Genomic DNA, 113759 nt, shown 5'->3' with positions numbered 1-113759 from the left:
GGTCCACCCGCAGTCGGTGGTCCACTCCATGGTCCAGTTCATCGACGGGTCCGTCATCGCCCAGGCCTCCCCGCCGGACATGCGCCTCCCCATTGCCTTAGGGATGGGCTGGCCGGACAGAGTCCCCAAAGCGGCCTCCCCATGTGACTGGACCAAAGCCACCAGCTGGACGTTCGAACCGCTGGACACCGTAGCCTTCCCGGCGGTGGACCTGGCCAAGGACGCCGCCAAGCAGGGGAGTACCTTTCCTGCCGTCTTCAATGCGGCAAACGAGGAAGCGGTCATGGCGTTCCACGCGGGGCGCATCCGCTTCACCGAAATCGTGGACACCATCGATGCTGTCCTCAGCGAACATTCAGGATCCTCCGGGCTGACGCTGGAGTCGGTACTGGATGCTGAAAACTGGGCACGTACGCGCGCCCACGAACGTTTAGCAGTCAGCAGTCTCTAGGAAGCAGCAGATCCACGCATGAGCCCCGTCCTCCTTTTTATCCTCGGCGTCGTCTTTGTGGCGATCGGCATTGCCGTGTCCATCGCGCTGCACGAAGTGGGGCACCTGGTGCCCGCCAAGCTGTTCAAAGTGCGCGTCACCAAGTACATGATCGGCTTCGGCCCCACCCTGTGGTCCAAACGGAAGGGCGAAACCGAATACGGCGTGAAGGCGATCCCGCTGGGTGGCTACGTGTCCATGATCGGCATGTATCCACCCAACAAGGAGGACGGAACCGTCCGCCCCTCGAGCACCGGCATGTTCCAGACCCTGGCCACGGAGGCCCGGTCCATGGCACACGAGGAAGTGGGTCCGGAGGACGCAAACCGCGTGTTCTACCGGCTGCCGGTGTGGAAGAAAATCATCGTGATGCTGGGCGGTCCGGCCATGAACCTGCTGATCGGCGTGGTCCTGACCGCCGTCCTGCTGATGGGCTTCGGCATGGCCACGGCCACCACCACCATCGCCGACGTCTCCAAATGCCAGGTGGCCGCCGGCCAAACGGTTGACCCCGATTCCCCGGACTGCCAGCTGACCCCCGCTGCCGCTGCCGGGCTCCTGCCCAACGACGTGGTCACCTCCTTTGACGGGAAAGCTGTCACCGGCTGGGACGAGCTGACCGAATGGATCCGGGCTTCCGCGGGCAGGGAAGTCAGCATCACCGTGGAGCGCGACGGCGCGCCTGTCACCACCACAGTGACGCCGGTGCTCTCCGCCCGCCCCGTCGTCGGCGTGGATGGACGCCAGGCAAAGGACGACGCCGGCACCCTCCTGTACCAGGACGTCGGGTTCCTGGGCATCGGCGCGCAGACCGAACTGGTTCCCCAGCCGGCGTCGTCCGTCCTGCCCATGGCGGGCGAAAACATCAAGCAAGTGGCTGGCGTTATCTTCAATCTGCCCGCCCGGGTGGTGGGCGTTGCGAAGGCGGCCTTCAGTGAGGAAGAGCGGGACCCCAACGGCCCCATCAGCGTGGTTGGCGTCGGGCGCGTGGCCGGTGAAGTGGCGGCCATGGAAGAAGTGCCGCTCCAGTCCAGGATTGGCGCCCTGGTAGGGCTGCTCGCCGGACTGAACTTTGCTCTCGCGGTCTTCAACCTGATCCCCCTGCTTCCGCTCGATGGCGGCCATGTTGCCGGAGCGCTGTACGAAGGGGCGCGGCGGCGGGTGGCAAACCTGTTCGGCAAACCGGATCCGGGCGCCTTCGACATTGCCAGACTGTTGCCCGTGACCTACGTGGTGGCTGTGTTGCTGATGGGCATGAGCGCGCTCCTGATCTATGCCGACATCGTCAAGCCGGTGAGTCTCTTCGGCTGACTCCTGCAGGCAGTACCTGACCGAATCGGGTGAATCTGTTAAATCAGCCTGCATTGGATGATGTTTAATAATCAGCTATTTTTGATTGATTATGCGTGATCATCTGGGTACGGTTAAGCCATGTACGTATTGACCATCGACCAGCGCGGCAGCACCGCCGACGTCGACCGTGTTCCCGATCTGATCACCGCGCTGCGCAGCCTTGCGCCGGCGCCCTTTGAGCGCTCGGTGGGTGATGAACTCCAAGGCGTGGTGGAACATGCCGAGGACGTGGTGGAGATCGCCATGTACGCACTCCGGAGCGGGCACTGGTACGTCGGGATCGGCATCGGTGCCGTGCAGCTCACCCCGGGTGGCAGCCCACGGGAAGGTTCCGGGAGCGGCTTTGTGGCAGCGCGAAAGGCCGTGGAACTCGCCAAGGGTGCGGCTGGTCAGGTGCCATTGTCGGTGGTGTCCGGCAGTATCGGCCGTGGACGGGAGATGCCTCCCCGCGCCAAGGAAGGAGCCATGACCAGTGCAAATGCCCAGGCGGTGCTTCGCCTGATCGGACGGCTGGTGCAGCAGCGCACACCAGCCCAGTGGCGGGTGGTGGACCGGCTGCGCGCACTCCAGGGCGGCGATGGGAAGCACGGCAGCCAGAAACACGTGGCCCAGGAACTGGGAATCACGGAGCAGTCGGTGAGCCGTGCTGTGCTCAGATCCGGCTGGCAGGAAGAATGGGCCGCCAGGCCCGCCGCGGCCATGCTCCTCGAGTACGCGCATTCCCAGATTGAAGGCGACCGGTGAACGCACTATGGATCGCAGTTGCCCTGCTGGTGGCCGGATTTGCCGGATGGCCGGTGACCGCACTGGTGTTCCGGCTCGCCAGGACCATTGACGACAAAGCGGACGCGGCCAGTAAACCGGCCCCGGATGCATCAGCCCAGGATCCTTCGGCCGATGTCACCGTGGACACCGTTTCGGAAGCCCCGAGGCCGGCAACGGGGCAAACCGTCGACGGCGAGCTGATGGCGCGTGGCGGCCAGCCGCCGTCGGACGTTCCCCAGCAGGCGCAAACGCTGCCGGCCCAGCGGATCCTGCGCGGCGGGGCAATCATCGGAGTCCTGGAACGCCTGGGCGTCTGTGTGGCCATCCTGACCGGACAGCCGGTGGCCATCGCCTACATTGTGGCCATCAAGGGCCTGGGCAGGTTCGCCGAACTGAAGGAGACGCCCGTGGCTGCGGAACGGTTCATCATCGGAACGCTCACATCCATGCTGTGGGCCGCGGGAACGGCGGCAGTGATCAAAGTGGTGTTCCTGCAGTGAGTCTTCCTGGTGCCCGGATCGGCGCCAGCCCACCCCTGGGGATAGGGTGTCCTTATGACTGTTTTTGCCGTTGAGTATGTGTACGCCGCCGATTCCTCCGCCGTCCGTGATGACCACCGCCCCGCACACCGCGCCTGGCTGGCGGGTCTGGCGGATGAGGGCCAACTGCTGACCAGCGGACCTTACGGTGACGGGGCCGGCGCCCTGCTGATCTTCAAGGTCCAGGACGAAACCGAGCTGAACGAACTCGTCAAACAGGACCCATTCGCCGTCGCCGGCGCCATTGCCGGGATCCGGACCACCGAGTGGACTCCCGTGATCGGCCTCCTGGCCGCACACACATCCTGATTCCCGGACCTATTTCACTACTGAAACACCTATTCAAGGAGTCCACGTGACCTCGGTCAGCCTGGGAATGCCGTCAGCACCGCCGCCCGTCCTCGCCCCCCGCCGCAAGACGCGGCAGATCAAAGTGGGTTCCGTCGGGGTCGGTTCGGACTCGCCCATCAGCGTGCAGTCCATGACCACCACGCCCACTACGGACATCAACGCCACCCTGCAGCAGATCGCGGAACTCACCGCTTCCGGCTGCGACATCGTACGGGTCGCCTGCCCGTCGGCCGATGATGCGGAGGCACTGCCCATCATCGCGCGCAAGTCCCAGATCCCCGTCATTGCGGACATCCACTTCCAGCCCAAATACGTCTTCGCGGCAATTGAGGCCGGCTGCGCGGCAGTGCGCGTGAACCCGGGCAATATCCGCAAGTTCGATGACCAGGTCAAGGAAATCGCCCGCGCCGCGAAGGACCACGGGACCTCCATCCGGATCGGCATCAACGCCGGATCCCTGGAGCCTGGAATCCTGAAGAAATATGGCAAGGCCACGCCCGAGGCCCTCGTGGAATCGGCCGTCTGGGAAGCCTCGCTGTTCGAAGAGCACGGTTTCAACGACTTCAAGATCTCGGTCAAGCACAACGACCCCGTCATCATGGTTGCTGCCTACGAGATGCTTGCCGAGCAGGGCGACTGGCCCCTGCACCTGGGCGTGACCGAAGCCGGGCCAGCCTTCCAGGGAACCATCAAGTCCGCTACGGCCTTCGGGGCGCTCCTGGCCAAGGGCATCGGCGACACCATCCGGGTTTCCCTCTCGGCGCCGCCCGTCGAGGAAATCAAGGTGGGCAACCAGATCCTCCAGTCACTGAACCTGCGCCCGCGCAAACTGGAAATCGTCTCCTGCCCGTCATGCGGCCGCGCCCAGGTGGACGTTTATACCCTGGCCGAGCAGGTCACTGCCGGGCTCGAAGGCATGGAAATTCCGCTCCGCGTGGCAGTGATGGGCTGTGTTGTGAACGGGCCGGGCGAAGCCCGCGAAGCCGATCTGGGTGTGGCGTCGGGCAATGGCAAGGGCCAAATCTTTGTGAAGGGCCAAGTCATCAAGACTGTGCCTGAGAGCGAGATTGTTGAGACACTGATCGAAGAGGCCATGCGCATAGCTGAAGAGATGGGGGAGGCCGATGGCGAAGATGCTGTCAAGGGTAGCCCCGTGGTTAGCGTCTCATAAGGAGGACGCCGCGCTGGCGGGGATATCCGTCAGGACCCTCGCCGGTGCGGACACCCCTGTCCTGCGGCGCCTCGCGTCGCAGGACCCGGTGGCCAATGTATTTATCCTGGCGCACCTTCGGGCGGCTGGTTCGGCTGCGCCCACCACTGGTGGTGCTGCCGTCTTGGGAGTTTTCGACGACGGCATCCTGGCGGGCGCGTGCTGGGCAGGCGCCAACCTGGTCCCGGTCCAGCTTGACCCGGAATTCGCCGGGCTTATCGCTGCGGCAGCAAGCACCTCCGGCCGCCGCTTCGCCTCCGCTTTTGGCCCCGCAGATGCCGTCCTTGCACTTCATGCTGAGCTTGCCGAACTGGGGCATGCGGCCCACGAGGTGCGGGATGAACAGCCGCTGATGACGCTGTGCGGGCCGCCGTCTGTGGAGCCGAACGCGGACCTGGACCTTGGCCGGCTGGCCGATTTTGACCGGATCCTTCCCGCCTGCGCCGCCATGTTCGAAGAGGAAGTGGGCTATTCGCCGTTCCTCGGGGGCAAAGAGTTCTATAGCCGTCGGGTGGAAGGCCTCATCCGGCAAGGCCACTCATTGGCGCACGTCAACGAATCCGGCGATGTTGTGTTCAAGGCCGAGTTGGGAGCTGTGACAGCTGACGTCACGCAGATACAGGGTGTATGGATGAACCCCGGTTACCGCGGACAGGGCCTGAGCGCAGGCTACATGGCTGCCGTAGTGGAGAAGGCGCGAACGCTTGCCCCCGTCACCAGCCTTTACGTCAACGGCTTCAACCTGCGGGCACGGTCCACGTACGAGCGCGTGGGCTTCCGCCAGGTTGGGACCTTCGCCACGGTGCTGTTCTAGCCTCCAGGACGCCGCCTTAGGTCACCCCTCAGCTTTCAGGTCACCCGTCAGGTAGTGCTGGACGTTTGGTGCCACGAGCCGGACAACGTCGTCGGAGGAAGCGGACGCGAGCGGTTCCAGCCGAATGACATACCGGACCAGCATCACGCCCATCATCTGCGTGGCCACGAGATTTCCGCGCATGTCGACTTCTGCGGGCGGTCCGGGGACTCCCGCCATGATCCGGCTGAGGATGGTGCGCTGTACCAGTTCCCGCAGCAGCAGGGTCTTCGCCTTCGAACCGATGGTTCCCCGGAGGAAGGCCACCAGGCTGTGCTGGGCAGGGCTCTCCCACAAGCGCAGCACCGCCCGCACAATCGCCTCGGCCCGGTCTTCCGGCGAGTAACCGTTGACGCCCGCCAGGACTTTCTCCGGGTCGGCCGGCAGTGCCACGCTCAGCGCAAAGAGCTCGTCCTTGCCCTTGAAGAAGTGGTGCACCATGGCGGGGTCCACTCCGGTTTCCCGGGCGATCTGGCGCAGGCTGGTCCCCTCGAAACCGTGTTCGGCGAACAGTCTCCGGGCGGTGTCCAGGATCTGGTCCCTCGACTCGCTTGCCCCGCCGCGTCTGCCCCGCCGGCCCGGACCAGCCGCGCTGCCTGCGGGCTCCGCGGCGCCTGCGGGATCATGCTGTCCGTTCACGCAGTCCGCCGCCGTAGGGTCAACGACGCGAGGACCAGTACCGCCAGGACAATCGCCACCATGATGCCGGCGTCCGTCCACAGCTGGTCTGTGGCCTCGGCGTTGGTGGCGATCTCCTGGAGCGCATCCACCGAAAAGGTCAGGGGCAGGACATTCGACACAGCCTCCAGGGCCTCGTTCATCCTCTCGCGGGCCACAAAGAGGCCACAGAGCAGGATCTGCGGCACCACCACCACCGGCATAAACTGCACGGCCTGAAATTCTGTGCGGGCGAAGGCCGAACAGAGCAGCCCCAGGGCGACGCCAAGAACCGCATTGATCACGGCAATCATGACCACCAGACCCGGGCTGCCTTGGATGTCGAGCCCGAATATCCAGTAGGCCACGGCGGTAGCCACCAGCGACTGCAGCGCGGCCATGATGGAAAATGCGAGCCCGTAGCCGAACAGCAGGTCTGCCTTGTGGATGGGAGTGGTCAGCAGCCGTTCCAGGGTCCCGGAGGTGCGTTCGCGCAGCATCGTAATGGACGTGACCAGGAACATCACCACAAACGGGAAGATCGCCAGCATCATCAGGCCTACGCGGTCAAAAGTCCTGGGCACGCCTGGCGGCAGTGTTTCATTTTCATAGAGAAAGTACACGGCGGTGAGCAGCAGCGCAGGAACCACCAGGATCAGCGCGATGCTTCGGTGGTCGTGCCGGAGTTGGTCCAGGACGCGCCGGGTGGTGGCCAACAGCATCAACAGGTTCATGACCGTACCGTCCCTTCGGTGGACCGGCCTTCGGCGGTGTCCTGGATGATATGCAGAAAAGCCTTCTCCAGATCGGCGCTGTGCCCGCGTTGACTCAATTCCGCCGGCGTCAGCTGCGCCAGGAGCTTCCCTTCCCGGAGCAGGAGCAGCGATCCGCAATGGCTGGCTTCCTCCATCACATGGCTGGAAATCAGGAGCGTGGTCCCGGACTCGGCCATGGTCCGGAACCGGTCCCACAGGTCCGCACGGAGCACCGGGTCAAGGCCGACGGTGGGCTCATCCAGGACGAGCAGGCTGGGACGGGCCACCAGGGCGCAGGCCAGTGACACCCGGCTCAGCTGGCCGCCGGAGAGGTCGCCGGTTTTCTGCCTGGCCTGCGGTTCAAGCCCGACGGCGGCGATCGCCTCCGCGGCTTCGGCGCGGCCCCTGCGGTGCGTGGCGCCGAAGTAGCGGACGTTGGCTTCGACGGTGAGGTCCGGATACACGCTGGGGGACTGCGTAACGTAGCCCACCCGGTGCCGCAGGTCAGGGTGCCCGGCGGGCAGTCCCAGTACTTGGACCGAGCCGGAGGTGAGTAGTTGGACGCCCATGATGGCGCGCATGAGGGTGGTCTTGCCGCTGCCGGACGGGCCCAACAGCCCGGTTATCTGGCCCGCGTGGATGGAAAAGTCCAGGCCGCGCAGGACGGGAACCTTTCCCTTGGTGACGTGCAGGGAGCTGGCGGCGATGGCCACCTCAGCCCCGGGGCTGGCCGGGGCCGTTGCTGCTGAATGGGACATGTGTGCCCTCCGAGATACTGGGAGTCCGCGCTGAATTCACCAGATGATGAATTCAACCTAGACCTGCCTAAGGTGGCCGTCAACAACTTCGAATGGAAAAAACCCTTGTGTATGTGTCGGCTATCACATAGGTTCGATCTAGCTGCGCTGGAGTGGGTGGGCGGTCTCACCAGTCCTCACCAGTACCTAGGCGTCAACGGCCATGGAGCCACGTCCGCATGTAATGACCAGCCGTTTACGGCCAGGGGCTTTGCACGCAGGGCGTGGCTCTGTTGCGTTCCGCCCCGTCCAGCCCTCAGCAAAGCCCCGCATCCGGCTCCGCGACTGTCGCTGGCCCCTGGCTCTGGCCGGCTCAGGTTCCGCCGCCGGGCGGGGCGTGGATTGCCGGTAGATTAGTACCCAGAAGAATTGCCCTGTCCTGCATTTCCAGCAGCTAGTCCCAGAAACGGATGCCCACCCTTGGTCACAAGAATGTCCCAGCTTTTCCTGCGCACCTTGCGTGAAGATCCCGCCGATGCCGAGGTGGCCAGCCACCGGCTCCTGATCCGGGCAGGCTACATCCGCCGGGCCGCGCCGGGTATCTACACCTGGCTGCCCCTGGGGCTCAGCGTGCTGCGCAAAGTGGAGAAGGTCATCCGCGAGGAAATGGCAGCCATCGGTGCCCAGGAAGTCCACTTCCCGGCGCTGCTGCCCAAGGAACCCTACGAGGCCACCAACCGCTGGAAGGAATACGGCGAGGGCATCTTCAGGCTCAAGGACCGTAAGGGCAACGATTACCTGCTGGCACCCACGCATGAGGAAATGTTCGCCCTGCTGGTCAAGGACCTGTACTCGTCCTACAAGGACCTGCCGCTGAGCATTTACCAGATCCAGAACAAATACCGCGACGAAGCACGCCCCCGGGCGGGCTTGATCCGCGGCCGCGAATTCATCATGAAGGACTCGTACTCCTTCGACGTGGACGACGCCGGCCTGGACGCCAGTTACGCCGCACACCGCGTCGCCTACCTCAGGATTTTCGAGCGACTGGGCCTGGAGGTTGTTCCTGTTGCGGCCACCGCCGGTGCCATGGGCGGGTCAAAGAGCGAGGAATTCCTGCACCCCACCGAGATCGGTGAGGACACGTTTGTGCGCTCCGCCGGAGGTTACGCGGCCAACGTTGAAGCCGTCACCACTGTGGTTCCCGCAGACATCGACTTCACCGGCGCCCCCGCCGCCGAGGTCCGGGACACCCCGGACACCCCCACGATCGACACGCTCGTCGAGGCCGCCAACGTCCTCGCTCCGCGGACGGAGGCCGACGGCGGCGCCTGGACCGCCGCTGACACGCTCAAGAACGTCGTCCTCGCCGTCACGCTGCCCACCGGGGAGCGCCAGCTCGTAGTCATCGGCCTCCCCGGCGACCGAGGCGTTGACCTCAAACGCGTCGAAGCGAACATCGGGTCCTTCTTGCCGATTGCCGGCGAGATCACGCTCGAAGCCGCCAACGACGACGACCTCAAGAAGCAGCCCCTGATCGTGAAGGGCTATCTCGGCCCCGGCATGTCCCTGGACGCGCCGCTGCTGGGCACCGAGGGCGCCGCAAAGATGCTCTACCTCGTGGACCCCCGCGTCGTCAGCGGCTCCGCCTGGGTCACCGGCGCCAACGTTGCCGGCAAGCACGTCTTCGGCCTTGTCGCCGGACGCGACTTCGGCTGGGACGGCGTCATCGAGTGCACCGACGTGCGCGCGGGTGACGAGGCTCCGGACGGCTCCGGTCCGCTCGAAACCGCCCGCGGCATCGAAATGGGCCACATATTCCAGCTGGGCCGCAAGTATGCCGCGGCCCTGGACCTGAAGGTCCTGGACCAGAACGGCAAGCAGGTCGTGGTGACCATGGGTTCCTATGGCGTCGGTGTCACCCGCGCCGTCGCCGCCCTCGCCGAGTCCAACCACGATGAAAAAGGCCTGATCTGGCCCCGCGCCGTCGCCCCGGCAGATGTCCACGTGGTGGCCGTCGGCCGCGGTGAGGAGATCTTTGCCGCCGCCGAGCAGCTGGCCCTGGAACTCGAGGCCGCCGGCCTGGACGTCATCTATGACGACCGGCCCAAGGTCTCCCCGGGCGTAAAGTTCGGCGATGCGGAACTCGTCGGCGTCCCCACTATCCTGGCTGTCGGCCGCGGCCTGGTGGACGGCGTTGTGGAAGTCAAGGACCGCCGCAGCGGCGAAGCCGAGAACGTAGCCGTGGACAAGGCCGTTGACTATGTGGTCACCGCCGTCCGCAGCTGACCTGCGGAGTTGATTTCCGGTTTCGAGTCAATCCAGCTCACCACAATCATCCTGATTGTCGTGGCTGGATTTGCTGCCGGCTGGGTGGATGCGGTGGTGGGCGGCGGGGGCCTGCTCCAGCTGCCAGCCATGCTGCTGGTACCGGGAATCACGCCGGTCCAGGCCCTGGCCACCAACAAGATGGGGTCTATTTTCGGCACCACCACGAGTGCGGTGACGTACTACGGGCGGGTGAAAACGGACCTTCGGACAGCCGTGCCCATGGCGCTGATCGCCCTTGCCGGCAGCTTCGCCGGGGCAGTTCTGGCCGCCACCCTGCCTGCGAGTGTCTTCAAACCGATCATCGTGGTGGCGCTGGTCGTCGTCGCGCTTTTTACGGCGCTGAAGCCCAACGTCGGCGACATCACCGTGCTGCGGCACGATGGCCGCGCGCACTACGTGGTGGCATGCCTGATCGGGGCCGTTATCGGCTTCTATGACGGCCTGATCGGTCCGGGCACCGGTTCCTTCCTCATCATCGCGCTCGTTTCGGCGATGGGCTATGCCTTCCTGGAGGCCAGCGCCAAAGCCAAGATCGTGAACATGGCCACCAACGCAGGCGCCCTGTTCTTCTTCCTGCCCCACGGGTCAATCCTGTGGGGTGTTGGCCTGGTGCTGGGCCTGGCCAACATGGCCGGCGGCTACCTGGGCGCGCGGACCGCGGTGAAGCAGGGCAGCCGCTTCATCCGTGTTGTATTCCTGCTGGTGGTGGGCACCCTGATCATCAAACTCGGCATCGATGTCTGGCTGGAAAACTTCGCCTGACAGGGTAGCCAAAGCCCTCGCAGTCCCCGGCCGGCCGGGCGTACCATGCAGGTATGTCCGCAGGCGGGGAGCCCTATTCGGAAGCATTGTCAGCTGCGGCACGCCGCGCCGCCGAGTGGCTGGCGAGCCTGCCGGACAGGCACGTCGGTCCTGCCCAAAGCGCCCACGATCTCGCGGCCGACTTCGGCGGCCCACTTCCCGGGCAAGGCATGCCTGCCGCAGCTGTGGTTGAGTACCTGGCGGACAAAGCCGAGCCGGGGCTGATGGCCATGCCCTCGGGGCGTTTTTTTGGCTGGGTGATCGGCGGGACGCTGCCTGCTGCCCTGGCCGCGGACTGGCTGGTCAGCGCCTGGGACCAGAACTCCGGCCTGCGCTACGCCACACCTGCCATAGCCGCCATCGAAGAGGGGGCCGGCCATTGGCTGCTGGACCTCCTGGGCCTCCCGGCGGAATCGGATGTCGGCTTCACCACGGGTGCCACCATGGCCAACTTCACCGGGCTGGCCGCTGCGCGGTGGCGGTTGCTGGCCGCTGCCGGCTGGGACCTCGACGTCGATGGCCTGGCAGGCGCCCCGCGGATCAGGTGCTTTGTGGGCCAGGAGCGCCACGAGACGATTGACCTGGGCATGCGGTACCTTGGGCTCGGCCGGCCCACCGCGGTCCGCGCAGATGCCCAAGGCAGGCTGGTCGCCGCAGACCTGGACCGGCTGCTGTCGGAAGGGTCCGGGCCCGCGCTGGTTTGCCTCCAGGCCGGCAACCTCCACTCCGGAGCCTTCGACCCCTTCGATGCCGCCATCGAGGTTGCCCGGCGGCACGGTGCCTGGGTCCACGTGGACGGAGCGTTCGGGCTGTGGGCCGCCGCCGTGCCTGAATTCGCGGACCTCACCCGCGGCATGTCCCTGGCCGATTCGTGGGGGACCGACGCCCACAAGACGCTCAACGTCCCGTACGACTGCGGTATTGCCATCGTCAGGGATTCAGCAGCGCTACGCAGCGCCATGGGGCTGCAGCACACCAGCTACCTGATCCACGACGTCGAAGGACCAGGCGACCCCTTCGAGAAAGCGCCGGAGCTGTCCCGCCGCGGCCGCGGGGTGCCGGTGTGGGCCGCCCTCCGCTCCCTGGGGCGGGACGGTGTGGCAGCCCAGGTCCGCGGGCTGGCCGACGCCGCTTCGAAGATCGGCAGCCGCCTGGCCGACGTGGACGGAGTCGAGGTGCTCAACACGGTGGATTACACCCAGGTTTCGCTGGCCTTCGGGGACGACGCCACCACGCGCGCAGTGACAGCCCGGGTGATCGAGGACGGCAAGGTCTGGATGTCCGGTTCACGCTGGCAGGGCAGGGATGTCCTGCGCGTCTCGGTCAGCAACTGGAGCACTGACGCGGACGACGTCGGCACTGCCGTCGAGGCAGTCAGTTCCGCTTTGGCGGCTGTGCGGGCTGCCGGCTGATCAACTGGAGGCCACCGTTCCATCGGGGAGGCGCCCGTCGCTCAGATGTCGCCGTGGCCCGGCTCAGGCAGGGCGTGCGCCGAGGGGAGGCCGTCGAGGGTACGCCCCGCAAGGGTACTGGCCACCCAGAGGGACCGGGTCAGATCGCCTTGGTGGCGCGGCATGGCCGCGTAGCAGAGGGCGTTCTCGACTTCGCGCGCAACGGCCCACTGGCGGGAAGCCTCGGCATCGAGTCCGGCCGCGGCGCTGAAGTCCTGGCAGCGCCGCCTCAACCCTCCCGCCGGATCGCTCCTGGGCAGGTCGCCGAGACGGTTCCACAGCAGCGGTGCCACCGCGAATTCCGGTTCGCCGATCATGGGCTGCGGGTCGATGGCTACGAAAGCCTGCCCGGTCTGTGCTCCGCTGTTGGCCAGAGGCCGGGCCAGGATGTTCAGGAAATGCAGGTCCGTATGGACCAGGACATCGCGGCCCGAGCGGCGGCCCACGGCACCGCGGGTCTGGCAGACCTCCAGCGCCGCCTCCAGGAGCCAGCGCGGGAACGGGCGGCCCTGCTGTTCCCAGTCGGCGGGCAGGTCATCGCTCCATTGTTCGGCCCGCCCGGCGATGTGGTCGAATTCCTGCCACTGCGGCCGTCCGTCCGGCACCAGGCCCAACTGCCGCATGGTGCTGCCCCAGGCAGCCGCCGCATCGTCCAGCGGAAGGGTCTGGAGTGAGGAGTCCGCATCCAGCCGCTCAAGGAGCATGGCGCACGTTCCGGCGTCGGATCCCAACAGCTGGACGGCGCCGGAGCCTCCCCACAGGGCCAGCGCATGGCGTTCCATCCGCGCCTCATCGTGGGGAAAGGGGATCTTGAGCGCCGCCGGAGTCCCGTCCGTCCGGCGGACAGGGACCACCACGCCGCCGTGGCCATGCCATGGGAGGGCGCCGGCTGCCAGGTCAACAGCCAGTTCCCAATGTTCCAGCCGGCCCTGCACGAGTCCCGGGAGGGAGGAAAGCCAGGCCCGTCCCGCACTGCTGTGGCTGTACCGCATGGTGAGGGCCGGCGGGATCGGCACGCCAATCCGGACGCTCATAGGACGCCGCTTGCGCCGAGCAGGTTGCCGATGGAGAACGTGGCAGCCAAGGCCAAAGCCCCGCCGGCCACTACCCTGGCGGCGGCCCGCACTTTCGAGCTGCCGCCGATCCAGGCGCCCAACGCTCCGGTGGCCGCGAGTGCAACGAGTACGGCCACGAAGGTCAGGGGAACCCTGATGTTCTCCGGAGGCAAGAGGATAGCGAGCATAGGAAGGATGGCGCCGATGAGGAATGCGACGGCGGAGGCAATGGCGGCGTGCCACGGACTGACGATGTCTGTCTCGTCGATGTTCAGTTCGGCGGACAGGTGCGCGCCCAGCGCGTCGTGGGCTGTCAGCTCCCGCGCTACTTTCCTTGCTGTGCCCAGGCTCAGTCCCTTGCCCTGGTAGATCGCAGTGAGTTCCTCCAGCTCTTCCTCCGGCTGGTCCTGCAGCTCCAGGCGTTCCTTTTCGATCAGGGCCTGCTGGCTGTCCTTCTGGCTGCTGACGGACACGTATTCGCCCAAGGCCATGGAAACTGCACCACCCACCAGGCCGGCAGTGCCGGCGACAAGGATCGGGCCGGATTGTGTGGTGACACCGGCGACGCCCACTACGATTGCGGCGACCGAGACGATGCCGTCATTGGCGCCCAGCACCCCGGCGCGCAGCCAGTTGAGGCGCTGCGCGACGTCGTTCTGGTGTGGCTCATTCTCGTGAAGGGCGGGGGCGCCGGCACTGTCCATGCCTCCAGCAAAGCATTAGTGCCCGCGGCAAGCCAGTGCCGGGCCTTGGCTACGAATTGCCGTGGGCGCTGGTTGCGGAAGGTCCCGGGGTTGATACAGGCTCCGGCAGCGGAGGCAGGAGAGCTTCGTCCAGGACCATGCCGGGAACCGGGCCTGGCGATGCGCCCCAATGTGCGGTCCTCCGGGCCGCCGACTCAAGTGCAGAGAGGGCCCATTCACGGTCGCGCCCCTCGCTGAGGGAAACCAGGTCGCCGAATACCGGAAGTATCCCCGCCTCCAGTGTTCCCAGCCCGGCTGCAGGGTCTGCCAGGAACACCTGGCTCAGGGCATAACCGGGCTGCCTCAGGGGTACCGCGGCGCAGTGGGACCTGCCTATGGCCTCTGCTTCGTTTCGGAGGGTGACGTGTTGGGCCAGGAACTTCGTCGCCGGAGCAGCTGACCCGGAGTTAAGCCGGGTCAGTGCGGCCTGGTACGCGTAGACCAGTTCCAGCTCGCCGGCAACGGCAGAGGCAATCGCCGGGCCGAGGTCCGCGCCAGTGCTTGCGTCAGCGACCGCTGCCTCGCTGGGACAGCTGGCGGCGGCTGACGCCGTAGCAGGCGTGGGGGCCGCCGGCGATGCCAAGGAGGACGGTCCGGCAACCGGAAGCGGTGCCAATGCGATCCCGGCCGCCCAAGCCAGCTCCTCCGCGGCCAGAAGCTGGGCAGTGCCGGTGCCGGCGAGAAGGCGGGCCACGCCGCCGTCGGCCGTTTCGGCGTCCTGGAGCCGCTGAGCCCCGCTTGCCTGGAGGGCAGCGGCGAAGTCCGCGGTGGTCGACGGCGGCGTGACGCTGGCCAGCGCCGTCGCCGCCTCAGTAGCAGGGTCGGTCTGGGCGCGATTGCCGGAAGCGACCGCCGGCAGCATCAGCGCCTGTGCCTGGACAGTCAGCAAAGTCACAACGCGGGCCAGGGCGGCCGCTAGTGGGGCCGGCGCGGTGGCGCCGGCAGCGCCGTCCAGGTCCAGGCCCACGGCCCTCAGGGACAGGGAATCCGCGAACGCAGATGCCCTTGCCTGCTCGGAAAACGGCGGCGCCGCAGGCGGGGACGGTTCGCGGGGGATGAGTACCAATCCCAGACTCACCACCAGGAGGGTGGCCAGCCCAAAAACGGCGTACTGGAAATAGCGCCGGCGGCGGCCGGTTTCCTGCGTGTCGTCTTTCACAACAGACCATGTTGTCACGCCTGATGCGAACCTTCGTGCACCACTGCGGCCGGAAAATCGTTACGCTAGTAGTCACAACATCATCTATTGGAAGGCGGCCGGCATCGTGAGTAATGCAGAAGCCACGACTTCATCAGACGCTACCGGAACGGGTACCGCTGTTGCTGCGCCCACCAACAATCCCGAAGCCATCAGGCTCCGTGCACTGCTGGAACCGGCAGTGCAGGCCAACCGCCTGTACCTCGAGGACGTATCCATCATGGCGGGTTCGCACCGCGTGGTCCACGTGGTGGTTGACCTGCCGCAGGCGGAAACCGGCGGCGTGAACCTTGATGTCATTGCGGACATCTCCAGGATCCTCTCCGATGTCCTGGATAATGATCCAGCGGACGACGGGCGCCCCTACGACCTTGAGGTTTCCTCCCCGGGTGTCTCGCGTCCCCTCACCGAAGTCCGGCACTGGCACCGTGCCCGGGGCCGGATGGTTAAGGTCAACGTTATCCAGGGCGAAAATGTCACCGGCAGGGTCCAGTCAGTGGATGATTCCGGCGTCACCATCATCCCGGAGATCGCCGTAAAGAAGGGCATGAAGCCCAAGCAGGGCGAGGCCCAGATTCTTCCTTTCGACAGGATCCGTAACGGAAAAGTCGAGATCGAATTCAGCCACCTCGAAGAAGCTGGTCTGGAACCTGAGCACAATGGACCTTCTGAGGAGGCCTGATGGATATTGACATGAGCGCGCTGAGACTACTGGAGCGTGAGCGCGAAATCCCGCTGGACCTCCTGATCCCCACCATCGAGCAGGCGCTCCTGGTGGCGTACCACAAATCGCCCGGTGCCTTCGAGAAAGCCCGGGCCGAGTTGGACCGCAAGAGCGGCCACGTGACCATCTGGGCCGTGGAGATCGACGACGACGGTGACCCCATCGGCGAGTTCGAGGACACCCCTGCCGGTTTTGGCCGTATTGCAGCGAGCACCGCACGGCAGATCATCCTGCAGCGCCTGCGCGACGTCGAGGACGACGCCATCCTGGGTGAGTTCAAGGGCCGCGAGGGCGAACTTGTGGCCGGCCTGATCCAGCAGGGCAACAACCCGCATATGATCCAGGTCAACTTGGGTTCGGTGGAAGCCCTGCTGCCGCCGCCCGAGCAGGTGCCGGGGGAGAAGTACATCCACGGCAACCGACTCCGTGCCATCGTTATCGATGTCCATCGCGGCACCAAGGGCCCGTCCGTCACCCTGTCCCGCTCACACCCGGGCCTCGTCCGGAAGCTCTTCGAACTGGAGGTCCCGGAGATCGCGGACCGCTCCGTGGAGATCGTGGCCCTGGCCCGCGAGGCCGGCCACCGCACCAAGATCGCGGTCAAGGCCAACACCCAGGGCATCAACGCCAAGGGCGCCTGCATCGGTGAAATGGGGTCCCGCGTCCGCGCCGTAATGACGGAACTGAACGACGAAAAAATCGACATCGTCGACTTCAGCGAGGATCCGGCAACGTTTATTGCCAGCGCGCTTTCCCCGTCGCGTGTGAATTCGGTCACGATCGTGGATGAGGCCACCCGCTCCGCGCGTGTGGTGGTCCCGGACTACCAGCTCTCGCTGGCCATTGGGAAAGAGGGCCAGAACGCCCGGCTGGCCGCCAAGCTGACCGGCTGGCGGATCGATATCGTCTCGGACGCTGCCCCGGCGCGCGAAAGCTGAACCCGTTCCGGGGCGACGGCCAACGGCGGATCCCGTCGGCCGATCCCCGGTTTCGGGCAGAACTGCCCCGAGGGGCTAGAATAGACATGACCGCGCCTAACGGCCGGTATTCGTGTGCCCTGAGTGTTCCCGTTCCGCCGATGTGCGGTGGGGCCTTAGGGTCGGCAGTTATGAACGTCAGGAAGATACTCACCGTGGCAGAAGTGCTTCACACCGAGGATCAACCGCAGCGTACCTGCATCGGATGCCGGAAAAAGGCTGCGCGGTCTGAGTTACTCCGGCTCGTCGCCGAAGGCAGCGGTTCCACCGCAGTGCTGGTAGACGAACGACGCCGGATGGCTGGCAGGGGCGCATGGCTGCACCCCAGCGAAGCGTGCCTGGCCCTGGCGGTCAAACGGCGAGCATTCGGAAGGGCCCTCAACGGCGCTACCGGGTCAACCGCCGTCGAACGCCGGATCATGGCAGGCAAGCGGGACGCCGGCCCGCTGCAGATACCCCTGGTAGCTGCAGCAAAAACCGTCCAACCTGAAAGCGGGTCAGAAAACTGATGGAAACCCGATGAGTTCCCAGCGATGAGTGCGCAACGATGACAACTTTGTTGCGCTCTGCAATGGGCCCCTATGTTGCAACCGCGGCTGGGGCCCGCAGTAAGAAGTAGACGGTTCGTGCCTGGCTCGGTGCGGACCGAGACAGGAGAAATGTGGCCAAGGTCCGCGTACACGAGCTTGCTAAAGAGCTCGGTATTACTTCCAAAGATGCAGTAACCAAACTGCAGGAACTGGGCGAATTCGTTCGCTCCGCCTCTTCAACCATTGAGGCCCCGGTGGTGCGGAAACTCCGCAACGCCTACCCCGACGCAGCTGCTAAGACCGCAGCTCCGGCAGCCGCGCCCAAGGCGCCTGCCCCGTCGGCCGACACACGACCCGCAGCTCCCGCTCCGGGCCCCGCAGCTCCCTCAGCCCCGGCAGCACCAGCTGCTGCGGCGCCGGCTGCACCCGCTCCCGTTTCCGCAGCCCCGGCGGCACCAGCTGCTCCGGCTGCAAGTGCACCGTCCACCGGCGCCAAGCCCGGTGCCCGTCCGGCACCGAAGGCTGAAGCCCCGGCCGCACCGACCCGCTCCGGCGGATCAGCGCAGGGCGGTTCGCAGGGCGGCTCAGCACCGCGTCCCGGCGGTCCCCGCCCGGGCAACAACCCGTTCGCCACGTCCCAGGGCATGCCCCGCGGCCGCGGTGGCGACGGCGAGCGTGCTCCCCGTCCGGGTAACAACCCGTTCGCTCCTTCTCAGGGCATGCCCCGCGCCGGTGGCCGCCCCGACGGCGACCGTCCGGGTGGTCCGCGCCCCGCAGCCGGTGCCGGCGGCCCCCGTCCGGGTGGTCCGCGTCCCGCAGCCGGTGCAGGTGGCCCCCGTCCGGCTGCTGGCTCAGGTGGACCCCGCCCGGGTGCACCCCGTCCCGCGGGTGCCGGTGGAAACCGGCCCACGCCGGGGATGATGCCCAACCGCACCGAGCGTCCCGCACCGGCTGGTGCAGGACGTCCCGGTGGCGGCGCACGCGGTCCCGGACGTCCAGGTGGCGCACCGGGTACCGGTGGAGCTCCGGGTGCCGGTGGCGGCGCTCCGGCCGGCGGTGGCTTCGGCAAGGGTGGCCGCGGTCGCGGTGGCACCCAGGGTGCCTTCGGTAAGGGCGGTGCAGGCCGTGGCAAGCAGCGCAAGTCGAAGCGTGCCAAGCGCCAGGAACTCGAGCAGATGAGTGCTCCGTCGCTGGGTGGCGTGAGCGTACCCCGCGGCGACGGCAACACCGTAGTCCGGCTTCGCCGTGGCTCGTCCATCACGGACTTCGCCGACAAAATCGAGGCAAACCCCGCAGCATTGGTGACCGTCCTCTTCCACCTCGGCGAAATGGCCACGGCCACGCAGTCGCTGGATGAAGAGACCTTCGCGCTGCTCGGCGAGGAGCTTGGCTACAAGCTCCAGGTTGTGTCGCCGGAGGACGAGGAGCGCGAGCTGCTCTCCGGCTTCGACATCGACTTCGACGCAGAGCTCGAAGCCGAAGGCGACGACGACCTCGAGGCACGTCCTCCGGTTGTCACCGTCATGGGCCACGTTGACCACGGTAAAACCCGCCTGCTCGATGCCATCCGCAAGTCCGACGTTATGGCGGGCGAACACGGCGGCATCACGCAGCACATCGGTGCTTACCAGGTCACGCACACCCACGAAGACATCGATCGTAAAATCACCTTCATCGATACTCCGGGCCACGAGGCGTTCACCGCCATGCGTGCCCGTGGTGCGAAGGTCACCGACATCGCCATCCTGGTGGTCGCAGCGGACGACGGCGTAATGCCGCAGACCGTTGAGGCACTCAACCACGCGCAGGCAGCCAATGTGCCGATCGTGGTGGCTGTGAACAAGATCGACAAGGAAGGCGCCAACCCGGAGAAGGTCCGCGGCCAGCTGACCGAGTACGGTCTGGTTCCCGAAGAATACGGTGGCGACACCATGTTCGTGGAGGTCTCTGCCCGCCAGGATCTCAACATTGACGAGCTGCTCGAGGCTGTCCTGCTCACCGCGGACGCTGCCCTGGACATGCGCGCCAACCCGAACAAGGACGCCCGCGGTATCGCGATCGAAGCCAACCTGGACAAGGGCCGCGGTTCCGTGGCAACCGTCCTGGTGCAGTCCGGCACCTTGCGTGTCGGTGACACGATCGTGGCCGGTACGGCCCACGGCCGCGTCCGCGCCATGTTCGACGACGACGGCAGTGTCCTGACCGAGGCTGGCCCGTCCCGCCCCGTGCAGGTGCTGGGTCTGTCCAACGTGCCGCGCGCCGGCGACACCTTCTTCGTGACTGCTGACGAGCGCACCGCCCGCCAGATCGCCGAGAAGCGTGAAGCAGCCGACCGCAACGCCGCCCTCGCCAAGCGCCGCAAGCGCATCAGCCTGGAAGACTTCGACCAGGCCGTGGCCGACGGCAAGATCGACACCCTCAACCTCATCCTCAAGGGTGACGTGTCCGGTGCCGTGGAAGCCCTCGAAGACGCACTGCTCAAGATCGACGTCGGCGAAGGCGTGCAGCTGCGCGTCATCCACCGCGGCGTTGGTGCTATCACGCAGAACGACGTCAACCTGGCAACCGTCGACAGCGCCGTTATCATCGGCTTCAACGTCAAGCCTGCCGAGCGGGTTGCCGAACTGGCAGACCGCGAAGGCGTGGACATGCGCTTCTACTCCGTCATCTACGCAGCAATTGATGACATCGAGATGGCCCTCAAGGGCATGCTCAAGCCGGAGTACGAAGAGGTCCAGCTGGGCACCGCCGAGGTCCGCGAAGTCTTCCGCTCTTCCAAGTTCGGAAACATCGCCGGTTCCATCGTTCGCTCGGGCATCATCCGACGCAACACGAAGGCCCGCATCAGCCGCGACGGCAAGACCATCGGTGACAACCTCACCGTTGAGACGCTCAAGCGCTTCAAGGACGACGCCACTGAGGTCCGCACGGACTTCGAGTGTGGTATCGGTCTTGGTTCGTTCAACGACATCACCGAGGGCGACATCATCGAGACCTTCGAGATGCGCGAAAAGCCGCGCGTCTAAGTCGGTTTAGTTGTACGGGGTCGGGGCCGTTGGGATTTTTCCGGCGGCCCCGCCCCTTCGCTGGGTGGCCAACGTCTTACGACGTCGGCTACCCCGCTCCGGCAGCGGAACTGGCCTTCCCAACCCTCGCAAGCTCGGGTCGGGGCCCCAGGTCAGTTCCTTGGATGCCACTCCCAGGCAGCCGGAAAAACCCAACGCGGGTCCGTCGTGAACTCGCCTTTAGTGCGTGGCAATGAATCCAAGATGAGTGCGACAGTCGCCCAGGTGCCGCCGTCGTACATCCAAAATTTTAGGAGTGGAAATGGCTGATCCCGCACGGGCTGCCAAGTTGGCGCAGCGGATTAAGGTTGTTGTTGCGGAGGCTCTGGGCCGGAAGGTTAAGGATCCTCGGCTGGAGGGCATTACTGTTACCGATGCCCGGGTCACCAATGATCTGCAGCATGCCACGATCTACTACACCGTTTTCGGCGACCAGGCGATCCAGGCTGATGCTGCCAAGGGCCTGGAGAAGGCCAAGGGTGTGCTCCGCCAGGAGGTGGGGCGCAACGTGACTGTCCGTCTGACTCCGACGCTGGAATTTGTTGCAGACCAGATCCCTGTCGTTGCCTCGAACCTGGAGGAACTGCTCCGGGCCGCCAAGAAGCGCGACGCCGAGGTGGCTGCCCTGGCCGAAAACGCCAAGCACGCCGGCGACGCCGATCCTTACAAGAGCGACATTCCCGCCGATGTGGAGATCGACGAGGACGACTTCGACGAAGAGGACATTGACCTCACCGACGACGAAGATCTCGATGAAGACGCCAATAAGTAACTGACACGAGGCGAAGGCCCGGACCCGCAACTGAACTGGGCGGGTTCTAGCGGTCGTTGCAACACCCAGAATTTTTGGGAGTTGCAACGACCGTGTCGTCTTTAACGAAGGAAGCTGCCAGCAGGAGGAAATACACGCCGGCGCAGAGGGCTCAGTTCTTTTCGGTGTTGGACCGGTGTGGGAGTGTGAGCGAGGCCGCGGCGGAGCTCGGCTTCAATCAGATGACGTGCTACCAATGGTCCATAAATCTCGGTTCCCTGAGCGGGTCCCACGGAATCGGAAAGCGGACCAGAGGAAGTACACGCCTGCACAGAAGGCACAGTTCTTCGTCGTGTTCGACCGCGTCAAGAGCACCACGCAGGCCGCGGCGGTAAGACAGCGACAGTCGAGACGTCACCGGAATCAGCATCGACTTTGAGGATGGCATTCATGCCGGCGTCAGCAACATAAACAGTGGACCCCTTGACTGCCGTGGCATAGGGATGGGAGTCAAGGGCACCCGTGTACCGGGCTGACGAGTCTTCGACTTCAGGTAGCCCCCAAGCGCATCGGGATTACCTCCACCACCGCCCACGCTCTCCACGAAATAGGTCGTCCCGCGTCTGGTTTCGACACCGCCGACGCAAATTTCCTTTTCTGTGCCCCCTATTTTGAACCGGAAATCCTGGGCCCTGGCTAGGATCTAGATATGACGCAGGCGAGCGACAACCACGAGGCCACCCGCTACCTGGAACAAGCCATTGAGCTGGCTGTCCGGAACGTCTCCGACGGCGGCGGGCCGTTTGGTGCGCTGGTGGTGACCCCGGATGGCCGGGTCCATGAAGGCATCAACCGGGTCACCCGGGACAACGACCCCACCGCGCATGCAGAAGTGGTGGCAATCCGCGCTGCCGCAAGGGCGGGGGCCACGTTCGACCTGAGGGGCGCCGTGCTCTACGCCAGCTGCGAGCCGTGCCCGCTCTGCCTGTCCGCCGCGTTGTGGGCACGGATCGATCGAGTCTATTTTGCGGCCGACCGTCATGGTGCAGCCGCTGCCGGTTTCGACGACGCCGTGTTCTACGAGTATTTCAACGGCACACGTCCGGAACTGCTGCCGGTCGCCCAAGCCGCCATTCCGACGTCGGACGCTCCGTTTCTTGCGTGGCGCCGCAACACGAAACGCAAAGACTACTGACCAGGTGCCGGGTCAGGAGTCCTGACGATCCGGCAGCCTGCCGACGCCGTTGACCAGATCCTCGCAGGCACCACACAGCGCGATCCGCACCCAGCCTTCGCCAATCGAGCCAAACGCGGTTCCCGGCGCGAACGCGACGCCGGAATCGGAGAGGAACCGTCGGGTCCAGCTCCGGACGTCCCCGTCGCTGACATGGGAGACGTCGGCCCAAAGATAGAAGGCTCCCTGGGCACTTAGGTACGGGATTCCTTTGGCGTCCAGCACTGCTGAGGCAGCGTCCCGGTTGGCCCGGTAGTGGTCATGGGCGTGACGGACGTAATCCTGCGGGCCTGTCAGCGCCGCCAGCGCGGCATACTGCGACGGGGAGGCAACGCAGGAGACAATTGCCTCCATCACGTTGTTCATCTTCTGTTCCAGCCCCGGCGGACAGATCAGGGCACCGATCCTCAGCCCGGTCAGGCCGTACGTCTTGGAGAGAGTCAGTGACGTAAACACCCGCGCTTCGCCGGGGACGTCGCTGTCGAACCGGGCCGGGCTGACGTGAGGGACGTCGTAGGTGAAGGCCTCGTAGCATTCGTCGGAAATGATCCAGAGATCATACTTGCGGGCAAGGTCCACCAGCTGGCGGGTCAGGTCCTCGCCGAGGACGGCGCCCAGCGGGTTGGACGGGGAGTTCAGGATGAGCACCCGGGTCCGGTCCGTGATGAGCGCCTCAATGTCATGGATCCGCGGCTGGAAGTCATGCTCGGGGTACAGCGGATAGCCGACGGGTACGGCATTCAGGAGCCGGCCGGTCATGGCGAATGTGGGGTAGCCGGGGTTGGGGATCAGGATCTCGTCGCCGGGGGAGAGCAGGAGGCTCATGGCGAAGTGCAGGCCCTGCTGCGCGCCGTCCACCACGTAGACACGCTCCGCTCCGAGGCTGGTATCGAGTCCGGCTCGTTCGCGGAACCTGGCGGCGAATGCTTCACGGAGGGCCGGGATGCCGGCGTTGGGCGTGTAGTTGGTCTCGTCCCGGTCGAGGCACGCCATGCCGGATTCCAGGATGTGGCGGGGGAGCGCGAAGCCCGGTTCGCCGATGCTCAAGACGATGGCCCCGGGGGTATGCCAGGCGGCCTCGGTGATTTCCCGGATCTGGTTGACGGGGACGTCGCGCGCGTGCGCCGCAAGCTCAGGCATGGATGCCATCCTAGCCGCCGGAGCCGGAGCCGGAGCCGGCGCCGGGGGCAGGGGGGCAGTGGGGCAGGAGGCAGGAGTTGGTGGTGGGCTAGTGGGCAGGGGTGGTGGTCAGCGCCGATATACTGGGAAGCGTGCTTTCTGGACTGGTGATAGTGGACAAACCGCAGGGATGGACCAGCCATGATGTGGTTGGTCGGATGCGGCGTCTCGCCGGGACCCGGAAAGTGGGGCATGCCGGCACCCTCGATCCCATGGCTACCGGCGTCCTGGTGGTCGGCATCAACAAGGCCACCCGGCTCCTGACCTACATCGTGGGCACGTCGAAGACGTACACGGCAACCATCAGGCTGGGCCAGTCCACCATCACGGACGACGCCGAAGGTGACGTGATTGCCGCCGTCAGTGCAGCCGCCGTCGCCGACGAAGCAATCCACGACGGCGTCGCCGCCCTCACAGGTCAAATCCAGCAGGTGCCCAGCAGCGTCAGCGCCATCAAGGTCAACGGTGAACGTGCCTACGCCCGGGTCCGCTCGGGTGAAGAGGTAAAGCTCGCGGCGCGCCCGGTCACCATCCACCGTTTCGAAGTTCACGGCATCAACCGGGAATCCGGCGGCGACGTTGTGGACATTGATGTCACGGTGGAATGCTCCTCCGGCACCTACATCCGGGCCCTCGCCCGCGACCTCGGCGACGGGCTGGGAGTGGGCGGCCACTTGACCGCCCTCCGCCGGACCAACGTTGGCCCGTACTCTCTGGACCAGGCCCGGACGCTGGAACAGCTGGCCGAAGAGCTTAATGTCCTGGAAATGTCGCAGGCTGCCAGGGCACTGATGCCCAACCGAGAACTCACGGCAGAGGAGACCACCGAGATTTCCTTCGGACGCCGGATCGCAGCCGGAGCGGAAGCGGGCGATCCCGCCGCCGCCACCACTGAGCACCCAGCGGCGGCGTTCGCGCCCGACGGCAGCCTCGTGGCGCTTCTCGCGGACTCCGGAAACTTTGCCAAGCCCGTACTGGTGTTCGCGCCGGGCAATGGTGCGCCCGGAAAAGCAGCGGGCGGGGACGCCTAGGCATGGACGCCTACTTCTATATCATCCTGGTGGTCGGCCTGCTCTCCAGCGGAATCTGCCTCGGTGCCGGCATCCTCAAAAAGGCCCCCAACGATTTCACCATCCTCTCTGTTGCCGCCGTCGAGCTGGCACTGCTGGTTTATCTGGTGGGCTCGATCGTGAGGGTTATCGCGGGCGAACCGATTGCCGGCGAAGCCTGGGAATTCTGGGGATACCTGGCCACTGCGATGCTCCTGCCGCCGGCGGCCGTGTACTGGTCCATCCTGGAACGGACCCGCTGGAGCAACTTCGTCCTCGCGGCCGTCGGTGTCACGGCCTTGGTGATGGCCGCCCGCATGAATCAGATCTGGTACTGAAATGGAAGAAGCACGCAACGTGAAAGCACCTCGTTCGGAAGCAACCCGTGCCAAGGCAGATGCCAAGGCCGGCGGCAAGGACACCCGGAACACCGGCCCCGGACGTCTGCTCATTGCCGTCTATGCAGTGTTTGCCATTTCGGCTACCGCACGCGCCGGCTACCAGATCCTGACGAAGTTCTCCGAGGCTCCGCTCGCATACCTGCTGTCCGCCTTCGCGGCGCTGGTCTACGTGGTGGCAACCGTGTCGCTGGCCAAGCCCGGCCGCACCTGGTTCAGGATCTCCCTGGCCGCCGTCCTGGTGGAACTTGTCGGTGTGCTGGTGGTGGGGGCGTTGAGCGTCATCGATTCGGTGGCGTTCCCGCATGAGACCGTCTGGTCCCTTTTTGGCCGGGGCTACGCGTTCATTCCGCTGCTGCTGCCGATCCTGGGACTGGTGTGGCTTTACCGGCGCCGGCCGCGCCGGCAGTAATACCGCGCCGGCAGTAATACCGCACCCGCGCTGCACCGCACCAGCGATCGGTGGCTGCCGGCAAGCCTTCGGGTATGTCCGCGCGTGCCGTCCCGTTGGCCTGGCGGCGTGCGGAAGCCATCCTGAATGCGGGTAATCTTAGAGAGTTCCGGCGCCGGTGCGTTCGGAGAGATGTCAGTTTTAGGCAGTAAAAGGCGAGGGTGATGGTCTACATCTGGAACGATCCGGCCGAGGTCCCGGCGGACTTTGGTCCCTCCGTTGTCACTTTTGGCAACTTCGACGGCGTGCATCGCGGGCACCAGCAGGTGCTCTCGGAGCTCATCCGCTCGGCGCGGCTCAACAAGACCAAAGCCGTTGCCCTCACCTTTGATCCGCACCCGGCCCTGATCCACCGCCCGGAGTCCGCGCCTGAAATGATCATGGGCCTGCAGGACAAATTGGTGGCATTGGGGGAGCTGGGCCTGGATGCGATTTTGGTGATGAAGTACTCGCTGAACCTGGCAAGCCTCACCCCTGAGGAATTTGTCAGCCAGGTCCTGGTGGACAGCCTGCACGCCAGCCATGTGGTGATCGGTCACGATTCCCGGTTCGGCCGCGGCAACTCCGGTGACCTTGACACCATGAAGCAGTTGGGCGAAAAGTTCGACTTCGACGTCCAGGTCATCAGTGAGTTCGGTTCAGAAGGTTACCCGCTGCATAACGACGGCGGCACGGACCGCCGGTGTTCCTCCACCTGGGTGCGCGAAGCATTGCAGGAGGGCGATGTCTCCACCGCCGCCGCGGTGCTGGGACGACCGCACCGGATGCGCGGCGAGGTTGTCCACGGTGCCGCCCGCGGCCGTGTGCTCGGGTTCCCCACCGCCAACCTTGCCAACCAGGCCAGCGGGTTCATCCCAGCCGACGGAATCTACGCCGGCTGGCTGGTGGACCAGGCCGGCACGCGCTGGCCGGCGGCCATCTCGGTGGGGTCCAATCCCACGTTCGACGGCGTCAGCCGCCAGGTCGAAGCCCATGTGATCGACCGTCCGCACGAGGCCGTGGAGGATTTCGATCTGTACGGCCAGACAGTAGTGGTCGAATTTGTGGCGCGGCTCCGCGGCATGGTGGCATACCGTGGGCCGGAGGCGCTTGTTGACCAGATGCGTCTGGACGTTGTTCAGGCCCACGATCTCCTGGTGCGGCGCTGACCGGGTCCCACCCGCAACGAACAGCCAGGGAGGCAGCACAGTGGCCGTCGAGAAGAACACACGCAAACTGGACAAAGGCATTGTCCGCGATTTCAGTTCCCGGATGAGCTACGCGTCCTATCTCCACCTGCCCACCCTGCTCAGTGCCCAGCAGCCGGTCAGCACACCCGAGCACCACGACGAGCTGCTGTTCATCATCCAGCACCAGACCACCGAGCTGTGGCTGAAGCTGGTCCTGCATGAGCTCCGCAGCGCCGCGGCCTGGCTGCGCGCAGACGATCTCGGCTCCGCACTCAAGGGCATCGCCCGGGTCAAGCACATTCAGAGAACCCTGACGGAGCAGTGGTCGGTGCTGGCCACGCTGACGCCTACGGAGTACTCCCAGTTCCGCGGTTTCCTGGGCACCTCCTCCGGCTTCCAGTCCAGCCAATACCGGGCCGTCGAGTTCATCCTCGGCAACAAGAACCGCAAAATGCTGCCAGTGTTCGAATCGGACCCGGAAGCACACGCCCTGCTGGAGGAGCTGCTGAACGCGCCCAGCATCTACGACGAGTTCCTGGCCTACCTGGCCCGGCAGGGTTTCGATGTCCCGCAGTCCATCCTGGAGCGGGACGTCAGCCGCGCCCACGAGTTCTGCCCCGACCTGTTACCGCTGTTCAAGCACATCTACGAAAACGCCGCCGATAACTGGGGCGCCTACGAGGCCTGCGAGGAACTCGTGGACCTGGAAGATAATTTCCAGCTCTGGCGGTTCCGGCACCTCCGCACTGTCCAGCGGACCATCGGGATGAAAACGGGAACCGGGGGATCAAGCGGCGCTGCCTTCCTGCAGAAGGCCCTTGAGCTCACCTTCTTCCCTGAATTGTTTGCGGTACGGACGGAGATCGGCCAATGAGCAATGCGATGGACGCGAAGATTGAAACTCTCGAGGGCACCACCCTCCTTGAGCAGGCATTGGGACTGGACGCCGCTGACCCGTTGGCACTCTACCGCGGCCTCTTCATCGGGACGGACATGGACCTTTCCTACCTCGACGGCAATTCCCTGGGCCGGCCGCTGAAGAGGACCCCGCGGGACATCAGCACCTTTATCGAGGAAGGCTGGGGCGGAAGGCTCATTCGTGGGTGGGACGAGGAATGGCTGGACTTGCCACAGGCCATCGGCGATCAACTGGGCCGTGCTGTCCTCGGCGCAGCCCCGGGCCAGACCGTCATCGCCGACTCCACCACGGTGGTGCTCTACAAACTGATTCGTGCTGCGCTGGCCACCGTTGCTGACGCGGCCCGCACCGAGATTGTCCTGGACACCGACAATTTCCCCACGGACCGCTACCTGGTCGAGGGCATCGCCCGCGAGGAAGGCCTGACCCTGCGCTGGATCGAAGCCGATCCAGCGTCCGGGGTCACCATTGAGCAGGTGCGGGACGCAACCGGTGCGGCCACCGCCGTCGTACTTTTAAGCCACGTGGCCTACCGCTCCGGCTTCCTGGCAGACCTTCCGGGTATTACGGAAGCTGCGCACAGCGCGGGGGCACTGGTGGTCTGGGATGTGTGCCATTCCGCCGGCTCAGTGGAGCTGGACCTGGACGGGGCGGATGTGGATTTTGCCGCAGGCTGCACCTACAAGTACCTCAACGGGGGACCGGGCTCGCCGGCGTTCGCCTACGTCAACCGCCGGCACCTGCCCGGACTCCAGCAGCCGATCTGGGGCTGGATGGGACGCAAGGACGCGTTCGAGATGGCAGCGGGCTACGAGGCGGCGCCCGGCATCCGCAGTTTCCTGAGCGGCACGCCGGCTATCTTCGGGATGCTGGCCATGCGCGGGACCCTTGATCTCATCGAAGAGGCCGGCATGGCTGCCATCCGGGAGAAGTCGCTGAAACTCACCGCCTACGCCGTGCAGCTGTATGAGGCCTGGCTGGAGCCGACGGGCGTGGAGCTGGCATCGCCGCGCGATCCGGAGCTTCGCGGGAGCCACATCACCCTGGATCATCCGGCGTTCCGGAACGTGACGGCCGCGCTGTGGGAACAGGACGTCATCCCGGACTTCCGCGCACCACAAGGGATCCGCGTGGGGCTGTCGCCCCTGAGCACCAGCTTCGCTGAACTGTTCCGGGGGATGGCTGCCATTCGGGATCAGCTGCGCCGCTGAACTGCTGCCTTCTGCTGACGGTTTTTGGGGACGGCATTTGGTGACGGGGCTTGGCGACGGCGGGGGCTGTTTCGACAAGATTGCGGCGGGGCCGGTAAACTAAGGGTTGGTTCCGGCTGCAGTCCGTGGCGGCTGGTTCCTGTCATGTGTGGAAAGACCCTGGTTTTCGGGGAATTCCCGCGCGGGCAGACCCGGCAGTGAAGTACTGAATCGGGCCTCACGGCACATCTCTAGGAGTTATTGTGGCACTTGAAGCCGCTGTAAAGCAGTCCATCATCCAGGATTTCGCAACGTCCGAGGGCGACACCGGTTCACCGGAGGTCCAGGTTGCAGTCCTGACTCAGCGGATCAAGGATCTGACTGAGCACATGAAGGTGCACAAGCACGATTACCACACCCAGCGCGGTCTGCTGGCCATGGTTGGTCGGCGCAAGCGTATGCTCACCTACCTCAAGAACACTGACATCACCCGCTACCGTGCGCTCATCGAGCGTCTCGGCCTGCGCCGCTAGTCAGCTTTAAGGGGCGGCCCCTTCCGCGACGGAAAGGGCCGCCTTCTTCAGTACAAAATTAAACAGGAGGATCAACCGCATCACGCATTCGCGGTCCTCGGTAGTGATCCCCGGGAACGGCTTCGAAGAATGAAGCCCTCGGCCCGTGGGTCTCGATCGATGACCGGGTGCAGTGCAGGCCAGTAGACAGATGCTGGACTGGGTTGATGCGGCTGGACTCCGTGAAACAAGAAACGGAGGTGACTCTCTTGGAGGGTCCCGAAATCCAGTTCTCAGAAGCAGTCATTGACAATGGCCGCTTTGGCAAGCGTGTAATCCGCTTTGAAACCGGCCGCCTTGCCAAGCAGGCAGCCGGCGCAGCCATGGTGTACATCGACGAAGACACCGCGCTGCTGTCCGCCACCACCGCAGGCAAGCACCCGCGCGAAGGCTTCGACTTCTTCCCCCTGACGGTTGACGTTGAAGAGCGCATGTACGCCGCCGGCCGTATCCCGGGCTCGTTCTTCCGCCGCGAAGGCCGCCCGTCCACCGAGGCCATCCTGGCCTGCCGCCTCATGGACCGCCCGCTGCGTCCGGCCTTCGTCAAGGGCCTGCGCAACGAGGTCCAGATCGTGGTGACCGTCCTGGCCATCAACCCTGACGAGCTCTACGACGTGGTGGCCATCAACGCCTCCTCCATGTCCACCCAGCTCTCCGGCCTGCCGTTCTCCGGCCCGATCGGCGGCGTCCGCGTTGCCCTCGTCGCTGACGAGCACGGTTCGCAGTGGGTTGCTTTCCCCAAGCACTCCCAGCTCGAGAACTCCGTGTTCAACATGGTTGTAGCCGGCCGTGTTGCCGGTGACGACGTCGCCATCATGATGGTCGAAGCCGAAGCAACCGACAACTCCTGGAACCTCATCAAGGAACAGGGCGCCACGGCTCCCACCGAAGAGGTTGTCTCCGAGGGCCTCGAGGCTGCCAAGCCGTTCATCAAGGCACTCTGCGAGGCCCAAGCTGACCTGGCTGCACGCGCTGCCAAGCCCACCGTTGAGTTCCCGGTCTTCCTGGACTACCAGGATGACGTCTACGCTGCTGTTGAGTCCGCTGCCGCTGAGAAGCTGGCCGCTGTCTTCCAGATCGCTGACAAGCAGGAACGCGACGTTGCAACGGATGCGCTCAAGGACGAAGTCACGTCTTCCCTGGCCGGCCAGTTCGAAGGCCGCGACAAGGAGCTGTCCGCAGCATTCCGCTCGGTCACCAAGCACGTTGTGCGCCAGCGTATCCTCAAGGACCAGATCCGCATCGACGGCCGTGGCCTGACGGACATCCGCCAGCTCACCGCCGAAGTTGAAGTTCTGCCCCGCGTGCACGGCTCGGCAATCTTCGAGCGCGGCGAAACCCAGATCATGGGTGTCACCACGCTGAACATGCTCAAGATGGAACAGCAGATCGATTCGCTGTCGCCCGTCACGCGCAAGCGCTACATGCACAACTACAACTTCCCGCCGTACTCCACCGGTGAGACCGGCCGCGTGGGTTCGCCCAAGCGCCGCGAAATCGGCCATGGCGCCCTCGCAGAGCGCGCCATCATGCCGGTACTGCCGTCCCGCGAGGAATTCCCCTACGCGATCCGCCAGGTGTCTGAGGCTCTCAGCTCCAACGGTTCGACGTCGATGGGTTCCGTCTGCGCCTCGACGCTGTCCCTGCTCAACGCAGGTGTGCCGCTGAAGGCAGCTGTTGCCGGCATCGCCATGGGCCTGGTCTCCGACCAGGTTGACGGCCAGACCCGCTACGCAGCCCTGACCGATATCCTCGGCGCCGAAGATGCTTTCGGCGACATGGACTTCAAGGTTGCCGGCACCGCCGAATTCGTGACGGCCATCCAGCTGGACACGAAGCTCGACGGCATCCCCGCGTCCGTGCTGGCAGCAGCGCTGAAGCAGGCCCGCGAAGCCCGTCTTCACATCCTGGACGTCCTGAACTCCGCGATCGACACCCCGGATGAGCTCTCCGAGTTCGCGCCGCGCGTCATCGCGGTCAAGATCCCGGTTGACAAGATCGGCGAGGTCATTGGGCCCAAGGGCAAGATGATCAACCAGATCCAGGAAGATACCGGCGCGGATATCTCCATCGAGGACGACGGCACGGTCTACATTGGCGCCACCAACGGTCCGTCTGCTGACGCAGCACGTTCCGCGATCAACGCCATTGCCAACCCGCAGATCCCGGAAATCGGCGAGCGCTACCTGGGTACGGTCGTTAAGACCACCACCTTCGGTGCCTTCATTTCGCTGACCCCGGGCAAGGATGGCCTGCTGCACATCTCCGAGCTGCGCAAGCTGGCCAACGGCAAGCGCGTGGACAACGTTGATGACGTGGTTTCCGTCGGCCAGAAGATCCAGGTGGAAATCACCAAGATCGATGACCGTGGCAAGCTGTCGCTGTCCCCCGTAGTGGCTGAAGAAGAAGGCGTCGAGCTTGTTGACGCTTCCGCCGCAGAGGGCGCTGCCGAAGCGGAGTAGTCCACTGGCGCGGAGTATCATCCTCCGTCACTCAGCATGAATCGACGGGGCCGGTGGATGATCCACCGGCCCCGCCGCTGTTACGATGGCAGCCAGATCCGGCTGCCTCTCCTGAAAGGCTTCAATGACTGTTGTACCCCTGCCGCTTGAGCAGAACCAGCCCGGCGACACCCTGGTCCACGGCTCCGACGGCGGCTCCGTTGTCCGGCGTTCAGTGCTGCCGGGCGGCGTGCGGGTACTCACCGAAGCGATGCCGGGCCAGCGTTCGGCGACCATCGGTTTCTGGGTGGGCGTCGGGTCACGCGATGAAGCCCCGGGCCAGCACGGCTCCACGCACTTCCTGGAGCACCTCCTGTTCAAGGGAACCAAGCGTCGCACCGCCCTGGAAATCGCCTCGGCCTTTGATGAAGTGGGTGGGGAGTCCAACGCCGCCACGGCCAAGGAGAGCACGTGCTACTTCGCACGAGTGCTGGACACGGACCTGCCGATGGCCATCGACGTCATTGCCGATATGATCACCGGTGCCGTCCTGGATCCGGCCGAAATGGAGCAGGAACGCGACGTCATCCTGGAGGAAATCGCGATGGACAGCGATGACCCCACGGACGTTGCGCACGAGAACTTTGTGGCTGCCGTCCTGGGCAGACACCCGTTGGGCCGCCCCATCGGCGGCACTCCAGCCGCGATCCGGGCCGTCGCCCGCGACTCTGTCTGGGAGCACTACCGCCGCTACTACCGCCCGGATGAGCTGGTCATCACCGCCGCCGGGGGCCTGGAGCACGACGTCGTCTGCCGCCTTGTGGTCAACGCCCTCCACACTGCCGGGTGGTCACTTCAGCCGGACGCCGCCCCGGTGGATCGCCGTTCCACTGCGCGGGCGGACATCACCGGCACCGCCGGGCTGCATGTGGTCAAGCGTGCAGTTGAGCAGGCGAACATCATCATGGGCTGCCCCACGATTGTGGCCACCGATGAACGGCGCTACGTCATGAGCGTCCTCAACGCCGTCCTGGGCGGCGGGATGTCCTCGCGGCTGTTCCAGGAGATCCGCGAAAAGCGTGGCCTAGTGTACTCCACATACTCCTTTGCCTCCTCTTACGCGGATGCCGGCTACTTCGGGATGTACGCAGGGTGCACTCCGTCCAAGGTCCGCCAGGTGTTGGACCTGCTGGGGCTGGAGCTGGACAAGCTTGCCGAAGGCGGGATCTCCGACGACGAACTGCGCAAGGCCGTAGGCCAGCTGTGCGGCGGAATTGTCCTGGCACTGGAGGACACGGGCTCCCGCATGTCCCGCCTGGGCCGCGCTGAACTGGTGTCCGGTGAATACCAGGACATCGACGAGACCCTGCGGCAGATCAAGGCGGTCACCGCGCAGGAGGTCCAGGACCTTGCCAGGGAACTGGCAGCCGCCCCGCGGACTGTCACCGTGGTGGGCCCGTTTGAGGAGACCGAAACCTTCGGTCTCTGAGCGGCAGGCCCGCGCCCGCAATAATGAACCTATGAACATTCCGCAGCCGGGCACGGTGCACGCCGTACTGGAGAACTTTCTGGGCCATTGGCGCGGCAGCACCCGGCTGGACGCGTCAGCCTGGGGGCCCCAGCGCACGGCCGCCGCGGAAGTCAGTTACACCAGGGCTGCCGGGGGCTACGCCGTGGTGCAAAGTTACAGGCACACCGAAGCTGATGGCACGCACTTTGAGGGCCATGGAGTCTTTACTGTCGACCGTGACCACAACGACATCCTCTGGTACCACGTGGACAGCCTGGGCCTGCCGCCTGGAGCCCCGGCCCGGTGCACGTGGGTGGATGGTGTGCTGCGCGTCGAGCGCCACAGTGACCGGAGGACAGCCCGCCATACTTTCCGTGTGGACAACGACGTGCTGATCCACACCGCAGAGTTGCGCCTCGGCGACGGCCAGGACTTTGTCCCGTTCATGACGTCCGAGTACCGCCGCGTCTGACCCCATCCCGCCGTGCGTTCCACCGTGCCCACAGACACTGACGGCCCCTGCCTCTGCACGAAAAGACACTTGCGGCCCTTCAGTAGTCCGGCCGTCAGCCGGCTGATTCCAGAATCCTTGTCCGCGGCGCGCCGTTCAAGGCTGGCGCTGCGGAGGAAGAATTCCACACCCTGTCTTTCAGGGTCGCCAGCAATTGCTCGGCCTGGCCGCGTTCCTTGAAATCGAGTTCCACCACCACGTAGTGGGGGTCGTCCACCGGCTGGGAAATCCGGTGGCCGACGACCCCGGACGCCGCGCGGTCCACCGGATCCCGGTCGAAGGCCTCCTTCCACATGCCAAAGTCCTTGATGCCATGTTCTATCTGCAGTGTGTACATTGCTGATTCTCCTTAGTTGATCGCGTTAGTTCGTCGCACTTTTGACTCCGTGCTCCGACCCTTCGCCCCGCTGCCGGGAGAGCCGCAGGGTTCCGCCGCGTGGCGTACCGTCACGGTAACTGTTGGCCGCTGCCGCCGGTATCCCAGAAATCTGGGCCCTGGGACGGCAGCGCTGGCGCCGGCCGCGGAGCGCATACTGGGGGAATGACCGCTGGCAGGCCCTGGCGCCGGAGCCTTGAACGGATCCGGCTGATCGGCGATTCCGCCCCGGATCACCACTCATTGCGCACTGCTGTGATTGCAGAGCTGGGCCGGGTGCTTCCGTTCAGCGCCTTCGTCTGGCCGATTTCAGATCCGCTGACGGCGACGGGCATCTCGCCCATTGCCCGGATTCCGTGCCCTGACGAACTGCCGTTACTGATCCGGCTCAAGTACCTGACGCCGGCAGGTCGGTGGACGCGGTTGGCGATCAGTACGTCGCCGGCGACGACGCTGCTGCGAGAAACGGCCGGTAATCCATCCCGGAGCCTGGTATGGAATGGTTTGATGAAGCGCTACGGAGTGACAGATGTCCTGTTCGCAGTGCTGGCGGACAAACACGGCTGCTGGGGTTGGCTTGACCTCTGGCGAACGGAGCAGCAGGACGATCCCTTTACTGCCGAGGAAGTGGGATACATCGCCGCCGTGACGCGTGAGGTGATGCCCGCCCTGCGTCGTTCGATAGCCCGGCAGTTTCTTATGGAGATGCCCGGCAGACACGACCCCGCAGGACAGGAGGTGGTCCGTCCGGGGACGTCAGCCATCGACGGAGGTCCGAGGCCGGACTTGCCTCAGCAGGCTGTGCTGACTCTGGATGCGGATCTGGCCGTGGTGGGTGGAACGGCTTCGGTGGGGGAGTGGCTGGGGCTGCTTCAGCCTGGCCCACGCCCCTTTCAACGCGTAGCGGCCGAGGTTTTCAACGTTGCTGCCCAGTTGCAGGCGCGTGAGGCGGGCGTGGATCGTCATCCTGCGTCCGCCCGTGTGCACATAGGGTCAGGCCAGTGGGCCCTGATCCAGGCCAGCCGGATGGACTCCACCGGCACAGCGGCCATTCCGCCATTGGCCGTGACCATCCAGGCCTGTCCTCCGGGGGCGCGCCTTGATATGTTCGCCCGGAGCTTCGGGCTGACAGCACGGCAGCGGGAATTGTTTGAACTTGCCGCCAGCGGCGCCGACACCAACGCCATGGCTGACGCCTTGGGGATCGGGGCCTACACCGTCCAGGATCAGTTCAAGCAGATTTTCGAGACATGCGGCGTCCATAGCCGCGCGACGTTGTTGGCCGTGGCGATGGGAACGGCCCAGTAACCGATTGGACCCGAGGAACTCAGACGCTTCGTGGCTCGGACACACCCGAGTGCCCATGGGACTTATCCTGCCAGCCAGGGTAGTGGGTTCTTGCGTCCGCGCCCAGGGTCGAGGGCAGGTTTGCATCGGCCTCTCCGTCCAACTCCACGTCCGCACTGCCCACCAGAACCGAATCGGGCATGGGGCCCGTCGCGTTGCCGGTCGCGTTGTTGGTTTTGGGGCGGATTTCTGGCCAGTGGGGTGGTTCCCAGTCGGGGTGTTCGCTGGTGTAGTGGCGTCCAGACGGTGATGTCCAGCCGGGTGGTTCATTGTTGGTGGCGGTGGTGGGTGTCCAGGCTGTGGTGTGGCGGAGTCTGTGGTGTTTGTGGCAGGGCTGGCCGAGATTTGAGATGCCGGTGGTGCCGCCGTGGGCCCAGGCGAGGATGTGGTCGGCTTCGTTGTCCAGGGAGTGGTTGCTGCAGCCCGGGAACGGACACTTCCCGTCCCGAAGTCTGAGCCATTGGCGTTGGGCTTTTGTGACCCGGTAGCTGGTCCGCCCGATCTCCAGCGGTGCACCGTCCCGCGGGTCGGTCAGGACCCGGTGGAAGGACTCCGCACCGTCGGCGATCAGTTGCCGGGCCATCGACGGCGGGATCGGCCCGTATCCGTCCAGCATGGCGGGTTCATCTGTCAGGCCCATCAGCGCGAACAACGGCACGGTCACGAGAACTTGGGCCTTCGGTGACGGGATCAGATCGGATTCCCCGTCCCCGCCCAATAGCCAGTCCGCGGCAACGTCCGCACGCAGCTGGGTGAGGGTCCGGGATTCGTCCGGTCCTTGGAGGGCCCTCGCGGCGGTGGTGGTGCGGTCCCAGATCCCGGCTGCCTGGTCGGCGGGGAGGTAGGCGGAGAGCCAGGTCATGCCGTCGCGGTCCGGGGCGTACTCCACCCGCCGATCCTGGAGACCGCGTGCGTGGCGTTTTTCGATGCTGACCGGGTGATGGCGTTCCCGCCAGGTCCGGGCTTTGTGCCGGAACCGGCCGGGGATAAGTTCCCCGGCCGGGCCACGGGCCGGATTCACGACCTCGGGGTCCAGGAAATGCGCCTCCAGCGCCTGCGCCGCGGCGGGATCCAGGTTCATGGTTTCGTCGACCATGATCCTCGCGTGCTGCCACGAAATCGTCCCCGCCTGCAACGCGGACAGGGTCAGCGGCAGGTCCGTGGTCAGCGCGTGCGCCTCAGCGAGCAGGGTACCGGCACTGCGTTCACTGACGGTCAGGGCACAGGCGACCTCGGCGACCACTGCCATCTCCTGACCGGCATGGTCCTGCGGCGACTCAGCAGGGCCCGCCAGAGCCTCGGCAGCGGCGCTGTAACCGGCAGCCAACCAGACCTTCAGGGCGGCACTTTTCGCGTCCAGCCGCGAAATCGCGGCCAGCCCGTCCAGGAAATCATCCGCCGCCCGCCGCAGCGGATCAGCATCCCTGCGATCGGAGAAATCAGCCCCGCCCCGGAGCCGTGCAGCAAGCTCAGCGAAAGACACCGAAAGGGCCTCCGCCGTCACCACAGCTCCTCTGCTATCCATACCTAAATCATCCCCGGAGGGACTGACAAAAACGGCAAGGCTGAACGCCTATGTGGATAACCCTGCGGCCTCGTTGGCCTTCGTACAGGGATAAAGGTCAAGGGCCCGGCTGTATCGGAGCGAGGGGACACTTCCGGCCCTCAGATCTGGGGCCTGAACTGTCCGTTCGCGCTGTCCGAAGCGTGTCTTACCCGCCAGCGAACGGAGGCAGCACATCAACCACATCGCCCGGATTTAACACAGTGGTGCGGTCCCGGACGGCCACCTCGTTGAGCAGGAAGCTGCTCCGGGACAGGATCCGTTGCAGGGGAGGAGTGCCGGCAGGCGGCTCGGCGCGGTCCACAGCCAGGACTGCCTGCAGCAAGCCGGCCACCGTAGTCCCGGACGCGAGATCAAAGGACTCCTCGTCCACACCTGCAGCAGCGCGTGCGGCAGCGAAGTAACGTACGTTCAAGAATTCAGCCTCCGATGGCGCTCATGCTGCGGTCCGGCTGGACAAAGTCCGGCGCGCCGAGACCTGTGTGGTCCATGCCGTGGGCCTTTGGCTTGACCCACATGGCGTCCTGCCAGCGTTCGGCCAGGGCTTCGTCGCTGGCGCCCTCCCGCAGCAGACCCAAAAGATCAAACTCCTCACGGGAGAACAGGCAGCTCATGATCTTTCCCTCGGCCGTGATCCGCGTCCGACGGCAGTCGGCGCAGAACGGCTCCGTGACGGAGGCGATGATCCCCACGGTACCGAGCACCGGCCCCTCGGCGTCCGGCCCCTTGGCGTCAGGCCGGTCGGCGTCCGGCACCCCGGTACCCTGCCCCGGACCATCGGGCCCCGCAGACCCGGCCACCCGGCGTCGTACGTCAAAGCGTTCTGCCGGGGCTCCATCGCGGGCACGGGTATCGGGGCTCAACACAAAGTCGCGCGAGAGCAGGGAACGGATCTCGGCCGCCGTGATCATGTTCCGTCGCGTCCACCCGTGGTCCGCGTCAAGGGGCATCTGCTCGATGAAACGCAGTTCGTAGCCGCGGTCCAGTGCCCAGGCGAGCAGAGACGGCGACTCGGTGTCGTTGATGCCGCGCATCAGCACGGCGTTGAGCTTGACGGGGCCCAGCCCCGCGGCCCAGGCGGCATCGACGCCTGCGAGTACGCGGTCCAGGAACGGGCGCCGGGTCAGCTTGGTGAAGGTCTCTTCGTGCAGCGAATCGAGCGAGACATTGATGCGGGTCAGGCCCGCGGCTTTGAGCGCGGCGGCTTTTTTGTCCAGGCCCACGCCGTTGGTGGTCATTGAGATCGGCAGCTCCGGGTGATTGCTCCGCAGGGCCGCGATGATATCAATCAGGTCCGCTCTGACCAGCGGCTCCCCGCCCGTCAGCCGCAGTTCCCGGACACCGAGCAGGTCCACGCCAATACCGACAATCCGCACGATTTCCTCGGCCGACATCACAGCCTGTTTGGACAGCCACTCAAGCCCCTCGGCCGGCATGCAGTACGTACAGCGCAGATTGCACTTGTCCGTCAGTGACAGCCTCATGTCCGTGGCCCGGCGGCCGTACTGGTCCAGCAGCCCGGGCGGAGTGCCGGCCGGCCGGGCAGGCGGCAGGCCCGGCCCGGCATCTTCTCGGGGTTGCGGCATGCCTAGCTGAACACTCATGAAATCAGGCTACGCCACCTTTGGCCGCGTCGTGGCGCCGGTGCCGCAGGATGATCTTACGGAAGTCGTACAGAACTCCCGAAGACGGCCAAGTCCGGCGCTGCCGGGTCCCGGCGAACCTATGCTGGAGAGGTGAACAGCTCCCAGCCCCTGCAGGAAACGGCCGACGACGGCGCCACCTCTCCCGGGCGCTCGGGAACTGCGGGTGCCGCTCAGTTCAGCCGCCGCTGGGCAGCAGCCTCGGGGGCCGTGGCCGCCGGCGCCGCCCTCGTCATAGGGGAGTTGCTGGCAGGCCTGATCAGTCCGTCCCTCTCGCCCCTGACGGCAGTTGGCGGGGCCCTGATCGATGCCGTTCCGCCGGGTGTGAAGGACTGGGCCATCTCCTTGTTCGGCACCGCCGACAAGGCAGTATTCGTGGCCGGGATGCTGTTGGTTATCGCAGCAGTCGGGGCGTTGGCCGGCATTCTGGAACAGCGCAGGCGGTTTGCCGGTGCAGCGGTGATTGGTGTTTTTGGGCTCGTCGGGCTTACTGCGGTGCTTACCCGCGCCCAGTTGACCCCAGCAGCGGCTGTGGTTCCATTGGTCGCAGCCCTGGCTGGAGCACTTCTGCTCGGATGGCTGAGCCGCCGGCTCCAGGAAGGACTGCCGGCCGGCGCAGCGGGGACAGAAATGTCCGCGAGGACTGCACGAACCGCCGGGCGGCGCACGTTCCTGCAGGTCCTGGCTGCGAGCGCCGGGGCCACCGCCGTTGGTGGGATTGTCGCCGCGGTCTGGCGAGGAGCGGCCGCCGGCATCAGTACTGCCCGCGAAAAACTGACGTTGCCCGCTCCATCGTCTGAAGCGCCCGCGCTCCCTGCCGGCGCCGAGGTAAGCCTGGACGGAATGCAGCCGCTGGTCACCCCGAACCGGGACTTCTACCGGATCGACACCGCCCTGATTGTCCCTTCCCTCGACCCCGAATCCTGGGTACTCCGCGTCACTGGAATGGTGGAACAGGAGATTGAGCTGAACCTGGCTGATCTGCTGTCCAAGCCCCTGATCGAACGTCATGTGACCATCGCCTGTGTGTCCAACGTGGTGGGCGGGGACCTGATTGGCAATGCACGCTGGCTTGGCTGGCCGGTGCGGGAAGTCCTGGCCATTGCCCGGCCGCAAGCCGGTGCCGATATGGTCTTGTCCCGAAGCTCCGACGGCTGGACTGCGGGCACCCCGCTTGAGGTCCTCACCGACGATCGCGACGCCCTGCTCGCGGTGGGGATGAACGGCGATCCGTTGCCGTTGGAACACGGCTTCCCGGTCCGCATGATCGTGCCTGGCCTCTACGGCTACGTTTCCGCCACCAAATGGCTCACCGAACTCCGTGTCACCAGGTTCGCGGACGACGTCGGCTATTGGACGCCGCGCGGTTGGTCCGACCGTGGCCCCATCAAAACGTCCTCACGGATCGACGTGCCTCGAACCGGCCGGCGGGTGAGTGCTGGAACGGTCATGTTTGGCGGCGTGGGCTGGGCACAGTACACCGGGATCGGCAAGGTGGAACTCCGCGTCAACCGCGGTCCGTGGCAGGCAGCCCGGCTCGCACCCGGGATTTCGCTGGACACCTGGTACCAGTGGCAGGCTGGCATCGAGCTTGCTCCTGGGCAGTACGAGGTCCAGGTCCGCGCGACGGACCTCAACGGCGAGCCGCAGGTCGAGGAACGCCGGCCGGTTGCTCCCGACGGGGCCACCGGCTTCCACACTATTAGAGTTGATGTGAATCCATGACCGCCCGGACCGAAGGCAGGACCATGCACAGCTCTCCGCACCAGCACGGCCACACGACCCACCACGCGCGGTCCGTCGCCCTGCACCGTGCCGCTGTCACCGAACTGCTGACACCCCTGGTCGCCCGGAAAAAGACGGAAAGGCTGGCACTTCGGGACGCGTTGGGCAAGGGGCTCGCCCAGGACGTTGCGGCCCCCCTGAGCCTCCCGCCGTTCGCCAACTCCCAGATGGACGGCTTTGCCGTCAACAGCGCGGACGTTCCCGAAAGCGGCGCGAAACTGCCTGTGGTGGTTGTCCCCATTCCGGCAGGCGCCGTGCCGGCGGCCCTGGGCGGTGGCACTGCCGCCGCCATCATGACGGGAGCCATGCTCCCCGCCGGCGCTGACGCCGTCGTGCCCGTGGAACGTGCCATCCCGGACCGGTTTCCTGCCGGAGGGGAAGCAAGCACCGTGTGGTTGCCGGCGACGGCGGCGGGCACCTTCGTGCGGTCGGCCGGGAGTGATATTGCGTTGGGGGAGCGGGCGTTGGCGGCGGGCACCTTCCTCGGCCCGGCGCAGCTGGGGCTGCTGGCGGCCCTGGGGATCGCCGAAGTTACTGTTCGCCGGCCGGTGACCGTCCTTCTGGCAACCACAGGCGACGAAGTGGTGGAACCCGGCCGGCCCTTGCCGGCCGGCAAGATTTATGACTCCAACGGAACGCTCCTTGAGAGTGCCATGCGGCAGGCGGGCCTGGCCGTGGTGCGCACGGCCATTGCCTCGGACCATCCTGACGAATTCCGCTCATTGCTGCGCAGCCATGCCGGAGCGGTGGACATGATCGTTACCACGGGCGGGGTCAGCCAAGGAGCCTACGAAGTTGTCCGCCAGGCCATGGAGGGCGAGGGCGCCGAGTTCCTGCATGTCGCCATGCAGCCCGGTGGCCCGCAGGGCATCGGAACTTTCGACGGAGTACCCTTCCTGGGATTCCCGGGAAATCCGGTCAGCTGCCTCGTTTCCTTCGAAATGTTCCTGCGGCCCGTGCTGGCCGAACTTTTTGGATCGCCCGCACCTCGGATCCCGGTACGCGCACGGCTGGGCCACGGCCTGTCGTCGCCGGAACATAAGCATCAGGTCCGGCGCGGAACCCTCCAGGGGGATGGAACCGTCCGCTTGGAAGGAGGCGAAAGCTCCCACCTCATGCATGCCCTCGCCGGCTCCAACGCGCTGGTGCACGTACCGGTTGGGGTCTCGGTGCTCGCCGAGGGCGACGAGGTGGAAGTATGGATGCTGTGAATCCAGAACATAACCCGTCCGCGCTGACCCATCTGCGCCAGGACGGCAGCGCCCAGATGGTGGACGTGTCCGCGAAAGCCGAAACCACCCGGGAAGCCACAGCCACTGCCACGGTCCGCACCACTGACGAAGTGCTGGGCCTGCTCGGATCCGGCGGCCTGCCCAAGGGTGATGCCCTGGCCGTGGCGCGGGTTGCCGGCATCATGGCGGCAAAAAAGACGCCCGAGCTCATCCCGCTCTGCCATCCCTTACCGCTCTCGAAAGTTACCGTGGACTTCGAGCTCGGAACCGATTCCGTGGCGATCCTGGCCACGGTCAAGACGCGCGGGGTCACCGGGGTAGAGATGGAAGCACTGACGGCGGCCTCTGTGGCCGCGCTCAGCGTGTACGACATGATTAAGGCCGTCGACAAGCACGCCGTGCTGACCGACATCAGAGTGCTGGCGAAAAGCGGCGGCAAGAGCGGGGACTGGACACTATGAGCACCGAGAGCACTATCCTGCCCGAGCCAAACAGCGGGCCGCTTGCACCTCAACCTCACCTGCCGGAGCCGCACACGCACGGCGAAGTGCAGGGGCGCAAGGCCGGGGTTGTCATTGCGTCCACCCGTGCGGCCGCAGGCATCTATGAGGATGAAACCGGCCCGGTCATCATCGACTGGCTCACCGAGCACGGCTTTGAGGCCTACCCTGCCATGGTGGTGCCGGACGGTGAGCCTGTTGGTGCCGCCATCAGGGCCCTCCTCACCCAGCATCCCGCCGTCGTGATCACCAGCGGCGGTACCGGGCTGAGCCCGGACGATCGCACACCCGACGTGACCCTGCCCCTTCTGGACCGGGAAATTCCGGGCATCATGGAGGCGATCCGGCGCGAAGGCGCAGTCAAGACGCCGCTCGCCGCGCTCAGCCGCGGGCACGCCGGAGCTGCGGGGCAGACCTTTCTTGTCAACCTGCCCGGGTCGCCCAAGGGCGTTATGGACGGACTGTCGGTGCTCGATCCGCTCATTGGGCACCTGTGCGACCAGCTGGAGGGCGGACATGGGCACTGAATCGGTTTTCGAAGTGGTCCACGCGGTGCTGAGCGCAGAACCGATCTCCGTGGACCAGGCCATCGCTGCCGTGGAGTCTGACACAGCAGGGGCGGTGGTCAGCTTCAGCGGCGTGGTGAGGAATCACGACGGCGGCAAGGCAGTGGAGCGGCTCAGTTACAGCGCGCACCCCACGGCTCATCAGGTGATGGCCGACGTCGTCGCCCGCCTTGCCGCCGAACATGCCGGGGACGGATCCGCCACGCAGCCCGTGCGGATCTGGGCTGCCCACCGCATCGGAATGCTCAACATCGGTGATCCGGCGCTGGTCTGTGCGGTCTCCGCTGCGCACCGAGGACAGGCCTTTGCCGTGTGTTCCGAACTGGTGGACCGCATCAAGGAGCAGGTGCCCATCTGGAAGGAACAGTTCTTCGCCGACGGCACGGTGGAGTGGGTCGGCGCAGGCAGCTAGGGCGCACCGGCTTCCCTACGCCTTCCGGCGGCCGCGAGGTAACGCACACCTTTCGGTTCAATCCCGCACCCGGCCCGACGGTAGGGTTAACGGCATGATCGAACAACTCTCCGCGCCCACCCGCGTGGCTGTCCTGGGCGCCAACGGGCGCATGGGCGCCGAAGCCGTTAAGGCCGTTGAAGCGGCTCCTGACCTGCTGCTCGTAGCCGCCCTGGGACGCGGCGACTCGCTGGACCAGCTGGCGACGTCGGGTGCCCACATAGTGGTGGACCTCACCGTCCCCGAAAGCACCGAAGCAAACGTGCGCTACGCCGTCGAGCATGGCATGCATGCCGTCGTGGGGACCACCGGTTGGGACGCCACCAGGCTAGCCGCCCTGGAGGCACAGCTGGCGGAGCGCCCCGAAACCGGGGTGCTGATCGCCCCCAACTTTGCCCTTGGCTCCGTGCTGGCCTCGGCCTTTGCCGCCAAGGCCTCCAAGTATTTCGCATCCGTGGAAATCATCGAACTCCACCACCCGGAAAAGGTTGATGCCCCATCCGGGACGGCTGTCCGCACCGCCCAGCTCATCGCCGCCGAGCGCAAGGCGGCGGACGTTCCGGCCAGTCCTGACGCGACCACCAGTGAACTCGCCGGCGCGCGGGGTTGCGACGTTGAGGGAGTCCGTATTCACAGCGTTCGGCTCCGCGGGCTCGTGGCCCACCAGGAGGTGCTGCTCGGCGGGCCGGGGGAGCAGTTAACCTTCCGGCACGATTCCTTTGACCGGGCCTCCTTTATGCCTGGAGTGCTGCTGGGCGTGCGGAATGTCGCCGCACATCCGGGACTGACGGTGGGCCTGGACGGCTACCTGGACCTGGAACTCTAGGCCGTGGGCGGGTTTTTTGCCGCGTTCCGGAAGAACCGCACGAAGATCTGGGTGGGCGCCGTAACCCTCCTGCTGGTCTTCTACCTGGTGGTGTCCTTCCAGCGCTCCATCCTCCTGTTGCTGGACAGCAACCCCGCCGCCAAGGCCATCGGAGCTGCCTACCTGGTCCTCCCGGCCATCGGCGCCTGGGCCATGATCCGTGAACTGCTGTTCGGCGCCCGCACGGAACAGATGGCCAAGGTCCTGGAAGCCGAAGGCGGGCTCCCGGTGGACGAACTGCCGCGCACACCCGCCGGCCGGATCGTCCGCTCCGCGGCGGATCTGGAATTCGAAAAGTACAAGGCCGAGGCGGAAGCGGCGCCCGGTGACTGGCGTTCGTGGTTCCGGCTCAGCTGCGCCTATGACGCTGCCGGGGACCGCAAGCGCGCCCGCGCGTCCATGCGCGACGCCGTGAAGCTGTTCCGCGGCAAGGTTCCCGCCTAGCGCAGGCTGGCCCGGTCGCCGCGCCCCAGCCGGTTGGCCGCATGGCCCACCAACTCCAACGGGCCCCGCCACTTCAGGAGCACAAACACAATACCCACGGTGATGGCCGTCGCGGCATGCGCCCAGTACATCCCGTCCTCGGTCCAGCCCGCGGGCAGCGGCTTCAGGTAGAACGCCGAAACAACCCAGACATGCGCTGAGTAGAGCGTGAGCGTCATGGCACCCGCGCCCCGCAGCGGCAGCAGCAGGTCCAGGTCCAGCCAGTCAGCCAGCCTGCCGAGCAGGAGGAACACGCCCACGACGGCGGCTGCCACGCCGCAGGTGTGCAGAAGGTCCAGCGTGGTGGCCGAATGCGGCGCCGCGGCCGCCAGCCACCACCAGGATCCTTCCTGCCGGATTCCGGTGAGGTTGACCTGGAGGACGCTGTCCAGCGGGTAGCCGGGCGCGTTCAGAACCGCCTCCAGCGCGGCCCGGCCGCCCCAGTTCTCCATCGCGGCGGTACCCAAAGCCTTGGCCAGTGCGGCCACCGCCGCGCCGACGCAGAGCAGCAGGACAGGGACTATCGCTTTGGTGAGGGCCAGCCGGCCGATGACCAGGCCCACCAGCAGGTATGACAGCCACTGGAACACCGGGTAGTAGCCGGTCAGGAACAGGTCTCCCAGCAGGGGGAGCGGTGTGGAGAGGTCCTCCCAGGATGGATTATGGCCCAGGTTCAGGGGCGGATTGGCCGCCATAAGCCAGGGGCGGAGCAGATAGGCGAGCAGGGGGGAAACCACGATCCAGCCGACTGCCCAGCCGCACAGCGCCCTCAGCTTCAGGCCCAGGAACGGCAGGATGCACAGGAACAAGAGGGCGTAGTGTACCAGGATGTTCGCAAGGTTTACTTCCAGCCCGCCCAATGAGAGCCCGACGGCGGCAATCACCAGTGCGCGCAGTGCGATGCCGCGGCGGGCTGCGTTCAAGGCAGTACCTTCCGGCGGTAGCTGCTTTCCGGTAGACAGTGCCAGTCCCACGCCCGCCAGTACGGCAAACAGGGCGGACGCCCTGCCGGAGAAGGTAAGGCCGATCCAGGTGGGCGTGAGATCGGCGTTTGCCTCGAAGGTGGGGAGCAGGTGCGTGGCCATCATGCCAAGGAGCGCCAGCCCCCTGGCGGCGTCGATACCGCGGAGGCGGCCCGCGGCCTGTGAGGTTCGAGGCACCCGCGAGGGTCTTGCCGGGGCACGGGACGTCATCAGGCGATGTTCTCACACCAACCTTTGTGGCGGCAGTCAAGGGCCCGGCGGACACGCGGCCGTGAAGACCTTGTGTTCGAATATATGTTCGAATAATATGGGCACCATGCAAACCCCATCCCAGCCGCGGCCGTTTCCGGAATTCCCACTCGCCGGCGGATCGGTGCGCCCCGCCCGGGATGCCCAGGACGCCGCCCCGGCACATCCTGCAGGTTTGATGAAAGCCATGAGCCCAGGAGTGGTGGACTTTCTTTTCCGGCAGCTCGTGGCGGGTCGGTCTCCCGTGGACATCCAGTGGCAGGACGAAGGGGTGACACTCACCGCCCAGCCGGCGGGGGCCGAGCTGGCCCGCAGGTTGGCCGAGAGCGACCTCGACGCCTTGACGCCCACGGAACTGTTCCACTACGTCCGGGCGGCCCAACGGCTTGCAGCCTGGGCCGAGGGGCTGCGGGAGGCTGCGGTGGACCGGTACTGCCAGCCGGGGAATACGCAGGATGGTGTGGCGAGGGCTGACGAGCATCCCTAGGATAATGAGGTGACTGATGCCCTGACCGTCTCTGCCGTGCAGTACCAGGCGCTGGAAGGCGGGATTGTCCCGAATGTGCAAGAACACGTCCGGCTGATCGAGGATGCAGAGTCCCACGGCGCTCGGCTGGTGGTGTTCCCGGAGCTGTCGTTGACGGGATACAACCTGGCGCAGTTGGCCGATGATGGCTATTGGCTCCAGCACAAGGACCCGCGGCTGGGCGACCTTTACGAAATCTGCCGCCGGACCGGGATCACCGCCGTGGCGGGTGCTGCCTATCGGGAACCTGATGGCACGCCGCGGCTCGCCGGCCTCGTGATCCACCCCGACGGCACTCTCGGACTCGGCTTCAAAACCCACCTCCACGGCCAGGAGCGGGAGGTCTTCGCCGCTGGCGACGGTGCACTCGTGATCGAGCTGGACGGCTGGAAGATCGCGCTGGCCATCTGCTTTGACGCCGCGGTTCCTGCCCACGCCACCGGGGCATCCCAGGCCGGCGCGGATATCTATGCCGTATCGGCCCTGTACACGCTGGCCGAAGATCGACGGCTTGGCCTGCACCTGGGAGCCAGGGCCATGGACAACCGGATGTTCGCCATCCTGGCGAACCTTGGCGGATCAACTGCACTGGGCCCTTCCTGCGGCCTCAGCGGGTTCTGGGGACCGGACGGCTTCGAACTGAAAAAGGCCGCCGGAACCGGCACGGAAGTGGTCACCACCGTCCTGCAACGGAGTGCCTTGCGGAAATTCCGCTGACGCTGCGGGTGTCGGACTTCCAGTGGGTGCGGACCTCAATTCCTGGGGCATGGCAGCCCCCTATTTGATGTGTATCACGCCGCTCCCATTGTCCTAACCAGCTGCCGACAGGGTAACGTTTTTTCCATGCCTCACAAATCCGCCACCGCTCCTGCCCTTGGTACGCTCCTGACCGCCATGGTCACGCCCTTCACCAAGGATGGCGCCGTGGACTACAAGCAGGCAGCCGAACTGGCCACCAGACTTGTGGACGATGGCTGCGACGGCCTGGTCGTCACCGGTACCACCGGCGAAACGTCTACCCTCTCGGATGAAGAAAACCTTGGCATGTTCCGCGCTGTCAAGGAGGCCGTGGGAGACCGCGCCGCCATCATCGCCGGCACCGGGACGAACGACACCGCGCATTCGGTGCACCTCTCCCAGCAGGCGGCAGCGCTCGGCGTCGATGGGCTCCTGCTCGTCACGCCGTACTACAACAAGCCCAGCCAGGCCGGGGTCCGGGCGCACTTCGAGGCTGTCGCCTCCGCAGCCGATGTGCCCGTTATGCTCTATGACATTCCGGGCCGTTCCTCCATCGCGATCGAGCCCGAAACCATGATCCGCCTGGCGCAGCACCCGAACATCGTCGCAGTCAAGGATGCCAAAGCCGATTTCGTTGCAGCCAGTCGCGTGATGGCAGAGACGGACCTGTACTTCTACTCGGGCGACGACGGACTGACCCTTCCGTGGATGTCCCTGGGCGCCGTCGGACTAGTGGGTGTTACAACCCACATCGCTACGCGCCGCTTCCGCGAACTGATCGACGCCATCAATGCGAACGACTTCGAAACCGCGCGTAAGATCAACTTCGAGCTGCTGCCCGTTGTAAGGGCAACGATGACCCGTATCCAGGGAGCCGTTGCAGCCAAACAAATTCTTAAATGGCAGGGAGTCCTGCCCAACTCGATTGTCCGTTTGCCCCTCGTGGAGCCGGACGAAGCCGAGATCGTATCCATCCGCGAGGATTTGGCGGAAGCGGGGCTGGTCTTTCCCTGAGGGCTAAGACCAGCACCCATCCGCCTGGAAAGTAGCGCACTATGACCCAAACCGCCCTTCCCGGCCTTGTCACGCCTCCACGTCTGCCGCAAGGCACCCTTCGGATCGTTCCGCTGGGCGGACTGGGGGAGATCGGCCGGAACATGGCCGTGTTCGAAATCGACGGCAAACTGCTCATCGTGGACTGTGGTGTCCTCTTCCCGGAGGAGACCCAGCCCGGCGTTGACCTGATCCTGCCCGATTTTTCCTACATCGAGAACCGTCTCGACGACATCGTGGCCGTTGTCCTGACCCACGGCCACGAGGACCACATCGGCGCCGTTCCGTACCTCCTGCGGCTGCGCGCTGACATCCCCCTGGTTGGCTCACAGCTGACGCTGGCCCTCATCGAGGCCAAGCTGCAGGAACACCGGATCCGTCCGTACACGATGACCGTTGAAGAGGGCCAGGTCGAAAAGTTTGGCCCCTTCGAGTGCGAGTTTGTCGCGGTCAACCACTCCATCCCCGACGCACTGGCCGTGTTCATCCGCACGGCCGCCGGCACTGTCCTGCACACGGGCGACTTCAAGATGGACCAACTGCCCCTGGACGGCAGGATCACCGACCTCCGGCACTTCGCCAAGCTCGGTGAAGAGGGCGTTGACCTCTTTATGTCCGACTCCACCAACGCCGACGTCCCGGGCTTCACCACCGCCGAAAAGGAAATCGGCCCCACGCTGGAACGGCTCTTCGGCCAGGCCACCAAGCGCATCATCGTGGCGTCCTTCTCCTCGCACGTCCACCGCGTCCAGCAGGTACTCGACGCCGCCGCCAAGCACAACCGCAAGGTGGCCTTCGTAGGCCGCTCCATGGTCCGCAACATGGCCATCGCCGCCAAGCTCGGCTACCTCGACGTTCCCGAGGGCCTCCTCGTGGACATCAAGAACATCGACAACCTGCCGGACAACCGCGTGGTCCTGATGTCCACGGGTTCCCAGGGCGAACCGATGGCCGCGCTTTCCCGCATGGCCAACGGCGACCACCGCGTAGTGGTGGGCGACGGCGACACCGTGATCCTGGCCTCCAGCCTCATCCCAGGCAACGAGAACGCCGTGTTCCGCATCATCAACGGCCTGCTCAAGCTCGGCGCGGACGTCATCCACAAGGGCAACGCCAAGGTGCACGTCTCCGGACACGCGGCCGCCGGCGAGCTGCTCTACTGCTACAACATCCTTGAGCCGCTCAACGCCATGCCCGTGCACGGTGAGACCCGCCACCTGATCGCCAACGGCAAGATCGCCATCGAGTCCGGCGTCCCCACCGCCAGCGTTATCCTTGCCGACAACGGCACCGTGATCGACCTCAAGGACCACCGCGCAGACGTAGTAGGCCAGGTTGAAGTGGGCTTTGTCTACGTGGACGGCTCCAGCGTCGGCGAAGTCACCGAAGCGGACCTCAAGGACCGCCAGACGCTCGGCGATGAAGGCTTCATCTCCATCATTACCGTCATCAACCGCACTACCGGCAAGGTGGTCTCCGGACCCGAGATCCATGCCCGCGGCGTGGCCGAGGACGATTCGGTCTTCGACGAGATTATCCCCAAGATCAACGCCGCCCTGGAAGAAGCCGTGCTCAACCGCACGGACCACACCACGCACCAGCTCCAGCAGGTTATCCGCCGCGTTGTCGGCACCTGGGTCAACCGCAAGCTGCGCCGCAAGCCCATGATCATCCCGGTGGTCCTCGAGGCGTAACAGCCCCGAAGGCAAGCGGAATGGCAAAGGCCCGGTTCTTATGGAACCGGGCCTTTCCCATCTGCAACATGAGGCCGGGAACAGCCGGAAATCCGCGGAAAACCACGCCAGTTCCGGTACCGTGGCACGTATGGCCACTCGTACTACTCCCGCGCCCCGAGGCACCGCTGGCGGCAAATCCAGCGCCAAATCCGGCAGCTCGGCGGGCCGCGGTGCAGGCACCACAGGGTCCAGCCGCACCGGCGGCCGGGCCGGTTCATCGGCGGGCACCGCACGCACCCGTCAGCTTCCCGCCGTCGACCAGCGGCAGCCCTGGCTGCTGCGCGTTGTGGCCGGCGCCTGGCTGGGCGTCGGCCATCTGGTTGGCGGCGGAGTCCGCAGGATCGGCTCCGATGTCAGCGACCTGCCGGCGGACGAACGCCGCGACGGCGCTGCCCTGTTCAACCTGGCCCTGGGCGTCTTCATCGCCACCTTCGCCTGGTGGGGAATGACCGGCTGGTTCCCCGACGCCGTCTACAGCGTGGTCAATGGCACTTTCGGCTGGATGTCGCTGCTTTTGCCGCTGATGCTTTTTGTGTGCGCCTTCCGGCTCTTCCGGCAGCCCGACGACGGCCGGGGAAACAACCGGGTGGGCATCGGTTTTCTCATCATGACCTTTGCGGGCTGCGGCCTTGCCCACGTCGTGGGTGGCCAGCCCACCGTAGCCGAAGGCTTCGACGGACTCCGCCAAGCAGGCGGCATGCTCGGCTTCCTGGCCGCCTCACCTCTCGCAGCCATCCATGCCGCGGTGCCCATTGCGGTCTACGGGCTGCTGGCCTTCGTCTCATTGCTCATCATTACCGCCACCCCCTTCAGCGCCATTCCACGCCGGCTCCGGGGGGCCTATGAGCACCTCATGGGCATCGACCTGCAGGAACCCGGCGACGACGGGGACAGCCACGACCGCAGCTACCTCGAGGAAACCCCGGCAACCCAGGCGCCGCGGAAGAAGAAGCGACGCTTCTTCGGCAAGGACCACGAGTCCGACGCCGGGCTGGAAGGCTACGTGGGCGATGAAGCCTTCGAGCACGCCGTTATCGACGACGACGAGGCAGACGCCAAGCCAGACAGTGGATCGCGCCCCGCTCCCGGTGTGCGCCGCCCCACGAAGGCGGAGATCGCCGTCGAGAAAATCAAAGCCGCCCAGGGCATCGGCACCGCAGGGAGCGCCCCGGGAGAGGACAACGCCACCGAGGCCATCCCGCTGGTCACCCCCGGGATGGTCGCCGCCGGTTCACTCAATGCTGCAGCCGCCGCCGTCGCGCAGGTACCGGCCAAGCCCGTCACACCCATGCCCCTTCCGGCTCCCATTCCGCAGCGGACCGAGCAGCTCTCACTGGCGGGCGACGTCACCTACACCCTGCCGCCGTCGGACGTTCTGACCCCGGGCTCCATTCCCAAGGAGCGCACCGAAGCCAACGACGCCATTGTGGCTTCGCTGACCGAGACCCTCAACCAGTTCAACGTGGAAGCGCAGGTCACCGGCTTCAGCCGCGGGCCCACCGTCACCCGGTATGAGATCGAGCTGTCCCCGGGCACCAAGGTGGAGCGGGTCACCGCCCTGTCCAAGAACATCTCCTACGCAGTGGCTTCCAGTGACGTCCGGATCCTCAGCCCCATCCCGGGCAAGTCCGCCATCGGTATCGAGATTCCCAACACGGACCGCGAGACCGTTTCCCTCGGTGACGTCCTCCGGAGCCAGAACGCGCGCCGGACCGACCACCCGATGGTGATGGGGGTCGGCAAGGACGTCGAAGGCGGTTATGTCGTGGCGAACCTCGCCAAGATGCCCCACCTGCTCGTCGCAGGTGCCACAGGCGCCGGTAAGTCCTCGTTCGTGAACTCCATGATCACCTCGATCCTTATGCGGGCAACCCCGGATGAGGTCCGCATGGTCATGGTGGACCCCAAGCGTGTGGAGCTGACCGCCTACGAAGGCGTCCCGCACCTGATCACTCCCATCATTACCAACCCGAAGAAGGCTGCCGAGGCCCTGCAGTGGGTAGTCCGCGAGATGGACGCCCGCTACGACGACCTCGCCAACTACGGGTTCAAGCACATCGATGACTTCAACAAGGCCGTCCGCGCCGGCAAGGTCCAGCCGCCCGTGGACTCCAAGCGCGTCATCCGGCCCTACCCGTACCTGCTGGTGATTGTTGACGAGCTCGCCGACCTGATGATGGTGGCCCCGCGCGACGTCGAAGACTCCATCGTCCGCATCACCCAGCTGGCCCGCGCCGCCGGCATCCACCTGGTCCTGGCCACCCAGCGGCCCTCCGTGGACGTCGTCACCGGCCTCATCAAGGCCAACGTGCCGTCCCGAATGGCATTCGCCACGTCCTCCGTCACGGACTCCCGCGTGGTTCTAGACCAGCCCGGTGCCGAAAAACTCATCGGCCAGGGTGATGCTCTGTTCCTGCCGATGGGTGCCTCCAAAGCCATGCGTGTCCAGGGCGCCTGGGTCACGGAGTCTGAAATCCACAAGGTCGTGGAACACGTCAAGGGCCAGCTCAAAGTCGACTACCGCCACGATGTCGCCCCCGAGGCACCAAAAAAGCAGATCGACGACGACATCGGGGACGACCTCGAAGTGCTGCTGCAGGCCACCGAACTTGTGGTCACCACACAGTTCGGTTCGACGTCGATGCTCCAGCGCAAGCTCCGGGTGGGCTTCGCCAAGGCCGGACGGCTGATGGACCTCCTCGAGTCCAGGGGAGTGGTTGGCCCCTCCGAGGGGTCCAAGGCACGTGACGTCCTGGTCAAGCCGGACGACCTCGCGTCGGTGCTAGCAGCCATGAAGGGCCAGGACGCGCCCGCAGTTGCTGACTCGCAGACGGCGGCGCTCAGCGACAACGCCAACTCGAACATCGCCCAGGGCGGTTATGCGGAAGACCTCGTGCAGGCGGACCTGGACCAGCGCAGCCAGAAGATTGAGTACTTCGACGGCGCCGACAGCACCTCGGGCGACGACGAGGCCGGTTCCGAAGACGCGTGGTCACTCACCGGACGGTAGCCTAGGAGTGTGACTAGCACCGAAGCAACTGCCGCCGGCTCCAGCAGCCCAGGAATCTGGAATCTTCCCAACATCCTGACCATGCTGCGCATCGCCCTGGTGCCGTTCTTCGTGTGGTTCCTCATCGCCGATGCTCCCGGGCTGAACAGCGAGTCGGGGCCTTGGCGCTGGGCCGCAGTGGTGGTGTTCGCCGTCGCCATCTACACTGACAAGCTCGACGGCGACATCGCCAGGAGCCGCGGCCTCGTCACGAACTTCGGCAAAATTGCAGACCCCATCGCCGACAAGCTCCTCATCGGCTCAGCCTTGGTGATGCTTTCTATCCTGAACGAACTGCCGTGGTGGGTCACCATCGTCATCCTCGTCCGAGAGTGGGGCATCACCGCCCTTCGCTTCTTTGTCATCCGCTACGGTGTCATCCCGGCCTCGCGCGGAGGCAAGCTCAAAACCGTCGTTCAGACGGCCGCGATCTTCCTGTACCTCCTGCCGCTCGGCGCGCTGGCACCGTGGCTTGTATGGGTGGCTTTCGCCGTCATGATGGCGGCTGTCCTGATCACGGTATGGACCGGCGTCGAGTACGTCATTGAAGCCCTGCGAATCCGGTCACAGGGCAAACGGGCCGGAACAACTACAGCTGGAAACTAGGGAGCCGACGTGACCAACCTTCACCACCTGGCGGAACAGGCAGTCAAAAAAGCACTGGAAATGGGCCGCACCGTAGCGACCGCGGAGTCGCTCACGGCAGGAATGGTCAGCGCCGTGCTCGCCGACACAGCCGGAGCTTCAGGCATGCTCCAGGGCGGCGTGGTGGCTTACCAGAACTCTGTCAAAGTGGACGTCCTCGGCGTTCCGGCAGAGCTTCTGGCCGCTGCCGGATCCGTTGACGGCGCCGTCGCAGCGGCCATGGCGGCCGGGGCAAGGACTGCACTTCGGGCTGAGATCGGCATCGCCACCACGGGGGTAGCCGGCCCGGAGGAACATGACGGCAAGGCGGTGGGAACGGTGTATATCGGGATCGCCACAGCGGCCGGTGCCTCCTACCTCGAGTACGGCTTCACGGGTAACCGGGCCGAGATCCGCGGACAGGCTTGTGGTGCCGCGCTGGAAAGCCTGATAGCGGCCCTATCTTCCTGAAGCTACCGGGCGTAAAGTTGCCGGGAACAAATCCCGGTGTCCATTAGTTATTACATTGTGTCGCTTCCGGATAGCGGAGGCGCCTAGGATGAATAAACCACCACGGTTCGCTCCACGGCGGACCGCACTTATGAGGGAGCAAGGCGATACAGATGGTAAAGCAGCCCGTATCCATAAACGGCGTTGTCCGCTGGAAGGATGTGGGCCTCGCCGATCAGGCCAAGAGCGAACAGAAGGAGCGCAAGATGGTTGTACTTCGTCACGAAATCGGTGATGTCCTGCGCGATGTACGCCAGCGCCAGGGACGCACGCTCCGCGAAGTTTCGCACAGTGCCCGAGTTTCCTTGGGCTACCTCAGCGAAGTAGAACGCGGCCAGAAGGAAGCTTCATCAGAGCTCCTCTCGTCAATCTGCTCAGCCCTGGACGTGCCGCTGTCCAGCATGCTCAGGGAAGTGAGCGACCGTGTTGCCGTCGCCGAGGGCGTAGCCGTTCCGGACACCGTTCCCCAGGAATTCTCGCAGCGCTACGGCCGCGACCTTGATCGCGATCTCAACGCTGAACTCAACAACGAACTGTCCAAGGGCCTGCTTTCCGGCGCACGGTAAGCCGTCGCAGGAGCCAGACAGGAACTTCAACAAAGCCTCCGGCCACTGGCCCGGAGGCTTTGTTGTGTGCTGGCTATTTTGCCGTGTCGCCGGCGGACGGGTCCTTTGCGAAGCCGTCAATTTCAAACATGGAGTTAAGCTTTGCCATGTATTCGGCGAGGGTCTGCAGTTCCCCGACCGGCCACTCAGCCAGCCGTTCACGGAAGTCCTGGCGGCGCGCGTCCTGGACCTGGTGCATTTTTTCCTCGCCCTTTTCGGTCAGGCGGATCGACTGCGCCCTTCCGTCGAGGGGGTCAGCTTCCTTGAACACCAACCCGATGCTTTCCAGGAAGGCGATCTGGCGGCTGACGGAAGGCTTGCCCACGCCGATGTTCAGGGCCAGGTCTGTCAACCGGATGGGTCCCTCTCGCCGGATGACCGAAAGCAGACCGTAGGCCGCCGGTTCCATGTCCGGGTGCACCTGCCGCGAGAGCTGATGGGACACCGACCGGGCACGCCGCCAGAAGAGACTGATTTGGTGTTCCACGGTGTTCAGGGCTTCATCAACGGTGTCTTTGTCGGCGGCACCTGTCTCCGCAGGGGACGTCGCGGGAACGCCGGTCTCAGGAAGGCCTGTCGCAGGAGGGCCGTCGGCAGGGTTGCTCATGGCAACAATTCTAGGGTCCGGGACCGTGAGAGACTCTATTGGTGCGGATCAGTGACTATTGGCGGCTTATGGACGACGAATTCGGGGCCGGCTACTCCCGGGTCTTGAGCAGCACCCTGGTTCTGGCCGGCGCCGGTGGGCGTACAGCGGACCAGGCACTCGCCGCCGGTGTGAGCCCCCGACAGGTGTGGTTGGCCGTCTGCGACGTCCAGGATGTACCGCCGGAGCGGCGTCTGGGACGCGACGTCAAACCACTGCGCGACTGACGCCGCCACCAGTGCGTCCGCGTTCCCCGCGCTGATGTGCGCTCCGTTCTGCGTTGACACGCCGCCCGATCTGTTCGAATATCTGTTCGGGTAAAGCTATGCTTTTCGTAGTGGGTTATCCACATAGGCGATGTCATCCGACCAGAATGTCAGCGGGTGCCGTTAGCGTCAGAGATGACCAAGAAATGGCCGCTGAGGCCACTCCAAAGCGAGAAAGCATTAGAGGTGTGAACCATGGCGGCAGCCCCGGATCGGCAAAAGGCGCTCGACGCAGCGCTGGCACAGATCGACAAGCAGTTCGGCAAGGGCTCGGTTATGCGGCTGGGCGATGAAGTCCGCGCCCCCATCGAGGTCATCCCCACCGGATCCATCGCGCTGGACGTGGCTTTGGGAATTGGCGGCCTGCCCCGCGGCCGAGTAGTGGAGATCTACGGTCCGGAATCTTCGGGTAAGACCACCGTGGCCCTGCACGCCGTTGCCAACGCGCAGCGCCTGGGCGGCATTGCCGCCTTCATCGACGCCGAGCACGCCCTGGACCCCGAATACGCCGCCCGGCTGGGCGTGGATACGGACGCTCTCCTGGTCTCGCAGCCGGATACAGGCGAGCAGGCCTTGGAAATCATGGATATGCTGATCGGCTCCGGCTCGCTGGACGTCATCGTCATCGACTCCGTTGCTGCCCTGGTGCCGCGTGCGGAAATCGAGGGCGACATGGGCGACAGCCACGTGGGTCTGCAGGCCCGCCTCATGAGCCAGGCGCTGCGTAAGATTACCGGCCGCCTGAGCCAGACCAAAACCACCGCCATCTTCATCAACCAGCTCCGTGAAAAGATCGGCGTGTTCTTCGGCTCCCCGGAGACCACCACCGGCGGTAAGGCCCTGAAGTTCTACGCGTCCATCCGCATCGACGTCCGCCGGATCCAGACGCTCAAGGAAGGTGCCGACTCCGTCGGTAACCGCACCAAGGCCAAGATCGTCAAGAACAAGATGGCACCGCCCTTCAAGATCGCCGAATTCGACATCATCTATGGCCAGGGCATCTCCCGCGAGGGCGGCATCATCGACATGGGCGTGGAGCACGGCATTATCAAGAAGTCGGGTTCGTGGTTCACGTACGACGGCGACCAGCTGGGCCAGGGCATGGAGAACTCCCGCAGGTTCCTGCGAGACAACCCGGAGCTGGCGACCGAACTCGAACGCCTGATCAAGGAGAAGCTTGGTGTCGGGGTAGTCAAGCCCGCCGAAGACGAAGCCAAAGACACACCGAAGCTGAAGGCTGTTGACGGCTTCTAGGGACGCCCCTGACCCGACAGCCGGTCAGAGCGCCGGATGGCGTGCGGCCGGGCGGGACGCCGGATCGGGGCGACGGCAGCGGAGAGGGGGCGGCGAACGCCCCGTCTTCGGGCCGGATGGGCCAGCTCCGGATGCTGCCGTCGCAGCCGATGCAAACGCAGACGCCGAACCGGATCCCGCATCCGTGGCGCGGGCCATCGTGCTCCGGCAGCTGACCACTTCGGCCAAGAGCCGGCTGCAGCTGGCGCGGAAACTGGCCGAGCGGAACATCCCGGAGGATGTGGCGGAAGCCGTCCTGGACCGCTTCCAGGAGGTCCGCCTCATTGACGACGCTGAGTTCGCCGACATGTGGGTGCGCAGCCGTTCGCAGTCCCGGAAGCTCGCCAAAGGGGCCCTCCGGCGCGAGCTGGCGGACAAGGGGATTGACGCGGACACCGCCGCCGTCGCGCTGGAACAGCTTTCGGACGCCGATGAGGAAGTGGCTGCCCGGCTCCTGGTGGAACGCAAGCTCCGGGCAGGCACGGATTTGTCGGACCGCGCCGAGCGGGACAAGATCACCCGGCGGTTGGCGTCGATGCTGGCCCGCAAGGGCTATCAGCCGTCGCAGGCGTTCCGGATCGTCGGAGAAGTGCTCGACGCACAGGCGGAGACCCAAACGGGCGCACCGGACGGCCCGCTGGACTCATAGGCCGCCGAAGCGGTGCCTCAGCCGATCCGGCAGCCAGGGCGATCCAGCAACCTGAGCGACCCGCTACCCTTAACAGGTGAGTTTGACCATTCCTTCCCCCGCATCCGGTACCGCCCCGTCAGCCGACCCTGCCCTTCAGCAGCCCCGTACCTATCAGGTACGAACCTTCGGCTGCCAGATGAACGTGCACGATTCGGAGCGGATGGCAGGCATGCTCGAGGCCGCGGGCTACGTGCCGGCCAGTGGCGAGCAAGCCGACGTTGTGGTGTTCAACACCTGCGCGGTACGGGAAAACGCGGACAACAAGCTCTACGGCAACCTGGGCATGCTGGCGCCCGTCAAGGCCGCCAACCCGGGGATGCAGATCGCCGTCGGCGGCTGCCTGGCGCAGAAGGACCGGGAGACCATCCTCAAGAAAGCTCCCTGGGTGGACGCTGTCTTCGGCACTCACAACGTCGGGGCGCTCCCGGCACTGTTGGACCGGGCCCGGCACAATAACGAAGCCCAGCTGGAGATCCTCGAATCCCTGGATGTTTTCCCCTCCACCCTGCCCACCAAGCGTGATTCGGTCTATTCCGGCTGGGTGTCCATCTCGGTCGGCTGCAACAACACCTGCACGTTCTGCATCGTCCCGGCCCTGCGCGGGAAGGAAAAGGACCGCCGCCCGGGGGACATCCTTGCGGAAATCCAGGCCCTGGTAGATGACGGTGCCATCGAAGTCACCCTGCTGGGCCAAAACGTGAACTCCTACGGCGTGGAGTTCGGCGACCGGCAGGCGTTCTCCAAACTCCTGCGCGCGTGCGGTGAAATTGAAGGCCTGGAGCGGGTCCGCTTCACAAGTCCCCACCCGGCAGCCTTCACCGAGGACGTCATTGACGCCATGGCCGCAACCCCCAATGTCATGCCGCAGCTGCACATGCCGCTGCAGTCCGGATCCGACAAAGTCCTGAAGGACATGAAACGGTCCTACCGGTCCACCAAATTCCTTGGCATCCTGGACAAAGTCCGCGAGAAGATCCCGCACGCCGCCATCTCTACTGACATCATTGTCGGCTTCCCCGGCGAAACCGAGGAAGACTTCCAGGCCACCCTCGACGTTGTGGAGCAGTCGCGCTTCGCCACCGCTTTCACGTTCCAGTACTCCAAGCGTCCGGGTACCCCGGCCGCGGACCTGCCGGACCAGCTTCCCAAGGCCGTGGTCCAGGAGCGATTTGAACGCCTGACCGCACTGCAGGACAGGATTGCCGCCGAAGAGAACGCCACCCAGCTTGGCCGCCGGGTAGAGGTGATGGTCACTGCCCATTCAGGGCGCAAGTCCGAGGAAACCCACAGGCTGTCCGGCCGGTCCCAGGACCAGCGGCTGGTGCACTTCTCCGTTCCCGAGGGGGCAGAGACGCCGCGTCCCGGGGACCTGGTCACCGTGACCATCACCGAAGCTGCAGCCTTCCACCTCGTGGCCGACCCCTCTGTGCAGGACTACAGCCTGCGGCGCTCCCGCGCGGGGGACGCCTGGGACAGGTCCCTGGCCGACTCGTGCGGGGCTCCCGCGCCGGCTGCCGCAGGCGGCGCCGGCCGGAGCGGGGTCTCGCTGGGTATGCCCACGCTGCCGGTCCGGAGCCGCTGACGGTGGCCCAGCCTCCGGTCATTGCCGTTGTTGGTCCCACGGGGTCAGGAAAGTCCGATCTGTCCGTGAACCTTGCCCTGGAACTGGATGGCGAGGTCATCAACGCAGATGCCATGCAGTTCTATCGCGGGATGGACATAGGCACCGCCAAGATCACGCCGGCAGAACGCAAGGGCGTTCCCCATCACCTTCTGGACATCCTGGACGTCACGGAGGAGGCCAGCGTTTCAGACTTCCAGCAGCAGGCCCGGAGCATCGTCAGCGGTATCCACGCACGCGGCAAGCGCGCCATTCTGGCGGGCGGGTCGGGTCTCTACGTTCGGGCTGCCCTCGACATCCTCGAATTCCCCGGCACAGATCCTGTCCTCCGGGGGCAGCTTGAGGCTGAGCTCGAGGAAGTCGGCCGGGATGTCCTCCTGGCGCGGCTCGGGGACGTGGACCCGGTGTCAGCGGCCCGTATCTCCGATTCGCGCCGGATAATCAGGGCGCTCGAAGTCCACGGGCTCACCGGCCGGCCGTTCAGCTCCTTTATGCCCCAGCGCGAGTATTTCCAGCCTGCTGTCCAGATCGGGCTGGCGGTGGACCGAGACGTCCTCCGTGAACGGCTGGCCCAGCGCGTCCACACCATGGTGGACCAGGGGCTGCTGGCGGAAGTGCGCCGCCTGGATGCGGCCGGTCTGCGCGGCGGCAAGACTGCGCCGCGGGCCCTCGGCTATGCCCAGTTCCTGAAAGTGCTCGACGGCGGCTCAACAGTTGCCGGGGCAGCCGAGGACACCATCGTGGCCACCCGGCAGTTCGCCAGGCGCCAGCTCACGTGGTTCCGTGCCGATCCCCGCATCAGCTGGCTGGACTGGCGGGCGCCGGACCTTGCGGCCCAGGCCGTGGCTCTCAGCCGGTAATCTAGGACCATGGACGCAACCCCCGTAGAGACCACAGAGCCCGCCTTCCGCACCCTGGGCGGACTCCGCTTCTCCAAGGGACACGGAACAGGCAACGACTTTGTGCTGATCGCTGACCCCGACGGCGTCCATACCATCGACGCGGGCCAGGTGGCGGCCCTCTGCGACCGTCACCACGGAATCGGCGGCGACGGCCTGATCCGGGCCGTCCCCTCCCGGTACCTCTCCGAAGGCCGCGAACTCCTGCTCAGCAGCCCCGAGGCGGAGTGGTTCATGGACTACCGCAACGGCGACGGGTCCCTGTCGGAAATGTGCGGCAACGGAGTCCGTGTTTTTGTACACTTTCTGCGTGCCGAGGGACTGGTAGACCTGCCCGACGGCGGCGTACTCACCATCGGGACACGCGGCGGCGTCAAGACCGTGGTCCGGACAGGCGACAGCTATGCGGTGGACATGGGGCCGTGGGAATTCATTTTCCCCGGCGACGCGACCGCCAAAGCCATGGATTCGCTGGTCACCGCGGACGGCCTGGAAGTGCCCCGCCCGGCCCTGTCCGTCAGCATGGGCAACCCGCATACCGTGGTGGCGCTTGCTGAACTGTCCGAACTGGAATCCACCAGGCTTTACACGGCTCCGCAGGTCGATCCGGTGCCCGCCAATGGAACCAACGTTGAATTCGTCGTGCCTGCTGAACCCCTGGTCCACAACGGGACCGGCACGGTCACCATGCGCGTCCATGAGCGGGGCGTTGGAGAAACCCAGTCCTGCGGCACAGGTGCGTGCGCGGCCGCAGTGGCCATCCGGCACTGGGCAGGGGCGGAAGCACCGGACTCCTGGCAGGTCAACGTGCCGGGCGGCGTCGTGGGAGTCAAATTCTTCGCCGGGGCCGGCGGGCGCGAGCACGTCGAGCTCAGCGGACCCGCCGTCATTGTGGCTACTGGGACGCTTTCCTGACCCGAAGGATCCGGAAGGACTTGGACGTGGACTCCCGGCTGACGGTGAACGATGCATCCAGTTCCGTCGAGAGCCAGCGCTGAAGAGAATCCGAGCCCAGGTTCTTTTGGACCACCAGCCACGCGGAGCCGCCCGGCGCCAGCCGGGGCAGCCACATCTTCAGGAGGCTGTGGAGTTCATCCTTGCCGATCCGGATGGGTGGGTTGGACCAGATCGTGTCGAAGCGCAGCTCCGGGTCCACGGCGTCAGGAGTGCTGGCCAGCACGTTGCCCAGGCTCAGCAGGGCCGCATTCTCGGTGGTCAGCGTGATGCAGCGTTCATTGACATCCACCGCGTACACCGTGGCATGCGGCGCGCGCAATGCGAGCGTCAGTGCAATGGGCCCCCAGCCGCAGCCGATGTCAAGGAGGTTGCCTGTGGGGTCCGGGGCCGGGACATCGGCCAGGAGCACCGCCGTCCCTTTGTCAATACCGTCGGGACTGAAGATGCCGCCGGACGTCTGCAATGTGCGCGTCTCGCCGGCCAGTTCCACTGTGAGCGGTTTGCGGGCGAACGGCCCGGCGGGCGATGCGCTGAAATAGTGTGCGGACTCCATAACTGGCCAGATTAGTTGGCCGGGGTGGACAATGCGAAACCGCGGCCACCGCTTCTGCTAATCTTGAACCCATGTTCTTGATCTTCGAGTAGCCGGCACGGCCGGTGTACCTCCCGGACGCCGCCTGTCCCGAAGCCGTGCCCCGCAGCGATGCAGGTATTAACCTTCCGCAAGTGCGCCACATAACAGCTCTTCGTAGCTGTTATGCCGCCGGGCAATACTCGAGTGATCTGCCGTTGCCGGTCCCTTGCAGTTTGCCCGCGCTTTCCACCACTCCACGCATCTCCCGGATGCGACGACTCCCTGCACGCCACGGTCCGGACCGGCGCGCGCAGCAGACCAGGAGGCCCGGATGACTGCAAGCCGTCAGCCCAGCGCGAATACTTCACCACAGACCAACGATCCGCACTATTCTGAAAATGCCGAATCTTCAAAGGAGACCATGACCAGCCAGCCCAACACCGGTTCCGATCCAGCAGCCCAGGACATGAGTCCCGAGGAGATCCAAGCTGTCATCGACCGGATTCTCGCCAAGGACGTACCGGCCAGGAACCTCACCGCCGCAGACGGTGACAAAGCCGTGTTCGGCAGGGCTCAGGCGATTTCCCGCTTGGACGACGAACACACCAGCTACGACGGCGACCAGCAGGACCGGGAGGAACGCCGGGCACTACGGCGCGTGGCCGGTCTGTCCACCGAACTCGAAGATGTCACCGAAGTCGAATACCGGCAGCTGAGGCTCGAACGTGTGGTCCTGGCCGGGCTATGGTCCGAAGGCACCTTGGCGGACGCGGAAAATTCCCTGCGTGAACTTGCCGCCCTTGCTGAAACAGCAGGCTCGGAGGTCCTGGACGGTATGGTGCAGCGCCGTGCCAAACCGGACCCGGGCACGTTCCTCGGTTCCGGAAAGGCCCTTGAGCTCAAGGAAATCGTGATGGCCACCGGGGCTGACACGGTTGTGGTGGATGCCGAGTTGGCGCCGTCCCAGCGCCGAAGCCTTGAGGACATCGTCAAGGTCAAGGTCATTGACCGCACGGCGCTGATCCTTGACATCTTCGCCCAGCACGCGAAGAGCCGTGAGGGCAAGGCCCAGGTGGAGTTGGCGCAGCTCGAGTACCTCCTGCCACGCCTGCGCGGCTGGGGTGAATCGATGTCCCGCCAGGCCGGTGGCCAGGTGGGCGGCGCCGGCGCCGGCATGGGTTCGCGCGGACCCGGTGAGACGAAAATCGAACTGGACCGTCGCCGGATACGGACGCGCATGGCCAAACTGCGGCGCGAGATTGCGGCGATGAAGCCGGCACGGGAAACCAAGCGGGCCAACCGCCGTCGTAATTCAGTCCCTTCCGTTGCGATTGCCGGATACACGAACGCCGGGAAGTCTTCGCTGCTGAACAGGCTGACCGATGCCGGTGTGCTGGTGGAGAACGCACTGTTCGCCACCCTGGATCCCACCGTGCGAAAGGCCGAAACCTCCGATGGCCTCGGCTACACCCTGGCGGACACCGTGGGTTTTGTGCGTTTACTGCCCACACAGTTGGTGGAGGCCTTCCGTTCCACGCTGGAGGAAGTGGCTGACGCGGATCTGATCCTGCACGTGGTGGACGTGTCCCATCCGGACCCGGAGGGCCAGATTGCTGCAGTCCGCAAGGTCTTCAGCGAAGTGGATGCCCGCAAGGTGCCGGAGATCATAGTCCTGAACAAGGCCGACGCCGCTGATCCGTTTGTGGTGGAGCGCCTTAAGCAGCGCGAGCCGCGCCACGTGGTGGTATCGGCCCGCACCGGCCAGGGGATCGCCGAATTGCTGCAGGCCATCAGTGACGGGATTCCCCGGCCCGGCGTGAAGCTGGAGCTCCTTATTCCCTACGACCGCGGTGACCTGATCAGCAAACTGCACGAGACCGACGCCGAGATCCTGAGCCTGGAACACGGCGAACACGGTACCCGTGCTTTGGTGATGGTGCGGGAAGGCCTTGCGGCTGAACTGGAATCCTTCATCAACCATGACTGAGGTTGTGGCAGGGGAAGTCAAAGGTACGGCCGGCGAGCAGTTCGTGATCGAACTGCTCGACCGCGCCGTAACCGGCATGGGCGGTCAAAGCCGCAGCGGCCAGCACGAGATGGCAAGGCAGGTGGCCAGAGCCATCGAAAGCGGCGACCACCTCCTGGTGCAGGCCGGAACGGGGACCGGAAAGTCGCTGGCCTACCTGATTCCGCTTATTGCGCACTCGCTCGTGAGCAACAAGCCCACGCTCGTGTCCACAGCCACGCTTGCGCTGCAGACCCAGATTGTGGGGCGCGACCTTCCCCGGCTGCTGAAGACCATCACGCCCGCCCTCGATCGCCCCGTCAAGGTGGCCCTTGTCAAGGGCCGCTCCAACTATGTGTGCCAGCATAAGCTCGTAGGCGGGTTCCCTTCTGAGGAACCCGCCGAGGGCCAGCTGTTCTCCCTCGGCGAGGACACCAGCGTCCCGCATTTCGCCGCCGCCTTGGGCGGGCCGTCGTCCCAGCTGGGGAAGGAAGTGGTGCGCCTGCGGGAGTGGGCGGAAAAGACCACCACGGGCGACCGTGATGAACTGCTTCCCGGGGTAACGGACCGGGCCTGGCGGCAGGTGTCTGTGACGTCCATGGAATGCCTGGGCGCCCAAAAATGCCCCATGGCGGCCGAATGCTTCAGTGAACTGGCACGCCACGACGCCGCCGAGGCTGACGTGGTGGTCACTAACCATGCCATGCTCGCGGTCAGTGCCTTTGAAGGCCTCGCAGTGCTCCCCGAGTACGACGTTGTGGTGGTGGACGAAGCCCACGAACTGCAGGACCGCGTCACCGGTGCCGTGTCGGGGCAACTCTCCGTGGCAATGGTCCACGCTGCCGCGTCGGGCGCGCGCAAACACACGGCCATCACGGTGGATGCCCTCAACGCAGCTGCCGCCAACCTGGAACTCGCCCTGGCCGGGGTGCCCAACGGGCTGCTGCCCAACGGCCTCAACGACGAACAGCTGGACTGCGTGGACCAGCTGCGTGAGGCGTGCCGGGCTGCACTCTCTGATTCCAAGGGCGACGGCAGCCAAACGGCCGACGGCGGGCGGCAGCTCGCGCGCTCACGCCTGATGCTGATCCTCGAACTGTGTGAACGGCTCATTGTGGCCCGTGAGAACCGTGAAGTGGTGTGGTTTTCCCGCGCAAGTTCCTTCGACCCGCAACAGGGCTATGCCCAGCCCGACGAGTCTGCGCCGGCCCTGGTCAACATCGCGCCGCTCAGCGTAGCCGGAAAGCTCCGCGAAGGGCTGTTCGCCGGCCACACCGTGGTGCTGACCTCGGCCACGCTTGCCATCGGCTCAGCCTTTGAACCGGCCGCCGGCGGCCTGGGGCTCGTGGGGGAGGGCGCGCCGAGCTGGACCGGGATCGACGTCGGATCGCCGTTTGATTATCCCAAGCAGGGGATCCTCTACGTCGCAGGGCACCTGCCCAAGCCGGGCCGCGGGGCGTCGCCGGAGGCACTCGATGAACTTGAAGCGCTGATCCGGGCGTCCGGCGGCGGAGCCCTGTGTCTCTTTTCATCGCGCCGGGCCGCAGAGGAGGCCGCGGAGGCGATGCGTCCCAGGCTCGGCCTCAGCATTCTCTGCCAGGGCGACTCCACCATGACTGCCCTCGTGAAGCAGTTCGCGGACGAGCCCGATACCTGCCTCTTCGGAACCATGTCCCTCTGGCAGGGTGTGGATGTTCCGGGCGGATCATGCCGGCTCGTGGTGATCGACCGCATTCCGTTCCCGCGGCCGGACGATCCGCTGATGACAGCACGGTCCCGCGCCGTTGCGCAGGCCGGCGGAAACGGCTTTATGGCGGTTTCGGCCACCCATGCGGCTATCCGCCTGGCCCAGGGCGCGGGCCGCCTGATCCGTTCCACCGGAGATAAAGGCGTGGTGGCCGTGCTTGATTCCCGGCTTGCCACCGAGCGCTACGCCGGATTCCTCCGCGCCGCGCTGCCGCCGTTCTGGCCCACCACGGACCGCAAGACAGCGTTTGCTGCCCTGGAAAGGCTGGCCGGGAAGGGCGCCTGACTGAACCTGGACACTGTGTGGTCCTGCAAAGTCAGGCCCCGTCCCGTAGCTTGCCCTCGTCCTGGCCGAGGGGGCGTGGAGGCCCGCTTCGGGACCTAGAGCGAGCGCAGGACCGAGACGACCTTGCCCATGATTGTGGCGTGATCGCCCAGGATGGGTTCGTATTGCGTGTTCTGCGGCAACAGCCACGTGTGTCCATCGCGCTGGCGGAACGTCTTCACGGTGGCTTCGTCGTCCAGCAGGGCCGCGACGATATCGCCGTTGGCGGCGTCGGCCTGGCGGCGGACCACTACCCAGTCGCCGTCGCAGATGGCAGCGTCCACCATGGAGTCGCCGGCCACGCGCAGCATAAAAAGTTCACCCTGGCCCACGAGCTGCCGCGGCAGTGGCATCACGTCTTCCACCACCTGGTCGGCAAGGATGGGCCCGCCAGCCGCGATCCGGCCCACCAGCGGCACCATGGCGGTGTCCATGGCGGAGGGAAGTTCGGTGACCGTTCCGCCGACGCCGTGCAGGACCGAGGGCTTGGTAGTCCCCTTGGACTTAGTGGACCCGCCATCCAGCGTCAACGGCATGAGGACCTCCATGGCACGCGGACGTTTGGGGTCCCGGCGCAGGTATCCCAGCTTTTCCAGCTGCGACAGCTGGTGGGTCACGCTGGACAAACTCGCCAGGCCCACGGTGTCGCCGATTTCACGCATCGACGGCGGATAGCCGTGGTCATTCACCGAGCGCTGGATGGTTTCAAGGATCTTTTTCTGGCGGGCGGTGAGCCCCTTGGGGGTCCGTTGGGGCTGGCGGCGCGGTGTCGCCTTGCCCCCGGCGGCTGGTGCTGCCATGTTCGCCAATGCCTTTCGGTTGCCCGGATCCGCTCCGGCCGCTGGTGCCTGGAACGCCCCGGGGCTGGTGTCGGAGTTGATTGTCAGACCCTGCTGATCAACTACAGAGGTGGTTGTTCTTTGATCCAAACGTAGGCCAGCCACAGGGCTTTTTCAAACATTTGTTCTAGCGAGTCTCGACAATATTCGTTGATAAGTGCTAAAAATGAAGAAGCAAAGTTCGAACATGTGTTCTACTCGTTGCTTGCGGATTCGAATACTCGAATTTATGGACGGCCCAGGCCGGCACCGGCAAGTGGACGCGGAGGACGCGCCGGGCAGCACAGTATGGTCCAGGAGGGCTCATTTCATGTCAGCTATATCTGCTTCGCAGGACTCGCGTCCGCAGTTCGTTTCCGTGCAGGACCTCACCGCGCGGCAGTGGTCCGGGCCCCTGCCGGCTTCGGGTGCGACGCCCAGGCAGCGCAGGGAATCTTTGCCGCCGCTGCGCCTGACCCGCAGGGGACGGATTGTCCTCATTGGCATCCCGCTGGTGATCCTGGCCGCAATCCTGCTTTCGCTGGCAGGTTTCCTCAACGCACCGGCGAAGGCTTCCGACTCTGCCGCCGACCTGTCCTTGACGCCAACTGTGTCGGTTACGGTCCAGGCCGGGCAGTCCCTCTGGGCCATCGCCAGTACCGTTGCGCCCGAGCGTGATCCCCGTGATGTCATCGCGGATATTGCTCAGTTGAACAATCTTTCCGCCGGCGGCGTTGTCCCCGGACAGCAGCTCTTCGTCCCCACGAAGTAGGGAGGCTCCAGGCTCTGGAACGTGCCGCCGCAGGCCGTCACATTTTCCGGCCGTCTGCTTCGGACCTAAACTGTTCAGGTGAATGACCAGCTAGAGCGTCTGAACAGACTTCCCCTCCGGACCAACCTCCGCGGGCTAACCCCGTATGGTGCCCCGCAGTTGGATGTACCTATCCTGCTGAACGTCAACGAAAACACCCATGGGGTCCCGGCGGACGTCCGGGCCGCGATCAGTGTGGCCGTGACGGAGGCCGCGGCAGGACTCAACCGCTACCCGGACCGTGAGTTCACCGAACTCCGGGAAGCGCTGGCCGAATACCTCGGCCACGGTCTTGATGCCACCAATATTTGGGCAGCCAACGGATCCAATGAGGTCCTCCAGCAGATTCTCCAGGCGTTCGGCGGACCCGGGCGCACGGCCCTGGGATTCCCGCCCACGTATTCCATGTACCCGCTCCTGGCCAGCGGCACCGACACCGGGTACATTATTGGGCAGCGCGCCGATGACTACGGGCTCAGTGCCGAATCGGCTGCCTTGCAGGTCAAAGAGCTTCAGCCCAACATCGTTTTCCTGTGCTCACCGAACAACCCCACCGGCACTGGCCTGGGCCTGGATGTTGTGGAGGCCGTGTACGCGGCCGGCGAGGCCAGCCAGACCATTGTGATCGTTGACGAGGCCTACCACGAGTTCGCCCACGATGGAACGCGCAGCGCCCTGACCCTGCTGCCCGGCAGGGAACGCCTCATTGTGTCCCGCACCATGAGTAAGGCGTTCGCCCTCGCGGGTGCACGCCTGGGCTACATGGCCGCCGCCCCCGAGGTTACGGACGCACTCCGCCTGGTTCGGCTGCCGTACCACCTCTCGGCCATCACCCAGGCAACAGCCCTTGCCGCCCTCCAGCACCGGGCTGCCCTGATGGCCGATGTCGAGGACATCAAGGAACAGCGCGACCGCATCGTTTCGGAGCTGACCCGCATGGGCCTCAAACCTGCCGCCTCGGATTCGAACTATGTGTTCTTCGGGGGCCTCGACAACCCGCATGACGTCTGGCAGCAGTTGCTGGACGACGGCGTGCTGATACGCGACGTCGGCATCCCCGGCCACCTGCGTGTCACGGCAGGCACTGAGACCGAGACCACATCGTTCCTGACGTCGCTGGAACGCATCCTGGCCAGCCAGGCCACGCTGCCAGCCTAAACTTGAAGTACCGCCGCCCCCGCGCGCCGGCACATTTCCTTCGCTACGCATTTCTGACTTCGCTTAAGGACATATGACCATGAGTTCCACCGGATCGAACGCTGCCGAGCCCCGGACCGCCCGCATGGAGCGTGCCACCAGTGAATCGTCAGTGCTCGTGGAGATCAACCTGGACGGCACAGGCGTATCGGACATCGATACGACTGTCCCGTTCTACGACCACATGCTGACGGCGCTGTGCAAGCACTCGCTCATTGACATGACGGTCAAGGCCACCGGTGACACCCACATCGACGTCCACCACACAGTGGAGGACGTTGCCATCACGTTCGGGGAAGTCCTGCGCACCGCCTTGGGCAACAAGGCTGGGATCCGCAGGTTCGGTGAGGCCACCGTGCCCCTTGACGAAGCACTGGCGCACGCTGTGGTTGACGTCTCCGGCCGGCCCTACCTGGTGCACGGCGGCGAGCCTGCCGGGCAGGAATACCACCTGATTGGCGGCCACTTCACGGGGTCGCTGACCCGCCACGTTTTTGAGGCCATCACCCTTCATGCCGGCATCTGCCTCCACATGAACGTCATCGCGGGCCGCGATCCGCACCACATCGTGGAAGCGCAATTCAAGGCCTTCGCCCGCGCCCTGCGTGCTGCGGTCGAACCCGACCCCCGCGTTGAGGGGATTCCGTCCACAAAGGGTGCCTTGTGAGCGGCCAAATACTCCGGGATGGCGCCGTCATCGATCCGGCCGCCGGCCTGAAGCCTGTATCGCCCGAAGGCAAGCCCACAGTTACCGTCCTGGACTATGGTTCCGGAAACGTCCGCTCCGCCGTGCGCGCCCTGGAGCGGGCCGGGGCCGAGGTTATCCTCAGCTCCAAGCCCGAGCACGTACTTAATGCCGACGGCCTGGTAGTACCCGGGGTCGGTGCGTTCGAGACTGTTATGCGCGAGCTCCAGGCCGTGGACGGCATCCGCCTGATCGGCAGGCGCGTGGCCGGGGGCAGGCCGGTCCTGGCAATCTGCGTGGGCCTGCAGGTCCTGTTCGAGGCCGGGGTAGAGCACGGGACAGAAGCCGAAGGCATGGGGGAGTGGCCCGGCAAGGTGGAGCTACTTCCCGCAGAGGTAGTGCCACACATGGGCTGGAACACAGTGGACGTTCCGGAGGGATCCAAACTCTTCGCCGGCGTCGCGGACCAGCGCTTCTACTTCGTTCACTCCTATGGTGTCCAGGAGTGGAACTTCGACGTGATCCAGCCTCGGATGACCGCACCTCTGGTGACCTGGTCAGAGCACGGCGCGCGCTTTATCGCCGCTGTGGAAAACGGACCGCTCTGCGCTACCCAGTTCCACCCGGAAAAATCCGGCGAGGCCGGTGCTCGGCTGCTACGCAACTGGGTGGACGGCCTTCGCAAGCCAGCTGCCACGGACGCCGCCTAGATGTGGTCGATTGTCCTGATGGGCCTGGCCGGCGTCCTGGTGGGCGGCGCCCTGTCCTTCAGGCAGCAGCACAAACCAATGTGGACCCAGGTGGGCTTCTACGTCCTGGCCGGCATGGCGCTGCTGGCTGCCTACCTGCTGACGCTTCCTGGAACCTAGCCCCACACATGACCAGTTCCGTTTCCATGAGCAACCCATCACCCAAGAGGATTTGAGATGACCACCGCAACCGATCTGCCGGTTCTTGAACTGCTGCCCGCCGTCGACGTCGTAAACGGACAGGCCGTGCGGCTGGTCCAGGGAGAGGCGGGCAGCGAGACGAGCTACGGCACGCCGCTGGAGGCAGCCCTCAACTGGCAAGACCAGGGCGCCGAATGGGTGCACCTGGTGGACCTCGACGCCGCGTTCGGACGTGGCTCGAACGCCGGGCTGCTCCGTGAAGTGGTGGGCCGGCTGGACATCAAGGTGGAGCTCTCCGGCGGACTCCGGGACGACGAATCCCTCGAGGCGGCGCTCGCACTTGGTGTGGCCCGCGTCAACCTCGGCACGGCTGCGCTGGAAAACCCCGAGTGGACCCGCAGCGCCATCGACCGCTTCGGCGACAGGATCGCCGTCGGCCTCGACGTCCGCGGGACCACGCTGGCCGGCCGCGGCTGGACGAAGGAAGGCGGCGATCTCTGGGAGGTCCTGGGCCGGCTCGAAGAAGCCGGGTGCTCCCGGTATGTTGTCACTGACGTCACAAAAGACGGCACGCTGCAGGGTCCCAACGTTGAACTCCTGCGCCAGATGGTGGAGAAGACCGGCAAGCCGGTGGTCGCGTCCGGCGGCATCTCCAGCCTGGACGATCTGAAGGTGCTGCGCTCCCTGGTGCCGCTGGGCGTCGAAGGCGCGATCGTGGGCAAGGCGTTGTACGCCGGCGCCTTCACGCTCCCCGAAGCCCTCGACGTCGCCGGACGCCGCTAAGCAGTTTCCGTGGACAGCACGCACAACGCCGATCCGGCTGCGGAATCCCCGGCGCCGCGCCATCTGCCCGGACACATTGCCGCGGCGCTGGCGGGCGCGGGTGGCCGTACTGACTCGGCAGGCCAGCCGTGGGAAGGGCGGAGCCTCGCCGGCGATGACGGCCGGATCCACAACTTCGAGGACGACGACGGCACGGCCGACGCGGGCTACCTCGCCGCCGTCGAAGCCATGCTTGAAGGCGTCGGCGACGAAGCGGCCGTGGTGGCTTCGCTGGCCACCGCCCGCGTGTTTATCCCAATCATCGCGCAGCTTGGCGAAGAAGCGGAAGGCCTCGATGGCCTGACCGCGGACAAGCAGGCGGACATGGCCCTGGTCACCCTCAAGGCCGCGGACGGCCGGACGGCCATGCCGGCCTTCACCTCGGCGGCCGCCTTGGCCGCCTGGCACCCCGAAGCCCGGCCGGTGGCAGTGTACGCCGCCCGGGCTGCCCTCTCGGCCGTGGCCGAGGGAGCGGAGCTGCTGGTGCTCGATCCGGGCTCGGAGGTCACATTTGTGGTCCGGCGGCCCGCCGTCTGGGCTCTGGCCCAGCAACAGGACTGGATCCCTTCCTACACTGATACAGCGCTGGAAGCCCAGATGGCTGAGGCAACGGCCGCATTCCCGGCAGTGCGCCGGTTTGCCCTCCTCCCGGGTTCCGGTGTCACCGCCCGCACCGGCACGGGTGCCACACTCCCGGGGGGCGGTGCCGGACCGGAACTACAGGTACTGCTCCACCTTGCGGATGGCCTGGACGCCGCGGCAGTCCAGGACCTGGTGTCCGGCCTGCAACAGGCATGGTCCCGGAATGTATTGTTTGGAGAGCGCGTTGACTCGATCGAAATAAAGTTGCGGCGCGCGGCACATTAGCTGACGGTTGGCGCGGAGATCCCGGGCTGCCGTGGGCAGATACAAAGGATTTTCCGTGAACTTCGCTCTATACCGGGAGCTGCTGGCCGTCCGGCCCATCCGGCGGCTGTTGCTGGTCGGCATGATCGCCCGCATTCCCCATTCGGCGGCAGGCATGCTGCTGACCCTGCACATCGTCCTCACCCTGGACCAGGGCTATGCAGCTGCCGGTGCCGCGGCGGCTGTCATGACCATCGGCATCGCAGTTGGCGCACCATGGCGCGGCCTGCGCGTGGACACTGTTGGCCTCCGCCGGGCTCTGATTCCGTCGGTGGTGTCCGAGGCGGTCATCTGGTCCGTGGTGCCGCACGTGTCCTACCAGTGGCTGCTTCCGCTGGTGTTCGTCGGTGGCGTGCTGACGTTGCCTATCTTCAGTGTTGTGCGCCAGTCCCTGGGAGTCCTCGCGGACGGGTACCAGCGGCGGACCGCTTATGCGCTGGACTCGATTGCCACGGAGATGGTGTTCATGATCGGGCCCGCCGCCGGGGCCGTGGTGGCGACCAGCGGCTTCACTGTTCTGGGACTCACGGTGGTGGGTGTTTCCACGTCACTGGCCGGATTGTTCCTCATCTGGTTCAACCCGCCCACGCGAAGTGCCACGCAAACTCTGGAAAGCGAAGCGGACCAGCGCCATGCCGCGGAAGTGGCTGTGCTTTCCGCCGCACCGGCCCACCTCCAGGAAGCGGCGGCGGACCTTGTCCCGGCCGGGGCAGAACGCCTCGGAAGTGGGCCGGCGGGGCTGCGCGGCAAGGTGGCCCACAACTTCGCCTGGCTCACGGCCACTGTCGCGGCCGTCTTCGCCGTTGCTGCTGGAACCGGCATGGTGCTCAGCGGCACCGACGTTGGAATTGTTGCTGCCTTGGAAACCGGCGGCCACCAGGCCGAAATCGGCATTGTATTCCTCTTTTGGTGCGCCGCGTCTGTGGTCGGCGGGCTGGTGTATGGGGCCATGCACCGTCCCGTTTCGCCGATCCTCCTGCTGCTTGGCATGGCGGCCCTGACCATCCCGATGGGCTTCGCCCAAGACACCTGGACGCTGGCTTTTATCTCGATCCTTCCGGGCCTCTTGTGCGCCCCCGTCCTGGCGGCCGCCTCCGAACAGGTGGCAGATCTGGTGGCGGAGGACCGCCGCGGCGAGGCAATGGGGTGGTACGGCTCTGCGCTGACTGCCGGCGTTGCGCTCGGGGCACCACTTGCCGGGATTTTCATAGACGGGATGGGGCCGTCCGGCGGGTTTGTCTCCGTAGGAGTGGCCGGCGTTCTGCTCTGCGTTGTGGGCCTGCTGCTCAAGGCAGTGCGGCGGCGCCGGGTGGCTGCCTGAACGACGACGGCGGCGGAGATCCGTGTGGACCGTCCGCCGCCGTCGTCGTTGTACTTTTTGAAGTTTGCTGTTTGGGTCTAGTTGACGGCGCCGGTGTACTTCTCGCCCGGGCCCTTGCCCGGGGCGTCGGGGATGATGGACTCCTCGCGGAACGCGAGCTGCAGGGACCGCAGGCCATCGCGCAACGGGCCGGCGTGCTGGGATCCGATTTCGGGGGCCGCTGAGGTCACCAGCCCGGCAAGGGCGGTGATGAGCTTGCGGGCCTCGTCCAGATCCTTGAGTTCCTCCGCATTGTCCTCTGCGGCGAGGCCCAGTTTGACGGCGGCTGCGCTCATCAAGTGCACTGCGGCGGTGGTGATGACCTCGATGGCCGGCACCTCCGAGATATCGCGGATTTGCTGGGTTACGTCAGCCTTGGCGGCGGGGGCCTCGAAAACGTGTGAATTGCTGTCTGGGGTGCTCATACTGGTAAGCTTGTCACAGACCGACTGGATGCCGTTATTTCGCCGTGGAAAGTCCCACCAACGCTTAGCCGCGTTTGGCGGGACTTGTTCTGTAGAATGACATTCAGTTTGCAAGCGGAGTTCTCTCCCACCCGCGTCAGCCGTTTTCCGGCCGGAAGTAATTCCTGAGGAAGCAAGGTTGCCGGGTACCGGTCGGACAGTTCTTTCAGGTGCCAAGCCTGGAGAAGTGCGCACTGCCTCTACTGAGGACCGTGCATCCGACCATCGAGGCCTTCGATTGCTCCGGCAATTGGGGGCCTTCTCTATTTGCCGGTGGAATACCACATCAATCACAGGAGCTTTAACATTAGCGAGCCAAGAATCAATGAGCGTATCCGCGTCCCCGAGGTGCGGTTGGTCGGTCCTGCAGGCGAACAGGTAGGAATCGTCCGTATTGACGATGCCTTGCGTTTGGCTGCCGAATCCGATCTTGATCTCGTTGAAGTTGCACCGCAGGCCAAGCCTCCGGTGTGCAAGCTGATGGACTTCGGCAAGTACAAGTACGAGGCCGCCGTCAAGGCGCGTGAAGCACGGAAGAACCAGACGAACACTGTTCTGAAGGAAATCCGCTTCCGCCTCAAGATTGACACCCACGACTACGAAACCAAGCGCGGCCATGCACTGCGCTTCCTCGGTGCCGGTGACAAGGTCAAGGCCATGATCCAGTTCCGCGGTCGTGAGCAGCAGCGTCCGGAAATGGGCATCCGACTGCTCCAGCGCTTCGCTGACGATGTCGCCGAAGTAGGCGTTGTTGAGTCCAGTCCCCGTATCGATGGCCGCAACATGGTCATGGTTGTGGGCCCGCTGAAGAACAAAGCTGAAGCCAAGGCTGAGGCACGCCGCGCATCGCAGCGTGCAGAGGCAAAGGCGCAGAACGAAGCCAAGGCTACGGGCGGTGGCCGCATCGACGTCTCCGGCGACGACCAGGCACCGCTGACGCAGTCGCTGGCTGACCTTCTTCCGGAAGGTTTCGCCATTACGACAGAGCCGGAAATTGCAGCTCCGGCCGAGCCTGAGACGCCTGTCGAGGCCGCTCCGGAAGCCGAAGCCCCTGTCAAGGAAGCTCCGGCGAAGGAAACCCCTGCAAAGGAAACCGCCCCGAAGGCAGCGCCCGTCAAGGAAGCAGCCGTCCAGGAGGCGCCCAAGCAGGCAGCCCCGAAGACCGCTGCTCCCAAGCGTGAGGCTCCCAAGGCGGCTCCGGCGCCGGTCAAGGCTCCTGCCGCCGTCAAGCCCGCCGAAGCAGCTGCTCCGGCAGCTCCGCGGCCCCCGGTGCCCATGCCTAAGCCGATCGCCCGGCCGGCAGCGCCGAAGCCTGCTGCAAGGCCTGCCCCCAAGGCAGCTCCGAAGCCGGCTGCCAAGAAGACTACCTAGTTCACAGCTGCGGGAGGTTATCCTCCCGCAGTACGCAACCAGCATGCCGCCTGCAGGGGTGGCTGCTCGAAAGAACTGCAGACAATGTCTGTGGACACGTAAGGAGATCGGTTCCCATGCCGAAGATGAAGACCCACAGTGGTGCTAAGAAGCGCTTCAAGCTGACCGGCAGCGGCAAGCTGCGCCGCCAGCAGGCCAACCGCCGCCACTACCTTGAGCACAAGTCCTCCAGGCTGACTCGTCGCCTCGCCGGCGACAAGATTGTCTTCAAGGGTGACGCAAAGGTCATCCGGAAGATGCTCGGCATCTAAGTTCCAAGTTCTCTGACTGATGCCACCTGGCAGCAGTCAACTACCAATAAGGCTTCTCAGGCCAGCCGGTTGTTCCGGCAGTAGATGCTTGGGATCAGAATTTTCGAAGGAGTACGCACGTGGCACGTGTGAAGAGGGCGGTCAACGCCCACAAGAAGCGCCGGGTTATCCTTGAACGCGCGAAGGGCTACCGTGGACAGCGTTCACGCCTGTACCGCAAGGCCAAAGAGCAGCTGCTGCACTCGTTTGTGTACAGCTATGGCGACCGCAAAAAGAAGAAGGGCGACTTCCGCCGCCTGTGGATCCAGCGCATCAATGCTGCATCCCGCGCCAACGGCCTGACTTACAACCGTCTGATCCAGGGCCTGAAGGCCGCTGAGGTCGAGGTTGACCGCCGCATGCTTGCCGAGCTGGCCGTTTCGGATGCTAACGCATTCGCCGCGCTGGTGAAGATCGCCAAGGATTCCCTGCCTGCCGACACGTCCGCTCCGGCCGTCGAAGCCGCAGCCCCTAAGGCTGCCAAGGCACCGAAGGCCAAGGCTGCAAAGCCGGCCGCTGACGTGGCTGCCAAGTAGCACCCACGCCAGTTCGAGGACTGGTGGCTGAAGCCACTAAGGTTCTTACATGAACGAAACCGGGCGCCCGCAAGACTTTCCACTCTCCAATCCCCGAGCTGATCGGGTGAGGAAGGTGGCACAACTTGCCGGGCGCCCGGCGCGTTTAAAGCGCAGCGAGTTCCTGGCGGAGGGTCCGCAGGCTGTCCGCGAGGCCCTGACGCTGCACCAGAAACGAGTTGCCGCGGGGGAGCCCGGCGTCGTCTATGAGGTCTACGCGAGCGAGGCATGCCTTGACCGGCACCCGGACCTGGAGACACTAGCGGAGGGCATCGACGCATATCTCACTACGGATGAAGTGCTGGCCGCAATGGCGGACACCGTTACCCCGCAGGGCATTCTCGCAGTTTGTAGATTCCTGGACGTGAGCCTTGAGCAGGTCCTGGACGCCGGACCGCGGCTGCTTGCAGTGCTGTGTCAGGTCCGGGACCCTGGCAACGCGGGCACCGTTCTCCGGGCAGCTGACGCGGCCGGGGCGGACGCCGTCATCCTGACCGCCTCCAGCGTTGACATCTATAACCCCAAGGCGGTCCGTTCCACCGCCGGTTCCCTGTTCCACCTTCCCGTGGTCCTGGGCGCCGATATTGCGGAAGTGGCAGCAGCCTGCCGGGCTCGGGGGATCGGCGTACTGGCTGCCGACGGCAACGGTGACGTCAACCTGGATACGCTCCAGGACGAGAACGCCGCCCGCCGGATCGCAGGCCCCGGCGTCGAATCGCTGTTCGCCCTGGAGAATCCCACAGCGTGGCTGTTCGGAAACGAGGCCCAGGGGCTCGCCGAGGATGAACTGGCCCTGGCCGATCACCGCGTGGCCGTGCCCGTTTACGGCGGAGCGGAAAGCCTGAACCTTGGCACGGCGGCAACGGTGTGCCTGTATGCGAGTGCCCGGTCCCAGAAGGCATGACTCACGTTCGGGCGTGGCTCACGGAAAGTCAGACTCGCCGGGAGATTTGACCTGACTGGACGCATGACTTAACAAGGCAGGGCCCCGGAAGTTCTCCGGGGCCCTTGCTGTATGAATCAGATGAGGTAAGGGGTAATCAGGGCGCCCGTGTGCTTTTGCTGCGTCCTGTGATGGCGCCGTAGACACCGGCAACCACCAGGCCGCCGACAATAGCCAGGATCCAAGTACCCAGATCAAAGAAGGCAAGGTCACCCTTGCCGAACAGGAGGCTGCCAATCCAGCCGCCTACAATCGCGCCGACCACGCCGAGCACGAGGCTCGTCACCCAGCCGCCGCCGACTTTACCCGGCATGACGGCCTTAACGATGGCCCCTACGATGAGGCCGAGAATAATCCAAGCAAGAAAACCCATGTCTCCTCCTTCATATTCGTCGGGATTAAACGTCCCGATTAGTGTTCAAGCTAACATACGGCTCGTCTAATGTCAGCAGGCTTAGTGCATGTCAGAGGTGCGTCTTCCGGACCCGAAAAGGTACGGTGTTCGGGGGCGGAGCCGACTACGGCGCCGCGAAAATCCCTGCTTGGTTCTGAACCTGTGAAGAGGAGAAGCCTCAGTAGCTGCAAACGGAGGTACCAAGGCGATCGTCGCGGCCCTTGCCGCAAACCTGACCATCGCCGTCCTGAAATTCGTAGCCTTTTTCCTGACGGCATCCTCGTCGATGCTCGCCGAAGCGATCCACTCCATGGCCGACTCCGGCAACCAACTATTGCTGATGATCGGCGGCAAACGCGCCAGAAAGGCAGCCAGCCCGGAGCATCCGTTCGGGTACGGCCGTGAACGCTACATTTACGCCTTCATCGTCTCGATCGTGCTCTTCAGCGTGGGCGGGCTCGTTGCACTTTTTGAAGCGTGGGAGAAGCTGCAGCACCCAAACGCCATCGAGGGGGACTTCTGGTGGGTTCCGTTTGCGGTGCTGATCGGCGCCATCGTTGCCGAATCGTTCTCGTTCCGGACGGCCATCATCGAGTCCAACCACATCCGCGGCAAGCAGGGCTGGGTGAGTTTTGTGCGCACAGCCAAGCAGCCGGAACTACCGGTCATCCTGCTGGAAGACCTCGGGGCGCTTCTGGGCCTGTTGTTCGCGCTCGTCGGTGTGAGCATAACAATCGTCACCGGCAACGGGATCTGGGATGCCGCGGGTACCGGCATCATCGGTCTGCTGCTCGTGGCCATCGCGGTTGTCCTGGCTATCGAAACCAAGTCCTTGCTGCTGGGCGAGTCTGCCACCCGGGTTGATGTGGCCCGCATCAGCGATGCCATTGAGGCGGAGGGCCACAACCGCATCATCCACCTCAAGACCCTTCACCCCGGACCGGAGGCGCTGCTGGTGGCCGCCAAGATCTCCGTAGGTGCCGCCGAAACCGCCCGGGACATCGCCGCTGCGATTGATGGTGCCGAGTCCCGAATCCGCACGGCCGTTCCGATTGCCCGGGTGATCTACCTCGAACAGGATCTGCACCGCGAAGCCGGCCGCACGGACGAGATCTTCGGTGCAGGGCACGTTTCAGGCGCGGGCCACGTTTCCGCCGAAGCCGGAGCCCAGGACCCGCTGGCCTGACGTTACTGCCCCAGCGCACAGTATGCTGCGGTGAAGCCGCTGCCCGCCCGTTTCCCCCGGATCAGGCGGCCAGCGGCTTCTTGCGTTCCAGTAGCCCGCTGGCCACAGCGATGCCAAAGCCCAGGACGGCCAACACGGCCCCCACGAGCGCGGGCGCCACGAAGCCCCAGCCCCAGGCGATCACTACGCCGCCCAGGAAAGCGCCTAAGGCATTGGCAACGTTGAGCGCAGCGTGGTTGAGCGAGGAAGCAAGGGAAGGGGCGTCCGGCGAGGCATCCAACAGGCGGGTCTGCAGGGCAGGGATCAGCATGGAGCCGGACGCCCCCACCACAAAGACCATCACGAGGGCTGACCAGGGCCAGTGCACAGCGACTGCGTAAATCACCAGGGCGACGGCGATGCCGGGCAGGACCCAGTACAGCGTGCCCATCACCGACTTGTCGGCAAGCCTGCCGCCGACGACAGTTCCCGCCACCATGCCCAGTCCGTACAGTGCGACCACAACGGGCAGCAGCGACGCCGGAATCCCGGCCACCAGGGTCATGGTGTGCGCAATGTAGGTGTAGGTCGCGAAGAAGCCGCCAAATCCCACGATGCCGATCAGGATGGCCAGCCACACCTGAAGCCGCTTGAGCGCACCTATTTCGCGGCGGATGCTCGCGTCAGGATGGGGTGCTTGGTACGGAACATAGCGCCACAGCAGTACCAGCGTCAGCAAGCCAATTCCTCCTACCAGGAGGAACAGCAACCGCCATCCGAAGGTCTGGCCCACCCAGGTGGCCGCCGGCACGCCGATAACGTTTGAAACGGACAAGCCTGCCATCACCATGGAGATGGCCCAACCGCGGCGGGTGGGGGAAACCAGGGAGGCAGCGATCACGGCTGCGACACCGAAGAATGCGCCGTGAGGCAGTCCGGCCGCAAACCGGGACACCATCATGCTGCCGTAATCGGGAGCAAGATAGGACGTCAGGTTGGCGAGGGTGAAGAACAGCATAAGGCCGAGGGCGAGGTGTTTGCGCGGCAGTTTGGCTCCGACTGCGGCCAGCAGGGGCGCGCCCACCACCACTCCGAGGGCATAAGCGGAGATGAGGTGCCCCGCCTCCGGGGTGCTGATACTCAGCCCGTCTTCCACTTCTTTGAGCAGGCCCATCATGGTGAACTCCGTGACGCCTATTCCGACGCCTCCCATGGCCAGCGCAAAGATCGCTGCGCCGACGTGCGGAGTCTTCGCCGTGGACGCGGTGGAGGTTCGGACGACGCTGCTCATGTGCCTGCTTTTCAAAGGGGATGTTGGGGGAAGGCCCGTAAACCATTCTCCCTCATAGAATGGGGCGGTGAGTGGACTGATACAGGTAGTTGGTGGAGCAATAGTGGACTCGTTGATGGAGCCCACGCGCATGCTGGTGGCCAGGCGGACTGCTCCCGAGCAGCTCGCCGGGCTTTGGGAGTTCCCCGGCGGCAAGGTCGACGCCGGCGAGGAATGCGAGGCCGCATTGCACCGGGAACTCAGGGAGGAACTGGGCGTAGAGGTCCGCTTGGGGCCGGAAGTCCATGCCGGGACGGCGGCTGGCTGGCGGCTGAACGAGCGGGCCAGCATGCGGGTGTGGTTGGCGGAGATTTCCAACGGTGATCCCCAGCCGCTCGAAGACCACGACCAACTGAAATGGATTAGCACCACGAACCGTGATGAAGCTCTCAGCCTTCCGTGGATCCCGGCCGACTTCCCGATTATCAGGGCACTTCTTGAGTCTTTGGGCACGCCGGTGGGTTCAACCCCTACGCGCTGAATTTTAGGACGTCCAGACGCCTTAAATTTGCCGCGTATGTTCGGATTGGGCCCCGGTTTTGTGACTTGGCAGAATCTTTGGGATTGCCGCGCCGGACGAGCGCTGTTTCCCCGGAGGCCGCGTCCCGATTTCGGCGGCGTCATCGTTGACGGCCGTGACATGACCACTCTGGAAGGGGCGGAATTGCGCGGGGCGCGGCACAACATCGGCATGAAGCAGTGCCTGCCTTGGCGGTCGGACTCTCCACCACGGCGGTAGGGCTGATCGGTTACTCCGCAATGGTCGGTGCGGTGGGCGGCGGAGGCCTGGGAGACGTTGCCTTCCGTTACGGCTACCAGCGCTACAGCCCCGAATAAATGTTCGGCGTGGTGATCCTGCTCATCCTGCTTGTCCAGATATTCCAGTCCCCGGGGGAACTTCGCCGCCCGCAGGCTTTCCCACCGCTGACCACCGCACCGCAGTCCAAGGCGCCGGCATTCCTGAGGCGAACGCAACTGGAAACGTACAACAAGGCGTCCGGCAAGGACCTGGCCAACGATCCCACCAACGAATCCCGGCCCTGAAGCTGTTGGCGTCAAGGGCCTGATCGAGGTGACCGGGAACCCCATCACGCTCAAGGACATCACGGCCAACCCGAAGAACATCGAGTTCACCGAGATTGAGAACGCCAGCCTCCCGCAGGCCCTCAACCACAAGGACGCCGCCGTAGTGCCCTTGGCGTTCGCGCTGCCGGCCGGCCTGAGTGCAGACAAGCAGCTGCTCGTGGAAGGCAAGGACAGCGACTATTACAACGTGCTGGCCGTCAAGGCCGAGATGAAGCACCATCCCAGGGTCCAGAAGATCTACAAATCCTGACCACCCAGGACATGAAGGACTTCCTGCAGGAGAAGTACAAGGGCATTTCGGCCGGCTAGGAAGCTGCCCCTAAAACAGGGTGGGCTGCTGACGCGGACCGGCGGCGGCCGGCTGGGATTCCCCAGCCGGCCGTTCCTGTGTGCCGCCGGGGCATGACGGGATACTCCCGGCTGGATACTGGGCTTCCTCGCCGCGGGGATCGTCGTCGAGGTCACGGTGGCTGAAACCGTGGCCGCTGGTGAATCCGTGCCGCTGCTTGAAGTAGCGGACTTTCGCGGCCAGCCACGTGCGGTATTCCTTGGAGGCATAGGAGCCTGTGCCGTAGAGCCTCCGGTAGCGGCCTGCCAGTTCCGGGTGGTTCCCGGCAATCCACTGCATAAACCATTCCCGGGTACCCGGCTTCAGGTAAAGGGCGCCGGCGGTGACGCCCGTCGCCCCTGCGGCGGCCAGGGAACCGAACAGGGCATCAAGCGCTTCGTCACTGTCTGAGAGCCACGGCAGGATGGGCATCGCCATAACACCGCAGGGGAGCCCGGCATCGCGCAAGCGGGAGACCAGCTTCAGCCGCGCCCGCGGCCCTGGTGTGCCTGGTTCCACGGCTTCGGAGAGTGCCTCATCCGTCATGGCCAGGGAAATGCCCACACCTACCGGCACCTGGGCGGCAGCCCGCTTCAGCAGCGGAATGTCCCGGGCGAGCAACGTCCCCTTCGTGAGGATGGACAACGGCGTGCCTGAGTCAGCCAGCGCCGTGATGATTCCCGGCATCAGCTGGTAGCGGCCCTCGGCCCGCTGGTAGGGATCCGTGTTGGTGCCCAGGGCCACCTGATGGTGGCCCCAGGACGGTTTGGCCAGCTCCTTCCGGAGGACCTCGGTGGCATTTACCTTCACCACCACTTGGCTGTCAAAATCCAGCCCGGCGTCAAAGTCCAGGTACGTGTGGCTCTTGCGAGCAAAACAATAAACACAGGCATGGCTGCAGCCGCGGTACGGGTTGACGGTCCACTCAAATGGCATCCGCGACCCGGCCACCACCTTGTTGAGCACCGATTTGGCGGTGACCTCATGAAAGGTGATGCCGGCGAACTCGGGGGTGGTGACAGAACGGACCAACCCGGCAAGGGGGAGCAGGGCAGGTGACGGGCCGCTTCCGGGGACATCGGCGGGCCGGGGCATCAGTGCTTGTGCATCCCATCTCATGCCCTCTATTCGAAGATATGTTCGAAGTTAAGTCAAGGCCCGGACGTTTGGGTAGTCCGTGCGCCGGGCTCGGCGCCGAGCCCGGCGCCGGCCGTGGGAGGCGTCAGGCCTGCAGTTCCCACACCACGGTGACGCTGGTGCTAATGCTCGCGTGGCCCGCTTCCACGCTGATGGCTTCGCTGGCGGCGGCGCGTTGGATCCGGGCCACCGGGACCGGTCCGGGTGCATCGGGGTGCTCGGCAATTGAGGTCACCGCGCCAAGCCGCGCGGACGCCAGGGATGCAAACTGTTCGGCTCTGGCAGCGGCATCCTGCCAGGCAGCTTCCCGGGCAAGGGAGGCGACGGCCGACTCATCCGCGAAGCCCAGCTCCAGTCCGTTCAGGCGCACGTCATCGCCGCCGGCATCCACGACGGCGGCAATAACGCCGGACGCCGCAGTCACTTGGCGCAGGCGTACGGTAAGCCCGCTGGAGGCCACATAGCCGGTCACCTGCTGTCCGCCGCCGTCGCGCCAGACCAACTCCGGCCGGACGTTCAGCCCGGACGTCCGGATGTCCGCATCACCCACGCCGTGCCGGCGGAGCGCACCGGATACAGCCGCGGATACTGTTCCCGCGTCCGCATATGCGGTGCCCACGCTGTCCCGCCGGCATTCGACGCCCACGGAAATTGTCAGCAGGTCAGGTCGCGCCTCGGCCGTCCCCGTTCCGGTCACGGTGATGGTCCCGAAATTGGCCCTCGTGTTGGGTTCAACCGTCATTGTCAGACCTCGATTCCGCCGGCCCAAGGGGCGCCGGCCTTGTTGTTGTCCTGCTGTCAACGTAGCCGCCGGCCGCCAGGCCGGCCTGCCGTTCGAAGAAATTCTCCGACGCCGGATCGCCCGCCCAAGCACCGACCAGCCTGCAGCCAGGAAATACAGCGGAAGGAACGGCAGTCCCAGGCAGCAGGCGTACTGGCTGCAGTGCACTTCCTCATGCCCCAGGAGTGCCGGATTGGAAGTCAGGTCTTCAGTGCGGATCCTGCAGATAACCACGTTGCCAAGGGTGAAGGCCCCCGCATACGGAATGCGCCACCGGTAACCGGACGCGATGAGCAGCCCTCGAGGGCCTTGGCTGACGGCGGTTCCCGCCGCTGCGGCAACGGCCAGGCCCAGCAGGGTGGTGCCGTTGGCCAGGTTGGCAAGCTGCCGTACCCGCTGCCCTGCCGTCAACTGCCCTGCCGTCAACTGCCCTGCCGCGAGCGGCGCAGCCCTCGTCTGCCCTGCCGTCAACAGCTGTGCGGCTGCGCGGCCCTGCCCTTGTGTCATGAGGCCATGGTAGCCGGAGCCTTCACTTAGACTGGAGGATAGTGGCCGCCGGTTTTGACCGGTGTGCCCTGACCTGGTCATCGAGTGCATTCATCAAGCATGGATTCACGGAATGACCTGCCAGTGACGGATGCGCTGCCGGGAAACCGCGTGCGGCTGCACCCCTAACCGGCAGCCCCTACTCGTAGCTAAGAACAGTAGATGACTGAAACTTTGCCGGGCGCCGCCATCCCGAACCCTACGGATGAAGCCGCCATTACTGCCGCTGTAGACCAGGCCATCGCCGCCATTGCCGGCGCTGGCTCCCTTGACGAACTTAAGGCGGTGAGGCTGGCGCACACCGGCGAGAAATCGCCGCTCAGCCTGGCCAACCGGGAGATCGGTGGACTGCCGAAGGACCAGAAGGCCGTAGCCGGCAAGCTCATGGGTTCCTCCCGGGGCCGGGTCAACAAGGCGCTCGCGGACCGCACCGCCGAGCTGGAAGCACAAAACGACGCCCGGATCCTGCTGGAAGAGACAGTGGACGTCACTGCCGCGCCCCGTCGTCGTCGGGCAGGAGCCCGGCACCCGCTCTCCACGCTTCAGGACCGCGTGGCGGACATCTTTGTTGGCATGGGCTGGGAAATCGCCGAAGGCCCCGAAGTGGAATCCGAGTGGTTCAACTTCGATGCCCTGAACTTCAAGCCGGACCACCCGGCCCGCGAAATGCAGGACACCTTCTTCGTGGAGCCGCCCGAGGCCCACCTGGTGATGCGTACGCACACCTCCCCGGTGCAGGTCCGTTCCATGCTGGAACGCGAAGTGCCGATCTACGTGCTGTGCCCCGGCAAGGTGTTCCGAACCGATGAGCTGGACGCCACCCACACTCCGGTGTTCCATCAGTTCGAGGGCCTGGCCATCGACAAGAACCTGAGCATGGCCGACCTCCTGGGCACGCTGGAGCACTTCACCCGGCAGATGTTCGGTGACGAGGCCTCCGTCCGGCTGCGCCCGAATTACTTCCCCTTCACGGAGCCCTCCGCGGAACTGGACATCTGGCACCCGGGCGCCAAGGGCGGCCCGCGCTGGATCGAATGGGGCGGCTGCGGCATGGTCAACCCCAATGTCCTCCGGGCCGCGGGCATCGACCCGGACATATACTCCGGTTTCGCATTTGGCATGGGCATCGAGCGCGCGCTCATGTTCCGCAATGAAGTCGGCGACATGCGCGACATGATCGAAGGCGACGTACGTTTCAGCGAGCACTTCGGGATGGAGATCTAACAGTGCGTATCCCACTTTCCTGGCTGCGTGAATTCGCAGCAGTACCGGCCGGAGCAACGGCCGAAGACGTGATGGCCGAACTGGTCAAGGTCGGCTTTGAAGAAGAGGCCGTCCACCGCCCCACGGACACCCTGCAGGGTCCGGTTGTGGTGGGCCAGGTCCTGAGCATCGTCAAGGAACCCCAGACCAACGGCAAAACCATCAACTGGTGCCAGGTCCGGGTTGTCCCCGAAGGCCAGGAACAGACCCTCACCGGCGACGGAATCGACCCGTCCGGCGTGCAGGGGATCATCTGCGGCGCCCACAACTTCGTTGAGGGCGACAAAGTAGTGGTCACCCTGCCCGGAGCGGTCCTGCCCGGCGACTTCCACATTTCCGCCCGGAAGACGTACGGCCACCTCTCCGCCGGCATGATCGCCTCTGTCCGTGAGCTCGGCATCGGCGAAGACCACGACGGCATCCTGGTGCTGTCCCGCATCGGGCTTGATCCCGAAATCGGTACCGACGCCATGGAATTGCTGGGCCTCTATGATCAGGCAGCCGAGATCAACGTGACCCCGGACCGAGGCTACGCGTTCTCCATCCGTGGTGTGGCCCGCGAGTACGCCCACGCCACCGGAACCTCCTTCACGGACCCTGCGTCAGAGGTCCTGGCCCCGGCGGAGCTTTCCGGCGGCTACGGCGTCAAGCTCAACGACGACGCGCCCATCTACGGCAAGCCCGGCTGCGACCGTTTTGTGGCCCGCACCGTCCGCGGCGTCGACGCCACCAGGCCGACGCCCGCGTGGATGACCTCGCGGCTGCGGCTCGCCGGGATCCGCTCCATCTCCCTGCCGGTGGACATCTCCAACTACGTGATGCTCGAGCTTGGCCAGCCCACGCACTGCTATGACCTGGACAAACTATCCGGCGACATTGTGGTCCGGCGCGCCGTTGCAGGGGAGAAAATCACCACCCTGGACGCCAAGGAGCGCCCGCTCGACGTCGAAGACCTCCTCATCACCGACGGTTCCGGCGCGATCGGCATTGCCGGCGTTATGGGCGGTGCAGCCACGGAGGTGAGCGATTCGACGTCGAACGTCCTGGTGGAGGCGGCACACTTCGACGAGGTGTCCATTGGCCGATCCCGCCGCCGGCACAAGCTGCCGTCCGAGGCGTCCAAGCGCTTCGAGCGCGGCGTCGACTGGCACGTGGCGGACATCGCTGCCCAGCGTGTTGTTGACCTCCTGGTGGAACTCGCCGATGGGATTGCCGACCATGCGGGGACCGACGTCGGGACCGCGCCGGACGCCGTAACCATCGCGCTGCCGGCAGCCTTCGCCGCCCAGCGGATCGGCATCGATTTCACCGAGGAACAGATCACCACCGCTCTGGTGGACCTCGGTGCCGTGGTGGAAAAATCCGACGGCGGCTGGACCGTGACCGCCCCGAGCTGGCGCAGCGACCTGGAAACCAAGGAAGACCTCTCCGAGGAAATCGCGCGGCTGGTGGGCTACGAGAATATCCCCGCCACCCTTCCCGTGGCCCCTCCGGGACGTGGCCTGACCCGCGTGCAGCAGCAGCGCCGTCGGCTCATCCAAGCACTGGCTGACGCCGGGCTGACCGAAGTCCTGGCGTACCCGTTCGTCTCCAAGGCCGCCAACGACACGTTCGGCGTCGCCGAGCATGGTGCTGCCCGGAGCGCGGTCAAGCTGGCGAATCCCATCAGCGAGGAACACGGCTTCCTGCGTACATCCATCCTCCCCGGGCTCATCGAGGTGGCCAAGCGGAACCACTCCCGCGGCTTCCGCGACCTGGCGCTCTTCGAGTCCGGCCTGGTGTTCCTGCCGAGCGGGACTGTAGGTACACCGTCCATCCCGCCGCTGGGCGTCAAGCCTTCCGACGAGGTGCTGGATGCACTGTACGACGGCGTTCCGGACCAGCCGCTGTACGTCGCCGCTGTCCTCACCGGCCACGATTCACCCGCTGCGGCGAGCCACACACCGCGCTTGTGGGACTGGTCCGACGCGCTGGATATTGCCCGGCTTGCCGGGGACGTCCTGGGCGTGGAGATCGTGGTCAGCCAGGGCGCGCACCAGGCGTTCCACCCGGGCCGGGCCGCGCAGCTCTCACTGCGGACCGGTGAGGTGGTGGGTTACGCAGGCGAGCTGCACCCGAAGCTCCTGGCCGCGCACGACATGCCCGCCCGTTCGGTGGCGCTGGAATTCAACGCAGATGCGTTGTTCGAGGCAGCCGCGGATGTAATTGTGGCCCGCCACATCTCCACGTTCCCGGTAGCCACCCAGGACGTTGCGCTCGTTGTGCCGCAGGATATTCCGGCGGACCAGGTCCTCGAAGCGCTCCGCGAAGGCGCCGGCGAACTGCTGGAGGACGTGGCGCTGTTCGATGTCTACGCCGGCAAAGGCATTGAAGAAGGCAAGAAATCGCTCGCCTTCGGCCTGCGTTTCCGGGCAACGGACCGGACACTGACGGCCGATGAAGCCTCGGCTGCGCGCGAAAGCGCTGTGGCCCTGGCTGCAGAGCGCTTCGGCGCCGTCCAGCGCTAAGAGCGGATCCGGATGGCGGGGCCGGTGAGGGCCGGGCCGGCAGGAGAGATGGCGGAGCCGGGCTCCATAGTGCCGGTCCTGCGTTCCTGCCCTCCCGGATTACCGGGAGGGCGGCCCCCGACTGCGGGAGGCCAGCCGGCAGTGCTGGGGCCTGCCGAGCTGGCCCGCGCCGCTGCCCTGGCACCCGGCCCACGGGCCGTTTTTATGGCGGGCCGGCGTTGCCTGCGAACGTTCGCGGCAGAACTGTTGGACGTCCCGGCGTCGGACCTCACCACGCACTTTAGCTGCCCCCGGTGCGGCGCCGGCCCCGGGCTGTCGCACGGCAGGCCCGGGTATTCACTCAAGGGCGAGCCGGTGCCCCTCGCGCTGAGCCTGTCCCGGAGTTCCGGCTGGATCCTGTTGGGCGCCGTGATGGATCCGGCGGTCGGAGTCACCATGGGCGTGGACCTGGCGGACCCGTCCGGCATGGCCTTTGACGGGTTCGACGGCGTGGCCCTCACCGCCGCTGAGCGCGCGGCCCTCGCCGGGCTGGCCCGGCCTCAGCTGCTGCAGGAGCGGGCACGGCTCTGGGCGCGCAAGGAAGCCTGGCTCAAGATGACGGGAGACGGACTCGTTACCGCCCCGGACACCCTTGATGTTTTGTCCCGCCCGGAAATCAGGGACCTGGCCGCCGGAGAAGCGGGACTCCCGCTCAACTTCCGCGCCGCCGTCGCGGTTTCGCGAACCGGCGGGTAGCGCGCCGGCCGGTAGGAGAGCTGCTGCCTGTCAGCGCTCCGGACTACCAGCGCACCGGACTATCAGCGCACAGGCAGGGGCGGAAGGGCTGTCTCGAGCAGCCACGGGTGAAGGAGAGCCTCAGTGTCCAGGCCGGTGGCCCGGTCCGCGGCGAGGATAAAGGCCGCCGTGGACACTGAACCGTGACGGTGGGTATCCGTCCAGTCATGCAAGAGGGCAAAAAATGCCAGGTCGCCGCACCGGATCCGCAGGGCATGCAGGGCAAGGGCTCCGCGCTTGTAGACGCGGTCATCAAACATCAGCTCCGGCCCGGGGTCGCCCACGATGATGTCCTGGCTGTTTGCCGCCAGCTTCCGCCAGGCTGCAGCGGCCCGGTCCGCAATGGGCAGGACGCCCGCTTCCTCGGACCAGATCCACTCCGCGTAGCAGGCGAAGCCCTCGTGGAGCCAGATGTCCGCCCAGGATGAGGCAGTGAGAGAGTTCCCGAACCACTGGTGCGCGAGCTCGTGGGCGATGAGCCGCTGGGACTCCCACTCCTGCGTCAGATGGTTCCGGCCCAGGATGGACAGCGTCTGCGCCTCTAGCGGTATTTCCAGCTCGTCTTCGGTCACCACCACGGAATATTCCGGAAACGGGTAGGGCCCGAAGCAGTTGGCAAAGGTGCGCATCATTTCCGGCTGCCTCGCCAGGCCGTCGCGGGCCGCGTCGACCAACAGCGCCGGGACGGCTGCGAACTGAGGAACCTGGCCGTCCACGGGGAAGGGAGTCAGCGTGAGGAACTCATACCGGCCGATCTGGACCGTGGCAAGGTAGGTGGCCATGGGCTCCGCCTGCTCGTATACCCAGGTCTCGCGGCTGGCCCTGCTGGTATGGGAAATCAGCGTCCCGTTGCACACAGCCCGGTAATTGGCGTCGGTGGTCACGCTGATTTTGTAGCTGGCCTTGTCGCCGGGGTGATCGTTGCAGGGGAACCAGGAGGCGGCGCCGTTCGGCTGGCCAGCCACCAGAACGCCGTCGGTGAGTTCCTCCCAGCCCACCTCGCCCCAGAACCCGCGCCGGGGGGCAGGGTTGCCTTCATAGCGGATGTCCAGGGTAAATTCCTCGCCCGCCGGCAGTGCGGCTTCGGGCACAATGACCAACTGTCCCGCGCGCTGGCTGAACTTCTTTACCCGGCGCCCGCTGAGCTGGATCTTCGTGGCCCGGAGCCCGGTCAGGTCCAGCACCACGGCCGCCGTCGCATACCGGGTGACGGCGTTGAGGACCGCGCGCCCGCTCAGGCGGTTGCTGCTGAGCTTGTAGTCAAGGTCAAGTTCGTAGCGGCTGACTTTGTACGCGTTCGTGCCATGGCCCGGCATGTAGGGATCAGGTGCTGAAGCATCCTGCTCCGACGTGCGGGCGGGGCCGGTACTCGCGGCTGTCGGGCTCGGTACGGGGGAACTCATAAGACGGTCTTTCCGATCAGCGTAGGCGGCGGGACAGCTGGTACTGCGGGCTACCGTGGTTTGGGAGCGGACCCTGCGGGACCGCTCCAGGGGCTCACCGGGTTACCCATCCAATAGGTCGCGGCTGGAACCGATTCGCCCCGCATCACCAGTGACGCCGGTCCAACGGTTCCGCCGGCTCCGATGCTGGCCTGCGGCAGGATGACACCATGTGGCCCCATGGTTGCACCGTCTTCGAGGGTAACAGTGTCCAGGCTCATGACGCGGTCGTGGAACAGGTGCGTCTGGACCACGCAGCCCCGGTTGACGGTGGAGTTCCGCCCAAGGGATACGAGGTCAGCTTCAGGGAGCCAGTAGCTTTCGCACCACGTGCCGCGGCCGATCCGTGCGCCAAGCGCACGGAGCCACCAGACCAGGGCCGGCGTCCCGGTGGCTGCACGCGCGAACCAGGGGGCGCTGACCATTTCGATAAACGTGTCCACCACCTCGTTGCGCCAGATGAAGGAGCTCCAGAGCGGGTGCTCGCCGGCACGGATCCGTCCCACGAGGACCCATTTGGCGACGACCGCGCTGCCCGCGGCCACCGCGCCCGCCAGCAGCATCACGATCCCGCCGAAGGCTGCGGCAATCCCGTAGTTGTATGCGGTGGCCAGCCAGTCAAAGGCAAGCATCACGCCTGCGGCGATCGCCACCGTGGCCACCACGGGGATGAAACGGCCCAGTTCCCAGAGGCAGCGGGCAAACCTGAGCCGCGGCGGCGGCTGGAAGGTACGTGTGTCATCTGAAGCGATGGCGGTACGCCGGAGCCGCACGGGTGGGCTGCCCAGCCATGACGTCCCTGCTTTGGCCTTGGCCGGTGTGGCCGACAGGACGGCCACGAGCGAGTTCTTGGGGACGTTCCGGCCGGCAGCGGTCATGCCGGAGTTGCCCAGGAAGGAGCGCTTGCCGATCTTCGCGGGCGCGATCCGCAGCCACCCGCCGTCGAGCTCGTAGGAGGCCACCATGGTGTCGTCGGCCAGGAAGGCGCCCTCGCCCACGGTGGTCATCTTGGGGATGAGCAGGACGGTGGAGGCTTCGACGTTCTTGCCGATTTTGGCACCGAGGAGGCGCAGCCAGACCGGAGTGAAGAGACTGGCATAGATGGGGAATAGCAGGTCGCGGGCCAGGTCCAGTACGCGTTCCGTGGCCCAGACCTGCCAGCCGATCCGGCTGCGGACTTGATAGTAGCCCTCGGCCAGGCCGATGCCGAGCAACCGGGTGGTGACCAAAATGAGCAGCAGGTTGACGACGAACCACACAAAGGCCGCGGGTGCGAGGGCGAGCAGGATCTGCGGCATGGCGGCGGATAGCGAAGCGCTGCCCCGGATGAAGCCAAAGACCACCAGCGCTGCGGCGGCGGCGGAGACGTAGGGGATCAGGGCCAGTACGGCCGAAGCCGCGGCGAATCCGGCGAACCAGAGCCGGCCCATCAGCCGATGTTCTGGAGGAGTGTCCGGCAGCGAGTGCTTGGCCTTGCCCCGGCGTTCGGCCGGGGACCCGGCAACGTGGTGGCCGGCCTTCACCTTGCCGAGGACCGCCGAGCCCGGCTCCACCTGGGCTCCGGCGCCGATGGAAGCGCCTGGCATCAGCGTGCTGCGCGCCCCGACGCTGGCTCCTGCCCCGATGTGGACGGCTCCGATGTGGACGATGTCCCCGTCGATCCACCAACCGGAAAGGTCCACTTCAGGCTCAATGTTGGAGCCACTGCCGAGGGAAAGCAGTCCGGTAACCGGGGGAAGCGAGTGCAGCTGGACGTTGCTGCCGATCCTGGCGCCCAGCGCCCGGGCGTAGTAGGGAACCCATGGTGCGCTGGCGAGGCTGATAGCACCGGCGAGGTCCTGGATTTGTTCTGCCAGCCACAGGCGCAGGTGCACGCGCCCTGAGCGCGGGTACGTTCCCGGCTCCACTTTCCGGAGCAGGATCCGGGCCGCGGCCACGGAAATCAGCATCCGGCCGGCCGGAGAGACGAAGATCAGCCAGGACGCGGCCACCCACCACCAGGAAACTGTGGGGGCGGCGCTGAACCCTGCCAAGAAGGCCAGTACGTTGTTTGCCGCCATGAGGTACGTCAGCCAGCGCATCCCCACCAGGATGTGCAGGGGAATGCCCATCAGCGTCTGGAAGACCTGGGATTTGAACGCGGTGGGGCGCACCGTCCTGGACGGCGCCGGCCCGACGGTCACGCCGTCGGGAAGCGTCTGGCGGGCCGCATCAATCAGGGCCCCGATCCTGGGTGTGGCATAGATGTCGGCGACCGTGATTGTCGGGTACCGGCCCCTGAGGGCGGAGACCAGCTGGGCAGCGGACAGGGAGCCGCCGCCGTAGGCGAAGAAGTCGGCGTCGAGGCTTGACACGGGGCCGCCGAGGACGGCCGTCCATTGTTCGGCCACCCAGGCGGCATCTTCCGGCAGGTTCAGCGGGGCCGCGTCAGCCTCCGCCGCGCCGCTCCCGGTCAACGGCCAGGGCAGGGCATGTCGGTCCACTTTGCCGCTGGTTTTCGTCGGCATGGACTCGACGACGGTCAGCAGCGGAATGAGGGGGGCGGGGAGGCTCGCCGCCAGGAGTTCACGGGCTGCCACCAGATCCAGGTCCGCATCAGCGGCCAGGTATCCCACCAGGATCTGGTTGCCGGCCGCGGTTGTCTGGACGGCTGCCGCCGCTCCGGCGACGTGGGGGAGGGCCTGCAGGGCGGCGTCAATTTCACCCAGTTCGATCCGTCGTCCACCGAGCTTGACCTGTTCGTCCGCACGGCCCATAAAGATCAGTCCGGCGGCTTCGTAGCGGACCAGATCGCCGGAACGGTAAGCGCGGTCCCAGCCGAAGGACGGCATGGGTGCGTACTTCTCCCGGTCCTTGTCCGGGTCAAGGTAACGGGCAAGCCCGACGCCGCCGATGATCAGCTCGCCGATGTCCCCTTCGCTGACGGGCAGTCCTTCAGTGTCTACTACGGCCAGGTCCCAGCCGTCCAGCGGCAGCCCGATCCGGACCGGACCGGGACCACCCAGGGGAGCAGCGCAGGCCACGACCGTGGCCTCCGTGGGGCCGTAGGTGTTCCATACTTCCCGGCCCGGGATGGCAAGCCGTTCGGCGAGCTCCGGCGGGCAGGCTTCGCCGCCAAAAATCAGGAGCCGGACACTCTCCAGGGACTCGGCGGGCCAGAGTGCCGCAAGGGTAGGAACAGTGGACACTGCGGTGATGCCGTGGCTGATGAGCCAGGGGCCGAGGTCCGTTCCCGTCCTGACCAGGGCACGCGGCGCGGGCACCAGGCAGGCGCCATGACGCCAGGCAAGCCACATTTCTTCGCACGAGGCATCAAAGGCGACGGAAAGCCCCGCCAATACCCGGTCCTGCGGACCGAGTGGTTCCTCTTGCAGAAAGATCCGGGCTTCGGCGTCAACAAAGGCGGCGGCGGAGCGGTGCCGGACGGCGACGCCCTTGGGCGTGCCGGTGGACCCGGAGGTAAAGATCACCCAGGCGTCATCGCCGGGCACGGCAGCACGGCTTTCGGCTTCACGGCGCTCGGCAGAACGGTGCTCAGCGCCACGGCCGTCGTCGTTGGGCCGGGAGGCCGGGACAATGACCGCGGCCCCACCGGTGAGGACTGTGGCCACGCGTGCCTCGCCGAAGACGAGTCGTGCACGTTCCTCGGGGTCGTCGGCGTCCACGGGCACGTAGGCGGCGCCGATGTGCAGGATCGCGAGAATCGAGATGTAGAGCTCATTGGTCCCGGACGGAATCCGCACGCCGATCCTGTCGCCGGCGCCCAGTCCGGCGGCCCGGAGCTCCCGCCCTTTGGCCCGGACCGCGGCCATCAGGTCGGCGTAGCTCAGGGAGCGTCGGCCGTCGTCGAGCGCTGATGCCTCCGGGAAGCGGGTGGCCGATTCCGCCAGGATGGCCATGAGAGTCCGCTCGGGCGGGGCCAGGGGCAAACCGGCCAGCTGGGGGCGGTAGAAAACTTCCGGCCGGGATGCCACGACGTTTGACTGATGCTCACTCACGGACGGATTCTGCCTGAGGAAAGTGAACGGAAGGTGTCCTTGATTGGTTGAAGGTTCATATTCCGTTCATCCGTAAGCGGGCGCCATCAGGGAACCAGCAGGACCTTGCCCGTGGTGCGCCTGCCCTCGAGGTCCTCGTGGGCACGTCGCGCCTCGGCAAGGGGGTACTTGGCGCCGATCCGGACCTTCAGGCTTCCGTCTGCTACCGCCCCAAAGACCTCGCTGGAACGCCACCGCCGTTCCTGCGGGTTGGCCAGGAAATGCGCCAGTGTCGGCCGCGTGAGGGAAAGTGAGCCGCCCGCGTTGAGCCGCTGCGGATCCACCGGCGGCACAGCGCCGGAGGCGGCCCCGAACAGGACGAGGAAGCCGCGGGTGCGCAGACTGGCAAGCGAGCCGTCGAACGTGACTTTCCCGACGCCGTCGTACACCACCTGGACGCCGGCGCCGTCGGTGAGATCGCGGACAGCTTCAGGGAATCCGTCATAGCGGAGCACAACGTCCGCGCCGGCTCCCTTGGCCAGCGCTTCCTTCTCGTCGGTGGACACTGTAGTGATAACCCGGGCTCCGCGGGCCTTCAGGAGCTGGGTAATCAGCAGGCCCACACCGCCGGCACCGGCGTGGACCAGGACCGTTTGGCCGGGTTCCACCTTGAAGGATGAGTTGATCAGGTAATGGGCGGTCATGCCCTGAAGGGGTAACGCCGCCGCCGTCAAGAGGTCCACGCCATCCGGTACCGGGAGGGCTTTTGCGGCGTCCAGCACGGTGTAGCCTGCGTAGCATTGCTGGCCCTCGGCCGTTGCAACCCGGCTCCCCACGGTGAAGCCCTCAACGCCCTCGCCGATTGCCTCCACGACGCCCGCTGCTTCGGTGCCCGGTATGAATGGATGGGCAACCTTGTACATGCCGCCGCGCTGGTACGTCTCAATGAAATTGACGCCCGTGGCCGCGACTTTGACGAGCAACTGGCCGGGGCCCGGCGTCGGACGGTCCACCTCGGCGAGCTCGAGGACTTCCGGGCCTCCGGGCTGGCGGACAACGATGGCATGCATAAAGGGTCTCCTCTCCGGGCGGGGATTTCCCGCAGCCGGTGTCTCTGACCATCCTAGGGATACCGCTACCGACGACGAAGCGACGGCCGGTAGCCGGCCGTCGCTTCGGGTCATAAGGGGGGAAGAGCCATGCGGGGGAGTCGCGTGACTCGGGGTGTGCATGCTAGAACCGCCGGGTCACCGTTGCCATGGGGCACTCGAAGTGGCGTCCTGCGGCAAGGCCCACGTCGTTGAGGTAACGGACGATGATGCCGTAGGACTGCAGCAGCGTGGTCTCCGTGTAGGGCACCTGGTGCTTCTTGCAGTACTCGCGGACGATCTTGGCCGCCCTGTCCAGCTGGGGGCGCGCCATGTCCGGGAAGAGGTGGTGCTCAGCCTGGCGGTTGAGGCCGCCGAGCAGGATGTCCATAAACCGGCCGCCGGAGATGTTCCGTGAGGTCAGGACCTGGCGGCTGAAGAAGTCCACGCGGCTGTCCGCGGGCAGGACCGGCATGCCCTTGTGGTTCGGTGCGAAGGAAGCACCCATGTAGAAACCGAAGACGGCAAGCTGCACGCCGATGAAGGCGAACGCCATTCCCATCGGAAGGAATGTAAAGGCGAGCGCGGGGAGGAGACTGAGCCGGACCAGCAAAATGGGAAGCTCTACCCAGCGGTGCGTCACCTTGGCCCGGCGGAAGACGAACTTCACGGAATCGATCTGCAGGCCCAGGCCAACAAGGAACAACAAGGGGAAGAAGAACCAACCCTGCTTGCGGGTCAGGAAGGAAAACCGGCCCTGCCGCGTGGCGGCACCTTCGGTGTGGAAGGCGATGGCCCCGGTGGCAATGTCCGGATCCTTGGAAATGACGTTGGGGTGGTTGTGGTGGGCGCCGTGCTTCTGCTCCCACCAGGAGTAGCTCATGCCTGCCACCGAGGTGGCCAGGATCCGGGCGGTCCAGTCGTTGGCCCGGCGCGACGCGAAGATCTGGCGGTGCCCGGCCTCGTGGGCCAGGAAACTCAGCTGAGTGCATAGAACTCCGACAGCCGCGGCAATGAGGAGCTGGAACCAGCTGTCGCCGATCAGGGCGAAGCCGAACCAGGTGGCGGCCATCAGGAGCACCAAGCTGGCGAAGAGCGTGATGTAGAAACCGACGCGACGTTCCAGCAGGCCTTCAGCCTTGACGGTCTTCAACAGTTCCGAATAGCTCAGGACAACGGCGTTGGGCTGCCGGACACGCGATTTGGGGCGCTCTGACGTGGGGAAGGTGGTGGTCATGGAGCGGGGCCTCGTAACTGTTTCGGGCAACGCTGCAGCCGACATTCGGACTGCACGGTCAGGATCACCCTCATCCCAGCTTACGCCTGCCTGTCCAGCGATCCTTGGAATCGGGGAGCGTCGAATGCATAAATATCGGGCATACTGAATACTTTTGCTGTAAGATTCAGGGCATGACTATTTCTGTTGCCGTCTCCGGAGCCAGCGGCTACGCCGGGGGAGAAGTCCTGCGCCTCCTGGCGGGGCATCCGGACGTGACCATCGGTGCCATCACCGCGCACAGCAATGCAGGCTCCCGCCTCGGCGAACTTCAACCGCATCTGCATGGACTGGCCAGCCGCATCCTGGAAGACACCACGGTGGAGAATCTTTCCGGGCACGATGTGGTGTTTCTGGCGCTCCCGCATGGCGCTTCCGCCGAGATCGCGGCACAGCTTCCGGAGGGCACCGTAGTGATCGACGCCGGCGCAGACCACCGCCTCGAAGATCCGGCCGCGTGGGAAAAGTTCTACGGCTCGGCCCACGCCGGGACGTGGCCCTATGGCCTGCCGGAGCTCCCTGGCCAGCGCGAAGCCCTCAAGGGCGCCACCCGGATCGCCGTCCCGGGCTGCTACCCGACCTCGGCCCTCCTGGCCCTGGCGCCCGGGTTCGCGGCCAAGCTGCTCCAGCCCGACGACGTCGTGATCGTTTCCGCCTCCGGCACCTCGGGTGCGGGCAAGGCCGCGAAGGTTAACCTTATCGGCTCTGAGGTGATGGGCTCCATGAGCCCCTACGGCGTGGGCGGCGGCCATCGCCACACCCCCGAGATTGAGCAGGGGCTCTCTATCGCTGCCGGTGAGAGTGTCACGGTGTCTTTCACTCCGACGCTCGCGCCGATGAGCCGCGGCATCCTCACCACCGCCACGGCGAAGGTCAAGCCCGGCACCACTGCGGCGGACCTCCGGCAGGCGTGGGCGGATGCATACGACGACGAACCGTTTGTCCACCTCCTGCCTGAAGGGCAATGGCCCGCCACCAAATCGGTCCAGGGCTCCAACCACGCCGCCATGCAGCTGGCATTGGACGAACACACCGGCCGCGTGATTGTGACGTGCGTCATTGATAACCTCACCAAGGGGACTGCCGGCGGCGCCGTGCAGTCCATGAATATTGCGCTTGGCCTGGCGGAAACCGCCGGCCTCAACCTGCAGGGAGTTGCACCGTGACCGTTACCGCCCCCCTGGGATTCCGCGCCGCAGGCGTCACCGCCGGCCTGAAGACCTCCGGCAAGCCGGACTTCGCCCTGGTCGTAAACGATGGTCCGTCCAAGACGGCCGCCGCCGTTTTTACCAGCAACCGTGTGGCCGCGGCTCCCGTCCATTGGTCCCGCCAGGTGGTCTCGGACGGCCGTGTGGACGCAGTGGTCCTCAACTCCGGCGGTGCCAACGCCTGTACCGGTCCCCAGGGGTTCCAGAACACCCACAGCACGGCCGAAAAGGTGGCCGCTGTCCTGGGCATCTCGGCAACGGACGTTTTTGTCTGTTCCACCGGCCTGATCGGCGAACAGCTGCCCATGGACAAGATCCTCCCGGGCGTCGAAGCTGCCTCGGCCGCGCTGAGCACGGACGGCGGGCCGGCTGCGGCCACCGCCATCATGACCACGGACTCGGTGCCCAAGTCCGCGCTGTTCATCGGCACGGACGCCGACGGCCAGGAGTTCACCATCGGCGGCATCGCCAAGGGCGCCGGCATGCTGGCACCGGGCCTGGCCACCATGCTGGTGGTCCTCACCACTGACGCCGACGTCGAAGCGGAAATGCTCGATGTCGTCCTCCGCGATGCCACGCGCGTCACCTTCGACCGGGCTGATTCGGACGGCTGCATGTCCACCAACGACACCGTGGTACTGCTGTCTTCCGGCGCGTCCGGCGCCGTCCCGTCCGCCGAAGCCTTTGGTGCCGGGCTGACCCAGGTGTGCGCCGAACTGGCGCGCAAGCTGATCGGGGACGCCGAAGGCGCCAGCCATGACATCGCCATCCGCACGTTCAACGCGGCCAGCGAGCGGGACGCCGAAACCGTCAGCCGCTCCGTAGCCCGGTCCAACCTGTTCAAAGCAGCCATCTTTGGCAAGGACCCAAACTGGGGCCGCGTGCTGTCCGCCGTGGGCACCACGGATGCCGTGTTCGAACCGGATCAGCTCAATGTCGCCATCAACGGCATCCAGATCTGCCGCAACGGAAGCATCGGCGACGACCGCAACCTGGTGGACCTGGAACCCCGCGAAGTTCTGGTGGAAATTGACCTGCAGTCCGGTGACGCCGAAGCTACCATCTGGACTAACGACCTCACCCACGACTACGTCCACGAGAACAGCGCCTACTCCAGCTGATCCTCACGCCTGATCACACCAGCAACCCTGGAGATACTGCACGCATGAACACCCAGACCCGTGAAACGACGTCCATGAGTGACGCCCAGAGCAAGGCCGGCACGCTGATCGAGGCGCTGCCCTGGATCCAGCGGTTCGCCGGCTCCACCATGGTGATCAAATACGGCGGCAACGCCATGGTTAATGACGAACTGCGCCGTGCTTTCGCCGAAGACGTGGTGTTCCTGCACCATGTGGGCATCCACCCCGTGGTGGTCCACGGAGGCGGTCCGCAGATCAATTCCATGCTGGCGCGGCTGGGTATCGAGTCCGAGTTCAAAGGCGGCCTCCGTGTCACCACCCCCGAAGCCATGGACGTGGTCCGGATGGTCCTCACCGGCCAGGTAGGCCGCGAACTGGTGGGCCTGATCAACTCCCACGGCCCCTACGCCGTGGGAATGTCCGGCGAAGACGGTGGCCTGCTCCGCGCCGTCCGGACCGGCACTGTCATTGACGGGGAGAAAGTTGACCTGGGCCTGGTAGGCGAAGTCGTCGGCGTCAACCCGGAGGGCATCCTGGACATCCTGGCCGCCGGCCGAATCCCGGTCATCTCCACGGTGGCCCCGGAAATCGAGTCCGACGGCGTCGAGACGGCAGCCGGAGAGGTCCAGACCACAGGCCAGGTCCTGAACGTCAACGCCGACACCGCCGCGGCGGCCCTGGCCGAAGCGTTGGGGGCCTCCAAGCTGGTGATCCTCACCGACGTCGAAGGACTGTACGCCAACTGGCCGGACCGGTCCTCCCTCATCTCCTCCCTGACGGCCTCGGAGCTGCGCCGGCTCCTGCCGTCGTTGGAATCAGGCATGATCCCCAAGATGGAGGCGTGCCTCAAAGCCGTTGACGGGGGAGTGGAACGCGCGCACATCGTGGACGGCCGCCTGCCGCACTCCATGCTCCTGGAAACATTCACGACGGCGGGCATCGGCACGCAGGTCGTCCCCGACGAAGACGCAGACAGCGAAGAACAGGGAGCCACCCCATGAACGCGGTAAAAACAGGAAGCCACGCGGCCAGCACACTCGAGAAGACTCCGGTACGAGACCTGGTTGACGGCAAAGGCCAGACCAGCGGGGCTGAGTGGCTCACGCGCTACTCCACGTCCCTGATGGGCGTTTTTGGTACCCCGCAGCGGGTCCTGGTCCGCGGTGCCGGCTGCCTGGTCTGGGACGCCGACGGCAAGGAATACCTGGACCTGCTCGGCGGTATTGCCGTCAATGCCCTGGGCCACGCCCACCCGTTTGTCACGTCCGTGATTTCGAGCCAACTGGCCACACTGGGCCATGTCTCCAACTTCTTCACCAGCCCCACCCAGATCGCACTGGCCGAAAAGCTGCTGGCGCTGACGCACGCCCCGGCGGGTTCCAAAGTATTCTTCGCCAACTCGGGAACCGAAGCTGTCGAGGCCGCCTTCAAGCTGGCCCGGCGCAACGGAGCCAGCCCGGACGGCACCACGGGCAAGCGCACCAAGATCATCGCCCTGGAAGGTGCCTTCCACGGGCGCACCATGGGTGCCCTGGCCCTGACCGCCAAGGAAGCCTACCGCGCACCGTTCGAGCCATTGCCCGGCGGCGTGGTCCACATCCCGTTCGGCGACGTCGCAGCCCTGGAAGCAGCCATCGACGAGACCGTGGCCGCCGTCTTCCTGGAGCCCATCCAGGGCGAAGCCGGAGTGCGGCCACTGCCTCCTGGCTACCTGAAAGCAGCCCGCGAAGCGACCACAAAGGCCGGCGCCCTGCTGATCCTGGACGAGGTCCAGACCGGAATCGGCCGGACCGGCAAATGGCTCGCGACGGAGGACGCCGGGATCGTTCCGGACGCCATCACCCTGGCAAAGGGCCTCGGCGGCGGTTTTCCCATCGGCGCGCTCCTGACGTTCGGTGAGCAGACGTCGTCGCTCCTGGCCGCGGGCCAGCACGGGACCACCTTCGGCGGCAACCCGGTGGCGACGGCGGCCGCGCTGGCCACGCTGCACGCGATCGAAAGCCAGCGGGTCCTGGAAAATGTTGCTGCCGTGGGGGACTACCTCCGCGCCGGAATCGCCGCCGTCGACGGCGTCACCGAAGTCCGCGGCGAAGGCCTGCTCATCGGCTTCGACCTGGACGCCGACATGGCCCCCGCTGTGGTCACCGCGGGCCTCGACGCCGGCTTCATCATCAACAGCCCCGGCCCGCACACCATCCGGCTTGCCCCGCCCCTGGTCCTCACCAGGGACCAGGCCGGCACCTTCCTCGCCGTCCTCCCGGCAATCCTCCAGACAGCTAAGGACGCGCAGTGACCCCCGTAGTTTCTTCCGCCGGCACAGCCAGCACCACCCGCCACTTCCTGAAGGACACGGACCTCAGCCCCGCCGAGCAGGCGGAGGTGCTGGACCTGGCCGTCCGGATGAAGGCCGCGCCGTACAGCGTGCAGCCCTTCGCCGCGGAGGGCAACGGCCGCAAAACCGTGGCCGTCATCTTCGACAAGACCTCAACCCGTACCAGGGTTTCATTTGCCACGGGCATCGCTGATATGGGCGGCAACGCCCTGATCATCAACCCGGGCGAGGCCCAGATCGGCCATAAAGAGTCGGTCGAGGACACCGCCAAGGTCCTGGAGCGAATGGTCTCCACCATTGTGTGGCGCACCGGCGCGCACTCGGGCCTGGTGGCCATGGCGGAGAACTCCAAGGTGCCCGTCATTAACGCCTTGTGCGACGACTACCACCCGTGCCAGCTCCTCGCGGACCTGCTCGCGGTCAAGGAACACAAGGGCGAACTGGCGGGCCTCACCATGAGCTACCTTGGCGACGCCGCCAACAACATGGCCAACTCCTACCTGCTGGCCGGAGTCACCGCCGGGATGCACGTCCGCATCGCCGGGCCGGAAGGCTACCTCCCGGCAGCCGAGATCGTTGCCGCGGCCGAGGAGCGCGCCGCCCAGACCGGTGGTTCTGTCCTGATCACCACCGACGCTGCCGTGGCACTCAAGGGCGCGGACGTTGTGGCCACGGATACCTGGGTCTCCATGGGCCAGGAAACCGAGAAGGAAGCCCGGATGCAGCTGTTCCGGGAGTACTCCGTCGATGAGGCGGCCATGGAACATGCGGCGGACGACGCCGTCGTGCTTCACTGCCTGCCCGCCTACCGCGGCTATGAGATTTCTGCTGGCGTCATCGACGGCCCGCAATCCATCGTGTGGGACGAAGCCGAGAACCGGCTGCACGCACAGAAGGCCCTGATGGCCTGGCTGATGCACCGGTCGGGCCAGGCAGTGGTTGAAGGACTGCCGCCCTTAGAGGTCGGGCTGGCGCCGGAGGTTGGCAACTAGTGTCCGTCCCGCCGGCAGCGCAGGGCTCCAGCCCTGCCACCAAAACAGCCCGCCAGGCGCGCATCACCTCGATCCTGACGGGTGAATCGGTGCGCTCCCAGGCGGAGCTGGCCGCTTTGCTGGCGGACGACGGCGTCCAGGTAACCCAGGCCACGCTGTCCCGGGACCTCGTGGAACTCGGCGCGGTCCGGGTCCGCGGTAAGGAAGGCGTGCTGGTCTACGCCGTCCCCGGCGAGGGCGGCGAACGTACGGCCAAAACCGGCGTCAGCCAGGAGATCCTGGATGCCCGGCTTGCCCGGCTGTGCAGCGAGCTCCTGGTCACGGCGGAAGCCTCGGCCAACATCGCCGTGCTCCGGACCCCGCCCGGTGCGGCCAACTTCCTGGCACTGGCCATCGACCACTCGGTGATGCCCTCCATTTTGGGGACCATTGCCGGTGACGACACCGTGCTGCTGGTTTCCCGGGATCCGCAGGGCGGGCAGGACCTCGCGGTCCGGTTTCTGCAGCTAGCCGAGGAAGCCGGCGGCAGCCAGTAATCCCACGCCGCCCGAACACCTTCCCGGTGTGACAGGCTTTCCCCAGAACGTTTTTCCCTGAAGAATTTCCCCCCGACAATATCTACAACCCCAATTAGGAGCATTCTCGTGACTGAGCGCATTGTTCTGGCCTACTCCGGTGGCCTCGATACTTCCGTAGCCATCGGCTGGATCGGTGAAGCCACCGGTGCCGAGGTCATCGCCGTGGCGGTCGACGTCGGACAGGGCGGCGAGTCGCTGGAGACCATCCGCCAGCGTGCACTGGGCTGCGGCGCCGTCGAGGCTTACGTGGCCGACGCGTCCGACGAGTTCGCCAACGAATACTGCATGCCCACCCTGAAGGCCAACGCCCTCTACCAGGGCCACTACCCGCTGGTTTCGGCCATCTCCCGGCCGGTCATCGTCAAGCACCTGGTCAAGGCCGCCCGCGAATTCGGCGCCACCACGGTGGCCCATGGCTGCACCGGCAAGGGCAACGACCAGGTCCGCTTCGAGGTGGGCATCCAGACCCTCGGCCCGGACCTGAAGTGCATCGCCCCTGTCCGCGACCTCGCCCTGACCCGCGACAAGGCCATCGCCTTCGCCGAGGAAAAGGGACTGCCGATCGAGACCACCAAGAAGAACCCGTACTCGATCGACCAGAACGTCTGGGGTCGCGCCGTCGAAACCGGCTACCTCGAGGATATCTGGAACGCGCCCACCAAGGACATCTATGACTACACCGCGACGCCGGAGTTCCCGCCGGCCCCGGATGAGGTCACCATTTCCTTCGAGGCCGGCGTGCCGGTAGCGATCGATGGCGTCCGGGTCACCCCGCTGCAGGCCATCAAGGAACTGAACCGCCGTGCCGGCGCGCAGGGCGTGGGCCGCATCGATGTCGTGGAGGACCGCCTCGTGGGCATCAAGTCCCGCGAAATCTACGAAGCCCCGGGTGCGATGGCGCTGATCACCGCGCACAAGCACCTCGAGGACATCACCGTCGAGCGCGAGCAGGCCCGCTTCAAGGCCACTGTTGGCCAGCGCTGGGCCGAACTGGTCTATGACGGCCAGTGGTTCTCACCGCTCAAGCGCTCCCTGGACGCCTTCATCGAAGACACCCAGCAGCACGTCACCGGTGACATCCGCATGGTGCTGCACGGCGGACAGGCGATCGTCAACGGACGCCGCTCCGAGACCTCGCTCTACGACTTCGACCTCGCCACCTACGACACCGGCGACACGTTCGACCAGTCCATGGCACGCGGCTTCATCGAGCTGTGGGGCATGTCCGCCAAGGTTGCTTCCGGCCGCGATATCCGCGTCGCAGGAAAGTAAAAATCGGTGGTTGAGCCTGTCGAAACACCGAAATCGGAAGCCACCAACACCGGCGCCTTGTGGGGCGGCCGGTTCGCCGGCGGCCCCGCGGATGCCCTCGCGGCGCTGAGCAAGTCCACGCACTTTGACTGGCGGCTGGCCCGCTATGACATCGCCGGTTCCAAGGCGCACGCCCGCGTGCTGCACAAGGCCGGGCTGCTGGACGACGCCGAGCTGGAGGGCATGCTGGACGCCCTGGGCCGGCTGGATGACGATGTCGCCTCGGGTGCGTACCTGCCGGCGGAATCCGATGAGGACGTGCACGGGTCACTGGAACGCGGCCTGATCGAGCGCGCGGGCACGCAACTGGGCGGCAAGCTCCGTGCCGGCCGGTCCCGCAACGACCAGGTGGCCACGCTGGGCCGCATGTTCCTGCGTGACCACGCCCGGATCATCGCGCGCGGCGTGCTGGCAACCATCGAGGCGCTGGTGGGGCAGGCGAAGGCGCACCAGGGTGTGGCCATGCCAGGCCGCACCCACCTGCAGCATGCCCAGCCCATCCTGCTCAGCCACCACCTGCTTGCCCATGCCTGGGCGCTGCTGCGCGATGTGCAGCGGCTCCAGGACTGGGACAAGCGCGCGGGGGTTTCGCCTTACGGCTCCGGTGCCCTCGCAGGCTCGTCGCTGGGCCTCGACCCGGAGGCCGTCGCGGCGGACCTGGGCTTCTTCTCCGCCACCCACAACTCGATTGACGGCACTGCCTCCCGCGATGTCTTCGCCGAGTTCGCGTGGGTTACGGCCATGATCGGCGTTGACCTGTCCCGCGTCTCGGAGGAAGTCATCCTGTGGGCCACCAAGGAGTTTTCCTTTGTGACCCTGCACGATTCATACTCCACCGGTTCCTCGATCATGCCGCAGAAGAAAAACCCGGACGTCGCTGAGCTGGCCCGCGGCAAGGCAGGACGCCTGATCGGCAACTTGACCGGGCTGCTGGCCACGCTCAAAGGCCTGCCGCTCGCGTACAACCGCGACCTGCAGGAGGACAAGGAACCAGTCTTCGACGCCGCCGATACCCTGGAGCTGCTGCTCCCGGCTGTCTCGGGCATGATCGCGACGCTGAAGTTCAACACGGAACGGATGGAGTCGCTGGCACCGCAGGGCTTCGCTTTGGCCACGGACGTTGCGGAGTGGCTGGTCCGCCAGGGCGTTCCGTTCCGCGAGGCACACGAGCTCTCCGGGGCGGCCGTGAAGCAGGCCGAAAGCCGCGACGTGGAGCTGTGGGACCTGACGGATGAGGAGTACCTTGCCATCTCGGGGCACCTGACTCCGGAGGTCCGCTCGGTCCTGTCCACCGAGGGGTCGCTCAAGAGCCGCAACTCCCAGGGCGGCACCGCACCGGCCGCCGTCGAACGCCAGCTGCTTGCCCTCGAAGGCGAGCTTGCCGGCGTCCGCGGGTACGCGGGGTAGCCACAAAACGCTCTATCACTTGTTGCAGCTTTTGGTCCGGCGTTGCCGTATTTCCTGCGAAAAGTGAGAGAGCGTTGTGCGTTGCCCGCCGAGGACTCACCGCTACCATTGCGCCATGAGTGAATCCTTCCGCCAATTGCTGCGTGCCCTGCCGGACTTCCCCGAAAACCTGCCGGACTTCGACCCCGCCACAGCCCCCACGGATCCGGTGGCGCTGTTCAAGCTGTGGCTGGATGAGGCCCTCGTTGCCGGCGTGCTGCAGCCGCATGCCTGCAGCCTGGCCACGGCGGACGGAAACGGCCGGCCCTCTGCGAGGATGCTGATCCTGAAGAACCTCGACGACGACGGCTGGCACTTCGCCACGTCCCGCACGTCCCGGAAGGGCAGGGAGCTGTCCGCCAACCCGAGCGCGGCGCTGAACTTCTACTGGCCGCAGCTGGGCCGGCAGGTCCGGGTCGCCGGCCCGGTGGTTGAGCTGTCAGCCGAAGCATCGGCGGACGACTGGCGTGCGCGCCCGGCAGCCGATGGCAGCGACAATCCGGACTGGCAGCTCTACGCGGTCAGGCCGACGGAACTGGAGTTCTGGCAGGCCCGCCACGACCGCCGGCACATTCGGCACCGCTGCGGACCGGACGGTACCCCGCTCAGCTAGGATAGGCGCCATGACAGCTCCCGCACCTGCTGACCTGCTCGCCGAACTGCACAAGGCCGCCGACGCCATGGCCTCCACCGCTGCGAAGTTCACCGATGAAGACGTCAAGGCACCATCAGGACTGCCCGGCTGGACCCGCGGGCACGTCCTGGCGCATCTCGCGGGAATCTCCAACGCCATGGCACGGCAGCTGGAACATGCTGCCCGCGGTGCCACTGTTGAGCTGTACGACGGAGGTCAGGACGGACGCACCAAGGCCATCGAGATGGCGGCAGGCCACCCCGCAGATGCGCACCGGGCGGACCTGCAGGCCGCTCTGGACCGGGCACTGGAGGCCTTTGACTCGCTGGAATCCGACTCCGGCTGGCAGGCACCCATTACCTACCCTGGCGGAGTGGTCTTCGACGGCGGCCTCGCGCTCTGGCGGGAACTCGTGATCCACACGGCCGATCTGGATGCTGGGCTTGGCCCCGAGACGTGGAGCCGGAAATTCTGTGAGCACCTCTTCGACTTCCTGGCTGCCCGCGTGCCGGCAGGGGAGAAACTGGTGCTGCAGCCACTAGGGCTGCCTCCCGTGACCCTGGGCGGCGGCCGGTCCACCGTCATCAGCGGCATGATCACGGACATTGCCGCCTGGCTGGCCGGACGCGAACCATCGCTCGGCAGCCTGCGCGCCTCAGCCGCCGCGGACGGTGTGGATCTCCCGGAACTGCTGCCGTGGCCAGCCGGGACACCCACAGTGCGGTAGCCCCCTAACCGGCCTCCCGGGCCAGCAGGCTTTCCGTGGCCTCGCGGGCGAGCAGGCTCTCCTTGATGGCCAGGCCCCAGCGGAAACCGCCCAGGGAACCGTCGGTGCGGATGACCCGGTGGCACGGCACAAACAAGGCCGCTGCGTTGAAGGCACAGGCGCTGGCCGCGGCCCGGACCGCTTTCGGATTTCCGGAAAGTTCGGCGTACTCGGTGTACGTCACCGGTGACCCGGGGCGGACGGTCCTCAGCACATCCCAGGCGTGGGACCGGAACGGACCCGACTTCTGCCGGACCGGAACGGCCATGGCCGGTGCGGGGTCGCCGGCATAGAACGCTTCCACGGCCCCGGAGATGCTGCCCAGATCCGTCACCGCCTCAACGTCGCCCGGACGCAGCTCGGGGTGGATCTGGCCCGTCAGCTCGCCCGGCCCGGCGGTCCAGCCCGACGCGAGGACCACGCCGTCCTGGGCCAGGATGGTGAACGGACCGTCCGGCGTGGACATCACTAACAGCTGGGCTTTCATAGCATCGCTTTCTCTGGAACGGCTTGGGTTCGTCTGGGGGATTTGGGCGCCGCGGCGGCACGCCACAGGTGCATGGTGGCATAGGACCGCCACGGGCTGACCTCGCGGAAGTCCGGGCCGGGCGCAAGGCCGGGCGAGTCAGTACCGCGGACGTCGTGGCGGTTGTGTGCTGGGGCGAGCGCCTTGATGCCATTTCGGACGGCGGCGTCGTTGGCCAGGAACACGTCCGGCGCGCCGAGTACCCGCATTGCCACATAGCCGACGGTCCACGGCCCCACCCCGGGAAGGGGAAGCAGCTTGGCGCCGAGTCCGGGCAGATCGTCCCCGTAGCCAAAATACAGGTCGCCGCCAGCGAGGGCCGAAGCGGCTGAACGGATGGCGTCAATCCGGCGTTGCGGCCCGCGCAGCAGCGAGTAGCCGGCCTCGGCTATTTCGGCCGAGGTGGGAAACAGCCGTTCGAGTCCCTCGCCGGGAACCAGGCTGGGACTGCCTGCGGCGGCCAGCTGGGTCAGTGCGGTCCGAGCCGCGGCCACCGTGATTTGCTGCCCGATCATCGCCCGGATGAGCAGCTCCTGCGGATCCACAGCTCCGGGCATCCTGATGCCCGGGGCGTCGGCTACAGATGCGGCCAGGCGCGGCTCCTGCGACAGGGCACTGTCGATGGCTACCGGGTCGGCGTCAAGATCGAAGAGCCGGCGTACCCTGCTCAGCAGGACAGGCAGGTCCCGGAGGTCCACCGCGCCGATGGTGAGGGTCAGCGGCCGCCCGGGCGCGCCGCCGTCGTACGTCACGCTGAAACGGGCACCACCATGCGGAAGCTGCAAAGTACGGGCGTACGACGTCGGCGTCCCCGCCTCGATCCCGGGGATCGCCCGGACAGCCAGGAAGGAAAAGATGCCGGGATCGAACGGTTCGCGGTACGGCAGGCTCAACGTCAGGGACGTCGCGGCGGCGGTGGAGTGGCGGTGCCTGGCGGTCGCGCGCAGGGCAGTGGGAGTCATGGCGAAGACCTCCACCATGGTGTCGTTGAACTGGCGGACGCTGCTGAAGCCGGACGCGAACGCGATGTCCGCCAGCTTCATCGCCGTGGACACCAGCAGGGTGCGGGCGGTCTGGGCACGGCTGGCCCGGGCCAGGGAGAGCGGACCGGCGCCGAGCTCGTGGCTGAGGATACGGTTCAGCTGCCGGGAGGAATATCCCAGCCGGGCGGCGAGGCCCTCCACCCCGTCCCGGTTGATCACGCCGTCGTTGATCAGGCGCATTGCGCGGCCCGCCAGGTCCTGCCGGGTGTTCCACGCTGGAGTGCCGGGCACCGCCTCGGGGAGGCAGCGCTTGCACGCCCGGTAGCCAGCGTCGTGCGCTGCGGCAGATGTTTCGTAGAAGGTGACGTTGACCGCTTTCGGGGTCCGGGCGGGGCAGGACGGACGGCAGTAGATGCCGGTGGTCCGGACAGCGGTGTAGAACTGCCCGTCGAACCGGGTGTCCCGCGCGTCAATTGCGCGGTAGCGCTGCCAGAAGTCCATGACCTCCATCCTGCCAGCCGGCGACGGGGACTGCTAGCGGAAATCGGACACGGCCGTGACGTTCGGTAGAGTCGGACCATGACCGTCAGCAGCAGCCCTGTGGCTCCGGAGCAGCTCCGTGAACTACTGTCGGGCGATGCCCGGAGGATCGCTCCGCTTCTGCTGGGATCCGTACTGACCCACCGCAGCCACGAGGGAACCGTGGCCGTGCGGATCACCGAGGTGGAGGCCTACATGGGTCCCGGCGACTCGTCGCACCCTGATCCGGGCTCCCACACGTTCCGCGGCCCCACGGCTCGCAACGCGCTCATGTTCGGCCCGGCCGGCCACCTTTACGTCTATTTCACGTATGGCATGCACTACTGCGCCAACATCGTCTGCGGTCCGGCGGGAGCCGCATCAGCGGTCCTGCTGCGGGCGGGCGAGGTGGTGGAGGGGCAACACCTCGCACTTGTGCGGCGTCCGACGTCGAAATCGGCCCTTGACCTGGCGAGCGGCCCGGCCCGGCTGGCCACCACGCTGGCCCTGACCACGGCCGATAGCGGCCGGGATGCCCTTGCTGAACCCTTCGGGCTGCGGCTGCCCTCGGCGCCGGCTACGGTGTTCAGTTCCGGGCCGAGGGTGGGCGTCTCCGGCGACGGCGGCTCCGAAGAGTATCCGTGGCGCTTCTGGCTGCCAGGCGATCCCACCGTGTCCCGTTACAAGGCGGCGAAGGTACGCCGGGCATAATCCGTCCCGCACGTTTGGTCGTCCGCCGGAAAATGAACATCGGACGACTTCCGGGGCAGGGGGAGCGGCGGGCGCGTTAACCGAAATGGTTGTAGAATGGACGGTCTGTCTTTTGCGATAGGGGAACGTTTAATGCTCGACGCCGATTTGGCCCACGAACGGAACTATGTTGCCGGCCTGTACGCGCGGCTGGAAGAGCTCCGCGCGGAAAAGCGACTGCAGTTGGCACAGGTCCGCCGGGCCGGTGCCGTGGGCACCATGCAGAATGTCTCCGAACGCGACGCCTTCGCCGCGCTCTATGAGGACCGCCTCGCCCAGCTCGACGCCGTCGATGACCGCTTGGTCTTTGGCCGCCTTGACCTGGATTCCGGTGAGGCCCAGTACATTGGGCGCATCGGACTGACCACCGATGACCTCCAGCGGCTCATGGTGGACTGGCGCGCCCCCGAGGCCGGCCACTTTTATCAGGCAACGGCGTTCGACCGGCAGGGCGTCCGCCGCCGGCGGCACCTGATTCTGCAAGGCCGGGAAGTCAAGGCCATCGAGGATGACGTCCTTGATGCGGACTTGCTCGCGGACGATGCATCGCTGCAGGGCGAAGGCGCATTGTTGGCGGCTCTGGATTCCAAGCGCACCGGCCGGATGTCCGACATCGTTGGCACCATCCAGTCGGAGCAGGACCGCATTATCCGGTCCTCCATGTCCGGCGCCCTCGTGGTGCAGGGTGGTCCCGGTACCGGCAAGACTGCTGTGGCGCTGCACCGGGCCGCGTACCTGCTCTACACGCACCGGGAACGGCTGAAGACTGCCGGTGTGCTCCTGGTGGGCCCGTCGTCGTCGTTTATGAAGTACATCGAGCGTGTTCTTCCCTCACTCGGTGAGACCGGCGTGGTCATGGCCAGCGTGGGCCGCCTGATGCCGGGGATCAAGGCGGTTGCGGAACCCGAGGCCGAGGTCGCGGCCATTAAGGGGCGGCTGGACATGGTGAAGGTTGTGGCCAATGCCGTGGCGAATCGGCAGCGGATCCCTGCCGAAGACCGCGTCCTGGACGTCGACGGCCGCAAGCTGGTGCTGACGCGGCGGCAGGTGAGCCGTGCGCGCGAACGTGCGCGGTCCACCGGCAAGCCGCACAACGAGGCCCGCCTGACGTTCATCAAGATTCTGCTCCGCGAACTGACCGAGCAGATGACCGATCTCGTGGAAGCCGGGAGCATCGGCAACAACGCCGACCGCTCGTATCTGGCCGAAGATGTCCGCACGGCCCGCGACGTCCGGACCGTCCTGAACCTCTGCTGGATGCCGCTGACTCCGGAGAAGCTGATCACCGAGCTTCTGAGCAAGCCAGCAGTACTGGCGGCCTGTACACCGCACCTGTCCTTCAAGGAGCAGTCACTGCTGCTGCGCCCCGCGGATGCTCCCTGGACAGAGGCTGATGTCCCGCTGCTGGATGAAGCGGCCGAGCTCCTTGGCGACCTGGACCCGGCAGCCGGCCGTGGACTTGCACAGCAGGAGCACGACCGGGCCCGTGACCTTGCCAACGCCAAGCAGACGCTGGTGAACATGGGGGACATGGGTGTGGACGTCCTCATCACCGCCGAGGAACTCGCCGACCAGAACCAGGAGCGCGAGAACCGCCAAACTGCCGCAGAGCGTGCCACCAGCGACCGCACGTGGGCCTTCGGCCACATCGTGGTGGATGAGGCGCAGGAGCTTTCCCCGATGCAATGGCGCCTGCTGGTCCGGCGCTGCCCGCTGAAGTCCTTCACCATCGTGGGCGATATTGCGCAGACCAGTTCTGTTGCCGGTGCCAACTCGTGGCAGGGGGCCCTGGCGCCGATGTTCGGTGACCGCTGGCAGCTGGAGGAGCTGACGGTCAACTACCGGACGCCGTCCCAGATCGCCGAGGCGGCCGCCCGTATGGCCAACGCTGCCGGACTGGTGGTTTCCGCGCCGAAGGCCGTCCGCGAGGGGCGCTGGGCCCCGGTCATCGACAAGGTTGACCACGGACAGGTGGTGGGCCGTTTGGTGGAGGTGCTCCCCGAGGAACTGACAGCGCTCGACGGCGGACTCCTGGCCGTGATTGCCGACGGCGACCTTCTGCCCGCAGCAACGTCAGCCCTTCGTGCCGTGTATGGCCGGCGGATCGGCAACGGGGCAGGCAGCTACGAGCAGGACATCGTGGTCATCAGCCCGCGCGAGGCCAAGGGCCTGGAGTTCGACGGCGTTGTGGTCCTCGAGCCCTCCGTCATGCTCAACCACGAGCACGGCCGCGTGGGCGATCTGTATGTCGCTATGACCCGGCCCACGCAGCGGCTCCGGCTGATCGCTGCGGAAGGTATTCCGGCCGGCATAGAAGGCTGAGCCGGTCCGCTATGCCCCTTGACGCCCGGCGCCGTTCATTTCGGCGCCGGGCGTCGTCGATCCTGCTAACTTAGAAGTCGTGTCAGAACTCAACGATTTCGAATCCCAGCAGAACGACCCCACCTTCGCCAATGTCTGGCAGGAGCTGAAGTGGCGCGGCCTGGTCCACGTCTCCACCGATGAAGAGGAACTGGAGAAGCTCCTCGCCGGTGATCCGATCACCTATTACTGCGGATTCGACCCCACTGCGCCGAGCCTGCACCTGGGCAACCTGGTCCAGCTCCTCGTGATGCGCAGGCTGCAGCTTGCCGGGCACAAGCCGCTGGGCCTGGTGGGCGGATCCACGGGACTGATCGGCGATCCGCGGCCCACCGCCGAGCGAACGCTGAACACCAAGGACACGGTCAATGAATGGGTGGGCTATCTCCAGGCCCAGGTCCGCCGCTTCCTCAGCTTCGATGGCCCCAATGCGGCCCGCATGGTCAACAACCTTGACTGGACAGCGCCGTTGAGCGCCATCGACTTCCTGCGCGAGATCGGCAAGCACTACCGGGTCGGCACCATGCTGCGCAAGGATGCTGTCGCGTCCCGCCTCAGCTCGGACGAGGGCATCAGCTACACGGAATTCAGCTACCAGATCCTGCAGGGCATGGACTACCTCCAGCTGTTCCGCGACTACAGCTGCATGCTGCAGACCGGCGGCTCGGACCAGTGGGGCAACCTCACCAGCGGCACTGAACTCATCCGCAAGGTTGAGGGTAAGAGTGTGCACGCCCTGGGCACGCCGCTGATCACCAACTCGGACGGCACGAAGTTCGGCAAGAGCGAAGGCAACGCCATCTGGCTCGACGCCGGCATGTGCAGCCCGTACGCCTTCTACCAGTTCTGGCTGAACACCGCCGACTCTGACGTGGTGGACCGGCTCAAGGTCTTCACCTTCCTGAGCCGCGCAGAGATCGAAACGTTGGCAGCGGCCGTGGCAGAACGTCCCTTTGCACGGGAAGGCCAGCGGAAGCTGGCGTTCGAAGTGACCTCCCTGGTCCATGGTGGGGAGGCAACGGAGAAAGTCATCGCGGCGTCCGCTGCCCTCTTTGGCAACGGTGACCTGGCCGCCCTGGATCGGCCAACGCTGGAAGCAGCCACATCGGAGCTTCCGTCCGCACGCATCCAGGTGGATGGCCTCGGGATCATTGACCTGCTGGTGGCATCTGGCCTGTCGGAGAGCAAATCCGCGGCCCGGCGGACTGTCGGTGAAGGCGGCGCTTACGTAAACAACGAGAAGGTGTCCGACCCGGAAGCTGTCATCTCCGAGTCGGAACTGCTGCATGGCCAGTACTTGCTCCTGCGCCGCGGCAAGAAGAATCTCGCGACTGTCGAAGTCCTGGTTCCTTAGTCTTCCAAAACCCTAATTCGCTCTCCTCCGCAGCCGATTTGCAAGGCGGCGGGGGAGCGTGTATTGTTTTCTGAGTCGCCGCCACTGAGTGGCGACAAACCCCCTTCACAAAAGAAGCGATTCATCGTGTGCAAAGCACGATAATGATGAAAAGCTTCAATTTTTGATGGGCGGATTCGTTCCACAGAGTGAATATCGGGAAAATAGCCTGGATTTGCAAAGTGAATAAGAATGAAATAAGCTATAAACATCGCAGCGAAGAAAGCGAAACAAAAGAATTCATTGAATATGAATTGTTTCGAGGATTATTCGAATGTGTCTGTTGTTTGAGAACTCAATAGTGTGCCAAGTTTGTTGATACCAATTTATTGTATTGAATTGGTTGAATTGACTGGATTATGCCANCCCGTGGTGTGGTCTGGTTTTTACAGCTGGTTTCAAATTTTGCAGCCTTCTTCTTCCGTTATTTCCGGGGGTGTTGGTTGTGTCTGTTTTTGTTTTACTTCAACGGAGAGTTTGATCCTGGCTCAGGATGAACGCTGGCGGCGTGCTTAACACATGCAAGTCGAACGATGAACCTCACTTGTGGGGGGATTAGTGGCGAACGGGTGAGTAACACGTGAGTAACCTGCCCTTAACTCTGGGATAAGCCTGGGAAACTGGGTCTAATACCGGATATGACTCCTCATCGCATGGTGGGGGGT

109 protein-coding genes and 1 rRNA gene (1 of these 110 running past the window's edge) are annotated in these 113759 nt (G+C 65.6%); 84 read left to right on the top strand and 26 right to left on the bottom strand.

What is annotated here, in order from left to right; translation table 11 throughout:
* From dxr to DAD99_RS01950, 7 genes are all read left to right on the top strand, one after another.
* A protein-coding gene (gene dxr, locus DAD99_RS01980; protein WP_193340124.1) for a 1-deoxy-D-xylulose-5-phosphate reductoisomerase crosses the window boundary here: on the top strand, positions 1–451 show its 3' end. Its footprint begins 734 nt before the window's first position; the window shows 451 of its 1185 coding nt (coding positions 735–1185); its start codon lies off the left edge, out of view; it ends in the stop codon at positions 449–451.
* Positions 452–469: 18 nt separating this feature from the next.
* Complete coding sequence (locus DAD99_RS01975; RefSeq protein ID WP_193340123.1) at positions 470–1801, top strand: RIP metalloprotease; 1332 nt, start codon at positions 470–472, stop codon at positions 1799–1801.
* A gap of 120 nt (positions 1802–1921) precedes the next feature.
* Positions 1922–2587, top strand: a complete 666-nt coding sequence (locus tag DAD99_RS01970) for a MarR family transcriptional regulator (protein WP_193340122.1) — start codon at positions 1922–1924, stop codon at positions 2585–2587.
* Positions 2584–3108, top strand: coding sequence for a hypothetical protein (locus DAD99_RS01965; protein WP_185263091.1), 525 nt, complete (start codon positions 2584–2586; stop codon positions 3106–3108). Before DAD99_RS01970 ends, DAD99_RS01965 begins: the two co-directional genes overlap by 4 nt.
* 54 nt (positions 3109–3162) lie before the next feature.
* Positions 3163–3456: a YciI family protein gene (locus DAD99_RS01960; RefSeq protein ID WP_193340121.1), complete on the top strand. Its 294-nt coding sequence runs from the start codon at positions 3163–3165 to the stop codon at positions 3454–3456.
* 46 nt (positions 3457–3502) lie between these two features.
* A complete protein-coding gene (gene ispG / locus DAD99_RS01955; protein WP_104063099.1) occupies positions 3503–4669 on the top strand; it encodes a flavodoxin-dependent (E)-4-hydroxy-3-methylbut-2-enyl-diphosphate synthase in 1167 nt (388 codons plus the stop codon).
* Positions 4632–5522 (top strand): GNAT family N-acetyltransferase, encoded by an 891-nt coding sequence (locus DAD99_RS01950; protein WP_193340154.1) that lies wholly within the window; start codon positions 4632–4634, stop codon positions 5520–5522. Before ispG ends, DAD99_RS01950 begins: the two co-directional genes overlap by 38 nt.
* A 21-nt stretch (positions 5523–5543) precedes the next feature.
* Here the strand turns inward: DAD99_RS01950 and DAD99_RS01945 are convergent, their stop codons facing one another.
* Genes DAD99_RS01945 through DAD99_RS01935 form a run of 3 tightly spaced genes read right to left on the bottom strand, consistent with a single transcriptional unit; the run spans position 5544 to position 7731 of the window.
* Entirely contained in the window at positions 5544–6200 is a 657-nt protein-coding gene (locus tag DAD99_RS01945; protein ID WP_193340120.1) for a TetR family transcriptional regulator, read from the bottom strand.
* Positions 6197–6940 carry an ABC transporter permease gene (locus DAD99_RS01940; RefSeq protein ID WP_227007539.1) on the bottom strand — a complete coding sequence of 248 codons (744 nt, stop codon included), beginning with the start codon at positions 6938–6940 and terminating at the stop codon, positions 6197–6199. The genes DAD99_RS01945 and DAD99_RS01940 overlap by 4 nt, the downstream gene beginning before the upstream one ends.
* A gap of 8 nt (positions 6941–6948) precedes the next feature.
* The gene (locus DAD99_RS01935; RefSeq protein WP_193340118.1) at positions 6949–7731 is read right to left on the bottom strand and encodes an ABC transporter ATP-binding protein; all 783 of its coding nucleotides are present in this window, start codon (positions 7729–7731) and stop codon (positions 6949–6951) included.
* 459 nt (positions 7732–8190) lie between these two features.
* Between DAD99_RS01935 and DAD99_RS01930 the strand changes: the two genes are divergently transcribed.
* The 3 genes from DAD99_RS01930 to DAD99_RS01920 are packed head-to-tail and all read left to right on the top strand — an operon-like array spanning position 8191 to position 12254.
* A complete protein-coding gene (locus DAD99_RS01930) occupies positions 8191–9999 on the top strand; it encodes a proline--tRNA ligase (protein WP_193340117.1) in 1809 nt (602 codons plus the stop codon).
* A gap of 9 nt (positions 10000–10008) precedes the next feature.
* The gene (locus tag DAD99_RS01925; protein ID WP_193340116.1) at positions 10009–10803 is read left to right on the top strand and encodes a TSUP family transporter; all 795 of its coding nucleotides are present in this window, start codon (positions 10009–10011) and stop codon (positions 10801–10803) included.
* A gap of 53 nt (positions 10804–10856) precedes the next feature.
* Positions 10857–12254 (top strand): pyridoxal-dependent decarboxylase, encoded by a 1398-nt coding sequence (locus DAD99_RS01920; protein ID WP_193340115.1) that lies wholly within the window; start codon positions 10857–10859, stop codon positions 12252–12254.
* 41 nt (positions 12255–12295) lie between these two features.
* Here the strand turns inward: DAD99_RS01920 and DAD99_RS01915 are convergent, their stop codons facing one another.
* The 3 genes from DAD99_RS01915 to DAD99_RS01905 are packed head-to-tail and all read right to left on the bottom strand — an operon-like array spanning position 12296 to position 15268.
* A complete protein-coding gene (locus DAD99_RS01915) occupies positions 12296–13327 on the bottom strand; it encodes an aminoglycoside phosphotransferase family protein (RefSeq protein WP_193340114.1) in 1032 nt (343 codons plus the stop codon).
* Positions 13324–14052 (bottom strand): VIT family protein, encoded by a 729-nt coding sequence (locus tag DAD99_RS01910; RefSeq protein ID WP_193340113.1) that lies wholly within the window; start codon positions 14050–14052, stop codon positions 13324–13326. The genes DAD99_RS01915 and DAD99_RS01910 overlap by 4 nt, the downstream gene beginning before the upstream one ends.
* Positions 14053–14101: 49 nt before the next feature.
* Positions 14102–15268, bottom strand: coding sequence for a DUF4439 domain-containing protein (locus DAD99_RS01905; protein ID WP_309233177.1), 1167 nt, complete (start codon positions 15266–15268; stop codon positions 14102–14104).
* A gap of 88 nt (positions 15269–15356) precedes the next feature.
* On the opposite strand from DAD99_RS01905, the gene rimP reads away from it, so the two are divergent.
* The 6 genes from rimP (at position 15357) to DAD99_RS01875 (ending at position 22531) form a co-directional block, all read left to right on the top strand.
* A complete protein-coding gene (rimP, locus tag DAD99_RS01900) occupies positions 15357–15971 on the top strand; it encodes a ribosome maturation factor RimP (protein ID WP_193340112.1) in 615 nt (204 codons plus the stop codon).
* Complete coding sequence (gene nusA / locus DAD99_RS01895) at positions 15971–16951, top strand: transcription termination factor NusA (protein ID WP_185263102.1); 981 nt, start codon at positions 15971–15973, stop codon at positions 16949–16951. Before rimP ends, nusA begins: the two co-directional genes overlap by 1 nt.
* Before the next feature lie 170 nt (positions 16952–17121).
* Positions 17122–17499 (top strand): YlxR family protein, encoded by a 378-nt coding sequence (locus DAD99_RS01890; RefSeq protein WP_193340111.1) that lies wholly within the window; start codon positions 17122–17124, stop codon positions 17497–17499.
* 152 nt (positions 17500–17651) lie between these two features.
* On the top strand, positions 17652–20546 hold the full coding sequence (infB, locus tag DAD99_RS01885; RefSeq protein ID WP_193340110.1) for a translation initiation factor IF-2: 2895 nt from the start codon (positions 17652–17654) through the stop codon (positions 20544–20546).
* Positions 20547–20847: 301 nt separating this feature from the next.
* Positions 20848–21357 carry a 30S ribosome-binding factor RbfA gene (gene rbfA, locus DAD99_RS01880; RefSeq protein WP_185263105.1) on the top strand — a complete coding sequence of 170 codons (510 nt, stop codon included), beginning with the start codon at positions 20848–20850 and terminating at the stop codon, positions 21355–21357.
* 688 nt (positions 21358–22045) lie between these two features.
* Positions 22046–22531 carry a nucleoside deaminase gene (locus DAD99_RS01875; protein WP_193340109.1) on the top strand — a complete coding sequence of 162 codons (486 nt, stop codon included), beginning with the start codon at positions 22046–22048 and terminating at the stop codon, positions 22529–22531.
* 12 nt (positions 22532–22543) lie between these two features.
* Here DAD99_RS01875 and DAD99_RS01870 read toward each other — a convergent pair whose 3' ends face one another.
* Positions 22544–23710 (bottom strand): pyridoxal phosphate-dependent aminotransferase, encoded by a 1167-nt coding sequence (locus DAD99_RS01870; protein WP_193340108.1) that lies wholly within the window; start codon positions 23708–23710, stop codon positions 22544–22546.
* 131 nt (positions 23711–23841) lie between these two features.
* On the opposite strand from DAD99_RS01870, the gene truB reads away from it, so the two are divergent.
* From truB to DAD99_RS01820, 10 genes are all read left to right on the top strand, one after another.
* Positions 23842–24780 (top strand): tRNA pseudouridine(55) synthase TruB, encoded by a 939-nt coding sequence (gene truB / locus DAD99_RS01865; protein WP_193340107.1) that lies wholly within the window; start codon positions 23842–23844, stop codon positions 24778–24780.
* Positions 24781–24782: 2 nt separating this feature from the next.
* Complete coding sequence (locus tag DAD99_RS01860; protein WP_185263109.1) at positions 24783–25136, top strand: hypothetical protein; 354 nt, start codon at positions 24783–24785, stop codon at positions 25134–25136.
* Position 25137: 1 nt separating this feature from the next.
* Positions 25138–25608, top strand: a complete 471-nt coding sequence (locus DAD99_RS01855; RefSeq protein ID WP_193340106.1) for a hypothetical protein — start codon at positions 25138–25140, stop codon at positions 25606–25608.
* Positions 25609–25811: 203 nt separating this feature from the next.
* Positions 25812–26795 carry a bifunctional riboflavin kinase/FAD synthetase gene (locus tag DAD99_RS01850; protein ID WP_193340105.1) on the top strand — a complete coding sequence of 328 codons (984 nt, stop codon included), beginning with the start codon at positions 25812–25814 and terminating at the stop codon, positions 26793–26795.
* Between the two features lie 40 nt (positions 26796–26835).
* Positions 26836–27690, top strand: a complete 855-nt coding sequence (gene kynA, locus DAD99_RS01845) for a tryptophan 2,3-dioxygenase (protein WP_193340104.1) — start codon at positions 26836–26838, stop codon at positions 27688–27690.
* The gene (gene kynU / locus DAD99_RS01840; protein WP_193340103.1) at positions 27687–28946 is read left to right on the top strand and encodes a kynureninase; all 1260 of its coding nucleotides are present in this window, start codon (positions 27687–27689) and stop codon (positions 28944–28946) included. The genes kynA and kynU overlap by 4 nt, the downstream gene beginning before the upstream one ends.
* 242 nt (positions 28947–29188) lie before the next feature.
* Positions 29189–29458: a 30S ribosomal protein S15 gene (gene rpsO / locus DAD99_RS01835; RefSeq protein WP_104063120.1), complete on the top strand. Its 270-nt coding sequence runs from the start codon at positions 29189–29191 to the stop codon at positions 29456–29458.
* A gap of 248 nt (positions 29459–29706) precedes the next feature.
* Positions 29707–31959 (top strand): polyribonucleotide nucleotidyltransferase, encoded by a 2253-nt coding sequence (locus DAD99_RS01830; protein WP_193340152.1) that lies wholly within the window; start codon positions 29707–29709, stop codon positions 31957–31959.
* Between the two features lie 124 nt (positions 31960–32083).
* Complete coding sequence (locus DAD99_RS01825; protein ID WP_185263113.1) at positions 32084–33427, top strand: pitrilysin family protein; 1344 nt, start codon at positions 32084–32086, stop codon at positions 33425–33427.
* 31 nt (positions 33428–33458) lie between these two features.
* On the top strand, positions 33459–33920 hold the full coding sequence (locus DAD99_RS01820; RefSeq protein ID WP_193340102.1) for a DUF1579 family protein: 462 nt from the start codon (positions 33459–33461) through the stop codon (positions 33918–33920).
* A gap of 94 nt (positions 33921–34014) precedes the next feature.
* On the opposite strand, the gene DAD99_RS01815 is transcribed toward DAD99_RS01820, so the two are convergent.
* Complete coding sequence (locus DAD99_RS01815) at positions 34015–34296, bottom strand: hypothetical protein (protein WP_193340101.1); 282 nt, start codon at positions 34294–34296, stop codon at positions 34015–34017.
* 204 nt (positions 34297–34500) lie between these two features.
* Here DAD99_RS01815 and DAD99_RS01810 point away from each other — a divergent pair, with 204 nt between their 5' ends.
* Positions 34501–35643 (top strand): helix-turn-helix transcriptional regulator, encoded by a 1143-nt coding sequence (locus DAD99_RS01810; RefSeq protein ID WP_193340100.1) that lies wholly within the window; start codon positions 34501–34503, stop codon positions 35641–35643.
* Between the two features lie 19 nt (positions 35644–35662).
* Here the strand turns inward: DAD99_RS01810 and DAD99_RS01805 are convergent, their stop codons facing one another.
* From DAD99_RS01805 to moaA, 3 genes are all read right to left on the bottom strand, one after another.
* Positions 35663–37207 carry an HNH endonuclease signature motif containing protein gene (locus tag DAD99_RS01805; protein WP_193340099.1) on the bottom strand — a complete coding sequence of 515 codons (1545 nt, stop codon included), beginning with the start codon at positions 37205–37207 and terminating at the stop codon, positions 35663–35665.
* A 187-nt stretch (positions 37208–37394) separates the two neighbouring features.
* Positions 37395–37661 (bottom strand): MoaD/ThiS family protein, encoded by a 267-nt coding sequence (locus DAD99_RS01800; RefSeq protein ID WP_160669617.1) that lies wholly within the window; start codon positions 37659–37661, stop codon positions 37395–37397.
* A 4-nt stretch (positions 37662–37665) separates the two neighbouring features.
* A complete protein-coding gene (gene moaA / locus DAD99_RS01795) occupies positions 37666–38850 on the bottom strand; it encodes a GTP 3',8-cyclase MoaA (protein ID WP_193340098.1) in 1185 nt (394 codons plus the stop codon).
* Between the two features lie 249 nt (positions 38851–39099).
* Here moaA and DAD99_RS01790 point away from each other — a divergent pair, with 249 nt between their 5' ends.
* The 7 genes from DAD99_RS01790 (at position 39100) to DAD99_RS01760 (ending at position 44732) form a co-directional block, all read left to right on the top strand.
* Positions 39100–40614, top strand: coding sequence for a molybdopterin-dependent oxidoreductase (locus DAD99_RS01790; protein ID WP_309233179.1), 1515 nt, complete (start codon positions 39100–39102; stop codon positions 40612–40614).
* Positions 40611–41885, top strand: coding sequence for a gephyrin-like molybdotransferase Glp (gene glp / locus DAD99_RS01785; RefSeq protein ID WP_375372169.1), 1275 nt, complete (start codon positions 40611–40613; stop codon positions 41883–41885). The genes DAD99_RS01790 and glp overlap by 4 nt, the downstream gene beginning before the upstream one ends.
* Entirely contained in the window at positions 41873–42367 is a 495-nt protein-coding gene (gene moaC, locus DAD99_RS01780) for a cyclic pyranopterin monophosphate synthase MoaC (RefSeq protein WP_193340096.1), read from the top strand. The genes glp and moaC overlap by 13 nt, the downstream gene beginning before the upstream one ends.
* Positions 42364–42933, top strand: a complete 570-nt coding sequence (locus DAD99_RS01775; RefSeq protein ID WP_227007509.1) for a molybdenum cofactor biosynthesis protein B — start codon at positions 42364–42366, stop codon at positions 42931–42933. The genes moaC and DAD99_RS01775 overlap by 4 nt, the downstream gene beginning before the upstream one ends.
* Positions 42923–43384, top strand: a complete 462-nt coding sequence (locus DAD99_RS01770) for a molybdenum cofactor biosynthesis protein MoaE (RefSeq protein WP_185263121.1) — start codon at positions 42923–42925, stop codon at positions 43382–43384. Before DAD99_RS01775 ends, DAD99_RS01770 begins: the two co-directional genes overlap by 11 nt.
* 94 nt (positions 43385–43478) lie before the next feature.
* Complete coding sequence (gene dapB, locus DAD99_RS01765; protein WP_193340095.1) at positions 43479–44249, top strand: 4-hydroxy-tetrahydrodipicolinate reductase; 771 nt, start codon at positions 43479–43481, stop codon at positions 44247–44249.
* Positions 44250–44252: 3 nt separating this feature from the next.
* Positions 44253–44732 (top strand): hypothetical protein, encoded by a 480-nt coding sequence (locus tag DAD99_RS01760; protein WP_193340094.1) that lies wholly within the window; start codon positions 44253–44255, stop codon positions 44730–44732.
* Here DAD99_RS01760 and DAD99_RS01755 read toward each other — a convergent pair.
* Positions 44729–45964 carry a heparan-alpha-glucosaminide N-acetyltransferase domain-containing protein gene (locus DAD99_RS01755; RefSeq protein ID WP_193340093.1) on the bottom strand — a complete coding sequence of 412 codons (1236 nt, stop codon included), beginning with the start codon at positions 45962–45964 and terminating at the stop codon, positions 44729–44731. The genes DAD99_RS01760 and DAD99_RS01755 overlap by 4 nt on opposite strands.
* A gap of 106 nt (positions 45965–46070) precedes the next feature.
* Between DAD99_RS01755 and DAD99_RS01750 the strand changes: the two genes are divergently transcribed.
* The 8 genes from DAD99_RS01750 to DAD99_RS01715 all read left to right on the top strand — a co-directional run bounded on the left by DAD99_RS01750 (position 46071) and on the right by DAD99_RS01715 (position 54805).
* Positions 46071–46490 (top strand): hypothetical protein, encoded by a 420-nt coding sequence (locus DAD99_RS01750; protein ID WP_227007508.1) that lies wholly within the window; start codon positions 46071–46073, stop codon positions 46488–46490.
* 9 nt (positions 46491–46499) lie between these two features.
* Positions 46500–47246, top strand: a complete 747-nt coding sequence (locus DAD99_RS01745) for a carbon-nitrogen hydrolase family protein (protein ID WP_193340092.1) — start codon at positions 46500–46502, stop codon at positions 47244–47246.
* Between the two features lie 126 nt (positions 47247–47372).
* Positions 47373–48281, top strand: coding sequence for a 4-hydroxy-tetrahydrodipicolinate synthase (gene dapA, locus DAD99_RS01740; protein WP_193340091.1), 909 nt, complete (start codon positions 47373–47375; stop codon positions 48279–48281).
* Between the two features lie 41 nt (positions 48282–48322).
* A complete protein-coding gene (locus DAD99_RS01735) occupies positions 48323–50014 on the top strand; it encodes a ribonuclease J (protein ID WP_193340090.1) in 1692 nt (563 codons plus the stop codon).
* 130 nt (positions 50015–50144) lie between these two features.
* Positions 50145–53066 carry a DNA translocase FtsK gene (locus DAD99_RS01730; protein WP_193340089.1) on the top strand — a complete coding sequence of 974 codons (2922 nt, stop codon included), beginning with the start codon at positions 50145–50147 and terminating at the stop codon, positions 53064–53066.
* Between the two features lie 9 nt (positions 53067–53075).
* Positions 53076–53711: a CDP-diacylglycerol--glycerol-3-phosphate 3-phosphatidyltransferase gene (gene pgsA / locus DAD99_RS01725; protein WP_193340088.1), complete on the top strand. Its 636-nt coding sequence runs from the start codon at positions 53076–53078 to the stop codon at positions 53709–53711.
* 9 nt (positions 53712–53720) lie between these two features.
* Positions 53721–54200: a CinA family protein gene (locus DAD99_RS01720; protein WP_193340087.1), complete on the top strand. Its 480-nt coding sequence runs from the start codon at positions 53721–53723 to the stop codon at positions 54198–54200.
* A 152-nt stretch (positions 54201–54352) separates the two neighbouring features.
* Complete coding sequence (locus DAD99_RS01715; protein WP_056342905.1) at positions 54353–54805, top strand: helix-turn-helix domain-containing protein; 453 nt, start codon at positions 54353–54355, stop codon at positions 54803–54805.
* Positions 54806–54878: 73 nt separating this feature from the next.
* Here DAD99_RS01715 and DAD99_RS01710 read toward each other — a convergent pair whose 3' ends face one another.
* Positions 54879–55451, bottom strand: a complete 573-nt coding sequence (locus DAD99_RS01710) for a MarR family winged helix-turn-helix transcriptional regulator (RefSeq protein WP_185263131.1) — start codon at positions 55449–55451, stop codon at positions 54879–54881.
* A 41-nt stretch (positions 55452–55492) separates the two neighbouring features.
* Between DAD99_RS01710 and DAD99_RS01705 the strand changes: the two genes are divergently transcribed.
* From DAD99_RS01705 to dapF, 6 genes are all read left to right on the top strand, one after another.
* On the top strand, positions 55493–55717 hold the full coding sequence (locus DAD99_RS01705; protein ID WP_185263132.1) for a DUF3046 domain-containing protein: 225 nt from the start codon (positions 55493–55495) through the stop codon (positions 55715–55717).
* Between the two features lie 234 nt (positions 55718–55951).
* The gene (gene recA / locus DAD99_RS01700) at positions 55952–57010 is read left to right on the top strand and encodes a recombinase RecA (protein ID WP_185263133.1); all 1059 of its coding nucleotides are present in this window, start codon (positions 55952–55954) and stop codon (positions 57008–57010) included.
* 184 nt (positions 57011–57194) lie between these two features.
* On the top strand, positions 57195–57698 hold the full coding sequence (locus DAD99_RS01695) for a regulatory protein RecX (protein ID WP_193340086.1): 504 nt from the start codon (positions 57195–57197) through the stop codon (positions 57696–57698).
* 76 nt (positions 57699–57774) lie between these two features.
* Entirely contained in the window at positions 57775–59322 is a 1548-nt protein-coding gene (gene miaB, locus DAD99_RS01690; protein WP_193340085.1) for a tRNA (N6-isopentenyl adenosine(37)-C2)-methylthiotransferase MiaB, read from the top strand.
* Positions 59323–59324: 2 nt separating this feature from the next.
* The gene (miaA, locus tag DAD99_RS01685) at positions 59325–60221 is read left to right on the top strand and encodes a tRNA (adenosine(37)-N6)-dimethylallyltransferase MiaA (RefSeq protein WP_193340084.1); all 897 of its coding nucleotides are present in this window, start codon (positions 59325–59327) and stop codon (positions 60219–60221) included.
* 9 nt (positions 60222–60230) lie between these two features.
* Positions 60231–61175 carry a diaminopimelate epimerase gene (gene dapF / locus DAD99_RS01680; RefSeq protein ID WP_193340083.1) on the top strand — a complete coding sequence of 315 codons (945 nt, stop codon included), beginning with the start codon at positions 60231–60233 and terminating at the stop codon, positions 61173–61175.
* On the opposite strand, the gene DAD99_RS01675 is transcribed toward dapF, so the two are convergent.
* Positions 61156–61770, bottom strand: a complete 615-nt coding sequence (locus DAD99_RS01675; RefSeq protein ID WP_193340082.1) for a class I SAM-dependent methyltransferase — start codon at positions 61768–61770, stop codon at positions 61156–61158. The genes dapF and DAD99_RS01675 overlap by 20 nt on opposite strands.
* A gap of 442 nt (positions 61771–62212) precedes the next feature.
* Between DAD99_RS01675 and hflX the strand changes: the two genes are divergently transcribed.
* Positions 62213–63778: a GTPase HflX gene (gene hflX, locus DAD99_RS01670; protein WP_193340081.1), complete on the top strand. Its 1566-nt coding sequence runs from the start codon at positions 62213–62215 to the stop codon at positions 63776–63778.
* Complete coding sequence (locus DAD99_RS01665) at positions 63771–65828, top strand: ATP-dependent DNA helicase (protein WP_193340080.1); 2058 nt, start codon at positions 63771–63773, stop codon at positions 65826–65828. Before hflX ends, DAD99_RS01665 begins: the two co-directional genes overlap by 8 nt.
* 95 nt (positions 65829–65923) lie before the next feature.
* On the opposite strand, the gene lexA is transcribed toward DAD99_RS01665, so the two are convergent.
* Positions 65924–66667 carry a transcriptional repressor LexA gene (lexA, locus tag DAD99_RS01660; RefSeq protein WP_193340079.1) on the bottom strand — a complete coding sequence of 248 codons (744 nt, stop codon included), beginning with the start codon at positions 66665–66667 and terminating at the stop codon, positions 65924–65926.
* A gap of 349 nt (positions 66668–67016) precedes the next feature.
* Here lexA and DAD99_RS01655 point away from each other — a divergent pair, with 349 nt between their 5' ends.
* The 8 genes from DAD99_RS01655 to DAD99_RS01620 all read left to right on the top strand — a co-directional run bounded on the left by DAD99_RS01655 (position 67017) and on the right by DAD99_RS01620 (position 73317).
* On the top strand, positions 67017–67457 hold the full coding sequence (locus DAD99_RS01655) for a LysM peptidoglycan-binding domain-containing protein (RefSeq protein WP_193340078.1): 441 nt from the start codon (positions 67017–67019) through the stop codon (positions 67455–67457).
* A gap of 78 nt (positions 67458–67535) precedes the next feature.
* Positions 67536–68654 (top strand): histidinol-phosphate transaminase, encoded by a 1119-nt coding sequence (locus DAD99_RS01650; protein ID WP_193340077.1) that lies wholly within the window; start codon positions 67536–67538, stop codon positions 68652–68654.
* A 79-nt stretch (positions 68655–68733) separates the two neighbouring features.
* Positions 68734–69360, top strand: a complete 627-nt coding sequence (gene hisB / locus DAD99_RS01645; protein WP_056343053.1) for an imidazoleglycerol-phosphate dehydratase HisB — start codon at positions 68734–68736, stop codon at positions 69358–69360.
* Positions 69357–70088, top strand: a complete 732-nt coding sequence (gene hisH / locus DAD99_RS01640; RefSeq protein ID WP_193340076.1) for an imidazole glycerol phosphate synthase subunit HisH — start codon at positions 69357–69359, stop codon at positions 70086–70088. Before hisB ends, hisH begins: the two co-directional genes overlap by 4 nt.
* Positions 70089–70247, top strand: coding sequence for a hypothetical protein (locus DAD99_RS01635; RefSeq protein ID WP_185263144.1), 159 nt, complete (start codon positions 70089–70091; stop codon positions 70245–70247).
* A 57-nt stretch (positions 70248–70304) separates the two neighbouring features.
* Complete coding sequence (gene priA, locus DAD99_RS01630; RefSeq protein WP_193340075.1) at positions 70305–71051, top strand: bifunctional 1-(5-phosphoribosyl)-5-((5-phosphoribosylamino)methylideneamino)imidazole-4-carboxamide isomerase/phosphoribosylanthranilate isomerase PriA; 747 nt, start codon at positions 70305–70307, stop codon at positions 71049–71051.
* Between the two features lie 9 nt (positions 71052–71060).
* On the top strand, positions 71061–71957 hold the full coding sequence (locus DAD99_RS01625) for an SseB family protein (protein ID WP_193340074.1): 897 nt from the start codon (positions 71061–71063) through the stop codon (positions 71955–71957).
* 55 nt (positions 71958–72012) lie between these two features.
* On the top strand, positions 72013–73317 hold the full coding sequence (locus DAD99_RS01620; protein WP_193340073.1) for an MFS transporter: 1305 nt from the start codon (positions 72013–72015) through the stop codon (positions 73315–73317).
* A 77-nt stretch (positions 73318–73394) separates the two neighbouring features.
* Here DAD99_RS01620 and DAD99_RS01615 read toward each other — a convergent pair whose 3' ends face one another.
* Entirely contained in the window at positions 73395–73781 is a 387-nt protein-coding gene (locus DAD99_RS01615; protein ID WP_056342948.1) for a DUF1844 domain-containing protein, read from the bottom strand.
* Between the two features lie 387 nt (positions 73782–74168).
* On the opposite strand from DAD99_RS01615, the gene infC reads away from it, so the two are divergent.
* The 4 genes from infC to DAD99_RS01595 all read left to right on the top strand — a co-directional run bounded on the left by infC (position 74169) and on the right by DAD99_RS01595 (position 77020).
* Positions 74169–75191: a translation initiation factor IF-3 gene (gene infC / locus DAD99_RS01610; RefSeq protein WP_375372168.1), complete on the top strand. Its 1023-nt coding sequence runs from the start codon at positions 74169–74171 to the stop codon at positions 75189–75191.
* A 116-nt stretch (positions 75192–75307) separates the two neighbouring features.
* Positions 75308–75502 (top strand): 50S ribosomal protein L35, encoded by a 195-nt coding sequence (gene rpmI / locus DAD99_RS01605; protein ID WP_009358635.1) that lies wholly within the window; start codon positions 75308–75310, stop codon positions 75500–75502.
* 119 nt (positions 75503–75621) lie between these two features.
* On the top strand, positions 75622–76077 hold the full coding sequence (gene rplT / locus DAD99_RS01600) for a 50S ribosomal protein L20 (RefSeq protein ID WP_056342954.1): 456 nt from the start codon (positions 75622–75624) through the stop codon (positions 76075–76077).
* A gap of 49 nt (positions 76078–76126) precedes the next feature.
* Positions 76127–77020, top strand: coding sequence for an RNA methyltransferase (locus DAD99_RS01595; protein ID WP_193340072.1), 894 nt, complete (start codon positions 76127–76129; stop codon positions 77018–77020).
* Between the two features lie 136 nt (positions 77021–77156).
* Here DAD99_RS01595 and DAD99_RS01590 read toward each other — a convergent pair whose 3' ends face one another.
* Positions 77157–77432: a GlsB/YeaQ/YmgE family stress response membrane protein gene (locus tag DAD99_RS01590; RefSeq protein WP_056342958.1), complete on the bottom strand. Its 276-nt coding sequence runs from the start codon at positions 77430–77432 to the stop codon at positions 77157–77159.
* A 229-nt stretch (positions 77433–77661) separates the two neighbouring features.
* On the opposite strand from DAD99_RS01590, the gene DAD99_RS01585 reads away from it, so the two are divergent.
* Positions 77662–78639, top strand: a complete 978-nt coding sequence (locus tag DAD99_RS01585) for a cation diffusion facilitator family transporter (RefSeq protein ID WP_193340147.1) — start codon at positions 77662–77664, stop codon at positions 78637–78639.
* 61 nt (positions 78640–78700) lie between these two features.
* Here DAD99_RS01585 and DAD99_RS01580 read toward each other — a convergent pair whose 3' ends face one another.
* Positions 78701–79909, bottom strand: coding sequence for an MFS transporter (locus DAD99_RS01580; protein ID WP_193340071.1), 1209 nt, complete (start codon positions 79907–79909; stop codon positions 78701–78703).
* Positions 79910–79976: 67 nt separating this feature from the next.
* Between DAD99_RS01580 and DAD99_RS01575 the strand changes: the two genes are divergently transcribed.
* The 4 genes from DAD99_RS01575 (at position 79977) to DAD99_RS01560 (ending at position 81284) form a co-directional block, all read left to right on the top strand.
* The gene (locus DAD99_RS01575) at positions 79977–80429 is read left to right on the top strand and encodes a (deoxy)nucleoside triphosphate pyrophosphohydrolase (protein ID WP_193340070.1); all 453 of its coding nucleotides are present in this window, start codon (positions 79977–79979) and stop codon (positions 80427–80429) included.
* 218 nt (positions 80430–80647) lie between these two features.
* Positions 80648–80785 (top strand): hypothetical protein, encoded by a 138-nt coding sequence (locus DAD99_RS01570; protein ID WP_193340069.1) that lies wholly within the window; start codon positions 80648–80650, stop codon positions 80783–80785.
* Entirely contained in the window at positions 80786–80992 is a 207-nt protein-coding gene (locus DAD99_RS01565) for a hypothetical protein (RefSeq protein WP_193340068.1), read from the top strand.
* 28 nt (positions 80993–81020) lie between these two features.
* Positions 81021–81284: a MetQ/NlpA family ABC transporter substrate-binding protein gene (locus tag DAD99_RS01560; RefSeq protein WP_193340067.1), complete on the top strand. Its 264-nt coding sequence runs from the start codon at positions 81021–81023 to the stop codon at positions 81282–81284.
* Between the two features lie 69 nt (positions 81285–81353).
* Here the strand turns inward: DAD99_RS01560 and DAD99_RS01555 are convergent, their stop codons facing one another.
* Both DAD99_RS01555 and DAD99_RS22240 read right to left on the bottom strand, forming a co-directional pair.
* On the bottom strand, positions 81354–82481 hold the full coding sequence (locus tag DAD99_RS01555) for an Rv2578c family radical SAM protein (protein ID WP_193340066.1): 1128 nt from the start codon (positions 82479–82481) through the stop codon (positions 81354–81356).
* 103 nt (positions 82482–82584) lie between these two features.
* Positions 82585–83787 carry an SIMPL domain-containing protein gene (locus tag DAD99_RS22240; protein ID WP_375372167.1) on the bottom strand — a complete coding sequence of 401 codons (1203 nt, stop codon included), beginning with the start codon at positions 83785–83787 and terminating at the stop codon, positions 82585–82587.
* 201 nt (positions 83788–83988) lie between these two features.
* Between DAD99_RS22240 and pheS the strand changes: the two genes are divergently transcribed.
* From pheS to DAD99_RS01530, 3 genes are all read left to right on the top strand, one after another.
* Positions 83989–85050, top strand: a complete 1062-nt coding sequence (pheS, locus tag DAD99_RS01540; protein ID WP_185263154.1) for a phenylalanine--tRNA ligase subunit alpha — start codon at positions 83989–83991, stop codon at positions 85048–85050.
* 2 nt (positions 85051–85052) lie between these two features.
* Positions 85053–87596 carry a phenylalanine--tRNA ligase subunit beta gene (pheT, locus tag DAD99_RS01535; protein WP_193340064.1) on the top strand — a complete coding sequence of 848 codons (2544 nt, stop codon included), beginning with the start codon at positions 85053–85055 and terminating at the stop codon, positions 87594–87596.
* A 141-nt stretch (positions 87597–87737) separates the two neighbouring features.
* Positions 87738–88331: a 4'-phosphopantetheinyl transferase superfamily protein gene (locus tag DAD99_RS01530; protein ID WP_309233175.1), complete on the top strand. Its 594-nt coding sequence runs from the start codon at positions 87738–87740 to the stop codon at positions 88329–88331.
* 62 nt (positions 88332–88393) lie between these two features.
* Here the strand turns inward: DAD99_RS01530 and DAD99_RS01525 are convergent, their stop codons facing one another.
* The 4 genes from DAD99_RS01525 to DAD99_RS01510 all read right to left on the bottom strand — a co-directional run bounded on the left by DAD99_RS01525 (position 88394) and on the right by DAD99_RS01510 (position 96114).
* Positions 88394–89773: a M1 family metallopeptidase gene (locus DAD99_RS01525; protein WP_193340062.1), complete on the bottom strand. Its 1380-nt coding sequence runs from the start codon at positions 89771–89773 to the stop codon at positions 88394–88396.
* A 50-nt stretch (positions 89774–89823) separates the two neighbouring features.
* Positions 89824–93711, bottom strand: coding sequence for a Pls/PosA family non-ribosomal peptide synthetase (locus tag DAD99_RS01520; RefSeq protein WP_193340146.1), 3888 nt, complete (start codon positions 93709–93711; stop codon positions 89824–89826).
* A 185-nt stretch (positions 93712–93896) separates the two neighbouring features.
* Positions 93897–94859, bottom strand: coding sequence for a quinone oxidoreductase (locus DAD99_RS01515; RefSeq protein WP_193340061.1), 963 nt, complete (start codon positions 94857–94859; stop codon positions 93897–93899).
* A 163-nt stretch (positions 94860–95022) separates the two neighbouring features.
* Complete coding sequence (locus DAD99_RS01510; protein WP_193340060.1) at positions 95023–96114, bottom strand: acyl-CoA desaturase; 1092 nt, start codon at positions 96112–96114, stop codon at positions 95023–95025.
* Positions 96115–96287: 173 nt separating this feature from the next.
* On the opposite strand from DAD99_RS01510, the gene argC reads away from it, so the two are divergent.
* The 10 genes from argC to DAD99_RS01460 all read left to right on the top strand — a co-directional run bounded on the left by argC (position 96288) and on the right by DAD99_RS01460 (position 106523).
* Positions 96288–97319, top strand: a complete 1032-nt coding sequence (argC, locus tag DAD99_RS01505; protein ID WP_193340059.1) for an N-acetyl-gamma-glutamyl-phosphate reductase — start codon at positions 96288–96290, stop codon at positions 97317–97319.
* Entirely contained in the window at positions 97316–98482 is a 1167-nt protein-coding gene (gene argJ, locus DAD99_RS01500) for a bifunctional glutamate N-acetyltransferase/amino-acid acetyltransferase ArgJ (RefSeq protein ID WP_185263161.1), read from the top strand. The genes argC and argJ overlap by 4 nt, the downstream gene beginning before the upstream one ends.
* 44 nt (positions 98483–98526) lie before the next feature.
* Positions 98527–99504, top strand: a complete 978-nt coding sequence (gene argB / locus DAD99_RS01495; protein WP_193340058.1) for an acetylglutamate kinase — start codon at positions 98527–98529, stop codon at positions 99502–99504.
* Entirely contained in the window at positions 99501–100796 is a 1296-nt protein-coding gene (locus DAD99_RS01490; protein ID WP_193340057.1) for an acetylornithine transaminase, read from the top strand. Before argB ends, DAD99_RS01490 begins: the two co-directional genes overlap by 4 nt.
* Positions 100793–101827, top strand: coding sequence for an ornithine carbamoyltransferase (gene argF / locus DAD99_RS01485; RefSeq protein WP_193340056.1), 1035 nt, complete (start codon positions 100793–100795; stop codon positions 101825–101827). The genes DAD99_RS01490 and argF overlap by 4 nt, the downstream gene beginning before the upstream one ends.
* Positions 101827–102363, top strand: coding sequence for an arginine repressor (locus DAD99_RS01480; protein ID WP_193340055.1), 537 nt, complete (start codon positions 101827–101829; stop codon positions 102361–102363). Before argF ends, DAD99_RS01480 begins: the two co-directional genes overlap by 1 nt.
* A 108-nt stretch (positions 102364–102471) precedes the next feature.
* On the top strand, positions 102472–103677 hold the full coding sequence (locus DAD99_RS01475; RefSeq protein WP_193340054.1) for an argininosuccinate synthase: 1206 nt from the start codon (positions 102472–102474) through the stop codon (positions 103675–103677).
* A 6-nt stretch (positions 103678–103683) separates the two neighbouring features.
* Positions 103684–105123 (top strand): argininosuccinate lyase, encoded by a 1440-nt coding sequence (gene argH, locus DAD99_RS01470; protein WP_193340053.1) that lies wholly within the window; start codon positions 103684–103686, stop codon positions 105121–105123.
* 115 nt (positions 105124–105238) lie between these two features.
* Positions 105239–105775, top strand: coding sequence for a pyridoxal 5'-phosphate synthase (locus tag DAD99_RS01465; protein WP_193340052.1), 537 nt, complete (start codon positions 105239–105241; stop codon positions 105773–105775).
* 10 nt (positions 105776–105785) lie between these two features.
* Entirely contained in the window at positions 105786–106523 is a 738-nt protein-coding gene (locus DAD99_RS01460; RefSeq protein WP_193340051.1) for a maleylpyruvate isomerase family mycothiol-dependent enzyme, read from the top strand.
* Between the two features lie 4 nt (positions 106524–106527).
* Here the strand turns inward: DAD99_RS01460 and DAD99_RS01455 are convergent, their stop codons facing one another.
* A complete protein-coding gene (locus DAD99_RS01455) occupies positions 106528–107049 on the bottom strand; it encodes a methylated-DNA--[protein]-cysteine S-methyltransferase (protein WP_185263170.1) in 522 nt (173 codons plus the stop codon).
* Positions 107046–108572, bottom strand: coding sequence for a DNA-3-methyladenine glycosylase 2 family protein (locus DAD99_RS01450; RefSeq protein WP_193340050.1), 1527 nt, complete (start codon positions 108570–108572; stop codon positions 107046–107048). Before DAD99_RS01450 ends, DAD99_RS01455 begins: the two co-directional genes overlap by 4 nt.
* A 78-nt stretch (positions 108573–108650) precedes the next feature.
* On the opposite strand from DAD99_RS01450, the gene DAD99_RS01445 reads away from it, so the two are divergent.
* From DAD99_RS01445 to DAD99_RS01430, 4 genes are all read left to right on the top strand, one after another.
* Complete coding sequence (locus DAD99_RS01445) at positions 108651–109301, top strand: DNA-3-methyladenine glycosylase (RefSeq protein WP_193340049.1); 651 nt, start codon at positions 108651–108653, stop codon at positions 109299–109301.
* A gap of 132 nt (positions 109302–109433) precedes the next feature.
* Entirely contained in the window at positions 109434–111662 is a 2229-nt protein-coding gene (locus DAD99_RS01440) for an AAA family ATPase (RefSeq protein WP_193340048.1), read from the top strand.
* 79 nt (positions 111663–111741) lie between these two features.
* A complete protein-coding gene (tyrS, locus tag DAD99_RS01435; protein WP_193340047.1) occupies positions 111742–113055 on the top strand; it encodes a tyrosine--tRNA ligase in 1314 nt (437 codons plus the stop codon).
* A gap of 504 nt (positions 113056–113559) precedes the next feature.
* Positions 113560–113759, top strand: a 16S ribosomal RNA gene (locus DAD99_RS01430); the annotation flags it as partial.

It is taken from the genome of Pseudarthrobacter sp. AB1, from assembly GCF_014926485.1.
Classification (GTDB): Bacteria; Actinomycetota; Actinomycetes; order Actinomycetales; family Micrococcaceae; genus Arthrobacter.
The sequence above is the reverse complement of the archived record's forward strand: the minus strand, read 5'-3'. Positions and strand labels throughout refer to the sequence as shown.

What these genes read in the sequence shown, in the direction of transcription:
- DAD99_RS01975 (WP_193340123.1), top strand. Translation starts at nt 470, where the DNA reads ATGAGCCCCGTCCTCCTTTTTATCCTCGGCGTCGTCTTTGTGGCGATC.
- DAD99_RS01970 (WP_193340122.1), top strand. Translation starts at nt 1,922, where the DNA reads ATGTACGTATTGACCATCGACCAGCGCGGCAGCACCGCCGACGTCGAC.
- DAD99_RS01960 (WP_193340121.1), top strand. Translation starts at nt 3,163, where the DNA reads ATGACTGTTTTTGCCGTTGAGTATGTGTACGCCGCCGATTCCTCCGCC.
- DAD99_RS01950 (WP_193340154.1), top strand. Translation starts at nt 4,632, where the DNA reads ATGCTGTCAAGGGTAGCCCCGTGGTTAGCGTCTCATAAGGAGGACGCC.
- DAD99_RS01940 (WP_227007539.1), bottom strand. Translation starts at nt 6,940, where the DNA reads ATGCTGTTGGCCACCACCCGGCGCGTCCTGGACCAACTCCGGCACGAC.
- DAD99_RS01935 (WP_193340118.1), bottom strand. Translation starts at nt 7,731, where the DNA reads ATGTCCCATTCAGCAGCAACGGCCCCGGCCAGCCCCGGGGCTGAGGTG.
- DAD99_RS01920 (WP_193340115.1), top strand. Translation starts at nt 10,857, where the DNA reads ATGTCCGCAGGCGGGGAGCCCTATTCGGAAGCATTGTCAGCTGCGGCA.
- DAD99_RS01915 (WP_193340114.1), bottom strand. Translation starts at nt 13,327, where the DNA reads ATGAGCGTCCGGATTGGCGTGCCGATCCCGCCGGCCCTCACCATGCGG.
- DAD99_RS01910 (WP_193340113.1), bottom strand. Translation starts at nt 14,052, where the DNA reads ATGGACAGTGCCGGCGCCCCCGCCCTTCACGAGAATGAGCCACACCAG.
- nusA (WP_185263102.1), top strand. Translation starts at nt 15,971, where the DNA reads ATGGATATTGACATGAGCGCGCTGAGACTACTGGAGCGTGAGCGCGAA.
- DAD99_RS01890 (WP_193340111.1), top strand. Translation starts at nt 17,122, where the DNA reads ATGAACGTCAGGAAGATACTCACCGTGGCAGAAGTGCTTCACACCGAG.
- rbfA (WP_185263105.1), top strand. Translation starts at nt 20,848, where the DNA reads ATGGCTGATCCCGCACGGGCTGCCAAGTTGGCGCAGCGGATTAAGGTT.
- DAD99_RS01875 (WP_193340109.1), top strand. Translation starts at nt 22,046, where the DNA reads ATGACGCAGGCGAGCGACAACCACGAGGCCACCCGCTACCTGGAACAA.
- DAD99_RS01870 (WP_193340108.1), bottom strand. Translation starts at nt 23,710, where the DNA reads ATGCCTGAGCTTGCGGCGCACGCGCGCGACGTCCCCGTCAACCAGATC.
- DAD99_RS01860 (WP_185263109.1), top strand. Translation starts at nt 24,783, where the DNA reads ATGGACGCCTACTTCTATATCATCCTGGTGGTCGGCCTGCTCTCCAGC.
- DAD99_RS01855 (WP_193340106.1), top strand. Translation starts at nt 25,138, where the DNA reads ATGGAAGAAGCACGCAACGTGAAAGCACCTCGTTCGGAAGCAACCCGT.
- DAD99_RS01850 (WP_193340105.1), top strand. Translation starts at nt 25,812, where the DNA reads ATGGTCTACATCTGGAACGATCCGGCCGAGGTCCCGGCGGACTTTGGT.
- kynU (WP_193340103.1), top strand. Translation starts at nt 27,687, where the DNA reads ATGAGCAATGCGATGGACGCGAAGATTGAAACTCTCGAGGGCACCACC.
- DAD99_RS01825 (WP_185263113.1), top strand. Translation starts at nt 32,084, where the DNA reads ATGACTGTTGTACCCCTGCCGCTTGAGCAGAACCAGCCCGGCGACACC.
- DAD99_RS01820 (WP_193340102.1), top strand. Translation starts at nt 33,459, where the DNA reads ATGAACATTCCGCAGCCGGGCACGGTGCACGCCGTACTGGAGAACTTT.
- DAD99_RS01815 (WP_193340101.1), bottom strand. Translation starts at nt 34,296, where the DNA reads ATGTACACACTGCAGATAGAACATGGCATCAAGGACTTTGGCATGTGG.
- DAD99_RS01810 (WP_193340100.1), top strand. Translation starts at nt 34,501, where the DNA reads ATGACCGCTGGCAGGCCCTGGCGCCGGAGCCTTGAACGGATCCGGCTG.
- DAD99_RS01805 (WP_193340099.1), bottom strand. Translation starts at nt 37,207, where the DNA reads ATGGATAGCAGAGGAGCTGTGGTGACGGCGGAGGCCCTTTCGGTGTCT.
- moaA (WP_193340098.1), bottom strand. Translation starts at nt 38,850, where the DNA reads ATGAGTGTTCAGCTAGGCATGCCGCAACCCCGAGAAGATGCCGGGCCG.
- glp (WP_375372169.1), top strand. Translation starts at nt 40,611, where the DNA reads ATGACCGCCCGGACCGAAGGCAGGACCATGCACAGCTCTCCGCACCAG.
- moaC (WP_193340096.1), top strand. Translation starts at nt 41,873, where the DNA reads ATGGATGCTGTGAATCCAGAACATAACCCGTCCGCGCTGACCCATCTG.
- DAD99_RS01775 (WP_227007509.1), top strand. Translation starts at nt 42,364, where the DNA reads ATGAGCACCGAGAGCACTATCCTGCCCGAGCCAAACAGCGGGCCGCTT.
- DAD99_RS01770 (WP_185263121.1), top strand. Translation starts at nt 42,923, where the DNA reads ATGGGCACTGAATCGGTTTTCGAAGTGGTCCACGCGGTGCTGAGCGCA.
- dapB (WP_193340095.1), top strand. Translation starts at nt 43,479, where the DNA reads ATGATCGAACAACTCTCCGCGCCCACCCGCGTGGCTGTCCTGGGCGCC.
- DAD99_RS01755 (WP_193340093.1), bottom strand. Translation starts at nt 45,964, where the DNA reads ATGACGTCCCGTGCCCCGGCAAGACCCTCGCGGGTGCCTCGAACCTCA.
- DAD99_RS01750 (WP_227007508.1), top strand. Translation starts at nt 46,071, where the DNA reads ATGCAAACCCCATCCCAGCCGCGGCCGTTTCCGGAATTCCCACTCGCC.
- dapA (WP_193340091.1), top strand. Translation starts at nt 47,373, where the DNA reads ATGCCTCACAAATCCGCCACCGCTCCTGCCCTTGGTACGCTCCTGACC.
- DAD99_RS01735 (WP_193340090.1), top strand. Translation starts at nt 48,323, where the DNA reads ATGACCCAAACCGCCCTTCCCGGCCTTGTCACGCCTCCACGTCTGCCG.
- DAD99_RS01730 (WP_193340089.1), top strand. Translation starts at nt 50,145, where the DNA reads ATGGCCACTCGTACTACTCCCGCGCCCCGAGGCACCGCTGGCGGCAAA.
- DAD99_RS01715 (WP_056342905.1), top strand. Translation starts at nt 54,353, where the DNA reads ATGGTAAAGCAGCCCGTATCCATAAACGGCGTTGTCCGCTGGAAGGAT.
- DAD99_RS01710 (WP_185263131.1), bottom strand. Translation starts at nt 55,451, where the DNA reads ATGAGCAACCCTGCCGACGGCCCTCCTGCGACAGGCCTTCCTGAGACC.
- recA (WP_185263133.1), top strand. Translation starts at nt 55,952, where the DNA reads ATGGCGGCAGCCCCGGATCGGCAAAAGGCGCTCGACGCAGCGCTGGCA.
- dapF (WP_193340083.1), top strand. Translation starts at nt 60,231, where the DNA reads ATGGACGCAACCCCCGTAGAGACCACAGAGCCCGCCTTCCGCACCCTG.
- DAD99_RS01675 (WP_193340082.1), bottom strand. Translation starts at nt 61,770, where the DNA reads ATGGAGTCCGCACACTATTTCAGCGCATCGCCCGCCGGGCCGTTCGCC.
- hflX (WP_193340081.1), top strand. Translation starts at nt 62,213, where the DNA reads ATGACCAGCCAGCCCAACACCGGTTCCGATCCAGCAGCCCAGGACATG.
- DAD99_RS01665 (WP_193340080.1), top strand. Translation starts at nt 63,771, where the DNA reads ATGACTGAGGTTGTGGCAGGGGAAGTCAAAGGTACGGCCGGCGAGCAG.
- lexA (WP_193340079.1), bottom strand. Translation starts at nt 66,667, where the DNA reads ATGGCAGCACCAGCCGCCGGGGGCAAGGCGACACCGCGCCGCCAGCCC.
- DAD99_RS01655 (WP_193340078.1), top strand. Translation starts at nt 67,017, where the DNA reads ATGTCAGCTATATCTGCTTCGCAGGACTCGCGTCCGCAGTTCGTTTCC.
- hisB (WP_056343053.1), top strand. Translation starts at nt 68,734, where the DNA reads ATGAGTTCCACCGGATCGAACGCTGCCGAGCCCCGGACCGCCCGCATG.
- DAD99_RS01635 (WP_185263144.1), top strand. Translation starts at nt 70,089, where the DNA reads ATGTGGTCGATTGTCCTGATGGGCCTGGCCGGCGTCCTGGTGGGCGGC.
- priA (WP_193340075.1), top strand. Translation starts at nt 70,305, where the DNA reads ATGACCACCGCAACCGATCTGCCGGTTCTTGAACTGCTGCCCGCCGTC.
- DAD99_RS01615 (WP_056342948.1), bottom strand. Translation starts at nt 73,781, where the DNA reads ATGAGCACCCCAGACAGCAATTCACACGTTTTCGAGGCCCCCGCCGCC.
- rpmI (WP_009358635.1), top strand. Translation starts at nt 75,308, where the DNA reads ATGCCGAAGATGAAGACCCACAGTGGTGCTAAGAAGCGCTTCAAGCTG.
- DAD99_RS01595 (WP_193340072.1), top strand. Translation starts at nt 76,127, where the DNA reads ATGAACGAAACCGGGCGCCCGCAAGACTTTCCACTCTCCAATCCCCGA.
- DAD99_RS01590 (WP_056342958.1), bottom strand. Translation starts at nt 77,432, where the DNA reads ATGGGTTTTCTTGCTTGGATTATTCTCGGCCTCATCGTAGGGGCCATC.
- DAD99_RS01580 (WP_193340071.1), bottom strand. Translation starts at nt 79,909, where the DNA reads ATGAGCAGCGTCGTCCGAACCTCCACCGCGTCCACGGCGAAGACTCCG.
- DAD99_RS01565 (WP_193340068.1), top strand. Translation starts at nt 80,786, where the DNA reads ATGTTCGGCGTGGTGATCCTGCTCATCCTGCTTGTCCAGATATTCCAG.
- DAD99_RS01555 (WP_193340066.1), bottom strand. Translation starts at nt 82,481, where the DNA reads ATGAGATGGGATGCACAAGCACTGATGCCCCGGCCCGCCGATGTCCCC.
- DAD99_RS22240 (WP_375372167.1), bottom strand. Translation starts at nt 83,787, where the DNA reads ATGACACAAGGGCAGGGCCGCGCAGCCGCACAGCTGTTGACGGCAGGG.
- pheS (WP_185263154.1), top strand. Translation starts at nt 83,989, where the DNA reads ATGACTGAAACTTTGCCGGGCGCCGCCATCCCGAACCCTACGGATGAA.
- DAD99_RS01525 (WP_193340062.1), bottom strand. Translation starts at nt 89,773, where the DNA reads ATGAGTTCCCCCGTACCGAGCCCGACAGCCGCGAGTACCGGCCCCGCC.
- DAD99_RS01520 (WP_193340146.1), bottom strand. Translation starts at nt 93,711, where the DNA reads ATGGCCATCCTGGCGGAATCGGCCACCCGCTTCCCGGAGGCATCAGCG.
- DAD99_RS01515 (WP_193340061.1), bottom strand. Translation starts at nt 94,859, where the DNA reads ATGCATGCCATCGTTGTCCGCCAGCCCGGAGGCCCGGAAGTCCTCGAG.
- DAD99_RS01510 (WP_193340060.1), bottom strand. Translation starts at nt 96,114, where the DNA reads ATGACCACCACCTTCCCCACGTCAGAGCGCCCCAAATCGCGTGTCCGG.
- argC (WP_193340059.1), top strand. Translation starts at nt 96,288, where the DNA reads ATGACTATTTCTGTTGCCGTCTCCGGAGCCAGCGGCTACGCCGGGGGA.
- argB (WP_193340058.1), top strand. Translation starts at nt 98,527, where the DNA reads ATGAACACCCAGACCCGTGAAACGACGTCCATGAGTGACGCCCAGAGC.
- DAD99_RS01490 (WP_193340057.1), top strand. Translation starts at nt 99,501, where the DNA reads ATGAACGCGGTAAAAACAGGAAGCCACGCGGCCAGCACACTCGAGAAG.
- DAD99_RS01465 (WP_193340052.1), top strand. Translation starts at nt 105,239, where the DNA reads ATGAGTGAATCCTTCCGCCAATTGCTGCGTGCCCTGCCGGACTTCCCC.
- DAD99_RS01460 (WP_193340051.1), top strand. Translation starts at nt 105,786, where the DNA reads ATGACAGCTCCCGCACCTGCTGACCTGCTCGCCGAACTGCACAAGGCC.
- DAD99_RS01455 (WP_185263170.1), bottom strand. Translation starts at nt 107,049, where the DNA reads ATGAAAGCCCAGCTGTTAGTGATGTCCACGCCGGACGGTCCGTTCACC.
- DAD99_RS01450 (WP_193340050.1), bottom strand. Translation starts at nt 108,572, where the DNA reads ATGGACTTCTGGCAGCGCTACCGCGCAATTGACGCGCGGGACACCCGG.
- DAD99_RS01445 (WP_193340049.1), top strand. Translation starts at nt 108,651, where the DNA reads ATGACCGTCAGCAGCAGCCCTGTGGCTCCGGAGCAGCTCCGTGAACTA.
- DAD99_RS01440 (WP_193340048.1), top strand. Translation starts at nt 109,434, where the DNA reads ATGCTCGACGCCGATTTGGCCCACGAACGGAACTATGTTGCCGGCCTG.